The organism is Devosia sp. LjRoot3, from assembly GCF_964252865.1.
Lineage (GTDB): Bacteria > Pseudomonadota > Alphaproteobacteria > Rhizobiales > Devosiaceae > Devosia.
The window spans coordinates 334,699-448,420 of the sequence record NZ_CAXUPK020000005.1 but is presented as its reverse complement, the minus strand read 5'-3'; the positions used below and the strand labels follow the sequence as shown (position 1 = coordinate 448,420).

Below are 113,722 nucleotides of genomic sequence, written 5' to 3'. Positions count from 1 at the left end.
ACATCGCGGTTGCCAATCTCTTGGCGCGCGATCTCGCTGTGGAGCTCGAGCTTGTAGACGTGGCGTCGCAGGCTCGCATTCCGAGCCTGACAGCCGGCAATTGCGACATCCTGATCTCGTCCTTTGGCGTGACGGCCGAGCGCGCGAAGACCGTTTGGTACTCTGTGCCGATCTATGTCGACACACAGACCGTGATCGCCCCCTCGAGCACCACTTTTTCCTCCTACGAAGACCTGGTTGGGAAGAATATCGGTGTCACCCGCGGTTCCACCAACGACACGCTGCTGACCGAAAAGGCGCTGCCGGGGACCAACATCATGCGTTTCGAGGACGCTGCGACCGGCAACCAAGCCCTGTTCTCCGGCCAAGTCGATGGCATCGTCTCGGGCACCGCCGCAGCCTTCACCATCACCAAAGAAACGGACGCCTTCAAGCCGCAGTTCCCCATGCGCACCTCGCCGATGGGCGTCGGTATCCGTAAAGGCGAGAGCGACCTCCTGCAGTGGGTGAATACCGAGATTATGCTGCTGTGGAACTCGGGCGATCTGCAGGCCGCTCAGCAGGAGTGGATCGGCACGGTCAACGAGAACCTGCCCGACTACTGGTTCTAATCCTCCCAGGTGGCGGGCCTTGGTCCGCCGCCTCCCCATTTTAGCGGAGAATATCCATGGTTGCCCCGATTAGGGTCGCGACACTGGGCAACGCATTCCTCGATCGCATTCTCTATGTCGCCAACCTGCCGGTCGAACCGAGCAAGATGCGCGTAAAGGGACAGCTGGAAACCGGTGGCGGCATTGCCGCAACGGCAGCGGTAGCCTGCGCTAGGCTCGGTGCTGATACGGCTTGTTATAGCCGCGTTGGCGACGACCTGGCGGGTGAAGAAATTATCCGCCGCCTGAGTGAGGCCGGGGTTGCGACAGATCAGGTGCGCCAGTTCAAACGTGGTCGTAGCCCGCAAGGCACGATCATCGTCGAGAGCAGCGGCGAGCGCATGGGCTTTGGATTCATGGGCGAAGGTTGGTCAGATGACGCTGATTGGCTTGATTTATCCAAGCTCGACGGCGTTGACGCGGTGATGGCCGACTACAGCTGGTGGCAGGGAGCCACCGCCATTTTCAACGCGGCGCGCGACCGCGGCGCAAAATCGGTCCTGGATGCCGACATCAACGATATCGAAGCGGTGCAGCGGCTGCTGCCGATCGCCGACCATGTCGTCTTCTCGGAGCGTTGCCTGGCGCAGCTCACCGGCCATCAGGACAAGAGTCTGGGTCTCGAGGCGGCTGCACGTAAAACCAAAGGCCATGTGTCCGTGACCGCCGGCGAGGAAGGTTTCTACTGGCTCGAGCAAGGTCATACGCGGCACCTGCCGGCCTTCAAGGTCAAGGCGCTGGATACAAATGGCGCTGGCGACGTCTTTCACGGCGCCTACACGGTGGCCGTCGCCGAGGGGCGCAGCGTCGAGCAGGCCGGGCGCTTCGCAAGCGCCGCGGCTGCACTCAAATGCGCGAAAGGCAGTGGCTGGGAAAGCATTGCCAATCGCTCTGAAGTCGATCTCTTTCTGAACGGAGCATAATGATGAAGATTTCGCCCGGTAAGCTCTGGAGCTTGCGCCGCCTGTCCGACGACAGCGGTCGGTTCAAGATGTTGGCGATGGACCAGACAGGTCCTATCGTCAACCCGATCAAGCAGAAGCGCGGCGTGGATGTTGCCCCGTTCTCTGACGTTTCCGCCGTCAAGGGCATGCTGGCGGAATATCTCGCCCCGCACACCTCGGCTGTGCTCGTCGATCCACCCTTCGGCTACGCCAGTGCAGTGCACGCCATCCCGCCGCGTACTGGCCTTATCCTCGCGACCGAGTGGGCAACGTGGGTTGTCACCGAAGGCGGTCGGAAGTCGTCCAATATTCCGCAGTGGGATGCTGGCGAGATCCGAAAGATCGGTGCCGACGCCGTCAAGGTCAACCTGTGGTTCCGCTCCGACATCGATCCGGAAGTACGGGCACACCAGCTGGCCTATCTGCAGTCCGTCAAGGACGCCTGCAAGGCCAATGACATTGTCTTCCTGCTCGAATTCCTCATCTATCCCTTCCCGCAGGAAGACCCGAACTTCGTTGTACAGAACCGCACGAAGATGGTGCTGGAAGCTCTGTCCGACCCCGATGTGATGAATCCCGACGGCGTCGATGTGTACAAGCTCGAAGCTCCAATCCATGTCCACAACGTGCCGGATCCGGATGGTCCGGAAGCGGCGGCGGTCCAGAAGATTTTTGACCAAATGGCCAGCAATCTCAAACGTCCCTGGGTACTCCTGAGCGCGGGCGCGGGCCCGGAAGACTTCCTCAAGAAGCTCGTCTACGCATATCGCGCCGGGGCCAGCGGTTACCTCGCTGGACGCGCGATCTGGGCCCAAGCCTTCGATCAGTTCCCGGACATGAACGCCATGGAAGCGAAGCTCAAAAACGAGGCTGTTCCGTTCATGCAGCGTGTCAACGAGCTGACCGAGCGGATGGCTCGCCCCTGGCAGGAACACCCTTCTTGGCAGGGTGCGGTTGAAATGGATCCTGCCGGCCCCGACTTCGCAAAGCTCTACGGCAAGGCCAAGTAAGATTTGAGGCGGCTCCTTCGTGGGAGCCGCCTTGTTTACGTGCCCCAAGCGCACCCAATCACCTGAGTGACTTTGAGAGACAAAATGAGCGCATTGCACAAGAACCTGATCAACGGCGAATGGGTTGGCGCAGACGGTACCGAGAACATCAACCCGTCCAATCTCAACGAAGTGGTCGGCGTCTATGCCCGCGCCACGGTCGAAGAGACCAAGCAAGCCATTGCTGCCGCCAAGGCCGCGTTCCCGGCCTGGTCGCGCTCGGGCATCCTTGAGCGCCATGCGATCCTGCGCAAGACCGCCGACGAAATCCTCGCCCGCAAGCAGGAACTCGGCGAACTGCTGAGCCGCGAAGAAGGCAAGACCCTGCCGGAAGGCATCGGCGAAGTGACCCGTGCCGGCCAGATTTTTGATTTCTTTGCCGGTGAAGTGCTGCGTCTTTCGGGCGAAGTGCTTCCCTCGGTTCGTCCCGGCGTTGGCGTCGAAATCACCCGCGAGCCGCTGGGTGTCATCGGCATCATCACGCCGTGGAATTTCCCGATCGCCATCCCGTCGTGGAAGATTGCTCCGGCGCTGGCCTATGGCAATACCGTGGTGATCAAGCCAGCTGATCTGGTGCCGGGCTCAACTTGGGCGATCGTCGACATTCTTGTTCGTGCGGGCCTGCCGAAGGGTGTGCTGAACCTTGTCATGGGCAAAGGATCGGTCGTTGGGCAGACCATGCTCGACAGCAAGGACGTCAACGCCATCTCGTTCACCGGTTCGGTGGGTACGGGCAAGCGCGTTGCGGCCGCTTCGATCGAGCACACCCGCAAGTTCCAGCTCGAAATGGGCGGCAAGAACCCGACCATCGTGCTCGATGATGCTGATCTCAAGGTTGCCGTTGAAACCGTTGCGCAGTCGGCCTTCTTCTCGACCGGTCAGCGCTGCACCGCGGCTTCGCGCGTGATCGTCACTGCTGGTATTCACGACGCATTCGTGGAGGCTCTCGCCGAGCGTACTCGCAACCTGCGTGTTGGCGATGCCCTTGATAAGAATACGGAAATCGGCCCGGTGGTCGATCCGAGCCAGCTCAAGCAGGACACCGACTACATCGAAATCGGCAAGAGCGAAGGTGCTAAGCTCGTCGCTGGTGGAGAGCGCGTGAAGGCGTCGACGGAAGGCTACTTCCTGCAGCCGACGCTGTTCACCGAAGCGACCAATTCCATGCGTATCGCTCGCGAAGAAATATTTGGGCCGGTGGCGGCGGTGATCAAGGTGAAGGATTACGAAGAGGCGCTAGCGACGTCCAACGACACGGAATTCGGCCTGTCGGCCGGTATCGTGACGACCTCGCTGAAGTACGCGACGCACTTCAAGCGCAATTCGGAAGCCGGCATGGTGATGGTCAACGTGCCGACCGCCGGTGTCGACTTCCACGTGCCCTTTGGCGGTCGCAAGGGCTCTTCCTACGGTCCGCGCGAGCAGGGACGTTATGCGTCGGAGTTCTTTACCATCGTGAAGACGAGCTACACCGCAGCCAACTGAGCTGCCGCGGAAAATCGAGTTAGCGTGGGGCCCGCTGGGCCCTCGCTATGGTGCTAGCGAAAATTCAGTTTCTCGGCGCCGAGCTTCTCCGAGGGACAAGTCTTGGCTCTACGACGAAGTGTTGCGGCGTTGTCCGACCTTCTATCCGCTCGAACAGATAACGCGCCGCCTGCAGGCCAAGCAATTCTCCAGACTGATCGATACTCGTCAGGCTGTTCTGCGCATATTGAGCATGAGTGGTATTGTCGTATCCAACGATGGCGAGATCATTCGGGATCGACAATCCCATCTCCGTGGCGATGCTTATCACCTCGATGGCGACGAGGTCCGACCAGCAGAAAAGCGCGTCCGGTCGGTTGGGCGACCTAAGCAACCGGGCGACAGAGAGGCCAATCTCCCTCACAGTGCGGCCGGTTCGAGTTATGGAAACGTGCTGTTCCAACCCGTGCACCTGCATGGCTTGGCGGTAGCCCACCTCGCGCTCGTGGACGATGGTGGAACTGGACGAGCTAAGGCTGAGCATTCCTACGGACTGGTAGCCATTCTCCACCAAGTGCTCGACGGCTAGCATCGCGCCCAAGCGGTCATCGTTATTGACCGTATCGAAAGCAACCCTTGGTGGCGCCCGGTGCCCAATTGCTACCAGCGGAATCTCGGTGGCGATGTCGCTGAGGTGATCGATATTCTCGGTTGTACCCACCAGCACCACGCCATCCATCTGCCGATCAATCATTGAGTCGATGACGGCCCCTTCTACAGCTACGGTTGATTGGCTTACGCCAAGGAGCAGCTGGTATTGTGTCCGTTCGAATGCAGCGTTTATCCCGGTTAGAATATCAGCGAAGAAATTGTTCCTCAGGTCTGGCAGCACCACGCCGATTGTGAACGTTTGTCCCCGCATGCCGCGTGCCGAGGCCTTGGGGCGATAGCCCAGGCGGTCCATCGACGCCTGTACCTTTTCCCGCATAGCGTCACTGACGCCGTAGGCATCTCGCATCACCTTAGACACCGCGGCCACGGAGACATGGGCGTCGGCTGCCACATCCTTAATGGTGATGTTTTTCCGTCTTGCAGTGTCCGATACCATCGGAATCCCCCCCGAACGAGCAAGACTCCGATGTAAATCATTCCACATAAAAGGACCTGATCATCGCCGTCGTGTTGTGGCGCTGATGTTAGCGCAAGTGATGGACTTTGTATCGTATCGCGCAGTTTCTCGCCAAAACATTGTTGATTTTTTTGGGTCGATGGAACAGGATCACGTAGAACATTATACAAAAAGGTCTCGATTTTCACTGTTCCGGGTGCGCCCCGGTTGCCCTGAGGAGTCCGCAAGGATGGGCAGAGTGGGAGTCGTACGGGTGGCCGGCCCCTGCGACGGTCAAGTGGAGAAAATACGTCCGGGTTGTCCTGGCGATAGGGAGGAAATCGATGAATAGAAGAGTTGGCAGCCCGCAGAGGGCGCTCATGCTGGGTCTCTCGATAGCTGTGGTAATGTCTGGCACCGCGCTAGCGCAGAGTACGACATTGTCATTTCTGATCGACAATGGCTCACATACCGTCGCTACGGCCGAGGCACTCGTGGCAGCGTTTGAGTCCGCTAACCCTGACGTTAACATCGAGATTGAGACACGGCCTGGCGGCGGCGAAGGCGACAATATCATCAAGACGCGTCTCTCGACGCAGACCATGGCCGACGTATTCATCTACAATTCGGGATCGCTGTTCCAAGCGATCAATCCCCAGCAAACGCTTGTGGATTTGACTGCCGAGCCCTTCATGGCTGATGTGCTCGACAGCTTCAAACAGACGGTGACGGCTCCAGATGGGACCGTTCGGGGCGTGCCGTATGGTACAGCCATGGGCGGGGGCATCTACTACCACATCCCCACCTACAATGAGCTCGGCCTCTCGGTTCCCAAGACCTGGGACGAGTTTATGGCCAACAATGAGGCCATCAAAGCCGCCGGCAAGGTGCCGGTCATCCAGACCTATCGCGACACCTGGACAAGCCAGTTATTCGTTTTGGCCGACTTCTACAACGTCAGTGCCGCCCAGCCAGATTTCGCTGCCCAGTACACAGCCGGTCAAGCAAAGTTCGCGACAAGCAAAGCAGCGATAGCCGGGTTCGAGCGCCTCGAGGCAACGGCAAAGGCAGGCTATTTCAACGCTGACTTTGGCGCTGCGAGCTACGAGGATGGCATTCGCATGATCGCCAACGGGGAGGGTGCGCACTATCCGATGCTGACCTTCGCTATCACCGCAATCATCGACGCCTATCCGGACAAGGTGAATGACGTTGGTTTCTTTGCCCAACCGGGCCCGAATGCGGACGAAAATGGCCTGACAGTGTGGATGCCGGGCGGCATCTACATCCCACAAACGACTTCCAACTTGGACATGGCCAAGAAGTTTGTGGCCTTCGTGGCCAGCGTCGAGGGCTGTGACATCCAGACCAAAGCGGGCGGTGCCAACGGCCCCTATCTCGTAAAAGGATGCACGCTACCGGAAGATGTGGCGGTCTCGGTTTCAGACATGCTTCCCTATTTCGCCGAAGGCGGAAAGAACGGGCCTGCGCTGGAATTCCTGTCGCCGATCAAGGGGCCGGCATTGGAGCAGATAACGGTTGAGATCGGATCAGGCATCCGAACCGCCGCCGACGGCGCTGCTCTGTACGACGAGGATGTGAAAAAGCAAGCGCAGCAGTTGGGCCTGCCTGGCTGGTAACTCTCCAGCCTCTGGACCCCGGGATGCTTGAATGTCCCGGGGTTACTATTGCCTGTCGACGACGCATTCCTCTCACGGCTGAGATTTTCTCGTAGGTAGCAGGAGGCACCGTCTGTGAACGGTTTGGTCGGCTATTTACAAGAATGGTATCAGGCGTTGGGCATTCTTGCATTCGGTCGTTTTGGGGCTGCAAATTCCCCACTGGTCCGTTCTGCCAGGCGGCCAGATCCAGTCCTCTGGTGTTCCAACACGGTAGCCGTCATCTACCTCAAGAACCTCGGCCGTATGCTCAATGACAATTCCAAATGGGTCTACAAAATAGAGGAAAACATTGTCACCGGGGCCATGGCGCCCAGGTCCCCAACCGATCGGATACCCAGCGTCCCTAATCCTGCCGCCAGCCTTCATGACGCTCTCCAGATCGTCGTGAAGGAACGCCACATGATTGAGCGTATCCACGCTGTCTTCGGCTAGAACAATTGCGTGGTGGTCGGCATTGGTTCGCAAAAAGGCCATCTGCTTTGTACGATCTGTGACCTGAAATCCCATACCATCGCGCAAGAACGCGATATCTGCCTCGATCGCGGAGGTGTTGATGTTGATATGGGCCAAACGCGTCGGTGCATGCTCAAGTCCGGGGTGAGGAGGCGCCGGTTGGTCACCCTGAACCAAGGAGAAACGCCTCCCTCGAGGGTCCCGGAACGAGAAGCCATCGCCGAGGCCTGAACCCGATCCGTCGATTGGCTGAAGAGCGCTCGCGCCTGCTGCGGCGACCCGGGACCGCAACTGGTCAAGGTTTGTCATCGCGTCGATGCGAAATGTCACGCCTTCTACGGCAGGACTGTCACCTTTGCGAAGCGCCAGAAGGTAAGCGTCGTTTCCCCTGCCACGTAGAAGGACGCGGTCGCCTTCGCGATCACCGACCTCTAGGCCCCAAACATTGGTATAGAAGTCGCAGGCGCGATCTAGGTCGGGGACCTGCAGATCGACGCTCCTTAACGCCGATATCGGAAAACGGGGCGCCGCACTCATTATGCTGCGTCCTCTGAAACGACGTGGCTGTTCAGGGAGCCCACGCCCGAAATGCGCACCTCGATTTGGTCGCCCGCCTTCATCCAAACCGGTGGATTGCGTTTGGCGCCAACACCACCGGGCGTTCCGGTGGCGATGACATCACCTGGGCTCAACTGCGTGAATGCGGAAACATAAGCAATGATTGTCGCGATCGGGAACAACATATGGTCCAGGGTCGCAGACTGCATGCGAATACCGTTGAGATAGGATTCGACGCGGATCGAATCCATGTCGGTAAGCTCGTCCGGGGTGACCAACTCTGGTCCGAACACGCCAGTGCCTGGGAAATTCTTCCCGGGGATAAATTGACGAGTGTGCCACTGCCAATCGCGGAGGGACGCATCGTTGAAGCAGCTGTATCCGGCGATGTGATTGAGCGCGTCGGCTTCGGAGATGTTTCGTCCACCCTTGCCAATGACGACGGCCAGCTCAGCCTCATAGTCCAGGCTACTCGAGACAGTGGGGAGCACGATCGGGAAATCTGCGCCGACCAAGGTGTCGGCGAACCGGGTGAAGATTGACGGGTGCTCGGTTGCATCACGACCGGTCTCCACGCGGTGCTCTTCGTAATTGTGGCCGACGCAGAGAATCTTTGACGGATTGGGCACAACTGGCAGGAGCTTCACAGTGTTACGGGCCACGCGGGGGCCATCGTTCATATCTCCCAGGAGGCCGACACTGATGGCGGTCTTGAGGTCTGGGGCGAGCGCGTCGAGGTCGATGATATCCTCACCGTCAACGCGTCCCCAAGAAGTCTTGTTACCGGTCTGAAAGCTGACAAAACGCATGATTTCTCAATTCAAGTCTGGAGGAAGCACTAGGCGAAGACTGGGCTTGGCCGATTGACGAGATGGGTGCCGAAGGCCTCGATCTGCCTCGACAGATCTGCCGCCGAGTTGGCGACGATGCCGACATAGAAGTCGGGCCGGACGAGCACTGCGACCGCGTCACGCTGATCCAGCCACCCCCTGACAAAGCCGGTTGCGTCGGTCAGGTTATCCATATCGAATGTCCTGGCACCGATGGCGGTCAGAACGTCCTGTGCCACCGGCGTCAGCTCTATGAGGCCGTCAATGAGCAGGACCCAGCCGCCGCCAGTCACATCATCAAGCTTTTGCTCGGGGGCGACCTGCGGGTTGATAAAGCGCTCGCCCGGCCTATGCGGGAAGAGTGGCGAAGCAATTGGGGCGATTAGCTCAGATGCAGAACGGATGTCCTTCTGTCCGCGAATACGCAAATCTCTCTCGGCCGCTTTGCTCGCATCCAGCTCGCAGATGTAACGACCCGCATCGATAGCGGCGTGGATGACGTGGCGCACCTGAGCTTCACGCTCGATCTGGTAGGTGTCTAGAACCGCGGCACCCAATGTCCCATTGGAAACGCCAGCCAACTTCCATGCAAGGTTCGCCGCATCGCGCAGGCCATGGCACATACCCTGGCCGAAGAATGGGGGCGTTTGGTGGGCGCTATCGCCTGCTAGGAAGACGCGCCCCTTGCGCCATTGCTCGGCCACCAGGCCATGGAACCGGTAGGTCGCTGCGCGTATAATCTTGTGCGATGCGCCCGAGACCCAAGGTGCGACGAGCTCGGCGACATTGGATGGCTCGGCCATGTGCGCGTCGTCTTCACCAGGAAGAAGCATAAACTCCCAGCGACGGTGATTGCCACGGCCTGGAACGATGGTGGCGGGCCGTTGTGGGTCGCACATCATCAGCGACAGGTTTTGGAGATTTGCGCCCGCGGGGACGAGGGAGAAGTCTGGAAAGCTTATGGGTCCATCGACTTCGGCGTCGACCACCAGCCATGGTTCGTTGAAATCGAGGTCATCGAGTTTGATCGACAGAGAACGCCGAACAGTCGAGCGAGCACCATCGCAGCCAATCACCCAGCGCGATTGGACTTGTGTTCCATCGGCAAGGGACAGCGTAACGATCTCATCGTTCTGCTGCACATTCAGCACCTCGGCGCCAAGGCGGAGTTCGACGTTGTCGAAACGCTCTAGACCTTGGCGCAACACGCCTTCGAGCTCGGGCTGGTAGAAGAAGTAGTCGTTAGCGTAGCCGAATGGGCGAGGGGCGCCTGCCACGGACAGGAACCTGATCACGCCATGATCGGCCCCTATGTGGATGTGTCCATCACCAGCGCGCGCCTTCTCCAGAATTTGATCGGCCAGGCCGATGTCGCTGAACAACCGAACCATCTCATGGTCGATATGTACCGCTCGGGGCAGGGCGTAGGGCGCACTGTCGCGATCGAGAACGAGTATCCGCAGGCCTGACTTTCCCAGTGCGTTGGCCGCGAAAGCACCAATCGGCCCGCAACCTACGATCACTACGTCCCAAACCATTCAAAGTCTCCCTTGGCGCAAGGCGCAATATGCCTGTGCAAGGGGCGCACGATGCCGTGGTGCGGCCGGGCGATAAAATAATATATCTTTCGACATCCATAAGCGCAGCAAATGGAAGGTCAGCTCTGAGTGCAGCTAGGCATTCCATAAGCAGGGTTTATCGTGAACTCAGATTCGATTATTGGACGAATGGATTGGCTTTCTCCCATGTTCAACGTCCAGATGAAGTGGAGGAGGCCTTCTCCCCACTTCCATGGGAGGAACAATATGAATGTTATGCGCGTGGCCGCTCTAGGCCTGGTACTTTCCGTTTCGCAGCCGGTCCTGGCACAGGAAATCAAGGGCGAAGTCATCCACCAGTGGACGTCTGCAGCGGAGTCTGCCGGTGTGCAGGAACTCGCTCGCAAGTTCGAAGAGCTCGGCGGCACGTGGGTCGACAACGCCATCTCCGGTGGCCCCGCAGCTCGTTCGACCGCTGTGAATCGCGTTCTGGGCGGCAATCCGCCAGCCGCGATGCTGTTCAACACCGGTGCCCAGTTTATTGAACTGCAGCAGAATGGTCTGCTTCGTGACCTGAACGACATTGCCGAAGCGAACGACTGGGCAAATCTTATGCCTCGTGCACTTCTGGACGCCTCGACCGTCGATGGCCATGTGTGGGCACTGCCGATCTCCGGCAATGGTGCCAATTGGTTCTGGTTTAATAAAGCCGTGCTCGACAAGCTCGGTGCCACCGAGCCGACCAATTGGGACGAGACCTTCGCCGTTCTCGACAAGGCCAAGGAAGCGGGCATCGTTCCCTTCGCTGCGGCCGGCGAGCCGCGCTGGGAGCGGTTGCTGTACAATGCCGTTGTCCTGGGAGTGGCGGGTCGCGACGTTTATGTGGACGTCATCTACAATCAGAATGCCGATGCGGTGCGCAGCGAAGCATACCGGAAGGCGGTTGATGTCTTCTCGCGCCTTCGTGGTTATGTCGACGCTGGCAGCCCGGGCCGTTCGTGGCCGGACTCGGCCAATCTCGTGATCAGCGGCTCGGCGCTGATGACTCAGGGTGGCACCTGGCTGAACGGAGCATTCCTTTCGGCGGGTCTCGAGCCGGGTGTCGACTATGAATGCGCTATTATCGGTGCGGATCAAGGCATGGTCATTTCCGGCGACGTCTTCCTGTTCCCAAATGATGAGGGACAAAAGCCTGCGCAGGACTTGTTGATCCAGGCCTTCTCTGACCCGGCGACCCAGACAGCATTTGCCAAGGCAAACGGAACGATCCCCATTCTCAAGGGTGCCGATGCGTCGGACCTGAACTCCTGCATCGCTGAAGCGTCTGGCTACTTTGCCAATCCCGAACTGTCTGCCGGCGGCGACCAGATGATCTTCTCACCCGCTGTGGTCGGTGCGGTCGAGGATGCAATCACGCGCTTCTGGAACAATGGTGGGCTCGATGAGGACCAGTTCATCGAAGCCTATGCCAACGGTCTCGCCGCTCAATAATTAACGCATATCGAGCGGCCGGCTCTTTCTCAAGGGCCGGCCGTATTCTTTGGACTGGAGTTTGCCATGCTCGCAAGAGCGCCTTCCCGCGACAGAATAAATGCCGCCCTGACCCTGCTACCAGTGGCCATAGTGGTGCTCTCGGTCTACGTGGGCGGTACGCTCTGGGCAGCAGGTATCTCTTTCACTCGCTCATCGATGCTGCCGAACTACAACTTCGTCGGTTTCGCTCAATATGCGACCCTCTTCGCAAATGCCCGGTGGCAGGTTTCCCTGACCAATATGCTGGTGTTTGGGGCCACATTCATACCGGTAACCCTGCTTCTCGGTTACGCAATGGCCGCACTCATAAATCGCGGCATCAAGGGGGAGAACATCCTCCGGACCATCTATCTCTACCCATTCGCCATGTCGTTCATCGTTACTGGACTCGTCTGGCGCTGGATTCTCAATCCGACGTTCGGCATCCAGGATATTGCCCATCGCCTGGGCTTTACCGGGGTGACTTTCGACTGGATCGTTGACGCGCGCTTCGCACTTTTCACAATCGTCTTTGCTGCCATCTGGCACACCGCAGGACTGGTTATGGTGGTCATCCTTGCGGGACTACGCGGGGTGGATGACGATCTCTGGAAAGCCATTCGCATCGAAGGCATTCCTGCTTGGCGTGCCCACCTATTCATCATTGCGCCGACCATTTCGGCCAGCATCGCCACCGCCGTTGTTCTTATGTCGCTGGCAGTGGTGCGTCTGTTCGACATCGTCGTCGCAATGACCGGGGGCGGCCCAGGCATTGCGACCGATGTGCCGGCAAAGTTTATTCTCGACCATCTCTTCGAGCGCCAGCAGGTTGGTCTTGCATCAGCTGCCGCCACGGTTCTGCTCGTGCTGGTGCTCGCTGTCGCAATCCCGATCATCTATCTGCAAAACCGCAAGTCCCGGAGCGCCCGATGAGCCAGCTTGCCCCGACGCCTCCCCAACGGTCCGAAACGACCCGCAAGCTGCTGCGTGTACTGACCTATGTCGTTCTGATCGCCATCGCCCTCATAGCGCTCCTGCCACTGTACGTCATGATCGTGACTTCCTTCAAGTCGGTGGAGGAAATCAGGACTTCGATGATCATTGCGCTGCCTGAGGCGCTTGATTTCAGCCATTGGACAAAGGCCTGGAGTTCGGCCTGTACCGGACTGCGCTGCGAAGGACTTCAGGCTGGATTCTGGAATTCTGTCCTGATTACGATACCCAGTGTCATCCTCGCGATTTCAGCTGGCGCCATAACTGGTTATGCCCTCAGTTTCTGGCGCGTGCCTTTCGGCAACGTGCTGTTCGGTGTGCTGCTCATCGGTGGTTTCTTTCCCTACCAAGTTCTTGTCTATCCGTTGGTCCGCATTACCTCGAGCATCGGCATCTTCAACTCGCTCCCTGGCGTGATCGCTGTCCACGTCGTTTTTGCTCTGCCAGTGGTGACGCTTCTCTTCAGAAACTACTTCGCCACGATTCCGGCAGAGCTATTCAAGGCTGCGCGGGTCGATGGGGCAGGGTACTGGCGCATTTTCAGGTCCATCATCCTGCCGATGTCGGTACCCATCATCGCCGTTGCGGCCATCCTGCAAGTGACATTCATTTGGAACGACTACCTGGTGGGCCTGGTGTTCGGCGGTATCAACTATGCACCGATGACAGTGCAGCTGAACAACATCGTACACTCCGTTTATGGAGAGCGCGAATACAACGTCGAAATGGCAGCGACCTTGCTGACTTCGATTGTTCCACTTCTTGTCTATTTTACATCTGGCCGCTGGTTCGTCCGCGGTGTCGCCGCCGGCGCGGTAAAGGGTTAACTCCATGTCACAGGTACAAATTCGCGGCGTCAGCGTCCATTATGGCCAGCACGAGGTATTACAACGCCTTGATCTCGATATTGCTAAGTCCGAGTTCATCGTCCTCCTGGGGCCATCGGGTTGCGGCAAGTCGACCTTGCTCAACGCGATTGCCGGACTTCAGGAGGTCTCGTCAGGGACCATCGAAATTGGTGGTCACGATGTAACCCGCGTTGAGCCCAAAGATCGCGGCATCGCAATGGTGTTCCAGTCCTATGCGCTCTATCCGCGAATGACTGTCCGGGACAACCTGTCCTTCGGTCTCAAGGTCGCCAAGGTTGCGAAGACAGAGATTGAGAGGCGTGTGGGCGAGGTGGCTCGCATGCTGCAAATTGAAGCTCTTCTCGACCGGCGACCGGCCGAGCTTTCCGGGGGACAGCGTCAGCGAGTTGCTATCGGTCGCGCCGTTGTGCGGGAGGCGAAGGTGTTCCTGTTCGACGAGCCCTTGTCCAACCTCGACGCTCAGCTGCGCGCCGACCTCCGCGTCGAGATCAAGCGCCTGCATCAACGGCTTTCCGCGACGATGATCTATGTGACGCACGACCAGATCGAAGCCATGACCCTGGCAGACCGCATCGCGGTGATGAAGGATCGCGTGATCCAGCAACTCGGAACGCCCGACGAAATCTATCGTAAGCCGGCTAACACCTTCGTGGCCCGTTTTGTCGGTTCACCCGCCATGAACCTCATGCCAGCGATGGCACGCGCCGAAGCAGGCGGGCTGTCAGTCGAGATTGACGGTAAGTCGTTTCCAGTAGACGCAGACGCCAAAGCCACCCACGATCAGGCACTGACTGTTGGCATCAGGCCCGAGCATCTGCGCGTCGATGTCGCTGACAATGGCGGTATCAACGGCGTTATCGACGTGATCGAACCAATGGGCCCTGAGAAGCTGGTTTGGATCAAACTGGGTGATCAGGTGCTTTGTGCCAAGCTCGATGCCTCGTTTGGCCAAAAGGCTGGCGATCAGGTCTGGTTGAGCGCTCAGTCAGAGAACATTCACGTCTTCGACAAGCAGAGCGGAGTTCGACTGTGAAGGGCTCGGTGAAGCAAGACCAGCTGATCGCTGCACCGTTTAACCTCGATGTGCCGGCGCTCAATTGGGTAATGTCGACTTTTGCGTCTCTGACCACGGACCAGAAGCTCGGCCAGATCATCCTGCCGCTTTGTCGGGATCTTTCTCCTGCAGCGATCGACGCGGCCCTGGCCTATCATGTCGGTGGCATCCACCGGATGCCTGCTCGCGAAGAGCAGGATCTGCGTGTAAGCGGCGAATATGCCCAACGCAGGAGTTCGATCCCGCTGCTGATGAGCTGCGATATCGAGTTCTCGGAAAAGAGCAGCGTCAAGGCAGGTACTCCCTTTCCAAACCAGATGGCCGTCGCAGCGACCAAAGACCCAGTGGACGCTGAACGCATGGGCACCATCGCAGCTCGCGAAGGTGGTTACCTCGGGTTCAACGTCACGTGGACCCCTGTTGCCGATCTCTGTCTGAATTTCAGATCCAATGTCGTCAACACCCGGGCCTTTGGCGAAGATCCCGACATGGTGGCCGAATTGGCGCGTGCCTATCACAAGGGCGCAGGAGAAAACGGGTTTGCCCGGTCCATCAAGCACTGGCCGGGTGACGGATTGGACGACCGCGATCAGCATTTCGCCACGACCCACAATACGCTTTCGCTTGATGCGTGGCGCCAGTCTTTCGGTGCTGTATATGCCGACGCCATTGCCAATGGCGTGCAGGTGGTCATGTCCGGTCACATAACTCTGAAGGCATACGGTCAATCACTCGGGGGGAAGGCTCGCAGTCAAGTCCAGATGCCGGCGACGTTGAATGCCGACCTCAATCTTGGTTTGCTGCGGGGTGAGTATGGCTTCAATGGAGTCATTGTCTCCGACGCAACCGGTATGGTCGGTTTTGAGGCCTGTGGGCACCGTCGCGACATCGTGCCGGCGTGCATTGAGAATGGTTGCGACATTCTCTTGTTTCCAAATGATCTGGCAGAAGACTTCGGCTACCTGCGCGATGGTTTGAATGACGGTAGACTATCGGAAGGCCGGCTCGACGATGCAGTTTTGCGCATTCTGGCGCTCAAGGCATCGCTGGGACTACATCTGACGGGAGGCGCCCTGCCGGCCGAAGACCAGCGTCCTCACCTCTTGGGCAGTGCTGAGCACGCGGATTGGTCACGCGCAGTTTCTGAGCGGACGATAACCCTGGTTAAAGACACACAAAATCTCCTCCCGCTTGATCCAGCGCGTCATCGTCGTATCCTGATTGCGCAATTCGAAGAGCGCCATAGTCCCTCGGGTCCTCTGCCTCAACTGCAGGTCGGAGAGATGTTAGAGGCCGCAGGTTTCGAGGTTGCCTATCATAAGCGTGGTCAGGCCATAGATGCTTCTGCCCACGACATTGGCCTTTACCTCGTCGGTGAAGAAGGGGTCTCTGCGAAAGAGAACCTTGGGCCGCAGTGGGAACGCCTGCATGGGAACTTCCCACTGTCGATGGAGCGCTTGTGGGCCTACATGCCAACGGTCTTCGTTTCCCTGGGCACGCCATATCTCCTCTACCACATGCCCGAATGCAGAACCTTCGTGAACGCTTATGCGGCCGTTACCCCTGTGCAGCAGGCGTTGGTGAAAGCCCTGACTGGCCAAATTCCTTTCACCGGCACTAGCCCGGTTGATGTCTTCTGCGGCTTGGAAGAGGCGCGCTCCTGATGGTTAGCCGCCTTGCCAGTTCGATCACCTTGCAGCAGGCAGACACCATTGTCTCGGCGGCTCTGGCCTACGGCGAAGAAAGGGCCCTGCAGCCGCTGGCTATCTGCGTTCTTGATTCTGGCGGCCAGATTGTTGTCGCCAAAAGACAAGATGGGGCCGGATTGCTAAGGCTGGATATTGCCCTGGGTAAGGCCTGGGGCGCATTGGGAATGGGGCTGCCGTCGCGGACCATCGCTGAACGACTTGGGGGGCAACCGGCCTTCCTTTCGGCGTTGACGGTCGCGGCAGAGGGCAAGCTGGTCCCAGGTCTTGCGGGAATTCTGATCGTCGATGACGATGAAACCGTTATCGGGGCCGTTGGTGTCAGCGGCGACATTGGCGAGCGTGACGAAGAAGCGGCGATAGCCGGTCTCGCCGCAGCGGGTCTGCAATACCATGCTTGAGGGCAACGCCGCCTCGGAGGCGAAGCGCGTCCTTAGCGTAGGGATCACTTCAACAGACAGAACGCGTGCGATCATCGACGGACGCGTGACCATTCCCGGCATCGACATGAAGCTCACGATCGATGAGCCGCAAGCGCTGTTCAGGTCGGGGCAGGTTGGTCACCAACTCGATGTTGCCGAAATGTCCCTCGGAACTCATCTGCTCCAGACGGACATGGGCACCGCCGCCTATTGGGCAATACCAATCTACCTATCTCGCGCATTTAGGCACGGCAGCATCTTTGTACGCAGCGACCGTTCGATCCTGGCGCCGGCCAATCTCAATGGTCGTCGCATTGGCATCGCTGGTTTCCAACAAACGGCGACCATATGGGCCAGGGGAATTCTGGCGGAACATTACGGGCTCGATCTCGCCAGCGTCTCATGGATCGTCGGCGGCGTCGATGCGCCAGGCAATCTGGAACGTACCACGCTTCCCGCTGGCGTTCCGCGCCATCTAGAGCCGGCCGGCGACGACAAGACGCTCAACGCCATGCTGCTCGCGGGCGAGATCGACGCAATCATCTCCCCTGCGCCGCCAGTCGGTGCACGAGGAGCGGATGCGCCCATAAAATCGCTGTTCGGGAACTGCGCTGAAGAAGAGCGCCAGTACTTTGCGAAGACCGGCATATTTCCGGTGATGCATGTCTTGGGTATCAAGAAGGCACAAGCCGACGACGACATCGTTGCTGGGCTTTTTGATGCCTTTACGGCGGCAAAGAACCTGGCGCAGAGCGAGCTTCTGAAAGGCAATTACCTTCGCGTCAGCCTGCCTTGGGTAGCAGATGAAGCGCGTCGCACGATCGAAGTCATGGGCGAGAATCCATGGAGCTACGGTCTGGCTCAGAACCGGGCGGGACTAGAGGCCATGCTACGGTATGCCTGTGCCGACGGCCTTATTGGTGCTGACCGCACAGTGGAATCGCTATTTTACCCTGCCAGCCTGACCATGGCCGAGCGCTCAAACGGTTGAGCCAGACCGAATCCGGTTTCGCACGACTTCCCCCATACATAATGCTAGCTAATGGAAAAGCGTGTCGAACCCACTAGGGATAATGGATCTCAATCCACAGCAGCTGCGGTATTTGCTAGCCATCAGCCGGGCCGGTTCGTTTGTGAAAGCGGCGGAAACGCTGAACATCTCACAGCCCGCGCTATCCATTGCTATCTCACGACTAGAGGATGTGGTCAGCGCCAAGCTCTTGGAGCGTGGGCGTCATGGCGCGCAATTGACCAATGCGGGGCAGCAACTCATTCGACACGCCGAGAGCGTGGAAATGGTGCTGCAGGCAGCGCGCGACGAAATGCGGCTCTTCGATCATGGTGTCGCCGGTCCTTTCACTGTTGGGGGTACGCCTCTTGGGACTGCAAGCATCATCCCCGACGTCATCGCTCAGCTGTGCCAGGAGTTCCCGCAGGTCAACATCCGCGTCATTGAGGGGGTCGACGAGGAGCTAATCGGCCGCTTGCTGCGTCACGAATTGGACGTGGCTATCAGCAATTTGGGCCTGACCACCAATCCTTCGGAGATTGAAGGCATCCCACTTTTTAAAGCTCGAGCGGTCGCGGTTGTGCGACCAGGTCATGAATACGCTGGCCGCAAGATGCTAACGCTAGAGGATCTGGCTACCCAAGTTTGTGTTTTGCCCCCAAAGGGCGGGGCATTTCGCTTGCAGATCGAGGCACTGTTCACGACACATGGCTTACCGTTTCCAACCAATGTGATTGAAGCTGCCCCATTCGGAGTGCTCAAGGAAGTCGTTCGCCGGTCGGGTGGAGTGACAATCCTGTCCGACCAGATCGTACGCTCCGAACTCCTGAGCGGGGCGCTTATTGCGATCCCGCTCAAGGCTCAAATCGCCGAGAGGACGTTTGGGTTGCAAATCCTAAAAGGTCGCGCGCTAGGCACTTTGGCTCGACGCTTTGTTGAGATTGCAACCCAGGTCGCCCCAGACTACTCGATGACGTAACCGTCACGGCAATGCACCGTCGCAATGCTTTCGGCATTGAACCTAGCCAAGACGCCAAGATCAGGCTGATACGGCGAATGTGATCGTATGAGCGCCCGCGGGAAGCTTGGCATTCTGCGGAATGGCTTTGCCGTTTAGCAAGACGTTCTCGTAGGCGGGTGGGAGCCGAAGTGTGCCCGAAGACCCTTCAGGGACCACCACGCGGTACGTCACCCTCTCGCCTTCGAGTTCCCATGACGCAGAAATACGCCCACGAACAGAATCGTAGTGCGCCGACACCGGAGAGAGGCTGGGCACGATCGTGGGGGAGAAGACTATGTTCTCGAATCCCGGCGCCTCTGGATCGGGTCGAAAACCCCCTAGCGACTCGAAAAACCACTCACACACTGCACCGAATGCGTAGTGGTTCAGCGAGTTCATTTCAGGATCGAATGGCCGACCATCCGGCTGAATACTGTCCCACCTTTCCCAGATGGTAGTGGCTCCCATTTTGACTTGATACAGCCATCCAGGAAGTTCTTCCTGAAGGAGGAGTTGTGCCGCCAAATCACCTGCGCCCACCTTCGAAAGTGCCGGCAATAGGGCAGGGGTGCCAATGAACCCGGTGCCAAGCCTACCTCCGGTGCGTTCAACGGCATTTCGGAAGAATTTGACGGCGCCAGGTATTTTGTCGGCCGGCACGAGGTCGTGTAATAGCGCCAACGCGTAGGAAGTTTGATCGTCGTACACCAGACGTCCGGATGGTGTGACGAACTCGTTGGCGAAGGCGGCATGCACCTCTTCACGCATGTCGGCGAACCGCTTCACCTGAGCGGGGCTGCCGACCAATTTGGCGGTCTGCTCTGCGATGCTCAAGCTGATGAAAAGATAGAGCGTAGCCGCAGCGTCATCGCCGATGGTGGGCAAAGCCTTCATTCCGATTGATTTGGGCTGCAGCCAATCGCCGAGGCAATATCCCCGCGTACCGGGGATTGCCGGTGGACGCACAATTCCGTTTTTCACCAGCGACCAGACGAAGTCGATCCACCTCTCCATGGCAGGCAGCGTTTCGGCCAGAATGTCGGTGTCGCCATAGTGGAGATAGAGTCGCCATGGAATAATGGTGATCGCGTCGCCCCAACCAGTCGATCCCCGTTGCAACCTCTTGCCAGGTTTCACGCGAACGACATGAGGCGAGGTGTGAGAAATGGCACCATCGGGAGCCTGATCGACCATTAAGTCCCGGAGGAACTTGACGAGGATGTCATGGCTATCTGCGAGGTAACAGCTCGTGGCGGCGAAGACCTGCGCGTCACCGCTGTAGCCCAGCCTCTCGTCGCGCTGCGGGCAATCGATTGGAACGTCGAGAAAATTCGATCGCTGGGACCAGATGGCATTCTCGACAAGTCGATTTACGAGTGGGTTGCTACAGGAGAAAGCTGCCGTGGCAACGGGAAGCGACGAAATTGGAATTGATTCCAGACGCGTAACGGAAGCATTTCCTTTCACCGATACTCGGGCGTATCTGAAGCCCTGGAACGTGAAGCTGGGGCTGTAGTCAAGGACGCCATTGCCATCAAGATTCAGCGCTAGGATTGCTTCTGCAGTCCTATAGTTTTCATTGTAGAATTGCCCGAGCTCGTCGAGGGTTTCCGCATGCTCCACCAGGATTTCGGACGATCCTTCGGACGAGGCGGAAAGGCGAACATATCCAGCTGTATTCTGACCGAAATCGTAGATCCAGCGACCTTCATCGTCCTGCCATTTCTCTGCCACCGACAACGGCGGTAATTCCTGGACCGGAGCACACTCGTGGGGCAGGAGCAGCTGGGTATTAAAATCCAGCGCAACGACGCCGGCCGATGCTGTGCCCCGGTGCGTGGCATCATAGATTTCGCCAAAGTAGAGCTGTGATTTCCGGATCGCTGTCTCCCCGCTCGACCAGCTCTCGTCGGTCGCAAGGAGCATATCCTCGAGGTCTGCACCGCGACGGACCTCTGCGATTGCACCGATTTTTGTGCCCCAAACATTCACGCGACGTTCTTCGATCCACATCAAGGGCGCCCGGTACCAGCCGTCTGCGATCCATATCTCGAGGGTGTTCTCACCAACTTGCAGCAGTTCGGCCACTGAGTAGCTTTGGTAAGAGATGCGGGCATCGTAGGTGGTCCAACCGGGCGTCAGGACATCATGGCCTACGCGGTTTCCATTGAGAAATGCTCGGTACATCCCCAAGGCCGATACACGCAGCAGCTCTGATCCCATTATCTCGGTCACAGTAAAATTGCGAACGAGCCGATAGGCCGGGCCGCCCTCACCAGCATCGTTCTCAGGCCCAATCATTTTCGCAAGCCACATAGGCGTGGCAGCTTTCATATTAGTGGCTGGCAAAGACTTTCCCCTTCCAATAGTCAGCGTCTGACCTGCTCCAGGTGGACGCTCGAGACGGCGTTCCTCCGGCGAAGCCAGCCATTTCATTTCATGGATTGACATCACCCCTCAATTGCTGCGAGCAATACCTTATTATCACATCGCAAGAAAGATGCTGATGATCCCCTCGATCTGCTCGAACGAGCCAAGCGAGGAGGTGGCCGTTGCTTGGGAGAGCACGGACCTAGTGCAACGAGGCTCTAAGCGGAGGTCGCTCGGTCTGAGCGGGCAGTGGGGCCAGGGAGGAATGATGGATAAAAGATTGAGTGCCACCTTTGGTGGCGCGTTGTTGCTTGCCACGTCGACACTTTGTGTCATCGCGCAAGAATATCACGAAGCGCCCGCTCTGGCTGACCTTGTCGCCGCCGGTTCGCTTCCCGCATTGGAAGATCGCCTGCCCGACAATCCTGAAGTGGTTTACCCGCTGACGGAGACCGGCACTTATGGCGGTGTGCTGCGCTTCGGTCTTCGCGGCAGTTCCGACCACAATCACATTCTGCGCCTGCTTGGTGCGCAGGGCCTGGTGCGCTGGAATCCGACATTCACAGAAGTGGTTCCAAACCTCGCCGAGCGCTGGGAGATTGAGGACGAGGGTAAGGTTTTCACCTTCCATCTCCGCAAGGGTCTGAAGTGGTCGGATGGATCGCCCTTTACGGCCGATGACGTGCTGTTCAACATCAATGATCTGGTGCTCAACACCGAGTTCGCGCCGACACCGCCGCGCTACATGATTGGCGGCAAGCCGATCGCCGTCGAAAAGATCGATGATGCGACCGTGCGTTTTACCTTCACCGCCCCCTATGGCGACTTCCTCGCCGAACTAGCTACGCCGCAGGGTCAACATCCTGTAATGTATGCCAAGCACTACTGTTCGCAGTTTTTGCCAGCCTACAACGACAATGTCGCGGACCTCGTCGCTGCGAATGGCACGGGTGATTGGCAAACGTTGTTCCTACAGAAGTGCGGCGACATCGAAACTCCGGCTCGCTGGGGAAATGTCGACCGCCCAACCATGGACCCGTGGGTTGTAACCTCACCCTATACCGGTGGCGCAACCCAGGTTGTTCTCGGACGAAATCCCTATTTCTGGCAGGTCGATACCGAGGGCAATCAGCTCCCCTACCTTGATAAACTCTCTGCCGAGGTTTCTCAGGATGTAGAGAGCCTGATCCTGGCGGTCATTGGCGGCAATATCGACTTTGCTCTTCGTCACATCGACGGCCCGGCCAACCGCCCAGTGCTGTTCGAGAACCAGGAGAAGGGCGGCTATCGCATGTTTGCCGCGGACCCGGGCGGCGGCACGCAGATGGTGATCAACTTCAACCTCACGCATCCCGATCCGGAAATGCGGGAGCTGTTCAACACCAAGGATTTCCGTGTTGCGCTCTCGATCGGCATCGACCGCCAGGAGGTTTTTGACACCGCGCTCCTCGGTTTGGGAGAACCGTGGCAGATCGGCGACTTCGAAGGCTATCCCTATTATCACGAGCAGCTCTCAACCCAGTATCTGGAGTACGATCAGGATCAGGCGAATGCTCTGCTCGACGGTATCGGGCTTGAGCGCGGTGACGATGGCATCCGTCGTCTGCCTAGTGGTAAGCCAGTGAAATTCCTGATCGACGTGATCCCGACGCTCACGCCGGACCACGTGGACCAGCTCGAGATCATCACCCGTCAGTGGGATGCGCTCGGCATCGATGTCGACATCAATACGCTTGAACGCAGCTTCTTCTTCGAGCGTGCGACATACGGCAATCAGCACGATGCGGCTGTGTGGGATGCCCTAGGCGCCAAGATGATCGGCATACCGGACGTTGTCCCTGCGGGCATTGGGCCTCTGTGGGCTGTTGACTGGGCCAAATGGTACACCTCTGGCGGCAAGGAAGGCGAAGAACCGAACGAAAGTGTCGCTGAACGCCTGCGTCTCTGGGATGAGGCACGCAGCGTTGTCGACATGGACACCAAGATCGAGCTCCGGCGCCAGATCAACCAGCTAGCCGCGGACGCGTTCGAGACGATTGGTGTTGCCAAGGCGATGACTACCTACGGCATCGTCAAGAGGAACCTGGTGAACGTCCCTGAAACCATGCCGAGCAGCTTCTTCTATCCCACGCCTGGGCCGACGCTGCTGCAGACCTGGTTCTACAAGTAGCAGGAAGCCGGACAAAGAACGTCGGTCGCTCCTCCCTAGCGGCGGCCGGCAGAAGCCCGCGCAGAGCACTTGTCCTCCCGCCCTGCGCGGGCATCCCAAGCCAACCCGGTGAGTCATGCTTCTCAACTACATTTTCCGCCGCATCATATGGTCGATACCATTCATGTTTGCAGCCTCTCTGGTTGCCTTCGCGCTCATAACGCTGCCGCCTGGCGACTATGCGACGACCTATGCGCAGTCTCTGGCACAGTCGGGTGATATCGTTGATACCGCCAGATTGAACGCGCTGCGTGAGCGCTTTGGCCTCGATCAGCCGTTCTTCGTCCAATACTTCAAGTGGATCGGCGGTGTGCTGCAGGGAGACTTCGGTGTCTCATTTGAGTGGCAACAGCCTGTGGCCACCCTGATCTGGGAGCGGCTTGGCCTATCGTTCTTCCTTGAGATTTCGACCCTGGTTTTTGCCTGGAGCGTCGCTCTGCCGCTCGGCATTTACTCGGCGGTCCGTAAGTACTCTGTGGGCGACTACCTCGCTTCCATCATCGGTTTTATTGGCCTTGCGGTGCCAAATTTCCTCATCGCGCTCGTCCTGATGTACGTCGCTGTCGTGCATTTCGGATCCGATGTCTCTGGCCTCTTCTCGCCGGAATACCGGGATGCGCCATGGTCCTGGGCAAAGTTCGTCAATCTCCTCGGTCACATGTGGATACCGATTGTGATCCTGGGCACCAGCACCGTCGCTGGGCTGACCCGCATCATGCGCGCCAATCTGCTCGACGAACTACACAAACCCTATGTGGCAACGGCTCGTGCCAAGGGGCTGTCCGAGTTTCAGCTCATCCTCAAATACCCTGTGCGGCTCGCCCTGAATCCCTTTGTTTCAACTATCGGCTGGGCATTTCCGCAGCTGATCTCGGGCGCCGTCATCACGTCCTTCGTTCTGGGATTGCCGACCTCCGGACCATTGCTGTTGCAGGCTTTGCTGGCTCAAGACATGTACCTCGCAGGAGCATTCATCCTGCTGCTGAGCTGCTTCGCAATCATTGGGATGCTGGTTTCTGACATCCTCCTTGCCCTCGTCGACCCCCGCATCCGGTACAGGTGATTTCATGACGACCACTGCAGATCCACGTGCTGTTGGCATGACACAGGACGCTCAGGCGTCACAGTTCTCGCTGACCTGGCGGGCCTTCCGCCGGCACAAGCTCGCCCTCGTTAGCGTATTTATCGTATTGGCATTTTATCTGATCGGGGCTTTCGCTGAATTTCTTGCACCGTTTGATCCGAACAGCACCTCGTCGCGTGACGTCTACCATCCGCCGCAGGCCATCCATCTCATCGACTGGGATGCCGACGGAAATTGGGCAATCCGACCGCACGTAGAGGCACTGAAACTGCAGCGCGATCCGCTCAGCCTCAAAAGCACCTACGCCCCTGATCCCGATGGTCGAAAAATCTACCTGTCGTTCCTCGGGCAGGGCGCCAGCTATAAAATGTGGGGTCTCGTCTCCTCGGACCGCCACCTTCTGACAACGGCCGATCCTTCGGACAGGTTCTACCTGTTCGGGTCGGATCGGCTTGGCCGAGATGTTCTGAGCCGAACGATCGAAGGAACACGTATTTCGATGTCGATCGGCTTGGTGGGTGTCACCATGAGCCTTGTCATCGGCCTTATCCTCGGTGGTCTTTCGGGCTACTACGGCGGCACCGTCGATATGATCGTTCAACGCCTGGTCGAGTTGATCTTGTCCTTGCCGACTATTCCGATCTGGCTCGGCATGAGCGCGGCGCTACCTCAGGACTGGCCACCCATGGCGCGATATTTCGCCATAACCGTCATCCTGTCCCTTATCGGCTGGACTGAATTGGCGCGCGTTGTCCGCGGACGTTTTCTGGCTCTACGAACGGAAGATTTTGTTGTGGCCGCAAGGCTCGATGGCGGAAGCCAAGGGCGAGTGATCTTCAGGCACATGATGCCAAGCATGGTGAGCCACGTCATTGCATCCGTGACCCTGGCGATCCCAGCGATGATCATCGCTGAGACGGCTCTCAGCTTCCTCGGGCTTGGCCTCATGCCGCCGACAATCTCGTGGGGTGTGCTGCTCAAGGAAGCGCAGAATATCCGCTCGATTGCTCAGGCGCCTTGGCTATTCATTCCCGGTGGCGCCGTCTGCGTTGCTGTTCTTGCCCTTAATTTCCTGGGTGACGGCTTGCGCGACGCCGCCGACCCCTACGCCAATGACGGACGCTAAAATGGCCCCACATACTTCAAATCCGTCGGACCTAGTGATGGAGATCAAGAATCTCCGGACAGTGTTTGAGACATCCAAAGGGCCATTCAATGCGGTCGACGATGTCACCCTTGAACTGCATCGTGGAAAGACGCTTTGCGTTGTCGGCGAGAGCGGTTCAGGCAAAAGCGTAATGGCGCGGTCTATCCTGCAGATCGTAGATCGACCCGGTCGCATTGCTGGCGGTCAGATAATTCTGCACCGGCACCGGGACTCCGATGGGCGGATGGTAGAGGGTGCAATCGATCTCACTCGCCTCAATCCAACGGCGAAGGCCTTGCGCACTATTCGTGGACGCGACATTGCAATGATCTTTCAGGAGCCGATGAGCTCCCTGTCGCCGGTGCACAAAATTGGTGACCAGATTGGCGAGACGATCAGGGTCCACGAGCAGGTCTCTAAGAAGGAGGCCAGGGAGCGAACCGTCGAGCTTCTGCGCAAGGTGGAGATCCCCAAACCAGAAATCGCTATCGACCGCTACCCGTTTGAATTTTCAGGTGGCATGCGCCAGCGATCGATGATCGCAATGGCTCTCGCCTGCGATCCCACGGTTCTCATCTGCGACGAGCCAACGACGGCGCTTGATGTGACGATCCAGGCGGAAATTTTGGCGCTGATCAGGAAACTTCAGGCGGAGAATGATACAGCGGTGCTTTTTATCACTCACGACATGGGTGTTGTGAGCGAGATCGCCGACGAAATCGCAGTGATGCGGTTTGGCAAGGTGGTGGAACGCGGTGACGTCTTCGACATCTTCGACAGGCCGCAGCACGAATACACGCAACGCCTGTTGGCAGCGGTCAAGGAGCTCGACAAGCCTTCAGAGCGCCGCCTGCAGATGCGCTCGAAGACGCAGATCGGGGCACCGATCCTGGTCTCACAGAAGGTTCGCAAGGAGTTTCCGCTCGTCAGCGGTTTCCTGGGCAGGAACAAGGAAACCCTGGTAGCCGTAAACGACGTCGATCTGACGCTTCACTCCGGCGAAAACCTGGGTATCGTCGGCGAAAGCGGATCTGGAAAGACGACCCTGGGCCGCTGCCTGCAGCGCGTGCACTCCATTTCCGCTGGGCAGATTCTATACACCGACCGCCATGGAAGTGTCGCCGATCTGGCGCCCATGAATGATGGTGCGTTGAAGCAGCCATGGCGTGACATCCGGACCGTGTTCCAGGACCCATTCGCGTCACTCAATCCACGTATGACGGTGGGCCAGATCATAGCTGAGCCGCTCGTGACCAGTGGCGCACTCTCGGGCAAGGCGTTGTCCGACCGGGTCAGCGAACTGCTCGACCTGGTTGGTCTGCCGGCCTATGCGGCAACGCGCTATCCGCATGCTTTCTCTGGCGGCCAACGTCAGCGAATATCAATCGCGCGCGCTATCGCGCCAAATCCCCGAGTGATCATTGCTGATGAGGCGACGAGTGCACTCGATGTGAGCCTACGAACACAGATACTCGATCTGCTGCTCGATCTTCAGGAAAAGCTTGATCTTAGCTTCATCCTCATCAGTCATGACATTGCCGTCATTCGCTATTTCTGCGACCGCATCGCTGTCATGTACCGCGGCCAAGTGGTCGAGTCCGGCGACACCGAGGAGGTTTGCACTTCACCGCAGCACGACTACACCCGGGCCTTGCTCTCGGCAGTTCCTGTTGCCGACCCGCACCGTCGCGGCTCAACTGTGCGCATCCGCTATAAGGGGCAATGACAGATGCGGACCGACACATGCGCTTGCGTTATGACAGTGTTTGCCACACAGCTTGGAGACGGAGGCAGCGCTGCATCGCCCAAGCAGTGCGATCTTTCTGTTGAGTTGGCGGCCGGCAAATGAACAAAGCCCTACGCCTTGGGGGGACCAGGATGGACAACAAGAAATTATCGCGGGTGCGAAACCGCTACATCATCCTAGAATATCTCCGTCGTACCGAGAGTTCGTCTCCCTCCCAAATTGCTACGGCCACAGGCATCTCATTGCCCACCGTGACGAGAATTTTGTCCAGTCTTGTTGAGGAGCGGCTGGTACAATACGCCGGCCACGAAGCTTCTACGGGCGGGCGCCCCGCTACCGTCGTGCGGTTCATCGGCGATCGTCAGGGCCTGGTCAGCATATATGCTCACACCACCGGCATTTTCGGGGCGGTCTCCGATCTTTCTGGCAACATCGTCCATGAAGTTTCCGCCGCTCCCCTGAGCAACGGCGAAGCCAATATGAACCTCGTACTGCAGATGGCGCGCCAGCTATGCACGACCGGGCAGGGGCATTTCGAACGCATACGAGGGGTTGGTGTTGCGGTTCAGGCGATGGTCAAGCAACCATCCGGGGAAGTCGTTTTGACCAGCTCGGCGCTCGACTGGCGTTCTGCGCCCTTGGGTGCCTTTCTGACAAAGAATCTCGGGTTGCCGGTCCTTGTCGATAGCGACCACATTTATGGCGCTGTCGGCGAATGGAATTATGGCGCAGCGCGCCACGTTGACATTCTGGTCCGTCTGTCAGTCGGCCCTGGCGCCAGTACAGGCCTGGTTATGAACGGGGAGGTTTTCCGCGGATCATCAGACGCGGCTGGCGAACTCAAGTGGTTCTTGGACGACCCCCGCTTAGGCGGCCACCGGTTCCCCCTCTTGGGAGATAAGACCGAACTCAGGTATGGCTTCGGTCTGCCAAAAGAGGCCTTTGACAGGCTGGAGGAACTCGCGGTCTCATACGAGGCTGGCGACTTTGATCCTGCGCTGCTCCTGGAGGGTAACCCGGATCCTAGCCTCGATCAGATTCGTCAACTCATGGTCTACACGACCTTGGCAATGTCTTCCGCCGCGGCGATCCTTAATCCCACGGTGGTGGTAATGACGGGTCAGATTTCCCGTGGAGGTCGTTTGGTCATTGATCAGCTGCGGTCGATCATGGGTGGCGATGTTTTCCAAGTCCCGAGAATTGTTCATAGCGATCTCGGGTTTAGAGCCGTGATGCTTGGAGCTGCCAAGGCAGTCATGGACCTGACCACTCTCCAGCCCGACACAACCATCGAAACAGCCCACGACGTTTTGGCCGCGGCTTCGCACTGATTTTCCAAGGTGCGACGGGCCCACGCCTCGTCGTGACCTATAAGTTTCATATTGAAAATAACATTCACGTCCACGTTCGCTGAATAGAGCGGGTCGGAGGACAAGAGCCGACGACCGTCGGTCACACTGTTAGGAACTCATCTATGTCCCCATTCCAAGCCAAGCCGGCCTCCGCCTGGCGTCCAACCTCCCTCGCAGGTTTCCTATTGGGTTCGGCCCACTATCCAGAGCATGTCGATTCCACTTTTTGGGAACGTGATGCCCAGAGAATGGCCGCGGCTGGATTTAAAGTGGCGCGTCTAGGAGAATTTGCCTGGCACATTTTCGAGCCTTCTGAGGGGCAGTTTGACTTCGATTTGTTCGATCACGCGATCGAAGTTTTGTCGGCGTCGGGGGTGCAGACGATCATGTGCACGCCGACTGCAACACCGCCACGTTGGCTGACAAAAAAACATCCGGAAATCCTGCGGGTCGATGCGCGTGGGAGGCAGATGTCTCACGGCAACCGTCAGCATGCGGACACCGCCAGCCCGATCTTCAGGCAGTACAGCAGAGCGATCACAAGCGCTCTCGTTTCGCACTACAAAGACAATCCGAACGTGATTGGCTGGCAAACGGACAATGAGCTGAACACCTCGATGTCGGTCTCGTTCTCAGAGGCGACGCTGAGCGAGTTTCAGCAATTCCTGAAGTCAAAATATGGTTCAATCCAGACCCTCAATCACGCTTGGGGAGGTGACTTCTGGGCGACCGCATATGATGATTTCGACGACGTTGTTCTGCCAGTGCCGAGCGCTCCGGTGCAGCCGGGACCGGCACACTACCAAGACTACCACCGCTTTCTTGCCTATAGCACAGCTCGCTTCCAGGCCGACCAGGTCAACATCATTCGTGCTGCTAAATCCGACTGGTTCGTCTTCCACAACCTAGGCCGCATTGAGGATGTGGACTTGAGGGGGGACTTTTCCGACCAGATCGATTTCCTCGGCTACGACATGTACCCGTTCCTCCATGACGAGGGACAGCGCCTAGGCAGCGTGGCGCTGAACCAAGCCGTCTCACTGGCTTATTTCCGAGGGTTTGCGGGCAACTTCATCATTCCCGAGCATCAGATCGGTTTCGGAGCTCAGACAACCCTGTCGACCGTTGGACCTGATCCTGGTGAGCTGCGGCGCATCAGCATGAGCTCGGTCGCCCATGGCGCTGACGGCATCCTCTATTTTCGCTGGCGTCCTGCCCACTTTGGCGCCGAAATCTATTGGAGTGGCCTGATCGGCCATGACGACGTGCCCACCCGCCACTTGGGCGAGGTTGCGAGCTTTGTCGATGACCTCAAGATCATCGAACCGAAGCTGATGGGGACGCATGTTCATATGGATATCGCGATCGCCAGTGCTGATTTCGAGAACCAGACGGCGTATCGGGGATACCCGATGGGGTTGCCAAATCCACAGGACGAAGCCAACGAAGTCTTCACGCACTGCTATCGCCGTGGATTTGCCAGCGGGTTCATTCACCCCGCAGATGACTTGTCACGCCTAAAGGTCCTTTTCGTCCCGCATTTCGTCATGTGGCGGAAGGAGTGGACCTCAAAGATCTCCGACTTCGTCGAAAACGGCGGAACCGTCGTTTTCACCGCCATGACTGCGACCAGAGACCTCAATTCTCACGTTTTGCATGAGACACCTCCGGGACTGGGACTAAAGGAGCTCACGGGTATCAAGATCGCGGAGCTAGGCCGAGCAGTCGGGCCTGGGGCCAAGGGACTTGCGGGCTATGACAGCCGGCACGCTTCTCTTTATCACCGACCCAAACCGAATGCGGACTCGGCGGCGAGGGGAGTATCTGTTGAATTCGGCGGCGAGGAAATCGATGTCGGCCATATCTTCGAGCGCCTCAGTCTCCAGAACGACGATGTCGAAGTGCTGGCTCGTTGGGCCTCCAGGTACTTTAAAGGAGAGCCCGCTATTACACGGCTGAAGCAGGGTAGGGGCAGCGTCTATTATGTTGGCACCTACCTCTCCGAGGGGCTTGTGCCGAAGCTGGTCGACCACATTGCCAATGACGTTTCAATCAAGCCGCTCGTCGATCAGAAGCCGGAAAAGTTGGAGGTCACGCTAAGGCGGAGCGAGGATGCCGAGCTTGCCTTCCTCATCAATACGTCGGCCGAGGAGATCGTGGTATCCTCGGCTCCAGAGGGGCGCTGTCTCGCACTTGTCGGTACTATAAATGGCCGCACGCTCAGTTTAGCGCCCCATGGCTACGCGGTCATTGATCTTGCGGAGCATCTTACTGGAGGAGGCAGGCCGATGACCGCGACATAACGTGGATGCATGCCGGCCTGCGCGCTCTGGCGAGCCGTAAGCGAGTTTCATGTTCCTGAAGTCAAAGCTGTCCTTCGGCTAGGTATGAGGTCGGCGATACGCTAACCGACTACGTCACTGTGCTTTAGGCCCAAATGCCTGCAGAGGCACGATCTTGAAATCGAAAGGTCCAACAATGTCTTTGAACGTTCTCTTTGTCGGCGGTACGGGCCAGATTTCTTATTCATGCGTGCAAAGGGCAGTCGCCGACGGGCATAGGGTGAGCGTTTTCAATCGGGGGCAGAGACAGGACGAGCTACCGCCAGGTGTGACATCCATAGTCGGCGAACTGGGTGGGTCGGAATATGCAGCCCTCGCCGATCGCGGCTTCGATGTGGTTTGTCAGTTCATCGTGTTCAAGCGTGAGCAGATGGCCAAGGACATTGAGGTCTTTGCTGGTCACTGCGGGCAATACATTTTCATTTCGTCTGCATCTGTCTATGAAAAGCCCGCCTCCCACTATGTGATCACCGAAAATACGCCGGCAGTGAATCCATATTGGACCTATAGCCAGGCGAAAATAGCGTGCGAGGAACTTCTGAAATCCTCGTCCAACCTCCCGTGGACTATCGTTCGCCCCAGCCATACCGTCAGAACAGGGTTGCCGGTCATGATCGGCGATAGCGACATCATGGCCAGGCGCATGCTCGAGGGGGATCCGACAATCGTTGCTGGAGATGGCCATACGCTATGGACGCTGACGCGCTCCGCTGACTTCGCGGTTCCATTTGTGCGCCTATTCGGAAAATCTGCTGCCATGAACGACGTTTTCCATATCACCAACGACAAGGCGCACACTTGGGACCAGATTCAGATGGCAATCGGAAGATTGCTCGGTGTCCAAGCTAAAATTGTTCACGTCCCTACGGACACTTTGGTCAAATACATCCCGGACTGGGTGGGGCCGTTGACCGGGGACAAAGCTTGGAGTGCAATCTTCGACAATTCCAAGATCAAAGGAGTGGTCGGCGATTTCGAGTGTGCAGAAAGCCTTGAGGAAATCCTGGAGGAGCCGATTCTCCACCTGCACCGCCGGCTGGCGAATGGCAGGCCGCCGCGAGGGGATTTCGACGCGCTGGTAACTCGCATCTGTAAGGAGCAGGGCGCATTGGGTGAGGCGTAAGCTATCTATTGCGACACGCTCTTCGTAAAGCCGAAAATCCTCCAGACTGGAATATCTTTGGTGCTGGTCGGACGCGCTTAGCGTAGGCGGCTGCCGACCCCATTGCGGACTTCAAAGCGAGTTCTGGCCGGAGCCCAAAGCGGTCATCGCGAACCAGCACTTTGTATTGTGTGACGCACCCTTTGTTGAGGGAGCCGGTTCTCGCATCAATATGGCTCGATGCGAGCGACACAACCGTGGGCCATTCATCAAGGTCGAGAATAGTCAGGTACTCAATACCTCTCGTGGTTTACAGCTGCAGCGAGGTTGTCCAGCTCGGCGGCCATGGAACGAGCTCGGCTCAGCCGGATCATGATCTCGCTGATGTCTCCAATCGGTACCGATGTCTGTGCCGCGGTCCATACGAAATGAATGACGTGCAGCACGTAGCCGAAGGCCTCCTCGAGCATCGCCAATGTATGGGGCGACGCATGGAAGTCGGTGGGGTCCTTCTTCCGCTTAACTCCACCGGTCGGAGAATTGCGACCAAAGATAGTCCACTCGCTGTCCATATACGCGGTGGTGCCGTGCATGATGCTGTTGCGGCAACTGAAACAAAGCTCAGCGGCATCGCACCATCTCTCGACGATGGGCGCCAGACCCGGCTTTCTCACAGTCGGGACGTGTTCTCGAAGCATCTTGATTAGTTCGCTGATAGGTCGAGCGTCAGTCCTCGGCCTGACGCCTTTGACGTCGACGTCATCGAGGGCCCAAATCGCACGCTCCGCGAAGTGCTCAGCATGAGACGCAAGAACGGCTATGGCACCGATCGACGCTAGCTTCTGTTCCGAAAGCCCGGCCGTCTCGACAAGCCGATGGCGTATGGCCGGCACCGACGAGCCTGCCTGATGAACCGGCCGACGCGCTCGTGGCTTCGATACCTCGTCCATCAATGACCCCCGAACGCCAACACCAGCACGATGACGACGAGCAGTCCGATGATCCAGCGTGCCGAGGCCTGCAGGGTCTTGAGCGCGAGGGCGAGCTGCGGATCTGGCAATGCGTAGCGGCTCTCGACATCTGGTCGGATCAACGGCGCTGTCTCGTCCTCGTCGACGACGTCATCGGCGCCGGGCAGTGTCTTGGACTGCAATCGCTTTGCGTTGATGTAGATTTCGCCCTCGCGGATGTCGCCGAGGCGCGGCACGTCGTAGGTCTTGCCGTCAGGCGCAACGACTGCGTGTTCCGTTCCCGGCGTCAGGACCTTGACCTCCCGCGTGAAGATGGATGGCGACCACTCCGAGTAGAAGCCACGGACGCCTTGCACGCGAAGCACCAGCTCATCGGCGGTGCCGTCGGCAATCCTGCGAGCGTAACGGTCGAACTTGTCCGGATTGACCTGCATGTAGAAGCAGACAATGTCCGGCTCGGCCCGCTTGTAGAAGTCAATTTCGGCTTCATACTCAGGGCTGCCCCATGCCCAGCAACGCTCCGGCTCACCGGGGGCGACGGGCGTGATATCAAGCGTGAACTGCTCGATGACGCGGTTGGTGCCGAACATGCGGAACTTCGTCTGACGATGGAATTCGTGGTCGCGGTATGGATCCCCGGGCCTGAGTTTAGCGCGGATCACGTGACGCTCTCCGACCTCGAGCTCCGCGGGCACGTCCTCGCCCTTGAAATTCCGCTTGATGCTAACGCTGTCTGCCAGCACCATTTCCGTGGCCGCAAAGCTCAAGCTCCACACCCACGGGATCTGGTCGATGCCGAGCTGCTTGCCGGCCTCATCGAATTCGCCGATCGACCAAGTATAGAGGGTCTTGCCCTCAGACGACGCGCTGAAGCGCAGACTGCGATCGAGATTGTAGTCCATTGCCCCACCCGCAGCCTATTCTTGCTGTTCCCGCTTCCTAGCCTCCACGGCCCCCACCACTTCATAGAACAGATGCATCTTCACCTGATAGAACTCATCGAAAAGACGCTCTGCTTCCTTTGTCAGGGGAGCTATGGCGTCGGGTGACCATTCATAACGCTCGCCTTTCCCGACAATCTTGTACTCACCGGTGAACGGGTTGGGCTCGAAATGCCCATGCGCGAGGCTGGCTCGTTGGTCGGACAGTTCTTTCATCTGCTTCATGGGCATTGGTGGAACGTCGGGTCGGTGCAGGAGCAGCCAATCGAGAACTTCGAGCCGCTGACCTAGCTGCTTCTTGATGGCATCTTTGATGCGGTCCTCGCGGTCCAACCCAGTCAGGACGAGCACGATCAGATCCGAGACGATGTTCTCAATCTTGTTGAACGTGACGAGGAACTGTCCCAAGGCAAGCAGATAGTCAGGCTTCGGACTTCCAGTCCACGGCAGCCACTCTGTGCCCCTGAACTCGAAATCCATGTCGCCGTCGTCACCGTCGACGTTGTCACCCATTGAGTCGCCCCTATAACTTGCTCGAGGCAATCTGCATATGCCCTGACCTGCGAGCAACATTCGGTATGACCTCCGTCTACGAACAAATGATCAATCCGCAAGACATCGCGCTCCCGCACGCTTGATAGCTTCGCGTCAGCGAGTGCCGCACCTACACCGTTGGGGATCTGGTCTTGCCGAAGCTGACAGCGCTGAGCGACCGTCAGGCGAAATATCGGCCTGGGCGACTGGTGGCGAAGCGAGTCACGAGTTGATGCTGTGGCCCTAATGGGCAGGGGAACGAGGCGCAAGCGCGTTCCGGTTCCTGCAGCACCGGTCATACGATTAGCCGAAATCAGATTTCCAGCGGCGCAAGCCGCCCGCAGCCGGACTTCGTGCATTCCCAGAACTCGCCTTTGATCGGCTGGCCGACCTCAAATTTTCGAGGCCGCATAGCGCCTTCACAATGCCCGCAATAGCGGACGCCGCTCTTTGACGAATGCGCTGTCGTCGCCCGGTTTTCCGGAATTGGGTCGCTACCGCTTGGGCTTAGCGAAACCTTTTTTCCGCCCTGCACAGCGGCTGTAAGTATCCCCATGCCGATGCCGGAACCAATCCCAACTACGAGGGCATAACTGCCGGCGACGCCGCCATGGCTCGAACATGCACCTTGCCGGCCAATCGACGGGCTTTGCCAGCCACTGTTACAGCGGGCCGGCCCTTCGACTGCAGCGACGGCAATGCCGCAAATGATGGAGGTCGCAAACCCAACAATCCAAGGCAGGCCCGAAGCCATGTTGTCCCCCGACAGAAAATTCGCCTGAGGTCTACACTGGCGGAACATCAGGCTCAACCAGCGGTAATGCGAGGTGAGGGAAACTCGATGTCTCACCCTTCAAGGAGTAGTTGTGTGACCTCGACGCCACGTTTTTGAAGACTGGGGCATGGAATTGGCAGAGCTCCTTCAGGACCTCAGGGGAGGCGGGAATCTTCGATACATTCACTGACTTCGGCGACCCAAAGGTTACTTGACTCAACTTGGGGGGCGTTGAACTCTTTGATGGTCGGGACCTGAAGGGCTCTCGGGCTTTTTCTTGCTCGTCGATCAGGAGTTGGCCATGAATCTTAATTGGATAAGCCTCACCGAAGCCCAGCAAGCTGCGATCTCGCTGCTCAACCAGCGAGGACCGTGCGTGCTTCCGAAAGTGCTTGGCGACCAGTTGCTGAACCTCGGGCTCGCCGAGCAACCGGTCAACGGCGTTTACTGCATCAGCGCACTGGGCTCCACGGTCGTGCCGGAAACTCTGCATTAGCCGCCATGCCCGCGACGCGCTTAAGCGGTTAGGGCAGGGCGTTGCCTGCTGGCCATTGTTCACGACCAGGGTTTTCCGCACGCGACAGTTCATTCAGGAGCTTATGCATAGCGCGCTCTCGAAGCATACTGTGAGAATGCCAAGTCTCGTTGATCCAGTTCTGCAAGGGGTGCTTCCCTTCGCCATGGTCGACTTCGCGTTGGGTCCTCGCTTCTTCTGCCACCTCCAGCTGATGGGCGACCACCATCCGGATATCGGCCGGCGACAGTAATGAGAAGAACCGGATCAGGATTGGAATGGCGGCGGCGTCATCGCGGCTAATTGAATCTACCGAGACCAGCGCAGAACCGGACGCTGTGATCTCGAACTCGATGCGGTCAGGACGCCCCGATGTGGTCCGCCTCGTGTGTATCGCATGACCGTTCCGCTCGAGGTCGCGAAGGTTGGCGTAGACGGTCGCCTGACCCGAACTAACATATCGCCGAAGCTCAGTGCGCCGGATAGCGCGACAAATATCGTACCCAGTGCTCAGCCCTTCTGTCATCAGGGCTAGGCAGACAAACTTTATATTCCCTATGCCGGCCATTCGGTGCCCTATTTCTTCCGGACGTGAACCGTCAGCGCCTTTGTTCGGAGGACATTGTCACCAACACATTGCCTCAGCATTGTTGCTCGTCCGCTCAGACAATTTGTGAAGTTATAACATTGATTTCAAAGGGGTTTGCTCCATATCTGGGGTATAAGGCGGATCGCAAAGACATTCCCTGATCCGCTCAAACCGAGATGTTGAGGCGCAATCTTATGCAGGCGATTTCACCGAGAATTCTGGATAACGTCACCACTGTCGCGACGCTCCTAGGCATTATCCTGGCGTTTGACGCCATAGCTCAGGCCTATCGCAACAACGAGCCCACCGCTTGGGGCGTCTTCGGCTTCGTGGTCGCGACTGTCAGCGCGATTAGTCTTTTTGACCGTGTGCTGAATGTCTTCGGGAGATCAGAAGTGCCGGCTAGTCGTATGCCTCGTCTGGTCGGTGGTGGCATGAGCTTGCTGCTGTTTTTGATGTTCGCAGCAAGCGTGGGCCTGTTTCGCTTCGCCAACTGAGGGTGGCGAGGGACATGCCGACCTCGGCAAATCTAGAGATAGATCGAGCTTCGGCAGGTGAGGCATCAAGGGCCATACAGCATGTTGGGCTCCTTGATGCTCTCATTGCTCGTTAAGGTGCGTTACCTCCCAGTGGATATCGACGGGAACAAAAAAGTAGTCCCGGTAGGTCATGCATTTGTCGCGCAGACCTGCCTCCTGCAGTGCGCTAATGTAAGCCGGAATGGGCATCCGGCCCGCAGCTGCGCACCACTCGATCGATACGAAGTCTGAGACCCACAGATCATGCACTGGATAGCCAAGCCCGTGCGCTAGCTTTTCGAGGAGGAGGCCCACCAAGAGCTCGTTGCCGCGATCGTACAGGGGCTTTGCATCCGAGAAGAAACCCAGAATATCCGCCGGTCGCTTAGGACAGACAGTTCCGGTCTTCAGCCGGTATTCTTCCGCCAGATTAACGAGGTCAAAGGTTTCTGGTTCGGCAAGAGCCAGATAACCCGCGTCTCGCCAACACGCGCGTTGCTCATGGCTTGCGTTTCCGGGAACTTTGTTCGCGAACCCAATGTCTAGCAACGCCCCAAGCGCCTCGGCTAAGTCAACAACGGACGCGAGTTCAAGCGCATCCAATAATGGCACCTCGACGCGTGCGCCACGCCCCAGACGGCCCAAGCAGTACCCTTGAAACGCTGAGGCGTTCATCGTCCCGGCAGGTGGCAATTCCGACTTGGCGAGTGGGGCGGCGCAGGAGTTGCAGACAAGCAGGTGTCGGTCGCCCCAAGTGAGTGGCTTACCGCATGTGCACTTGCTGACCAGCGGGCCGTGACGACCGCACGTCGTTATGAACTTAAGCTCCCACTCCAATGGCGACCAACCGTGCTCCTGCACGCAATGATGACAAACTCGCCGTTGTTCGAGATCGATGAAGCGTCGGCCAAACCGTTCGCTCACAAGGACAACGGTGGATTTATCCCAGACATCCGGGAACCGATCGAACTCCTTGGCGGGAATTCCAAAAGCTTCAGACATGCGCTCGCTGTCGCGCGTGTCTCTAAGCATCCTGCCGTTGAGACCGATGCGGGTGTAGAAACCTAAAAACGTTGGCCACCCATTTATGGCTACAGCCCGTATTGCGAAAGCGCGACTCGTTTCATCCGGCTTCGGTATCGCGACAATGCTCGGCACCCACCGTTTGACCACCAGAGCTAGAAGTCCCATTTGTCACCCTTCACGTAGAAGGGATTGTTCTCGCCATAGACGCTTTGGTCCTCGTACAAAGCTAGGCGCATCACATCCCGATCTACGCAGGGGCGGTCGTTCTGGATCGCGAAATCCGTGGCGCTTTGGAGCAGCGCCTTCACCGTGCCAATTACGCCTTGCGAATACTCCCACAATGGCTGGGCAATTGGCTGTTCATCGATGGGGCTTTGCTCGTGGAAGGGCAGTACCTTCCTGAGGTTTGTAAGGAACGTTACGAACTCGCCCTTGTCGTCGGCCTCCCAATTGGGCTCTGGCAAAGGGCGGATAATGACCCGCTTACATACCAGCTCGGAAATTTCTTTACCGCTGGTAAGTACTTCCAGCGTGCCTTCGATACCGATGGCTGCGACTTCTACCTTTGCGACCTTGCAGAGTGCCTTCAGCATTGTCACAGCAGCATTCTTGTTGCCGCCGCGAATTTTACCTATCTCCTGAACATCGTCGTAGATGACTAGGCGTGTTTTTCGGCCTGTTAGCTGCTCTTGAAGAAGGCTGGCCAGATCACCGCCGTTGTCCCAGTTGGGAGGCTTCCCTCGGAGAAGGGCACGTAGCGTGTTGTCAGCCAGAGCGTTGAAGGTGGGATTATCAAGGATTTGGATGCATATGACCGGATGCGTGATTTGGTAGCCTTCGACCACCGTTACAAATGAGATGTTTGCGACTTCGCTGATAATCTCTTTGTCGCGATCGATGTTTTCGACATAGCCGCCGAGCTGTTTCGCCTTCTGCTTCATAAAGGTTTCGCGGGCGATGCTTTTACCCGTGTGCGTGGGCCCCACAATGGCGCAGATCTGTCCTTGGTGTCGCGTCCCATAGAGGCGGTACATGTCATCTAGCGCATTGATGATGCGTTTCATCGACCTCATGGGAACGACGGCCCGGCCGATCTTGCTGTTCCGTTCGGAGTCCGGGGCAGGCAGATCGAATTCAACTTCACTCATATCTCAAAAGGCCCTTCCGGGAGTTCGAGCAGGTTTCTACGACCTGGAGAGGGTGTGGGTGGCGCCTTCGCAGCGATTGTCGCTGAGGCCGGCAAGTCTGTATTGTGAGAGGCGAGTGATGCCTGTCGGGGCAGGGGCTTGAGGGGCTGGGGACCGTCTGCTTTGAACTGAGGCCCTTGTTCGGGAAGTGCCACGTGTCCCGTGGCAGCAGCATTCGCTGTCCGGACTTCTTCCACAGCGCGCACCGCCGGCGGTGTCGTGGCATATGGCCCTCTGAACCCGAATGTTTTGTACTCTGCGCCCTCGTGGATGTTCTGCGGCTCGAATTCCTCCGCTGCGCTGATCCCTGCGTCCACGGGTGGCACTGCGATGTCGTGACCGGGCTTTTTGGGGGGCGACGTAATATCTCGTCTGGTTCGGCGAGGTTCGCCCGAACGCTCCTTATCTGCCGCCCATTGTGCAAGACGACCATCTCGAGCATTCTTTTTCTGTCCTGGCGTTGCCTTGGATTCCTTGGCTTTCTTCGCAGCCAGGGCAGCCTCCTCGTGGGTCAGACCCAAGCCCGAGAATGCGCCGTCGAGATAGGCATCGATCCGCCCGACCCCGGTGAGGCTGAGAACCCGAATGACGTCATGCTCATACTTCGGAATCGTCGCGACCACCTTCACATTGCCGCCGGCCTCGAACCACATGTCGTGAAGATCCTGCGAGCGGTAACGCAAACCGGCGATCGCAATACCCTTTTGAGTGAGATCCACAGAAACGGCCCTGCCGCCAAAGACTTCAGGATCGGGCGCGTTTTTCCAGTTCAACATATTCAGCATTCCTCGGGTGTACCGATGGATGCGGATCTCCCCGGTGCCCGGCTCAATCGCTTGGTTGTAGTCATCAACCAGGTACGCGACGATGCCTTCCATGGCCTGCTCGATCGTCATCGTCGCAACAGCGCGGTCGGGGTCGCGCTTGTTTAATGTCGGGGCGGTGTATCCGGGCTTTTTCTTGACATGCGAATGCATGAAATCCCCCAGGGCTTTCTCGATAGCGCCCTTCAAGAAGCCGGAAGCCTTTGGGAGATCGTGGAGGTCGAAATGAAGGTTTTTGGCAAGACCGGCGAGTGCGGCTCCGCGGTGCGTGCTTTCGCGATCCACCCAAATCTCCATGGGCACGCCAAAAACTGGCCAATCGTTGACGAACTCGTAGGAGAACGAAGCAAGGAGCTCATTTTTGTGCATGACACCCATACGAATGGCCTCGTGGAGGGTGAACCAGCTCGGGTTTTCAAACGAAAGGTGAAATCCGACCGCAGCACCCGACCATTTGTCCTTCAGCAGGGTGAACCAGGGCCGCTTGTCTTCTCCCTCGTGGCGGATCAAGAGTTGATCCATGGGAGTGTGGTCGGCTTCCACTCGGTCCAGAGGTCCCTCAACGACCGGCCCCGGACCAATACCCTTCGATATGCGATAAGCCTCTTTGCGGCCTTGCTCATAAGCAAGCTGCTGATAAGCGTTACGCATTCTAAATCGGCGACGTACAAGGTGCGCGCCGATATGCCTGTCGCGGCCCAAGCGTGGATGCAGCTTGATGAGGCCGGCTTCGTGCTTTGCTGAAATCACGTCATCCGCGTGCCTCTGCAGTGCACCCAGAGGGGTGATCTGGTCGATGCGGCTCGTAATTTCTTCCGTAATTAGGTCCTCAATCTCCGCGATAATTTCTTCGTATCCCTCTGGGATGCCTCGCCGGCCCTTCCGGTGATCCTGATCGATCAGTGCCTTCTCGAGCTTTCCAGAAGTGATATAAATTGGGTCCCACAATCTCCTGACTGTCTGCACCGACGGCTTCTTTTGCCCCGTCGTGTCCTGAGCCATCGCATCGGCGATGGCAGCCTCGATATTTTTCGCTTTACGCCGTGCTATGGGACTATGCGCATCCAGGTTTTGGCAGACCGCAAACTTGAAGCTCGCCCGGTCACGCGCCTCCTGCGAAAAGAGATTCCAGTCTGCTTCCAGCAGCTCTCTGACTGCCGGTTGTAAGGATTGCCATTGATGATCTGAGACGATTTCAGCGCGACGCTGCAGCTCGAAAACCTGGTAACGCGTCATCGGGAAAGTGGCCTTACTGGCCATTTCCTGAACCACGAACTCCATCTTGATGGGGTCCGCTTCTATGATCTCACAAACTCGCCCCTTGATCCGAACGATTTTGCCGAGTTCCAGATCATGTCTTGAAATCTGATAGTTCATGACAGCGCACCCGCCATCAGGTTGTGGAAGTACGAGTCGGTGAGGAAATAGTTTTTGCGATCCAACCGAATTTTACCTCGCCGGTCCAACTGACAGGCAATATGCATTGCCCCGCCGCCGAGTGGACCGAGATGATGGGAAAACTCCATGACAGTTAGGATTTGGGGCAGGGAAGGTAGCTGCGCCTCGATCTCGGCAAACTGTTGTTGGCTGATGTGGGCCGTAAATGACCGCTTCATCGCCATGGCATTGTGAAATCTGGGTTCAACGCGTATCTGGATTTCGGTGTAGAGACGGAAGTCCATTCCTTCGCGAATGGAAGCGGCCTCCATAGCGGCCAAGCGCGCGTTCATAACGGCCGCCTCGTCGGGGTATTTCTCCGGATCAGGCTTCGCCTCTGCTATCGGCTTGCATTCGACAAGCAGGTCGCGTCGACCACGCCGTCTAATCCAGGCGTCGGGGTACCAGTCTGAGTGTCCACCAGCGACATCCAGTTGCAGCAAACCGGGTTGCGCCTTGCCGGCAATCATGTCGGTGAACAGGAAGTCAGCAACGACCCAAAAATCGCCCTCGATCGAAGACTCAAATGCTTTAGTTGCAAAGCCAAGGCGAGGAACTGATTTGATCCCGGTGTACTGCGAAGATCCAGCGTGCCGCAGGAAACGAGATTCCGAGCCACGCAGCTCCTCATGCTTACGTTTCTGTCTGTCCAGAATCTGATGTGCAAATGGATATGTTCCACCCTCCATCTGTCTTGGAGGGGCAAATCTTGAACGCGATCGAGATTGGGCCTTTTCCTCGAATTCTCGAGCCTTGCGGTACAGGTTGCGCCCCTGATGCTCCTCAGCCAGACTTTCCATTTCCGCACCAAATCTTCACTCAAATACACGCGCTGCTGCGATGGCCCGAGAAATTAAACGCAAGCGAGTTCTCGCAGTCGGAGCGACAGCTCCTGACCTAACGTGTTCGCGTTTCGGCATTCTTTGGCCCGCGACGACAATTGAAAAGTCCGCGTTTACCCCTTGGGAACGGATGTATCCGCGGACGATCTCGCGGCCGGTGATTTAAGAGCTTGAGAGCACACGCCTTAGGCGCTCCCACGGTCTGACATTTCTAATTTCCCGGTAATCGTCGCCCGCTCTAATCCTTGTTGTGCTAATCAGCCCACGAGAGACGTCCGCCACAAGTATCCCCTGTGCCAACATTGCCAATACCGCCTCGAGCGACTGGGGGAGGGGGAATTGCAAAGCCTGCAGCAAGGTGGACAACGTCGAGCCTTCTGCCGACTTCTGCACTGCTTCCAGGGCCACGTACCGGGTCATTGGGTCGACCACCAAACGCTTCTTCGACCAGATCATGTTGGCGGTCGAATACGCGGGTTCCTTGAGGATGGAACTCCGGCAGATAGTCAATCCTGGCAGTTCCAGGCCAGCAATATCTGGCACCAGGCGCGTCTCCGTCACCAACAGCGCAAAATCTGTTTGAGAGATGGTCACCACGAAGCCGAAATCCACTGAGTAGGCGTGTAGCTCGTCGATCGCCACTGGAAGGGGGGCGATCGCAGTAATCGTGGGGTCGAGAGCAGCCTGAACCAGAACAGCGCGCTGCCATCGACGCGGATAGTGCACGGGGGAGACGCTTTTCCAAGAATGAAACCCTGGATAGCGCTGGACAAGGTTGGAGTCAGTCTGAGCAGCACGCATTTAAGCCACGTGAACGTATGCCTCGGGAGTAACCAGAGGCCGTCTGCATCAGCCTGCACACATTAAGCGTACAGACTTCGAGGCTTGTCAACAGATAGCTAGATAGCTAGATATCTAGATAGCCGAGATGTCTGAAATGCGATTGTTGGGCTGCCTTGCCTTGGGCGGATTTGCTGGGGTTCGGCTGCAATGATGGGTAGAGTGTGATGTCGACTGATAATCCTGAGAAACGACCGCCGCGGAAAGACGGCCGCAAGGCGCTGCTCTCCTATTTGAGCGCCGAGGCGATCGAGCGGCTCAAGATCGAGGCGCTACGCAAAAACACGCCAGCGTACTTGATCCTCGAAAAGCTCATCCTGAACAATCTATAGGCCTGAACGCGCTGTGGTGGAGTCAGAGCAAACGGCAGGGTAGGGCGCCCTAACCGACGAAGCTGCAGCAAGCAGCCGTCTAGTTCCAAGCTGGCGAGATTGAACGCCGCAGCAGCTCCGCGATGTCATGCCGGATCACAGACTTTCGATCCTCGATGGTTTTGCAGGACAACGCCGACAATCGCCGTTGGCGCCGCCTAGTGCTTGGCTGCCGAACAGCACGAGCCTTATGGGCGTGTCCCTCATTTCGGCGGTCTCCAAGGTCAAAGTCGTCACCAGGCAGCCGCGATGGCCAGAGTTGACCTGAAAACCGTCGTGAAGGTCCGTCTACATGATACCCGCCCACAATTTCTCGGGTCGTCACGACGGCGCTGTGCCACGCCGGCAACTGATGCTTCCAGCGCGTCCAAACCCAATTCTTGCGGAGACTGAGCGCTGAGCGCGCTGCGGCGCAAGTGGCCTTCGGCCAAGCGTTTGCAACATGGCACAAGGGCTAGCGCTATGGTCATTCGACTGGACCGAGGGCGATACACCTAAACCTGTCCATCTGCGCCGTTGTAGGCTTTTGGGGTGCGCTGACCCGTTGGTTGTAGGCTTTAGGGGTGAAGGGGCTGCGTTTGGATGTAATCTTTTGGGATAGGTTGTAACCTTATGAGGTCGGGAACATCGGGCGAGGTGCAGGGAGGCAGAAAGCTGCACAAACGTAATTCGCATAATATACATTATGGAACTTTTGTGTGTGAGAAAGCGCGCCAAACCGGGCTTTGAGCCGCAACAATACCAGCTGCCAAAGCACCGTGGATAAGTTTGTGCGCACATCCGAGGTCATCCTCACGATTTTTCCTTGCGCGTGTTGAAATCCGGGCGTCTCGTTCGTCGCGAAGGCATATTCCCTGAGGAGGACCTTCGAATGGAACGGCACTATGGTTGGGTCATTGTCGCAGCCGGCGCAGTGATCACTTGTTTGGCGATGGGCGCGATGTTCGCCCTGCCTGTCTACCTTCAGCCCATCGCGGAAGAAACCGGCTGGACCCGCGCCGGCATTTCCGGCGCCATGACGGTGGGTTTCATCGTCATGGGTATTGCCGGTTTTCTTTGGGGCACGCTGACCGACCGCATCGGCGCGCGGCCGGTGGTTCTGGTCGCGGCCGTCCTGCTTGGGCTTGGTCTCTTTATTGCCAGCCGCGCCAATGATCTTCTGGTGTTCCAGTTTGCCTATGGCGGGCTAGTTGGCGCCTCTGGTGGCGCTTTCTTCGCCCCCTTGATCGCAACCACGCTTGGCTGGTTCGACAAGCATCGGAGCCTGGCGGTCTCGCTCGTCTCGCTCGGCGGCGGTATCGCCCCGATGACGATCACGCCGCTGGCGACAGTATTGATCGCCAACTATGGCTGGCGCAATGCCATGATGATGACGGCTATCGCTGCTGCAGCGCTCATCATTCCGGCGGCTTTCCTGATCCGCCGTGCACCCGCCGTCATGGCAGAAGCACCGTCACCGGGCAGCGATATTGCACCGGCCGAGCCTCAGCCGACCAATATGGGCGCGATCTTCCGCACGCCTCAGTTCTTCATCCTGGCTGGCGTCTTTTTTCTCTGCTGCGCCGCGCATTCAGGTCCGATCTTTCATACGGTCAGCTATGCCATGCTCTGCGGCGCCTCGGCGTTGGCAGCGGCCAGTATCTATAGCGTCGAAGGCTTTGCCGGGCTTTTCGGCCGCGTCATCTTCGGCGTCCTGGCCGACAGGATCGGTGTCAAACGCGTCATCGTCATTGGTCTCGCGATGCAAGCCATTGGAATCTATAGCTATATCTATGTCAGCGAGCTGCCGCACTTCTACATGCTGGCCGTGGTGCTGGGCCTCGTCTATGGCGGTGTGATGCCGCTCTATTCGGTGCTGGCGCGCGATTATTTCGGGCCCAATGTCATGGGCACCGTGCTCGGCGGTATCACGATGACTTCGTCCATCGGCATGGCTTTTGGGCCGGTTGGCGGCGGTTGGCTGTTCGATACTTTCGGTGACTACCACTGGCTCTACGTGGCTTCGGCGGCCGTCGGTCTCGCCGCTGCGGCGCTTGCCCTGGCTTTCCCGCCCAAGACCACAAAGGAAACGCCGGCAGAAGCACTGCCGGCGTAACTGAGGCGATCAGGCGGGGCTGGCGACTGCCGCTCCGCCATCTTCATCATCATCCTTGTTGGCGGCATAGGCCGCAGACAATTCCCGATAGTAGCGGGAATTGAACGCCAGGATGGTGACGAACAGGCCCAAAAACCCGGCCACGGTGAAGACCAGGGCAATCCCGCGCGCCGGGCCGGTACCGAACCAGGAGCCGATAGACTGGGCCCCTGCCCCATCCGTCATGAACGGAATCACCACGAACTGCGTCAGTGGTCCGATCAGGAATGCCGTCAGTGGTGACGCAGCCTGTTCGACCGATTGCGCAAAGCCGAAAACGCGGCCCTGGCGCTCGAGCGGCACCACCTTTTGCAGCGTCGTGTGCTCGGCGGCTTCGGCATAGGGGCCAAGGAGCATCCAGACGAAACACCCGGCCGCCAGCAGCCAGAAGGACGATTGCACGGTGAAGACGCAGCAGACGGCCCAGGTGATGACATTGACCATCATCAGCGTGCGAAGCGGGTTCTTGCCCAGACCCAGCTTCGAAATGACGATGCCACTGAAAATGAACGCCGTCGACAACACGCCGAAGGTCAGGCCCCAGACCTCCACCGACACCAGCGACAGGCCATAGGCATCGAGCAGCGCCATGAAGACGCCGCCGAGGAAATTGTTGAAGGTGGCGAAGAAGATAAGGGCGAAAAGTCCGGGAACGGCGGCAATGACCCGAATGGTTCCGGCCACATCGACGCGTTTTGGCTCGGACGGTACCTCGGGATCATGGGGCGCCCTGCCCTCATCGAGCGGGACGATACTGAGGTGAATGAAAACCAGCACCGTCGCGACGAGCGACATCAGCATCACACCCAGCATGCCAGTATAGGCAACGAGAAAGCCCGAAATCACCGAGGTCGTCAGGAAGCCGATGCCCGAAACCATGCCGACGAGACCATTGGCCTTGTCGCGGTCGTTCTCGGGGATGAGGATGGTCACAAGCGTCGGCAGCGCGATCGAGCGGATATTGCCGGCGATGACGCCCAGCATCACCGTGACGATGAAGAGCCAGAGATATGGGCCGTAGGGGTTCGTGAAGGCGCCCTCGGGCTCGAACAGCACCATTGCGAGGCCGGCCATATAGCACAGCCCGGAAACGACGCTCGACCCAAGCATGGCGAGCTTTTTGGAGTTGTGGTCGACGATCGAGCCGAACCAGATGCCGAAGGCAGCAGTGAAGACAAGAAAGATGCCGGCGATCATGCCGGTGGCGAAAACGGACTGGGTTTCGATGAAAACCCAAAAGGTTACGGCGAACCAGACGGTGAAATTCGTGACATTGGCCACGAGATTGTTCGCCAGAATTTGGTGAAAGGGACGCATTGCTTAGTCCTCTTGGAGATCAGGTCCTTCTGCCGGTTGGGCACTCTCCTCCCTCCCGGCCATGGCGGCAAGTCGAAACGGGCTTAGCGCGCACCTGTGACAGGTTCTGTCAGCGAAGCGCGTGACACGACGAATGGTTCACCGGGATTTCGACACGCCAAAGAAAAAGGGCCCCGGCAATGCCGGAGCCCAGTCGGGAGGAAACTCTTTTGCGTCTTAGCTGAGCGGCGCAAGCAGCGACTTGCCGTCCTTGTCGAAGAGAATGGCCTTGGCCGGTTCGGCCGCAAGCGCCAGGCTTTCGCCAACGCGCAGCGGCTGGTCGCCTTCGAGCACGGCAAGCCAGGCTGCGCCGGACGACAGCTCAAGGTTGACGATGGTCTCGTTCCCCAGCCGTTCGACAAGGCTCACGCGGCCCACAATGGCGCCATTGCTGGCCGGAACGAGGTCATGGGGACGAATGCCGAGTGTCAGTTTGTCGCCGACCTTGACGCCAGCAGGCGTTGCCGGGACACGCAGGCTCGCGACGTCCTTGCTGGAGACGGTGATCGAGTCGCCATCGACGACTTCGACGGTGACCTCGACAAAGTTCATCTTCGGCGAGCCGATGAAGCCGGCGACGAAGAGATTGGTCGGGCGCTGATAGAGCTCGATCGGGCTGCCGACCTGCTGCACGACACCGGCGTCCAGAACCACGATCTTGTCGGCCAGGGTCATGGCTTCGACCTGGTCATGGGTCACGTAGATCATGGTCGCGCCGAGATCGGCATGGAGCTTGGCGATCTCCATGCGCGTATCGACACGGAGGGCCGCGTCGAGGTTCGACAGCGGCTCGTCGAAGAGGAAGACTTCGGGCTTGCGCACGATGGCGCGGCCGATGGCGACGCGCTGGCGTTGTCCGCCCGAGAGCTGGCCCGGCTTGCGATCGAGCAGGTGTTCCATCTTGAGGATGCGCGCAGCTTCGCGGATCTTCTGGTCGCGGACATCCTTAGGCGTTTTGGCGAGCTTCAGGCCAAAGCCGACATTGTCGTAGACCGTCATATGCGGATAGAGCGCATAGGACTGGAACACCATCGCGATGGAGCGATCACGCGGCTCGACGGCGTTGCAGAGCTTGTCGCCGATATAGAGTTCGCCGCCGGTGATGTCTTCCAGACCCGCGATCATGCGCAGCAGGGTCGACTTGCCGCAGCCCGAGGGGCCGACGAAAACGACGAACTCGCCGTCTTCGACGGTCAGGTCCACGCCCTTGATGACCTCGACCTTGCCATAGGTCTTCTGGATATTCTTGAGTTCCAAGCCAGCCATGGGTCAGATCTCCTCGCTGAGAATTTTGGTTGCCATCGCCCTACCCCTTGACCGCGCCGGCCGTCATGCCGGCCACGATCTGCCGGTTGAAGAACATGAAGACGATGAGCGGCGGGATGGTGATGAGCAGGATATTGGTGAAGAGCAGGTTGTAGGCCGTGCTGAACTGGCTCTGGAAATTGTAGAGCGTCAGCTGCACGGTCGCGTTCTGATTGCCCGGCAGGTAGTAGAGCGGGTTGGTGAAGTCGTTGAAGATGCCGACCGACTGCACCACGATATTGGTCACCGTCACCGGCCAGAGCAGCGGCAGGATGATGCGGAAGAACACGTCGAGCGGGCGAGCCCCATCGATCACCGCGGCCTCGTCGAGCTCACGCGGAATGGTGGCGATGAAGGCGCGATAGAGGATGATCGAGAATGGCAGGTTGTAGGCCACCTGGATCAGGATCATGCCGTGCAGCGTGCCGAACAGTTTTAGCCCTTGCAGCAGCCAGATGGTCGGCACCACAGCGGGCGGGATCATCAGGCCGGCGAGGATCAGGAACTCGATCGTACCGTTCCACTTAGTCTTGCGGCGGGCCAGCACGAAGCCAACCATGGCGGCGAGGACGATCAGCAGCGTGACACTGACCACCGTGATCAGCGAGGAGTTGATAAACGCCGTGATCATCATCCAGTTGCGGGTCTTGATCACCTCGTAGAGGTTTTCAAAGAGGTGGAAGCCGTTCGGCCAGGAGAAGTCGCGCAGAGCCGACTGCTGCTTGTCCTTGAAAGCCATCAGGATGATGAACAAGAACGGGATAACAAAGACCACGAAGGTGGCCGCGATGGCGGCAATACCGCCAATGATGGAGGCGCGCGACTTCTTCATTCGTGGCCCTGCTTGCGATTGAGGAACATGGTCAGCGGCACGACGAGCACGGCAATGAGGATAAACAGCACCACGTTGCCTGCGGTCGAGAGGCCATAGAAACCGGCCTGGTACTGCTTGTAGATGACTGAAGCGACGGTATCGGAAGCAAAGCCCGGACCGCCCTTGGTCATCGCCCAGATGAGGTCGAAGGTGCGAAGGCCGCCGATGAAGGACAGCGTGATGACGGTTGCGGTTGCCGGTCGGCTGAGCGGCAGCGTCACATAGAAGAAGTTCTGCAGCTTGGTCGCGCCATCGATGCGGGCGGCTTCGTAATAGTCCTTGGGGATGGCGACGAGACCGGCAATGTAGATGACGGTGGCAAGCCCCACGCCCTTCCAGACGTCGACAAGGGCAACCGAGAACAGCGCCAGCTTGGGATCGACGAGCCAGCCCGGCCCCTGAATACCGATCATCGCCAGGGTCTGGTTGATCATGCCTAGGGTCGGATGCATCAGGACCGTAAAGGTCATGCCGACGCCGATTGTGGACACCAGCACCGGGAAGAAGATCACCGAACGCAGATAGCCGCGTGCCATGATCTGGCTCGTCAGCATCACGGCTAGCATCATCCCGATGACGACCTTCAGGCCCGAGGTGATCACGGCATAGATGACCGTGTTTACGAGGCCCTGGATAAGGAACGGTTCGCGGAAAAACTGCGCGAAATTGTCGAGGCCGATGAACGTGGCATCGAACAGCGTCCAGCGCGTCAGGCTGAAATAGAGCGACGCAAAGGTCGGCGCCAGGAACAGCACGGAATAGACTACCGCAGCCGGCGCATAGAACCAGCCAGGGTAAAGGGACCTACGCTGCATTTTCAGCGCAGGAACAGCTGATGCTGTCATGGGGAACCTCGCAATGCATTGCGGCTCCGGAGGGTTGGGCCCTCCGGAGCCTAAGCAGGGTCAGAGACGATTACCAGCCGGCAAGGCCGAGCTGCTGTGCCTGCTTGCGCACGTCTTCGTCGTAGAGAGCGGCGCCGTCAGCGGCCTGGCGGATGCCCGAACCGACTTCAACGGTGATCTGCTCCAGAGCCGGGCCCTTGATCGGCGACAGGAACTCGAGAGCCGGGCCGTTATGGCCGCCTTCCTGGAAGTAGGGCAGCATGTCGGCCACGGCCGGCGGCACGTCGGCAGGCAGTTCGCAACCGGCGATCATGTAGGGACCGGTGGCGCCCACGGCTTCGTTGCGGATGTCGCAGCCTTCCGGCGAACCGATGAAGCCGACGAAGTCCTTGGCCAGATCCGGAGCAGCCGTGGTCTTGGCGATGTAGATCGAGTCCGGCATCCAGGTGGTCAGGCCGTTGGTTTCGGCATTGTCACCCGGCTGGGCGAAGAAGCCGACGTCCTGCAGATGGTCCGGCACGGTTTCAGCGATAGCGCCGATGCCGAAGGTCAGCATTGGGTAGTGAGCGCCTTCGCCGGTCGCAACCATGCGGATACCATCGGGATAGGTCGCAGCGCCGAAGTCGGCATTGAGGAAGCCAGCTTCATAGACTTCCTGCAGCTTTTCAAAGCCACGGACAGCGGCCGGGGTGGTAGCGAACTTGGCTTCACCGGCAGTGAACTTCTCGGCAAAGTCCGGCACTTCCGTGAGGACGTTGTAGAAGTCGGCCAGGACGAACAGCTGGGAAGTCCAGGTTTCGCCATAGGTCTGGATCACGGCAGTCTTGCCGGCGGCCTTGATCTTTTCGTTGTTGGCCATGAACTCGTCCCAGGTCTTGGGAACTTCGAGGCCAAGCTCTTCATAGATTGGCTTGTTGTAGAAGATGCCGCCGCCCATGGCCGGAGCGAAGGGTGTGCCATAGACTTCGCCACCAGCCGAAACGACCGACTTGAAGCTGTCCTGGATGCCAGCCTGCCACGGTTCATTGGTAACCGGCAGCAGGTTCTGGACCGGGTTGATCGCCTGGAAGAGCGAGCCCGAATTGTAGAAGAACACGTCGGCCATGGCGCCCGTCGCCAGACGGGTCTTGACGATGTTGTCGCCTTCGCCGCCACCGGGGCGCACTTCGATGTCGATGGTGACATCGGGGTTCTTCGCGGTGTAGGCGGCCACCCATGCTTCAGCGACGGCGACCGACTGCGGGCCGTTGTCGATGAGGAATGACAGGTAGCCCGACTGCTGGGCGTTGACGGCATTGGCCGTCATCATCAGGCCGAGCAGGCTGGCGCCGGTCAGGGCGAAAAGTTTGGTCTTGGTCATAGTCTACCTCCCTGGGAGGCCCGCATTTTGCGGGCCCTGGTTAAGTCGAGATACGCGCCTTACGGCGTGTTGGCGTTCACCAGCGACTTCTGGCGCTCCTCGCGCTTCGGTGCTGTGTAGTTGAAGGTCACGACGTGCTTGCCGGCAGAGAGGGCTGTGTCCTGGCCCGCCGTGATGGGCTGGCCATCGAGCTTGGCGTCGCGATAGGTGGAAGCGAGGCGCAGAACGCCTCGGCTTGCCGCCGGCACTTCGATCTCGTAGCGCACGGCTTCACCGGTGATGGTCCACTCCGCGCGGATCTTGCCCGCCGGGCTGTCGTGATCGGCCTTGACCGGGGACAGTTCGGGCAGGATCAGCGGTTCAAAGACCACGGTCTTGAACGCGGGGTCCTTCTCGTCGGGACGGAAGCCGGCAACCCCTTCCAAGAGCCACTGGCAAACAGCGCCATAGGCATAGTGGTTGTAGGAGTTCATCTGCGGGTTGTAGATCGAGCCATCGGCCTGGATCGCATCCCAGCGTTCCCAGATCGTCGTCGCGCCCATCTTCACCTGATAGAGCCAGCCCGGGACTTCTTCCTGCAGGAAGACTGCGCTGGCGAGGCCCCATTCGCCGATCTTGATCAGCGCGGGCAACAGTGCCGGAGTGCCGATGAAGCCGGTGCCGATACGGCCCTCGGCACGAGCGATGGTGTTCTTGAAGTAGCCCTTGGCTGCTTCGTACTTGTCGGCCGGGATCAGGTCGTGAACGATGGCCAGCGCATAGGACGTCTGGTCGTCATAGGCCAGACGGCCGGAGACGGTGATGAACTCGCTCTGGAAGGCGGTCTTCACGTCGGCCGCCATCTTGCCAAGGCGCTGGGCTGTCGCGGCGTCGCCGACGATACCGGCAATGTCGGCAACCTGCTTGGCGGCGATATAGAGGTAGATCGTCGCGGCAGCATCGTCGCCAATAGTCGGCAGCGGCTTGGCGCTCGGGCCCTTGGGCTGCAGCCAGTCGCCGAACGAGAAGCCACGGGCACCCCATTCGCGCGGCGGCGAAACGATAGGGCCGTCGCTGATCGACCAGACGAAGTCGACCCACTTGACCATGTTGGGCAGCACTTCCTTTAGGAAGTCCTTGTCGCCGTAATGGAGATAAACCTGCCACGGCACCTGGTAGATGGCATCGCCCCAGCCGGTCGAGCCGTAAAAGCCCGGATAGTGTTCCGGCTGCATGCGGGTCGGATCGGGGCAAACGTGCGGGACAGCGCCGTCTTCGCGCTGATCGACCATCAGGTCGCGCACCCACTTGTGGAAGAAGCCCTGCACTTCGCCGAGATAGGCGGCGGTGCCGGCAAAAACCTGCGCGTCGCCGGTCCAGCCCAGACGCTCGTCGCGCTGCGGGCAGTCGGTCGGCACTTCGATGAAGTTGCCGCGCTGGCTCCAGAGCGTGTTGAGGAAGAGGCGGTTCACCAGCTGGTTGCCCGAGGTGAAGGTTGCCTTCTGCTCGGTCACCGAACTGATCGGGATCGACTTGATGTCGACGAGCTTGGCGTCGCCTTCAATGGCAACGCGTGCATAGCGGAAGCCCTGGAAGGTGAAGTGCGGACGGTAAGTCTCGGTCCCCTGCCCGTTCAGGACATAGGTGATCGTCGCTTCGGCCGTGCGGTAATTGACGTTGTAGAAATTGCCGTCCTTGTCGAGGACTTCGGCGTGCTCGACGGTCACCTTGGCGCCGGCGGAACCGGAAACCGAGATGGCGACATAGCCACCAACGTTCTGGGCGAAATCGAAAACCGTACGGCCTTCGGCGTCGGTCCAGGTCTTGACCGCGGTCAGCGCGTCAAGCTCACGCACCGGCGTCGTTTCGTGGGCGACGAGGCGGGCGTGGTCGAATTCAATCGCGGCAGTCGCGCCCGAAACGGTCGGTGCGATGCGAGCGTCAAAAGTTTCGCCGAAATAGATGCCCGACTTGCGGATCGGCAGTTCGCCGCTTTCCCAAGAAGCATCGGTCACTAGGATCGGATCAGCGTCCCCTGCCCGACCGCGCAGTTCCACCAGCGCGGCAATCTCGCTGCCCCAGGTGTTGTAGATCGGGAATTTGCCCCACATCAGCTGCGAGCGCAGCCAGCCGTCGCCCAGCCAGATTTCGATGCGGTTCTCACCGGCAACGAGCAGCGAGCCCACGTCATAGGTCTGGTAGCTCAGGCGCGCATCATAGGCCGTCCAGCCCGGCGTCAGCACATCGTTGCCGACGCGCTTGCCATTGATGAAGGCGACGTAGAGGCCGAGGGCCGTGATGTCGAGAATTTCGGCGCCGGAAACGCTGTCGAGATTGAAGGTCTTCGCAACGAAGGTTGCCGGAGTGCCGACACCCTTGTCAGCGAGCGGACGAACCATCTTGGCAGTCCAAGCGCGTGTGGAAGCTCGTGAGCTGGAAGCCAGCTCTGCCGCGGTTTCATTCAGCACGTGGTAGTCTCCTCAGGCCGCTTGGTGCGGCTGTAAACTGTTCTACGTGTAGCGTTCTACATTTTTGCGATCTTCGCAATAGGCTTTTTTTAGAATAGGTGCGAAGACTGAGGCGGAGGACGTGATGACCAAGAAAGCCCCGGCGAGAACGCCGCGCATTACAATCCGGGAAGTTGCGAGCGATGCCGGGGTGTCGGTAGCGGCCGTTTCCAAAGTGCTGCGAGACGCTTACGGCGTCAGCGATGCCCTGCGCGCCAAGGTCCAGGCGTCGATGGACAAGCTCAATTATCGCCCCCTGGCGTCGGCCCGAGGTCTTCGTGGTCGCACCTATACGCTCGGGCTCGTTTTCCCCGACCTGCGCAACCCATTCTTCGCCGACATCTTTGCTGGCGTGAACTCGGCTCTGGAGCGTACCCGATACCAGGCCATGCAAGGGGTTAGCGTCTCGGCCTCATCGCTCGTCGAGGCCATGATCGACCGTCAGATGGATGGCCTCGTCCTCATCGGACCCAACGAGACCAATGAGCGACTGAACGATATCGCCGACCGTGTCCCGCTTGTGGCGATCGGCCACCACGACCTCACCGACGCGCGCTTCGACACGGTCAACAACGACGATCAGCTGGGTGGCCGCCTCGCCGTCCGCCATCTCTGCCAGAATGGCCACAAGAAGATCGCCATGCTCAGCCTCGCGGCGCCGGTTTCGACGGTGATCAATCAGCGCGAGCTCGGGTATCGACTGGAGATGACCGAGCAAGGCCTCGGCGGCTCGATCAACATTGTTCGCGCGCCCCAGGTGCTTCGCGAAGTCCAACTGATCCTCCGCCGCCTTCTCGAAGGCAAGGATCGGCCGGACGCCATTTTCTGCTGGACCGACCTCATGGCCTTCGAAGCCATCAGCGTTGCGGTCGAACTAGGCCTCTCAATCCCCGAAGATGTTGCCATTGTCGGCTACGACAACACCGTCTTTTGCGAATTCTCGCAAAACCGTCTCACCAGCATCGACCAGTCCGGCGAAGTGCTAGGTTTACAAGCAACTCGCCTGCTCATCGAGCGCATTGATGGCCGTTCTCACTCCGAACACTTCGTGGTTACCCCGCGTGTCGTAGCGCGGGCCAGCTCCGCAAAGTCGGGCTAAGGCGCTGCATCCAGCCGAAAACGGGCAAGACCGTTGACACGCAAGGGCTTTGCGCTATGGTCCGCGCCGCAAGGTTTGCCGGATTGCCTGTTTTTTCTCTTGCGTTTTCTCTGCCCGGCGACGGGCCCGCGCAGAAAAACAAGTACCCGACGCTCCATTCGACATTGGGTCTAGGGCCACAGCCCCAAAGCACGGGCCTTGCACATGATTTCCGCGGTGCGCCGTACCGAACATTTCGGTTCGCTCAGCCACCCGGACGACCCACGAGTGGAATCTCTGACGTTGACCGACGATTTTTCTGGCCTTGGCCTTTCGAGCAAAGTTACCGACGCTGTTGCAGCGGCCGGCTACACGCGACCCACTGAAATCCAGTCGCAAGCCATTCCGCACCTTCTGCAGAAGAAGGACCTGATCGGCATCGCTCAGACCGGCACCGGCAAGACTGCATCCTTCGTGCTGCCCATGCTCACCCTGCTTGAGGCCGGCCGCGCCCGTGCCCGCATGCCGCGCACACTCATTCTCGAACCGACGCGCGAACTCGCTGCCCAGGTTTCCGAGAACTTTGAAAAATACGGCAAGAACCATCGTCTCTCGATGGCGCTGATCATCGGCGGCGTGTCCTTCGAGGACCAGAACAAGAAGCTCGATCGCGGCGTTGACGTGCTGATCGCCACGCCTGGCCGTCTCCTTGACCAGTTCGATCGCGGCAAGATCCTGCTCACCGGCGTTGAAATTCTCGTCATCGACGAAGCCGACCGCATGCTCGACATGGGTTTTATCGACGACATCGAAAAAATCTGCTCGCGCCTGCCGCCGCGCCGCCAGACCATGCTGTTCTCGGCAACCATGGATCCGCAGATCGAGCGCCTGACCAAGCGTTTCCTCAAGGATCCTGTACATGTGCAGGTCTCCCGCACGGCGTCCACGGCTGATACGATCGACCAGAAACTGGTGAAAGTTTCGTCGCGACCGGACCAGAAGCGCGCCATGCTGCGCGCCCGCGTCGATGCCGCCGAAGGTCTGACCAACGCGATCATCTTCTGCAACCGCAAGCGCGACGTGGCGACCCTCGCCCGCTCGCTGGAGCGCCACGGCTATAGCGCCGGCGCGCTCCATGGCGACATGGACCAGAAGAGCCGCATGGAAACGCTGGATGCATTCAAGTCCGGCAATCTCACCCTGCTCGTCGCCAGCGACGTCGCTGCCCGCGGCCTCGATATTCCGGCCGTGAGCCATGTGTTCAATTTTGACGTGCCCGTTCACGCCGAAGACTACGTGCACCGCATTGGCCGCACCGGCCGCGCCGGACGTTCGGGCACTGCCTATACTTTCGTTGGCCCGGGCGACGAGAAGCATCTCGATGCCATTCTCAAGTTGATCCAGAAGCCGATCGACTGGCTCGACGTGGCGCCTGTTGCCTCAAGCCAGAATGAAGACGAGGAAGCGCCGGCACGGCCCTCCCGTACCTCTTCGCGGCGGAAGGCCTCGACACGCCCGAGCGAGCCGCAAACTGTTGAGGCTGCCCCACAAAAGGCTCCGGCTCGCAACTCCAGGCGCAAGGCCAAGGACACCCCGGCGCCGGTTTCGGATATCGTGCCTGATTCGCCATTTGGCGACGCTGGACCTATTCCGGCCTTCTTGCTTCGGCCGACACGTACTGCCGAACAGGAATCTGAGTAAAATACTGCCAGTTTATGAAAAATTGTCGGTCGACACAGAGTGTTGCCTGCCGTTATGACTTGTAAATGACTTCAAAGTAAAACTGCATTTGCCGGTGGTCGGCGCAACGGGTCGCGGGGAAGGCTGTGTCGGATCACGAGTTCAAGCGAGCGCTCGGCTATGCCAATTCGGCGCTCGACCTCCTCAAGAAAAGCAGCATCCCGCCCTACCCGCAGTTCTATGAGCTGCTGTACACCTATGCGACTGGCGTCAATCCGACCCTGAACCATCGGATCAACGCCATTTTCGCGTCGGGCGAGTCGCCCTCGGCGAGCCTAGCCGAAACGCTCTACAACGAATTCCTGAAATCCGACGTCAACGACCGTATGTCGACTGTCTCCGAGCGCATGCAGGCGCGCATCGAGGCGGTGCATTCGGCCATCGACCACGCCATGACGACGGCCAATGCCTATTCCGGTTCGCTGCAATCGGCACAAGGCGATCTCGAACGTGAAATCGGACCGGAAGCGTTGAGCGTCCTGGCCGCACGCCTGCTGGCCGAAACGCGCCGCATGCAGGACACCAACCGCATGCTCGAGCAGAAGCTCGAGGCCTCGCGCGATGACATTGCCGCGCTGCAGCGTGACCTCGATGACGTCCGCCGCGAGTCGCTGCTCGATCCGCTGACCAAGATTGCCAACCGCAAGAGCTTTGATGAGGGGCTCCGTTCGGCCATTGCCGAGGCGCGCCAGACAGGCAATCCGCTTTGCCTCATCTTGATGGATATCGACCACTTCAAGAGCTTTAACGACACCTATGGCCACCAGACCGGCGACCAGGTGCTGCGGCTCGTGGCCATGACCATCAAGTCCAATATCAAGGGGCGCGATCTGGCAGCCCGCTATGGCGGCGAAGAGTTTGTCGCCATCCTGCCCAATACCGATCTCAAGGGCGCGACCATCGTCGCCGAGAACGTGCGCCAAGCCATCCATGGCAAGGAATTGCTGAAGCGTTCCACCAATGAGAAGCTCGGCCGCATCACGGCTTCCTTCGGCATCGCGGCTTTCCACCCGGCCGACACGGCCGGCTCGCTCATCGAGCGCGCAGACCGCTGCCTCTATGCGGCAAAGCACGCCGGCCGCAATCGCGTCCTGACCGAAGAAAGCCTCGCCGAAATCAGCGAGACCCGCGGCGGCGTCACCGCCGCCTGATCCGACCGCTCAGGCGGTCGGAACCAGCTCGACGCCAAGCGAAGCCAGCATCTCCCAATAGTCCGGATAGGTCTTGCCGGTGCAGGCCGGATCAAGAATCGTCACGCCGCCAACGCGCAGCGCCGCCAGTGCAAAGCTCATGGCAATGCGGTGATCGTGATAGGTCTCGATGCGCGAGGTGACATTGCGCTGCGATGCTTCGAGCAAAGCCGGATCGGACGCGACCAGGAGATCGTCGCCCTCTTCCTTCGCAAGACCCGGCCGGATGCGGTTCAGTTCATTGGCGACAGCACGAATACGGTCGGTTTCCTTGACGCGCAGATTGGCGATCCCGACGAAGCGCACCGGCTGATTGTTGAATGCCGCGACCACGGCCATGGTCGGCACTGCGTCCTGCATCTGCGAACCGTCGATAACGGCAGGCATATTGGGGAACTGCGCGATAACCGCCTGCGCGGAGGCGTCAGGCTGGGTGAAAGCATCGGCCGCCACCCCAAGGTCGATCTTGCCGCCAGTCAGCGCCTCGATGCCCCAGAGATAGGTTGCTGCGGAAGCGTCAGGCTCGACATGGAAATCTGTCGCGGTATAGCCGGTCGGCTCGACCAGCCAGGTCCCCGGCGAAGTCTCTTCGACCTTAGCACCGAACGCGCGCATGGCGGCCAGAGTCAGGTCGACATAGCCGCGGGCACCAATGTCCTTGCCTGCCAGCGCGACCTCGATCGGCCCATCGCCAAACGGTGCAGCCATCAGGAGCGCTGAAACATACTGGCTGGAGAGCGAAGCATCGATCTCCACCCTGCCCTTCCCGAAGCGGCCGGTGCCGCGAATGGTCACGGGCGGGCAACCCGTCGGTGCTTCCGCATCGATGCCGAGCGAGCGCAGTGCATCCACCAGCGGCTTGATCGGGCGAAGGCGCATATCCTCGTCACCATCGACCACCACAATGCCGTCAATGGTCGCTACCGCGGCTGTAAGGAAGCGCGTTGCCGTTCCTGCATTGCCTAGAAAGAGCGGCGCGTCTGGAGCCGTCAGCTTGCCGCTGCTTGTCACCAAAAAGCTCGTCGCATCAGGTTCTTCGACCGTGACGCCCATCTGGCGCAAGGCCTGCGCCATCAGCACAGTGTCCTTGCTCTTGAGCGCACCCGTAAGCCAGCTGGTACCCTTGGCCAGAGCCGCAAGTAGCAGAGCGCGATTGGTGATGGACTTGCTGCCGGGGGGCGAAACGCGACCCGAAAGCGGACGACCAGGAGGGATGATGGTGTAGGCAGGCGGGAGCGTTTTCGGCATGATGCCGTGGTGTTAGGACAAAGCGTTCCCTGACGCAATCACTGACATAAGGTCAGGCGGTAGCGCGCGCCTCGGCAATTGCTTTCAGGTCCGCAGCCTTGAGCGTAACGCTCTCGCCGCAGCCGCAAGCGCCGGTCTGGTTCGGGTTCTTGAAGGTGAAGCCCGAGCTCATCTTGCTCTGTTCAAAATCCATGACAGTGCCGAGCAGGTACATGGTCGCCTTGGGATCGACCCATACATCGACGCCACGATCAGTGACGTGGTCGTCGCCCTTCAGCGGTTCGCTGACATAGTCCATCGTATAGGCGACACCGGCACAGCCGGCATTCTTGATGCCGACGCGCAGGCCGATGACCGGCTTGTCGGAATCTTCCATGATTTCCTTGATGCGTTCGGCTGCCGCATCGGACAGCGACATGATCTTGAAGGCCATGGGTTGTTCCTAAAAGTTCTTCCAGACGCCGCGGGTCACAAGTTCGACCACAAGACGATCCGGATCTCGGAAATAGAGGCTGCGGCCGCCACTCGGCCAAACAACCTCGCTCTCTAACTCTATATGTAAGCCCTGAAGGAAGGTTTTCCAATCTTCATAGGCTTCCAACTCAATGCCGAAGGCGAAATGCTGTTCCCCGCCACCGTCATGGGGCGGAATGAAACCGCCGCCGAGCGGAATCGGCTTCAGCGTCGCGCCCTGCTTGAAGAGGAGCAGAACCTGCCCTTCCTTCACAACCAGAGGCTGAATGCGCTCGTCGCCGCCCATGGGTTCGAAACCGAAAATCCGGACGTAGAAGTCGCGGCTCCGCTTTACGTCCGTGACGTAGAGCGCGGTTTCGACCAGCCCCTCGAGCGGCGGCCGGTTCATCTCACCACCAGTTGAGCGCAACCTGGGCTTCTTCGCTCATGCGCGAGGCATCCCAGGGCGGATCAAAGACCATGTTGACCTTGACGTCCTGGATGCCTTCGACGCCGCGGGCGGCGTTTTCAACCCAGGCCGGCATTTCGCCGGCAACGGGGCAACCCGGTGCGGTCAGCGTCATGTCGATGGTCAGGTTGCGGTCGTCGTCGAGGTCGACCTTGTAGATCAGTCCAAGCTCATAGATGTCGACGGGGATTTCCGGATCATAGACGGTCTTTAGCGCGCCAATCAGGTCGGAGGTGATGCGCTCCACTTCGCCATCACCCAGGCTCTCGGGCATGGTCGGCTGGATGCGCACATCGATCTGTTCGTCAGCTGCTGGTGTCGTGTCTTCGCTCATCATCTGTCTCTCAGGCGAAAAATTTACGGGCGCGCTCAATGCCGTCCACGAGCGCGTCAACATCGTCCTTGCCGTTATATAGGGCGAGGGATGCCCGGCAGGTAGAGGTGACGCCAAATCGCTTCAGCAGCGGCTGCGCGCAATGGGTGCCGGCACGGACTGCAATGCCGTAGCGGTCGAGAATGGTGGCGACATCGTGGGCATGGGCGCCCGCGATCTCGAAGGAGAAAATGCCGCCCTTGCCCGGCGCCGTGCCGATCAGGCGCAAGGAATTGATACGGCTGAGTTTTTCATGGGCATAGGCAGCTACATCATGCTCGTGCGCAGCGATCTCGTCGCGGCCGAGCGTTTCCATGTAGGTCAGCGCCGCACCAAGCCCGATGGCCTGGACGATCGGCGGGGTGCCGGCCTCAAAGCGATGCGGCGGCTCGTTGTAAGTGACATTGTCGAGGGTGACCGTGTCGATCATTTCGCCGCCGCCCTGATAGGGCTGCATTTCGGCGAGGAGATCATACTTGCCGTAGAGCACGCCAATGCCGGTCGGGCCATACAGCTTGTGGCCGGTCATGATGTAGAAATCAGCGTCGAGATCCCGCACATCGACCTTGGTGTGGACCGCGCCCTGCGAGCCGTCCACCAGCACCGGAATGCCGCGAGCGTGAGCGATTTCAACGATTTGCTTGATCGGCGTGACCGTGCCGAGCACGTTCGACATATGAGTAACGGCAACGATACGTGTCTTGTCCGTCAGCGCCGCCTCGAGGGCGTCGATGTCGAAGCTGCCGTCGTCGCGAACGTCGACCCACTTGATGACGGCGCCCTTGCGCTCGCGATGGAAATGCCACGGCACGATATTGGAGTGGTGCTCCATGATCGTGGTGACGATCTCGTCCCCTGCCCCGATGCGCGGCCCGGCGAAGGACTGCGCGACGAGGTTGATTGCCTCGGTGGCTGAACGGGTGAAGATGATTTCTTCGATCCGGCCAGCGTTGAGGAAGCGCCGCACGCTTTCGCGGCCAGTCTCATAGGCGTCGGTGGCGCGATTGGCGAGCGTGTGCAAGCCACGGTGAACATTGGCATATTCGTGCCGGAAGGCATAATCCATCCGCTCGAGCACCTGCACCGGCTTCTGGGCCGAGGCGCCGCTATCGAGATAGACCAGGCGATGGCCGTGGATCACTTCCGACAGGATCGGAAAGTCGGCACGCACTTTTTCGAGGTCGAGGGTCATTTCCATTTCCAGCAAAGGCAAGGAAATGGTGCGGCACAGAGCGCGTCGCACCCACTATTTTTTTCGTCGGCAAGGCCGGGGATTACTTCCCCAGCAGCCAGCCGTCGACGATGCCCTGCAGGGCTTCGTTCAGCGCTTCATCTTCAATCGGATCAATGAGTTCGGCGATGAAACCGCGCACCAGCATGGTCTCCGCCTCGGCCTTGGGAATACCGCGGCTGAGGAGATAGAATAGGCTGTCCTCGTCGAGCTTGCCGCAGGTCGAGCCATGGCCGCAGACGACGTCGTCGGCATAGATTTCGAGTTCGGGCTTCGAGAGGATTTCAGCATCGTCCGAGAGCATCAGGCCCTGATGCATGAACTTTGCGTCGGTCTTCTGCGCGTCGCGGGCGACGATCAGCTTGCCCTGCACCACGGCCTTCGAGCGGCCGCGGGTGATGGACTTGAACAGCGGCTGCGAGGAAGTGTGCGGCACAGCGTGCAGCGTTTCCATCGTGATATCAGAGTGTTGGCCTTCTGACACCAGGTTGAGGCCCGTCACGTCCGCATGCGCGCCCTCGCCCGCCATGCGGGGGAAGAGGTGGGTGCGCGACAGACCTGCGCCGGCATGGATGACCAGCGTACGGAGCTGTGCGCCGTCGTTGAGGTGATACTCGTTGGTCGCGAAATGCGAGGTGGCGCGGCCACTTAGGTCGATGGTGACGTGGGTCACGACGGCATTCTTGCCCAGCGCGAGGTAGGTCGCGTGGTTGCCGACGTGGGCGGCGTCGGAGCCCGAGAAGGTTTCGAGGATGACGACGGAAGAGTCGTCAGCGACGAAAATCTTGGTCGCGTCGGCCACATGGCCGGCTTCGCCCTCGATGCGATGGTCGATCTGGACGACCTGCTCGATGGCGCCCTTCAGGTCGAGACTAAGCGTCTCTTTTGCTAGCGCATTGCTAACACTGACAATGACGTCATCGCGGTTCGTGAGAACGCCACCGTGGGTCTTGCCCACCTTGATGCCTTCCGGTGCCGTAGCAGCGCCGAGGACGGCGCCATTGACGATCGACAGGGCATAGGCGCCCGGAACGCGCAGAGCGGTCCCAGTGGCCTCATTGGCCGCTTGTGCCAGCGGCGGGATGGCCCGCAGCAGCGTCTTGAGGTCGGTATAGTGATAGGCCTCGACGCGACGGGTCGGAAGACCCGCCACAGTGACGCGTTCGGCGGCCTGATCGGCGCCGGCAGCCTTGAGCTGGGCGATCAGGGATTCCTCGGCGGCGCCGAGGCGGACAGGAAAGGTCTGACGCATGGTTGGTTACGCCGCCTGACCGTCATAGTCGGCATAGCCCTTGGCTTCGAGCTGAAGCGCCAGGTCCTTGTCGCCGCTTTCGACGATCTTGCCATCCGAGAACACGTGCACGACGTCCGGCACGATGTGGTTGAGGAGGCGCTGGTAGTGGGTGATGACCAGCATGGAGCGCTTGCCGTCACGGAGCGCGTTGACGCCCTTGGAAACAACCTGCAGCGCGTCGATGTCGAGACCGGAATCGGTTTCGTCGAGCACAGCCAGCGAGGGCTTGAGGAGCGCCATCTGCATGATCTCGGCGCGCTTCTTTTCGCCGCCGGAGAAACCGACATTGAGAGGACGCTTGAGCATGTCGCTGTCGACGTTGAGCTGGGCGCCGGCTTCCTTGACGGCGCGCATGAATTCCGGCGTCGTTAGTTCGCCTTCGCCGCGAGCCTTGCGCTGGGCGTTGATGGCGGCCTTGAGGAAGGTCATGGTCGCAACGCCCGGGATTTCGATCGGGTACTGGAAGGCGAGGAAGAGGCCCGCTGCGGCGCGTTCGTGCGGTTCCATCTCGAGGATGTTCTCGCCGTTGAGCAGGATTTCGCCCTCGGTAACCTCATAGTCTTCCTTGCCGGCGAGCACATAGCTCAGCGTCGACTTGCCCGAACCATTGCGGCCCATGATGGCATGGACTTCGCCCTGCGGGATGACGAGGTTCACACCCTTGAGGATTTCGCGTTCCTCGATACGGGCGTGCAGGTTGCGGATTTCAAGAACGGGAGTGGTCATTTTCTTCTCTCCAATTGCGGAAGGGATAGCTGGCAGCGCCTCAGGCGCCCGGCTCGCCATCCCAATAATCAAGGTTGTTCTGGCCTTCGCGGCCACAGTGGCGGAGGCGACGATCGGCCGAAGAGCGGCTCGTCACCTGGAATTTGCCCGAGTCAGGGTACTCGCAGACTTCGGTATCGGCATTGTTGGCGATGCCCAGATATTTCAGCGTCACCGATCCGGTATTGAGGATCTGGTGAGCCGTGTCCGGGCCGCCGGTCGGCGCGCCAAGCACGTCGCCAGCCTTGAACGAATAGCGCTCGGTGCCGAAGCGATAGGTCCCCTCGCCTTCCAGCACGATGAAAAGTTCTTCTTCGACGTGATGGTTGTGGAAGGGGCAGCTCGACTTGCCGGGCGGCACTTCGTTGTAGCTGATGCCGAGAGCGCGCAGGCCCAGGAGCTTGCCGAACGAAGTGTCGGCAGACTTGTAAAGCGTGCCCTGCTCCCAGGCGTCGAGCGCCAGGGAGGCAAGAGTAACAACCGGTTTGCGCGTTTCCGTCGTCATCTTAGCCGACTGAGCCTTCGAGGCTGATCGAGATCAGCTTCTGCGTTTCGACCATGAATTCCATCGGCAAGTGCTGGAGCACGTCGCGGACGAAACCATTGACGATCAGCGCCACAGCTTCTTCCTCGTTGAGGCCGCGCTGGAGGCAATAGAACATCTGGTCGTCGGAGATCTTCGAAGTGGTCGCTTCGTGCTCGAAGACGGCGGTGCCGTTGCGGCTCTCGATATAGGGAACCGTGTGGGCGCCGCACTTGTCGCCGATGAGCAGCGAGTCGCACTGGGTGAAGTTGCGGGCGTTCTTGGCCTTGGCATGCGCCGAGACCTGGCCACGATAGGTATTGTCCGAGAAGCCGGCAGCGATACCCTTGGAGATGATGCGGCTGGACGTGTTCTTGCCCAGGTGGATCATCTTGGTGCCGCTATCGACCTGCTGGTAGCCGTTCGAGATGGCGATCGAGTAGAACTCGCCACGCGAACCGTCGCCGCGCAGGATGCAGCTCGGATACTTCCAGGTGATGGCCGAACCGGTTTCGACCTGCGTCCAGGAAATGTGCGAATTGACGCCGCGGCAATCGCCACGCTTGGTGACGAAATTGTAGATGCCGCCCTTGCCGTCCTTGTCGCCCGGATACCAGTTCTGGACGGTGGAGTACTTGATTTCGGCATTGTCGAGGGCGACCAGCTCGACGACGGCAGCGTGAAGCTGGTTTTCGTCGCGCGAGGGTGCGGTGCAGCCTTCGAGGTAGGAGACGTAGCTGTCGTTGTCGGCGATGATCAGCGTGCGCTCGAACTGGCCGGTCTTCTTCTCGTTGATGCGGAAATAGGTCGACAGCTCCATCGGGCAGCGGACGCCCTTGGGGATGTAGACAAAGGACCCATCGGTGAACACGGCCGAATTCAGCGTCGCATAGTAGTTGTCCGAAACCGGAACCACGGTGCCGAGATACTGCTTCACGAGCTCGGGATATTCGCGAACCGCTTCCGAGATCGAGCAGAAGATGATGCCGACCTTGGCCAGCTCTTCGCGGAAGGTGGTGACGACGGAAACCGAGTCGAACACGGCGTCGACGGCCACATTGGCACCAAAGGGCGTGCCGGTCGATTCGCCCGCGCCTTCGACGCCGGCGAGGATCGCCTGTTCCTTCAGCGGAATGCCGAGCTTGGCATAGGTCTTCAGCAGTTCCGGATCGACTTCATCAAGGCTCTTGGGGCCCTTGAAGTTCTTCGGCGCGGAATAGTAGCTGATCGCCTGGAAGTCGATCTTGGGATAGTGCACCTTGGCCCAGTTCGGCTCTTCGAGCGTCTGCCAGCGGCGGAACGCGTCAAGACGCCATTCCAGCATCCACTCCGGCTCATCCTTCTTGGCAGAGATGAAGCGGACGGTGTCCTCGGTGAGGCCAACCGGAGCAACATCGGACTCGATATCGGTCTCGAAGCCGTATTTGTATTTGTCGACGTCGAGCGCCAAAACCTGTTCGACCGTTTCCCGGTCGATTTCTTCCTTTAGCGTCGGAATATCGTAGTCCGCCATCAGGCTCTCCTTTTCGTCCCTCGGCGGTTCAAGGCCGCCGCGAACACTACTTATCTCTGCGGCTAAGCCGCTTTCCCGGTCCGCTTGTGGCGGGCAAGGATCGTTTCAAAACCGGCCAGGAACGCCTCGGCATCTTCTGCCTTGGAATTCCAGCCGAAACTCACGCGCAGCGCGCAATCGGCAAGGTCGCGCTCGACACCCATGGCGAGCAGCACATGGCTGGCGCCAACCTTGCCCGAAGAACAGGCCGAGCCGGCCGAAACCGACAGCCCAGCCAGATCGAGCGCCATCATCGCCGTGGCATTCCGGATGCCCGGTACGGCGAAATTGACCACATTGCCGACGCGCTCGGCACTTTCGCCGAAAATCACGACATCTGGGGCCATGGCCCGAAGCCCGTCTTCCACGCGCTTGGTCAGCGCAGCGGCGGCTTCCATATTCATACGCTCGGCTGCAGCCGCAGCGCCGAAGGCACTGATCAGCGCTGCCGATTCCGTACCGCCACGACGCCCCTGCTCCTGACCGCCGCCGGGAATGAGCCGCACCGTATCGGCATGGCCCTTAACCAGCAGCGCGCCGATACCGGCCGGCGCACCGATCTTGTGGCCGCTGATAGCCACCATATCGGCAGCCGAAGCGGCAAAATCCAGATCGAGCTTGCCCAGAGCCTGCACTGCATCAATGACCAGGGTATGGCGCGTTGGGCCGACGAGAACGGAAATCGGCCCAATGGGCTGGACGACGCCGGTCTCGTTGTTCACCCAATGAACGGCGACGAGCAGCGTGATGTTCTCTTCATCCGCGCGCAGCAAAGCAGCGCGAAGTTGATCCAGATCAACACGGCCATCGGCAGAAACAGGGATTGTCCACACAGGCAGGCCCGTGGCGTCGGCCGCCTTGGCGACCGCAGCATGCTCCCCCGCACTGATCGCCACGGCGCCTGCTGCAAAAGTGCGTGCACCGCCAACGATAGCCTGGGTCAGGGCTTCAGTCGCCGAACCGGTAAAGACGACCTGCCGTGTCTCTGCGCCGGCAAGGCGCGCGACTTGGCTGCGGCCTGTCTCGATAAGATCGCGCAGCTTGCGGCCATGGGTGTGAACAGAGGACGGATTGCCCGTCAAATCGAGCGCAGCATAGAGCGCCGCGCGCGCTTCTGGACGAAGCGGCGCGGTGGCATTGTGATCGAGATAGGTGCTCTCTTTCGCCATCTGCCTTCTTTGGGGCTGCGTGCCCGACATACCTTCCATGCTGGGATCGGGACGCCTGAGCATCCCGCAAACCAAACACTTCTTGAAATTTGCCGCCCAACTTCATTACAAGGGGCGCTCAACAAGGCCGCTTGCGGCCTAAAACCGAATTTCGAACCATTCTAAACTGGTTTTTTCGACCCATGTTTTAGGGAGGCTCCCGCGCTTAGTCAAGCCGCGCGGAGAGCAATCCTGAATAGTCGGATCAACTTAGTGACAGAGCCGAAAAAGGCCGGAAAAGACACCATGCCTGAAGTTATCTTCAATGGCCCCGAGGGCCGCCTCGAAGGCCGTTACCAGCCGGGCAAGGAACCGAACGCGCCGATCGCCATCGTGCTGCATCCGCACCCGCAGTTCGGCGGGACGATGAACAATCAGATCGTCTACAACCTCTTCTATATGTTCGCCGAGCGCGGCTTCTCCGTGCTGCGCTTTAATTCGCGCGGCGTGGGCCGCTCGCAGGGCGTGTTCGACCACGGCATCGGCGAGCTCTCGGACGCCGCCGCGGCGCTCGACTGGCTGCAGATCATCAACCGCGAATCCCGCGGCTGCTGGATTGCCGGCTTCTCGTTCGGCGCCTGGATCGGCATGCAGTTGCTCATGCGCCGTCCGGAAGTCGAAGGTTTTATCTCGGTGTCGCCACCGGAAAACCTCTATGACTTTTCGTTCCTGGCCCCCTGCCCGTCTTCGGGCCTGATCATCCATGGCGACAAGGACCGCGTGGCGCCGCCCACGTCCGTCCAGAAGCTGGTGGACAAGCTCAAGACCCAGAAGGGCATCACCATCGATCAGCAGATCGTCGAGGGTGCCAACCACTTCTATGAAGGCAAGATCGACGAACTGACGACCCGGTGTGCCGAATATCTCGACCGTCGCCGTCAGGAGATCGCGGACGGCGGCGGGCGCTAATTCGAGCGCACATTTGAGGCGATCGTCCTCACCCACGGAGTTGCTTCTTTCACCACGTCATTCCCGCGAAAGCGGGAATCTCGATCACCTAGACGGAGATCCCCGCTTTCGCGGGGATGACGCGGTGGATGGAAGTTGGGCTCCGGCTTAATTCCAGATGCAGATCGCACCAAAATGACCAAGTACAAATCCGACTTCCTGCGCGTCCTCGATGAGCGCGGCTTCATCCACCAGATTTCCGATCCCGAGGGCCTCGATACGCTCGCGGCGACCTCCAAGATCACCGGCTATGTCGGCTATGACGCGACGGCGACGTCGATCCATATCGGCAATCTGATCACCGTCACCATGCTCTACTGGTTGCAGGAAACCGGGCACCAGGCGATCAGCCTGATGGGCGGCGGCACTTCCATGGTCGGCGACCCCTCGTTCCGCGACGACCAGCGCAAGCTGCTCACGGTCGAGCAGATCGAAACCAATATCGCGAGCATCAAGCGCGTCTACGGCAATATCCTCAACTATGAAGGCTCCAACCCGGCCATCATGGTGAACAATGCCGACTGGCTGCTGAAGCTGAACTACATCGAATTCCTGCGTGATGTCGGCCGCCATTTCTCGGTCAACCGCATGCTGAGCTTCGATTCGGTAAAGCTGCGCCTCGATCGCGAGCAATCGCTGAGCTTCCTCGAATTCAACTACATGATCATGCAGGGCTACGACTTCACCGAGCTGAACCGGCGCTATGGCACCGTGTTGCAGATGGGTGGTTCGGACCAGTGGGGCAACATCATCAATGGTGTCGACCTCTCCCATCGCATGGGCGGGCCGCAGCTTTATGCGCTGACGACCCCACTGCTGACCAAGTCGTCGGGCGAAAAGATGGGCAAGTCGGCCTCCGGGGCTGTCTGGCTCAATGGCGATCTCTTCTCGCCCTATGATTTCTGGCAGTACTTTAGGAACACCGAAGACGCCGACGTGGTGAAATTCCTCAAGATTTTCACCCGCCTACCGATTTCGGAGATCGAACGCATCGGTGTGCTCGGCGGCAATGAGATCAATGAAGCCAAGAAGATTCTCGCCACCGAAGTGACCGCCATTGTGCACGGCCGCGATGCTGCCATTCAGTCGGCAGCGACGGCTTTGGCGACGTTCGAATCCGGCGCCATCGACCTGTCGCTGCCGACGGCAGAAGTGACGCATGCCGAACTCAACTCCGGCATCGGCATTCTCAACGCGTTGGTGACGGCTGGTCTTGCCGCCTCCAACGGCGAAGCCCGCCGCCACATCGCCTCGGGCGCCGTGAAGGTCAACGATGCTTCAGTTGATGACGACAAGCTGAGCCTTGGCGAAAACGCACTGTTGCCTGAAGGGGTCATCAAGCTTTCCGTCGGCAAGAAACGTCACGCGCTGATTAAGCCGATCTAAGCTCACCAAGATCGAGAAGAACGAAAGGCGTCGCACTCCGGTGCGGCGCCTTTTTCATTCCGGCGGTAATTCCCGTGCGCGGAACTCGAACAGTTCGCGGAATGCACCAGGCACAAGCAGCGACAGCGGGTTGATCTGGAACTGCGGATTATCCAGCGGCCCACGCACCGCAAAGGTGACCCCGACCAGCCCCTCGCCATCGCGACCGCCGAGCAGTGGCCCGAGCAGCGGGATTTGCTGGAAGGCGTTGTTGAGGCCAAAGAGCGGCACATAGGTGCCGGTCAGGTCATAGGTGCGGTTGTTGGTATAGATGTACCCGCGCATGGTGCCGCCCACCGTATCGCCGGAGAGAACGCCGCGGGTCACCTCCACGCGATCGCTGCGGCGGATGAAGTCGGCCTCGGCAGCATCGAAATCGAGCCGGTTGCTGCGAGCGATGGCGGCGCGGGAATCCGAGTGATTGCCGAGAATCTGCGCGACATTGGCTTCATCGACGATGGCAAAATTGCGCATCAGCAATCGCCCGCCCTCGGCATCGGCATTGCGATCGGTGGTCAGCACCAGGCTGCCGCTGCCACCGGCAAGCTGGGAATAGACACCGACGAAACGGAGCAGCGTTCCGGCATCGTTGAACGCGACCGAGAGCGTGCGACCGTTGGGTGCCGGATTGGTCGTGACGGACAGGCCATTGCCCTCGCCAAATTGCGCCGAGACCGTCGCGCTTCTGAGGTCGGACCCGCGTAGGGCGAGGTTCAGATCGACGTTGAATGCCGTGGTTGCATAAAAGCCGATGGCGCGATCGAGTTGCACGTCGAGATTGATCGCCTGGTTGATCTGCGTGGTCTGCACCCCGCCGCTGCCTTCACCCAGACTGAAGAAGCGGCTGAGCAAGGGTTTCAGATCAAGCTGCGCCCCGCGGATTTGCACGTCAAAGCCGTTGCCATTGGGTTTGAGGCTCAGTTGCGCGCTGTCGCCGGAACTGAGGGCGACCTTGTCGAACTCGGCCAGCACGAGGCCGTCGGTCGCGTGATAGTCTATCTTGCCTGAGAGTTGCACCGCGCCGAAGCCGAGGCTGATATCGGTGAGATGCGTCACCTCGCCGTCCATTTTCACGGTGGCGGTCAGACTGCCCGGCGAGCCCGCCGCTTTGCTGATGCCCAGATCCTTGATCGTGAGCCCCGCATCGAGGAGGTCGACGGACATCTTCATCGTCCCGTCCGCGGCCGGCTCGGCCACAAAACGCACCTTGCCCGACAGGAACTGCGAGGCATCGAAGCCGAGCTTGGCGAGATCGGCTACCGCAACGGTTGAGCCGAGCTGGAAAACCGGCGCGGTCGTCGGCGTGCCTGTGACCGCGAGGTCTGCCGCCATGCCGTCGATTTCGGCAGTGCCGCCGAGCTGGTAGCTGTCCTGCGTTGCCGAAAAGGTCAGCTGGCCGTTGCCGATCGTGCGGTCCTGGATTGGCGCGCTGCTGGCGAAATCGGTGACGGTGCCGTTCGCCGCGTAGTCGATATCCATCTCCTTGCCCGTCTCCTCCGCGGGCAGGCCGATGGTGGCGACGAGGCCAAGGTCGATATTGCCGGTGATGGCGGTCAGGTCGACGGGCAGCTCGATCTGGTCCAGCGCTTCGGGTTGAAGTTGCTCGGCCAGCGACAGCAAGGCCGGGATCGGCGCGCCAAGGCTGCCCGAGACTTCGAAAATGCTCTCTTCGGGGTTGGAGGTTTCGAAGATCATGGCCGGACGCCGGACGGCGATAGTGCCTTCGTCGGTGTCGATATTGCCGCCATCGGCAGAGATCGTCGTCTTGGTGCCGGTGACCTGCAAGCGCGTCAAGCCATCGAGAGCAATCGGGTCCATCGCCTCGGTCGCGCGGATAACGACATCGTCGCCGACGATGTTGATGTCCATGGCGTCCTTCGGCATGGCCTTGGCGGTGCCGTCGATCGACAGCGTGCCGACGGGAAAATCGAACTCCAGCCGCCCTTCGACCACGTGGCCGCCGGTCACATTGGCTACAAACCAGTCGCGGCTGTCCCCGCCCATGAAATAGGGCCATATGCGCTTCACGTCGTCGGCCGTAACACCTTTGCCGGCCACGGTCATGTCGACGCCAAAGCCGGTCTGCAGCATATCCATGCGCCCGGTCGTCTCGATGACGGCGTCGCCCTTCTTGGCGACGAACCGGTCGATGCCGACCGCCCCATAGAGCGGCGCGGACCAGCCGGAAAAATCCATCGTGTCGAACGGCTGCTCAGGCGCGGCCATGTCATTGGGGTGCAGCGCCACATCGGTGGCGCGGATCGAAATGCCGATGGTCGGGCCATAGGTCTCGTCGAGGCCCATGGCGAAAATGCCGGAAAGACGCGCTTTGCTCTGGCCGATCTGGATGGCGGAATCGGCAAGCCGGAATTGCCCGAGCTCAGGTTTCCAGGCGATCTCCATGATCGAACTGGCGACCGGGAAATAATCCTTGCCGATGCGCAGGTCGATACCGGTCAGGTCGATACGGAATATGCCATCGACCAGCTTACCCCCGGCCGGCTCAAAACCGATGTCGATAGAGAGTGCGCCCGTGCCGCGCATCGCGGCCATGCTGGTCGCATCGTCGATGAAAGGCAGCATGGCGGCAAAGTCGATATTGATGGCATCGACCTTGAGCCGCGAGGTGCCGTCTTCCTCGACCACGCGGTCGATGGTGCCGGTTACCGTGCGTCCGCCGATCCTCGCCGAGAATTCACCCGTCGTTTGCCGCCCATCGGCCGAGGGGCCAACTTCAAGCTCGACATCATCAAACCTTCGATAAAGGCCGTAGACGGAATCGGTCATGTCTATGGTGGCATCGCGGACGACGAGCTTGGAAAAGCGCCCCTGCTCCGTCATTTCGACGAAATCGTCGATCGCCACTTCCATGGCTTCGAGATTGTAGACCAGCCAGTCATTGTCCGAGCGCAGCTTGGTGCCGTCGGTACCCAGGTTCAGCCCCTCGGCGCCGATACCGACCGGCGAATAGGCCTGTTCACCCTCCAGCACGCGCAGCGTCGGCACGCCGCCTTCGGGGTCTTCGACAATTTCCATGCGCGCCAGGCGCGGGCCATGCAGATCCTGAACGAGCTGCAGGTGCGGTCCCACCACGGTGATCGAGGCGCCAGGCTGGCCCATCAGCGCCCGCAGCGGTGAAAAGCCGACCTCCAGCGCCTCCATGGCAATCCGCGAACCGGAAAGCGTGTCGGTTAGCACAACAGGCGAAAACTGTACGACCGGCCAGAAGCCATTCTCTACGGCAATGGCCAGATCGCCCATTTCGAGTTTCGATGTGGGCGGCAGCATGGATTGCACGAAGCCGCGCGTCGCATCGCCTGAAAACGGCAGGCGGATCGGGGTGATGAGGAGAACGAGATAGAGAACCAGCAGAATGGCTGCCGGAACGCCAAACACCCAGCCGAGAATTCGCCGTTTCCGGCGTCGTGGCGCAACAGGCGGCGGTGATGGCGCGGGCTGATCTGCCGAAATTGTCACTCGCTCACGTCTATCCAGATCAAGGTCACCCGAAGGTGTATTGAGATTCAAATGACGACGGCCAGCAATCGCAGTTAATTGGCTCGCCCCGAAATGTACCTCAACACATCTTAAGCAGTGCTAATTCGTCACAGAATCATTCGCCCGCGTGGCTGCAATGCCCAATGATACCGGCTGGATTGTGGCGCTGACACCCTCTAATGCTTTGCTTCCAAAGGCGAGTCGATCATGACGCATTTGAAACCGGGCGACCCTGCCCCAGACTTCACCCTGCCCCGTGACGACGGCAGCAGCTTCACCCTATCCGCCCAGCGCGGCAAGCGGGTGGTGATCTACTTCTATCCGGAAGACGATTCCGGTGGCTGCACCGACGAAAACATCGAGTTTTCGGACCTTTCGCCTGAATTTGCCGCGCATGGCGCCGTGCTGGTCGGCATTTCGCCCGACGAGATACCGAGCCATCAGAAATTCCGCGCCAAATATGGGCTAAAGGTCCCGCTGGCCGCCGACCCCGACCATCTCGCCATCGAGGGCTTTGGGCTCTGGCAGCTCAAGAAGCTCTATGGCCGCGAATTCATGGGGCTGATCCGCACCAGCTTTATCATCGGCGTCGATGGCAAGGTTGAGCGCGTCATCAGGGCCACACGCATCAAGGGCCACGCTGCCAAGATGCTTGCCGCACTTGAGGAACTCGACCCGGCTAAGTGAAGCCACTGACGACTTTCGGATTTTCTTAACCACGCTCGCTCATAGTCTGCTTACCATAAGTGTTCGCAGCGTGAGGAAAGCAAGGTGGTCACCAAGGCCGGGTTCGCAGACCGCAAGCGCCAGGGCAAGCCGCCGATGCGGGGTATTCATCCCGGCATTTTCTACGGCATGTTCGCCCTGCTCTTTGCCGGCAATGTCTTTGCAGGCACCGCCCTCTACCTCTCACCCGATATTGCCCGCCTTCTCAATGGCCGCACCGAAGAAGTGATCGGCGCCTATGAGGACCGGATCGCGCAGATGCGCGTCGAGATCGACCGCCTGCACTCGCGCAGTTTTGCCCAGACCGGCGACATCAACCTGCAATTGCAGGAACTGTCCCAGCAGCAGGAAATGCTGCTTGAGCAGCATCAGCTCGTAAAGGTCCTGGTCGAAAAGGCTGATTCTCTTGGCATTGCCGCCGCCGACCTGCCTCTAGGTGATGTCACCAGCACTGCGTCCCTGGCCAGCATGACAAGCAATCCCGATGTCGACGCCACGGCCATCAGCCTTGAGCGCATGATGGGTGAAACGCAAATGGCGATGCACGGTATCGCCGCCGTCGCCTCCACGCGCGCCGACGAAATCGCAACGGAAATGCGCCAGCTGGGCATTCCCTTCGCCCTGCCCGAGACAGACGCCAACGCCGTGGGTGGCCCCTTGCTGCCGGCGACGGATGAACTCAACGGCACGCCCATGCTCGACGACGCCAATGCTGTCATGTCGGCCCTGCTGCGCTACAAGGCGGCGCGCGAAAGCCTCGACACTGCGCCGGTTCACATGCCGATCACAGGCAATTTCCGGCAGAGCTCCAATTTCGGCAATCGCAAGGACCCGTTCACGGGGTCTCGTGCCTTCCACTCAGGCATGGATTTTGCTGCGCCGAGCGGCACGACGGTGATGAGCGCTGCGGCCGGCGTCGTGACCTATGTGGGCACAAAGTCGGGCTATGGCATGGTGGTGGAAGTGACGCACGACAATGGTCTCGTCACCCGCTACGCGCATTTGAGCGGCTATCTGGCCCGCGAAGGTCAGGCGGTGAACACAGGCACGCCGATCGCCAAGGTGGGGTCAACCGGCCGCTCGACTGGGCCGCATCTGCACTTTGAAATCCGCAAGTCAGACGAGGCGATCAATCCCAAGGCGTTTTTGGACGCGGGGAAGCGGCTGGGTGCGGTGATCAGGTAACTTCGCCGTTCGAGTTTGCCGCTCCACCCCCACCCTGCCTCCCCCATCAAGGGGGAGGTGAAGGGATTGAGTGTCTGGCAAGATAGTGCCCCAAACTCGATATGACACCTCCCCCTTGATGGGGGAGGCCGGGAGGGGGTGTTGGCGAGCGCCGTGCTGGCTTAGTCTGCCGCGACGTCCGTAGCCACGCCGACGCGCTGGGCCAATGCGGCTTCCATGAACTCGTCGAGATCGCCATCGAGCACGACAGAAGGCTGGCCGCTTTCGACGCCGGTCCGCAGATCCTTCACCATCTGATATGGCTGCAGGACATAGGAACGGATCTGGTGGCCCCAGCCGATATCGGTCTTGTTGGCCGCCTGGGCGTTCGCCGCTTCTTCGCGCTTCTGCAATTCCATCTCGTAGAGGCGGGATTTCAGCATGGCCATGGCCGTCGCGCGGTTCTTGTGCTGGCTGCGTTCCTGTTGGCACGCCACGATGATGCCCGAGGGCACGTGGGTGATGCGGATGGCCGAGTCCGTGGTGTTCACGTGCTGGCCGCCAGCGCCCGAGGCGCGATAGGTATCGACCTTGAGGTCGGCTTCGCGGATTTCGATCTCGATGGAATCATCGACCACCGGATAGACCCAGCAGCTCGAAAAGCTGGTGTGGCGACGCGCGGCCGAGTCATAGGGGCTGATGCGGACGAGGCGATGCACGCCGCTTTCGGTCTTGAGCCAGCCATAGGCATTGTGGCCCTTGATCTGGATGGTCGCGGACTTGATGCCGGCTTCTTCGCCGTCGTGCATTTCCAGCACGTCGACCTTGAACTTACGACGCTCGGCCCAGCGGGTGTACATGCGCAAAAGCATGTTGGCCCAATCCTGGCTCTCGGTGCCACCGGCGCCGGAATGGATTTCGACATAGCAGTCGTTGGAATCGACTTCGCCGGAGAGCAGCGTTTCGATCTGCTGGCGGCGGGCAGCCTGCTTGAGTTCAAGCAGTGCGTTTTCCGCATCGCGCACGATATCGGCATCGCCCTCGGCTTCGCCAAGTTCGATCAGTTCGATATTGTCGGAAATGCCGGATTCAAACTCGCGCACGGCTTTGACCGCAACGTCGAGTTCGTCGCGCTCGCGCATGGTGACGCGGGCCTTTTCCGGATCGTTCCAGAATTCGGGAGATTCAGTTTGCGCCGTTAGCGCATCGAGACGGAGTTGTGCAGTATCCCAGTCAAAGATGCCTCCTCAGCAGGGTCAAAACCTGCTCGATTTCGGCAACGGCCTTTTCAATTTCCGCGCGCATTAAAGTTCCTTTCGAAAGTGCGCCCCGTTTAGCGGAGCGACGCCCGGGGATCAACCTTTGCGTCAGCGGCGGCCGAGCTTGGCGAAACGCCGAATGGCTGCCTCACGCTTCAGCCGCGAGATTTTCGTGAGAAAGAACACGCCATTGACCTGGTCGATCTCGTGCTGGGCGACACGTGCCGGAAAGCCCGAAAGGGCGAGTTCCTGCCCCTGCCCCGCCGCATCGTCGAAGGCGATCACTGCTGAGTGGGCGCGCAGCACATCGACCTCGATGCCTGGCATGGAGACGGAGCCTTCCGGGCCAGTTTCCTGCGGTCCGTCGGTGGAAACCACGCGCGGATTGTAGAGCAGCCGGTAGTCGCGCGTTGAGGGATCGCCAAGGCTCACCACAGCGACCGGCGCTACGACGCCGATGTGAACGGCGGCAAGGCCATAGGCCCTCGCCTCCTCCGCCGCAGCCAATAGGCGTCGGCCGATATCGAGCAGACCGGCGTCCACATGCCGGGCGGAAGCCGTCTCGTTGAGCCTGGTATCAGGATAGAAAATGAAGGGGTTTGTCTCAGTCAAATCAGCATCCTCGGGGCGGCCATCTTGCATGTTATGGCCTTGGCTGGTAGGTCCAATTCCGGCTGGTCTCGTAGCTCAGCAGGATAGAGCACCGGATTCCTAATCCGGGGGTCATGGGTTCGAATCCCGTCGAGATCACCAGTTCTGCCGGCCCCTATTGGGCCCGCGATTCTCCCGCGCACTGCCAGTTTTACAGCGATCTCAAGCGCTTGCGCATGCGTAACAGGGCATTAACCAAAACCCATCACGCTCGCTTCTGGTTACGCTTGAAGTGGAGAGCACCATGCAGGACGAAATCCAGCGCCGCGCCTATCATCTCTGGGAGGCCGATGGTTGTCCCGAAGGCCAGGACCAGAACTACTGGTTCAAGGCCGTGGCGGAAATTGCCGCCGACGCAGCCAAGACCATCAAGCCGGCGCGCAAACGCGCAGCACCGCGCGCCAAGAAGATCGCAGCTTGAACGCCGTCAGGTTGTCCGGACGGAAATAGCCGCAGGAGTGGTCAACCGCCGCTCCTGCATTGCCTGGCTACCAGATACGTGGCCAGTAGACGTCATCGGCATAGTCGGCGGGGATCGGCGAAAGCCGGCCAATCGCCTGGGCGGCATACTCGATCTGCATGGCAAGGTGGCGAATATTGTCGGGCACCGGTGTTCCGGTGACGAATTCGCGAACACGCCATTCCTCGATCTTGAGCGACTTGAGACGGCGGCGAGCTTCCCGCTGCACATCTTCGATGTCCGCGGAAGGCCGCGACATGACCCTTTCGGGCACCGCTTCCGTCCACTCCCGTGACCCATTGATGACTGCGAACCGCACGATACGCCTGCCTTCCCGCTCCCCAAACGCCGGGAGCATGGTTCAATATGTCATCATTCCGTTACATAAGCGGTAACGACCAGTACTTGAGCGGTATGGCTGCCATGCTAGTTTGAAGCATGACCATTCTGTACCTCATGGCTGCAAAAGCCGAATTCGGCCCTCATCTGGCCGCCCGTATCCAACCCGTCATGATCGGCATCGGCCCGGTCGAGGCTGCGATTTCAACTACCAGAGCGCTCATGGAACGGCGCGACAGCCTGCCAAAGCTAGTCGTCTGCCTCGGCTCAGGCGGATCCAACCGGCTGGAACAACTTGGGGTCTATCAGGCCATCTCCGTGTCCTATCGCGACATGGATGCCTCGGCCCTGGGTTTTCCGCGTGGCGTGACGCCCCTCACGGACTTGCCGCCGACCCTTGATCTGGTGCCAGCAATCGCCGGCCTCGTGCCCGCCACGCTTTCGACAGGCGGCAATGTGGTGACGGGCGCGGCCTATGACGCCGTGGCGGAAGACATGGTCGATATGGAGACGTTTGCCGTCAAGCGCGCCTGCCAGGCTTTTGGCGTGCCGTTGCTTGGCCTGCGCGGCATTTCCGACGGCGCGGAAACGGTCAGCCGCATCGAGGACTGGACGCAATATCTGCACATCGTCGACGAGCGGCTTGCCGAGGCCGTCGACCTCGTCGAATCCGCCTATACCGCGGGAGAAATCGACCTCAGGCCTTAGGCGTATTCTTGCGGTCCCTGCGCTTGCGCTGCCAGGTGGTCCAGTAGCGGCTGCCGCGCAGGATCGCCAGGTTCACCGGGCTCTGCAGGAAAATCAGGTCAACCGCCAGCAGCAGCAGGCCGAGCGGCAACATCCAGATGCCCAGGACCGGCAAAAAGCTGAAAATGCCGCCGAGCACCAGCAGGATGCCCAGCGGAATGCGCACCCAGCGGGCTTCCGGGCGGCGTAGGCGCGCCAGCCAATTGCCCGCCATGCTTGGAATCTTGCGCTCGAGCTTGTCGAACAGTCGATTGAGGCGTTGTGCGTGCTTGCTCATGTCGAAACCATCCGGCTCCCTAGCGTTCGGCCCGTTGTCGCGGGGTCGAAGTCATTGATTGTGTACGGAACTTGTGTCCGGCGAATGGCGTTGCGCCCGTAACCAGGGAGTAAACCATGCATCTTGAAGATTTGTTCACGACCCGCCGCCGCCGTCACGATCCGCTCGACGTCCTCGCCGACCAGATCAACGAACTGCGCCGCCAGACGAGACATATCAGCCGCACCCTGTCGCACAATGCCGGCGATGTCGCAGGCGATCTCGGTGACACGCTCTCGGGCTGGAGCCACGACGCGGCCCGTCAGGGCGCCTGGCTTGCGGGCGTTGCCAGCCGCAAGGCGGTTCAGGGCGCCCGCGCCGTTCAGCGCGATCCCGTGCCCATCATCGCGGTGCTCGGAACGGCTGTTTTGCTGGCCAGTCTCATCGCTCGTAGGCGCTAGCAATCTCTTAACCTTCCTTCTGAGGTTTTCTTTAAGGCTGTCGGCGCATTTTCGGACCAAGCCGCAACTCGGCAACACTCCGGAGATGCACCGTGGCTCAACTTGCCCGCCTCGCCCTCAAAATCTCGGCTCTCGCCGTTGTCGCCACCAGCCTTGCCGGCTGCAGTTTCCTTGGCATCAATTTCGGCATGGCGCAGCTGAGCGACAAGGAATGCCTGATGCGGGCCATGTATTTCGAATCCAACCGCTCCAGCTCCGATGGCATGCTCGCCGTTGGCACTGTGGTGATGAACCGCCTTTCCGACTCCCGCTATCCCAAGTCTGTCTGCGGCGTCGTCGGCCAGAAAAACCAGTTCGCTCAGGGCGTACTCACCAAGCCGATGACCGATAGCGGTGCCGTCCTGGCTTCGCAGGTGGCCGATCAGGTCCTGCGCGGCGCCCGCCATCCGGGTGTCCAGAATGCCCAGCATTTCCATACGGCAGGCCTGCGCTTCCCCTACGACAACATGTTCTATGTGCTCGAAGCCGGCGGCAACGAATTTTACGAGAAGCGAACCCGCTAGAAGTCACCGCCAATATCGAAGTCGCTACCACCCCAGTCACCGCCACCATCGTCGAGGCCGGGATCTTCTGGTGCCGGCTCGGGCGGTACTTCGGGCTCGGCTGCATTGGCGTCGCCCGTGAACAGGCCCGCAAGAACGCTGCCGAGCAGTAGCCCGCCGGTTACCCCAAGCGCCGTCTGCGCGGCTCCGGCAAGGAAGCCACCGCCACCGGTCGACCGGCGCCGGTCGTACTGCTCTCCGTCTTCAGCACTCTGGCCCCACGGACCGCGCTGGGCTGCGCGCGTAGGCGCCGGGCGGTCATTGCCAAAGATGCCGCCCAGAAATCCGCCCTGGTTCTGTCGCGCTTCTGCAGCCTCGATGCGCTGCTGTGCTTCGCGCAAAGCCGCTTCCTGCACGATAACGGTCTGAGCCATGTAGTAGGCCGCAGCCGGGTTTTCGGAGAGACGCTGGCGAATGAGGCGTTCAGCGTCCGCGTCGCGCGGAGCGCTGTTGCGCTCGACATTGTGCAGCCGCTCGAACAGATCATCGATGGCGCGTTCGTCTTCGGGTCTGATCATGATGGTCTCCCTCGTCTGCGATTGGACATGGGAAGACTTTCGCCGCGATGCAATGGCGCAAGGCCATGGTCACACGGATTTCACTGCGGCTCGGGTTCGTCCGGCTTCCAGCCGCTGGCCTGGCTTTGCCGCAGCACAAAGCCGATCACGGCAGCTACCGCCTCGTAAAGCTCCACTGGAATGCTGTCGTCCACTTCGACATGGCTCAGCGCCTCCGCCAATACGGGATTGGCCTCGATGACAATGTCGTTTTCGCTCGCTATGGCCAGAATCTGCTCGGCAATCATTCCCCTGCCCTTGGCGACGATGCGGGGTGCCTGATCGGTCGCCTTGTCATATTGCAGCGCCACGGCCAGCGGCGTCACCTTCGGCTCGTCCGTCATCGCGTCGCATCCACGAAGTGGCCGGACGCTGCCGGGGCATGCACCTCGCCGGGCGCCCCGTGGCGAACGACGAGCGCACCGGGCCTGAGGCCGACGGATTCAAGGCTCGCGCGCAATTCCTCGATATTCTCCGAAAAGGCCTTGGCCGTTTCGTCCCGATCGGCCCAGAGCATGATCCCGGTCGTCTGTCCGCGCAGCGAGACCTGCGCGCCGACTTCTCCCAGGTCGGGAAGATTGACCGCGAAGCGGACCTGCCAACCTCGATCCTCGGGGCGATTGGCATCGCCCCCGCCATCGTGGTGGATTTGCAGCTGCAGCACGGCCTGATGCTGGCCGACCGCAATGGGCAGGTCCATGTTCCATTGGCTTTCGCTGCCCCGCTGCGCCTCGGGCAATGACGCGTGCTGGTGCAGGCGCAGACGCGACAGGGCGCCTTCGGTGCGCTCGAGCAGCAATCGCCCGAGATCTTCCGCGTCATCTGGCAAGTCCATCTGTGGCACTTCGGGCAGCTTCGCCCGCGGCAACACATGCCGCAGAGGCGGCGGTATCTGCGAAATCTGTGAGATCTGTGGCTGGCTGCCGAGCCACTGGGCGAGCCCCTGCCGCATGGCCAGCAGCCCCGACTTGGTATCGGCACCGGCGGCTGCCGGAGAGCCCTGTGCCAGCATGGCCTCTTGGAAAATGCCGGAACTGCGCAGGGCCGACTTCAGCGCGCCGGCATCGATCTTGCCATCTCGCGCCGTCAACTGGTTGCCGAGAATTTGCCGCGCCGCCTTCAGCACCGGTTCGGGCAAGCCGGACCGGCCAATGGAAGCCGCAAGCAGGCCGGTGAGGGCGCCAATGCTGCCCTGGCCTGGCAAAGCCTGTTGCACCATCTGTGCCAAGGCTGCGGCCTGAGGCCCCGGCAGTGAGCCTTGCACAGGGGCCGTGGTCGGCGACGAGCCGGTCGGATTGGAGCCAAGCCCGGCCATGCCATAGGGTGTCGCACCCTGGCGCTGGAGTGCGGGGCCCGACGGCGGCACCGTTGCAGCAGGCGGAGCGATGATCGGACCGCCGGCCTGCGTCGATGGCGCGGGCGCAGCGCTTGACGCAGCTACTGGCGCGGCGATGCCTGCGGCCAGCCCTGTGGCCCCCACCAGTGGTGCAGCACCTGCGGCAGCCCCAGCCACTCCCGCGGGCGGCCCGTAAGTGAGCGGGCCTTGCGGGATTGCTGGGCGTTGCGAAATCTCGACGCTGGTCGCAGGAGATTGCTGCGGCACGACGGAGGACGGTGGCCGACTGTCGATCAGCGCCAGTCGCAAATGCCCTTCGCCCTGCTGCACGCCCAGCGTCAGCAAGGAACCGACCGGCAAAGTGCTGGGCAAAGTGAGCGACATCGCCTGCCGGCCAACCTGGACCAGGGTTGCTCCACCCTGTCCCGGGCCAAGCACCCGTCCTTCGACCGTTTGCCCCGGCGCCAATGCAAGCGCCCGCAGCATCGAACGGGCCTCAGCCTGCGATACAACGGGAAAATGCGAGACAATCGTCATGCACAGAGCGTCCCGGCCGCGTCATGCGGCCAGAATCGATCCTATGGGTGATTCCTGAAAATGTGGAGAGCTACCGAAAAACCGGCGATCAATCCTTGCGAACGTCTTTGTATTCCATCGTCGCCGGCTTGCCGCGGAAGGTGACCCAGAAGAAATTCAGCGTATAGGTCCCCGCGGTCCGGAACACGCCTTCCTTTTCGAGGCGACGGCCCGAAGTCTTCATCTTGAGCGCATAGGTCCACTTGACCCCGCCGAGGCGCGACAGGCGCACGGCCACGTCGGTATCTTCGCCGAAGAATTCGATAGAACGATCATAGCCGCCCACGTCTACCCAAGCCTGGCGCTTGAAGACGAAATTGCCGCCCTGCACAACCGAGCCGACGCGCAGAACGAAGCGGTTGAGCAGGTAAATGAGATAGGTCAGGCCATAAAAGGCCGAGATCAGCGCCCGATTATGCGGCGCCATGTCGTAATAGATATAGGGGCCACTGAGGCAGACGAGCTTGGAATCCTTGGAGAATTCCTGCATCACCGTCGTCAGCCAGCCTTCCGGCACAATGGTATCGCTATCGATATTGGCGATCAGGTCATAGCCTTCGCTGGCGGCAAAGCCGGCATCGCGGGCGTTGACCAGGCCCTTCTTGGGCTCATCCACCACGCGCACGCCGGCAAAGCTGCGGGCAATCTCCCCAGTGCGATCGGTGGAAGCGTTGTTGACCACGATCACCTCGGCCGGCACGCCGGAGCGCTTGATTTCGGCCAGCACCGATTCAATGCACTTTCCGACCAGCGCCTCTTCGTTATAGGCGGGGATGACGAATGCCAGCTTCATTGGTTTCCTTCTGCCGGGTCGGCCGACGCTTGGGTGGCGCTGCTCATAGCGCGACATGCACGCGCGAGCAACCTTCAGCCCCCGTTCAGGCTGGATGGCTAAGTTTCCAACAGGTTCGCCGATTGCTATAGTGAGCTATAGCGGGAAGTCCCGGCGTGTTTGAAAGTTGTTCCGGCGTGGAGAACGTCATGCGTCGACTTGTCTTGAATGCAGCCGTTCTCTTTTGCAGCGGCCTCATGTTTGCCAGTGCTGCTCATTCGGCGGAAGGTCGCGCTGTCGGCGTTGATCCAGATGCCGTTGCGCGCTTCTCCGGAACCGACCGGATACTTGCCGTTGGAGCCGATATTTCGCTGGGCGAACAGGTGGTTACCGGTCCTTCGGGACAGGTCCAGATCGTCTTTTCCGACCAGACGCGGCTCGTGGTTGGCCCCGGTAGTGCCCTCACGATCGAGTCCTACCTCTTCAACGGCAATACTGCCGACAAATTCGCCATCAATGCGCTGGCCGGCAGTTTTCGGTTCATTTCAGGCCACAGCCCGAAATCGGCCTATTCGATCAATACGCCAACGGCCTCCATTGCCGTGCGCGGCACCAAATTCGATTTCAATGTGAGCCGCCGCCGCACCGATCTGATGCTCTACGAAGGCGCGGTGCTGCTCTGCTCGGTCTCCGGCCAATGCCAGGAACTGATCGCCCGCTGCGATCTCGGCACCGTCGATGCCAGCGTGGCCGCCTTGATCAGGCATCCCGATCCCACCCACCCGCAAATGAGCGCAGCTTTCCGCTACGCCCGCTTCCAGACCCCGCTCCTGAGCGCATTCCGCGTCAGCGGTGCCGGCAAATGCGCGGAACCGCCAGCGGCAGAAGGCGTGCCCGGCTCGCTCTCGCCCTCGAACGGCGGATCAAATGTTTCGCGCACCCCTCCCACGCGCTTCCAGAACTAGGCGTCGCATTGCAAGGTAACAGGCTCTGAGCGCACCCAAACCGGAAACGACCGATCCATCGGCCCAGCCACGCTGGCTGGCGCGGCTGCGCAGGCGGCTGCGCCTGCTCTATCATTCCCAGGCGCCATTCGCCCTGCGCTTCCAGGCGGCGGTGCTGATCGTTGACCTGGCGATCATCGCCTTTTTCATCGCCAGCCCGCTGCTGAAGGGGCGCGATTACTTCCTCTGGATCGACTATTCGATCGCAGCCATCGTGTTCATCGAACTCGTCGCCCGCGCACTCGCCTCGACCAATATCCTGCGCTGGCTGCGCCAACTGCCTGTCATCATCGACATCTTCATCCTGATCACGCTCCTGGCGCCGACCTGGCTGTTCAACCTTGGCTTCCTGCGCATCCTGCGCCTCTGGACGATGAGCAAATCCACCATCATCTGGCGGCCACTCCACAAGCACAGGCTCGGCGCTTACAAGGAGACCATCCAGGCCGTTCTCAACCTCCTGGTTTTCGTCTTCGTGGTGACGGGCTTCGTCTATACCGCCTTCGTCAGCGAGGAATCCGGCATCGCGGGCTATGTCGACGCGCTCTATTTCACCGTCACCACCATGACCACGACCGGCTTCGGCGACATCACCCTGCCGGGCACCTTCGGCAAGCTCGTCTCCATCGCGGTCATGCTGATGGGCATCTCGCTCTTCGTGCGCCTCGCCCAGCTGATCTTCCGGCCGGCCAAGGTGCATTTCCCCTGCCCCCAATGCGGCCTCGCCAAGCATGAGCCCGACGCGGTGCACTGCAAGGCCTGCGGGCATATCCTGAACATTCCGGACGAAGGCAGTATCTAGCCTATCCCCGGATCACCGGCAGGCGCAGCCTGAAGCAGGCGCCGGGCAAGGGACTTGGCGCGAGGTCCAGGGTACCCTTCATGCGCTTGACGATCTGGCGGCTGATGGCCAGCCCGAGCCCGGCGCCAGTCTGGTCGATCGCCCCTCTTTGTCCCCGCGAGAATTTTTCGAAAATCAGCTTCCGCTCGCCCTTGCCGATGCCGGGGCCATTGTCGGCCACTTCCACGATGAAATTGCCGGACCTGAGTGCCGAACTGATCCGCACGACGGGCTCTGCCGCATCGTTATATTTCACGGCATTGGAGATGAGATTGATGAACACCTGGCAGAGGCGATCCGGGTCGCCCTCGACCATGGTGCGCCCCGCGCGGTCGCCATGATCCACCCGCATCCCCTTCTGTCGCAACAGTGCGTCGCAAACCGCAAGCGCGCGATCGAGGGCCGCATCGGCATCGACAGGCCCGCTTTGCCAGTTGCGCTCCCCGCGTTCCAGTGCCGAGAGATCGAGGATTTCATCGAGCAGTTTCGTCAGCCGCAGACTTTCCTGATGAATGGTCGAAACAAAGCGCTGGCGCTGCTTGTCGTCTAGCGCGTGACCATCGAGCAGGATTTCCGAAAAGGAGCGAATGGAGGTCATCGGCGTTCGGACTTCGTGGCTCACCTGGCTCAAAAACTCGTCCTTCTGGCTGTCGAGCTCGCGCAGTTGGGTATTCGCATCTTCGAGTTTTTGCGCCGTGAGCCGCAGCTCGGCCGAGGTCTTTTCGAGCTCCTGCGAATAGACGATGACCTGCTGCGTCTCGTCGGCCATCTGCATCATCTCTTCGAGCGAAACGTCGCTGCCGGCGACGACTTTCGAGAGCATGACATGGGCCGAGGCCGCCCCGATGGAGCCGGCCAGCTCGCGCTCCAGCCGCCCCACGAATTCCGGCGTGGGCTCGAAACCGATTGGATCGACCCCGCTATCGCGCGCAGCGGATTCGAACAGGGCGGCCGCCCGCTGCTCGCCCAGCACGCGCTCGGCGACAAAGTAGAGATCGTTCGCGGTCGCCGAACCCGGCAGGAAATTGCGCTGCGGCAGGTTGGGGCGACGGAACACATCGACAAAGGCCGTGGCTTGAATCCGCTCCAGCGCCGATGGCGAGGTGACCAGCGAGCCAAGGGTGAGCGTCAGGATATTGACCGAAAGGCTCCAGAACGCCGCATGGGCCAGCGGATCCCAGCCTTCGAGCCCGAACATGGCTTCCGGCCGCAACCAGGAAATGCCCCATGGCCCTTCCTGCAGCAGCAGCGAAACGGCAGGCGAGACGGAATCGAACGAGGGCAGGAAGCAGCACCAGGCCCAGATGACGAAGCCGAGGAAGATCGCCATCGAGACCGCCTTCAGCGAGGCGTCCTTCCAGAAAATGGCGGCCAGTAGAGCTGGGAAGAATTGCGCAATGGCGGTGAAGGAAATCAGGCCGATCGGCGCCAGCGCGTCGGAATCGCGGGTGAAGAAGAAATAGAAAAATCCCAGCGACAGGATCAGCATGATGGAGAAGCGCCGCGCCACCAGCAGCACGCGGCTCACCCCCTGCCCGTCGCCATATTGCGGGGGGCTGAAGCGCAGCACCAGCGGCATGATGATGTGGTTCGACACCATGATCGAAAGCGCGATCGACTCGAGAATGATCATCGACGTCGCCGACGAAAACCCGCCGATAAAGGCAAACAGCGCCAATCCGTTCTGCCCCGCCGCCAGCGGCAGGGTCAGCGCGAACATGTCGGGATTGGAGCCCTCTGGCATTACCGTCAGCCCATAGATGGCGATGGGCAGGATGAAGATGCTCATCAGCAGCATGTAGGCCGGAAAGGCCCAGCCGGCGATGCGCAGATGGTTCTCGTCCGAGTTCTCGACCACTGTCACCTGAAACTGGCGCGGCAGACAGACGATGGCGGCAATGGACAGCGCCAGGGTTGTCAGCCAGCGGCTGTCGAAACTGGTTGAAGTGTCCATGACGATACCCTTGGCCGCCGCCTGGCTGAAAATCCCCTCAAACCCGCCGCCGATGAAGACAACGAAGACACCCACCGCCACCAGCGCCGTCAGTTTTACGACTGCTTCGAACGCGATGGCAGCGACAACGCCATGATGCTGTTCCTTGGCGTCGACATGCCGCGTACCGAACAGGATCGTGAACAGCGCCATGCCCGCAGCTACGCCCAGCGCCAGACCAACGTCGTCGATGCCCTTCAGGCTGCCTTGCCCGAATTCGGACGAGCCAGCCACGGCCTGGATGGACGAGGTGACGGCCTTCAGCTGCAGCGCGATATAGGGCGCGATGCCGATCACGGCGATGCAGGTGACCAGCACACCCAGCCGGCTCGACTTGCCGAAGCGCGACGACAACAGGTCGGCTACCGACGTGATGCGATAGAGATGGCTGATGCGCACAAGGCGCCGAAGCAGGAAATACCAGCCGACGAAAACGATCGTCGGGCCAAGGTAAATCGTTAGGAATTCCAAGCCACTACGGGCAGCATTTCCCACGGCACCGTAAAAGGTCCAGCTGGTGCAATAGACCGATATGGATAGAGTATAGACCGCAGGAGAATTGAGCCAGGATTTCGGTTTCGCTCGCGCCCGCCGGTCGCCAAAATAGGCCAGCACGAAGAGCAGGCCGACATAGGCCACGGCGGTCGCAATGACGAAGTCGGCCGACAGCATCTAGCCTTCGCCCTCCTCGCCATTGGTCGGCCGCTCCCGCGGCACCCAACTTGTCAGCGCACCGGTCGCGACAATCAGCGCCAGCCAGACCCCGAACAGATAGAAAACGATCTGCGGCACGCCGAAGACTGTGAAATCGTGATTGAACAGGTGCACCAGCGGCGGCACGAGCAGCAGCAAGCCTGCCACCGTCAGCAGGAACATGCCGCCGACAATTTTACGCCGGTCCGGCGGCATCTTCACCCAGAAGGCTGCGCACCGCGCCCACCACCTCGGCATTCGAATAGGGTTTCGTCACAAACCCATTGGCACCCAACTCTTCGGCAATACGCCGATCCTGTTGCTGACCCTTGGCCGTCAGGATCAGCACCGGTAGATTTTCCGTGTCCGCATCGGCCCGCAGTTGTTTCAGGATGTCAAAACCACTGCGCTTGGGCAGCATGACATCGAGCACCAGCATGCGCGGCTTGAGCCGTCGCACACCTTCGAGCACCGCGTCGCCATCGGTCACCGAGCTAATACTCCATCCGGCACGCCGAAGGATGAAATCCAGCGATTCCAGAATAGACGGCTCGTCCTCGGCAATCAGGATATCAATAGCCAAATCTCCCCCCAGTGCCCGCGGTCTCCCCTCCGCAGACGCGCACACTAAAACCCAATCAGCCGGAATCGCCAAGGCCGAATTCTTGCGGGATCAGCGGTAGGCGCGTCACCGAGCGCGGCCCATCGGGCGTCAGCATCTCTTCTTGCCGCGCCGGACAGTCTCGCCGCGTGCAGAGCCGACAGGTCGGACCGACCGGCACATCGGCCTCGTGATCGTCGAGATCGAGCCCCGAGGCATAGACCGTCCGATCAGCATGCAGCACGTCGCAGGCCAGCATGATGGAAATATGCGTCGACGGTTCGCGATAGGAGCCCGGCCGCCTTTGCAGCGATCGCGCAAGGAACAGGTAGCGCGATCCATCCGAAAACCGCACCACCTGTCGCAACAGCGTTTCCGGCTGCCTGAAAGCCCCGTAGATGGACCAAAGCGGACAGGCGTGCCCCGAATTGGGCAGGAGCAGGCCTGGCAGCGGAAAATGCTTGGTCAGGCGCCCCGCCGGGTCGGAGCGCAGGAACCCAAACGGTATCCCTTCCTCGCCCGGCCGGCGCAGGGACACGAGCCGATGTGCAACCTGCTCGAAGCTGCCATTGAAGATTTGCCGCAATTGATCGATGTCATAGGCCAGTCCCTCGGCCTCACCGAGAAACCGCGAATAGGGAAAGACGATGGCCCCCGCCAGGTAAGACCCCATGGCCCGCGCCGCCAGCCGCCGCGTCGTCGGGCTGGTCAACGTCGCCGCATCGAGCGTTTCGCGCATCACATCGGCGGCCGTCAGCTCGCCCAGCAATCGCGCCAGCTGAAACTGCCGCGTGGCGAGGGTTGTCGATCCCTGCAGCCACATCACGCGCTCGTCGGCGGCAAACCGATACTGCCCCGGGAAATCCTCTACGCCCGACGAACCGCCGACCTGCGTCCGCACCCCAAAGCGCCGCTCCAGTTCTTCGGCCAGCAGTGCCGGCCCGAAGCTACCTTTTGCATCGAGTTCGCTCCGCAAATCCTCCGCCACTCGCTCAAACTGCGGGAAATAGTTCTGCTGCTCGATGATGAGATCGTCGATCTCGCGCATGGCCGACACATTGCCCGCCACCCGGCTGCTGCTGTCGAACTGGCCGATCAGACTGCGCGCCACATCGCTCAGCGCCCGCGCCTCGCGCCCAATGGCGCCGAGAAACTGCTTCCGTTCGGCCTCGTCGAGATCAGGCACATCTTCTAGAATTTCGGCGCTGGAGCGCACGGCCGTGATCCCCGAAAGGATCTGGTGCAGCAACTGGCTCAGCAGCGGATCAGAGCGCAGCCGGTCGGCATAATTGTCGGCGCTCGCCACGGCATTGGCATAGGCCCGGTGCAGCCGGGCAATCGCCCCGGCACTCGCCGGATACTGCGCCACCAATTGACGCCTCTCGTCGGGCTGAAAATCCAACGACTCGACCACCGGATCGGCATAGGCCTCTTCGAGGTCCTGCAGCAGCTTCTGCTCGTCGTCGCCGGTCAGGTCGGCGGTCTCGATCTGCAAATGATGGGCCACGCGCTGCAGCAGCGCCCCGCCGATGTCGCGCTTGTTGTTCTCGATCAGGTTCAGATAGCTCGGTGAAATGCCGACCAGACGCGCCAGCGCGGCCTGGGAAATCTTCAGCGATTTCCTGCGGTTGGAGATGCGAAACCCGATGGGCGCCCGCATTGCCGTTCCCTCCCCGAAACTGCACTTGCAAACGAATTTACTAGATCGCCTCCGATCTAGAACAACAATTTACAGAATTATCGTTGAATTACAATGGGATATTGCCGTCGTTTTCAAATCCGGCAAATATTGGGCAGCGCTGAGGCTCCGGCAATGTACCGGCTGCCCACGCATAGGAGGAGATCAATGACTATTTTGAAGCGTGGCTTGTCGCGCCGCCGTGTCCTGCAGACCGGCATGGCCGGCATCATCGGTTCGGGCGTCGCCCCTCTCGTTTTCACCAAGGGCGCCTGGGCCCAGGAGTTCTGCAACAATCCCACCGGCGACACTGTCGTCTTCGGCCTCAACCTGCCTCTTACAGGCACCTATGCCGAAGAAGGCGCGGACGAACAGAAGGCCTATGAACTGGCCATCGCCCACCTCAATGGTGAGGGCGACGGTGGGCTGCTGAACGTGCTCCAGCCTTCCGCCCTCAAGGGCAATGGCATCCTGGGCAAGAAGGTCACCTATGTGTCCTCCGACAGCCAGACCAAGTCCGACGTGGCACGCGCCGGCGCCACCCGCATGATCGAGCGCGATGGCGCCATCATGATCACCGGCGGTTCGTCCTCGGGCGAAGCCATCGCCGTGCAGGGCCTCTGCCAGGAAATGGGCGTCATCTTCATGGCGGGCCTCACCCATTCCAACGACACCACCGGCAAGGACAAGCGCCGCTACGGCTTCCGCCACTTCTTCAACGCCTACCAGTCCGGCATCGGTCTCGCTCCGGTTCTGGGCCAGTCCTATGGCAATGATCGCCAGGCCTATCACCTGACCGCCGACTACACCTGGGGCTGGACCCAGGAAGAGTCGATCAAGAACGCCACCGAAGCCCTCGGCTGGAAGACCACCGCGGCCGTCAAGACGCCGCTCGGCACCACCGACTATTCGCAGTATCTCACGCCGATCCTAAATTCCGGCGCCGACGTGCTGATCCTCAACCACTACGGCCTCGACATGGTGAACTCGCTCACCCAGGCCGTGCAGTTCGGCATGCGCGACCGCCAGGCCAACGGCAAGGACTTCCAGATCGTCACCCCGCTCATCTCCGAGCTGATGGCCAAGGGTGCCGGCGAAAGCGTCAAGGGCATCTTTGGTACGTCCAACTGGCACTGGAACCTGCAGGACCCCGGCTCCATCGCCTTCACCAAGTCCTTCGGCGCCGCCTATGGCTCCCCGCCGTCCCAGGCTGCCCACACAGCCTATGTCCAGGCACTGCTCTATGCAGACGCCGTGGAGCGCGCCGGCACCTTCTATCCGCCCGAAGTCATCAAGGCGCTGGAAGGCCACGAATTCGACGGCATGGGCAATGGCAAGACGCTGTATCGCGCCGAAGACCACCAGTGCATCAAGTCGGTTCTCGTGGTGCAGGGCAATGAAAGCCCGACCAGCGAATTCGACGTGCTGAACGTGGTTCAGGAAATCGATCGCGATACCGTGGCCTACGATCCCGCCATCTTCGGCGGCGATCTCGGCCCGGCCGAACCGGTTCCGATGTGCGCGTAGGAGTATAGTCGACGCTCCCAAGCATCGTCATTGCCCGGTCTCCTCGGACTTGATCCGCTGACCGGGCAATCCATGGGATGCCGCCGCGCCCATGGACCGCCGGATAATCCCGGCGGTGACGCTCCTGGGAGACCTCGTGCCTTTCGGCGACGCTGGAGCATCCGATGTTCGAAATCATCTTTCTGCAATTTCTCAATGGGCTCGACAAAGGCGCCGCCTATGCGCTGATCGCCCTCGGCCTCACCCTGGTGTTCGGCACACTGGGCGTCGTCAATTTCGCCCATGGCGCCCTGTTCATGCTCGGCGCCTTCTGCGCCGTCACTGTGCGCATGTTCCTCACCATGGAAACGGTCACCATCGACCCCGAAAAGCTCTCGCCCTGGGGCGCGCCGCTGGAAGTGCGCGAACCGCTGGTTCAGGCCTGGCTTGGTGATTTCGGCGCAGTGCTGGTCAATTACTCCGTGCCACTATCGATCCTCATCACCATCCCGATCATGCTCCTGGTCGGCATCGGGCTCGAACGCGGCATCATCAAGCACTTTTACAAGCGCACCCACGCCGAACAGATCCTCGTCACCTTCGGCCTCGCTATCGTCGCCCAGGAAGTCATCAAGTCCGTCTTCGGCCCCAATCCCATTCCCCAGCCCATGCCCACGGACCTCCGCGGCGCTGCCGATATCGGCGCGTGGCTCGGCATGCAGGCCAACGTCATCACCTACCCGGTCTGGCGCCTGATCTATTTCGTCTTCGCCGGCGTCGTCATCGGTGGCGTCTTCGCCTTCCTGCAATTCACCACCTTTGGCATGGTCGTCCGCGCCGGCATGGCCGATCGTGAAACCGTCGGGCTCCTCGGCATCAATATCGATCGCCGCTTCACCATCATGTTTGGCCTTGCCGCCGTCGTGGCCGGCATGGCGGGCGTGATGTACACGCCCCTGCTCCCACCCAACTACCACCTCGGCATGGACTTCCTGGTCCTCTCCTTCGTGGTTGTGGTTGTCGGCGGCATGGGCTCCCTGCCCGGCGCCGTGGCGGCCGGCTTCCTGCTCGGTATTTTGCAGTCCTTCGCCTCGATGAACCAGGTGAAGGCGATCTTCCCCGGCATCGACCAGATCATCATCTATCTCGTCGCCGTCATCATTCTTCTGGTTCGTCCCCGTGGCCTCATGGGCCGGCGCGGCGTGATGGAGGCCTGACATGACCACTTTCATGTCCCGCAACGATCTCTTCCTGTTTCTGGGCTTCACCGTGGTGGTGCTCGCCATGCCGATTTGGCTGGCGCCCTTCGGCGCGGGCTACCCGGACCTGCTGCAGCGCTTCATGATCTTCGGCATCTTCGCCGTTGGCTTCAACATCCTCTTCGGCCTCACTGGCTATCTCAGCTTCGGCCACGCCGCCTTCTTCGGCGTCGGCTCCTATGCCGCCGTCTGGTCGTTCAAGCTGCTTACGCTCGATGCCATCCCGGCGATGATCTTTGCCGTGGTGATCTCGGGCCTCTTCGCCCTGATCATCGGCTTCCTCTGCCTCCGCCGCTCGGGCATTTACTTCTCGATCCTCACGCTGGCCTTTGCCCAGATGAGCTACAACCTCGCCTACTCGGTGCTGACGCCCATCACCAATGGCGAAACCGGGCTGCAACTGACCCTCGCCGATCCGCGCGTGCTCGATGCCGCCATTGGCCAGACCTTTTCGGGTCAGCCCGTTCCTACTCTTCTCGGTCAACAGCTCGGCGGCTATGCCGGCTTCTATTTCTGCGCTGGCTTCCTGATCCTGAGCTTCTTCATCGCCCAGCGCATTGCCGGCTCGCCCTTCGGCATGATGCTGAAAGCCATCAAATCTAACCAGACGCGTATGCAGTTCACCGGCTTCAATACCCGTCCCTATGCGCTTTCGGCTTTCGTCATCTCGGGCATGTATGCTGGCCTCGCCGGTGCCCTCCTCGCCGTCACCGACCCGCTGGCCGGCGCGGAACGCATGCAGTGGACCGCCTCCGGCGAAGTGGTGCTCATGACCATTCTGGGTGGCGTCGGCACGCTAGTCGGCCCGGTCATCGGCGCCTGGATCATCAAATACTTCGAAAACATCCTCTCCGCGCTCAACGACAACATCCTCGCCCGCTTCTGGAGTTTTCTCCCGGAGGGCGTGGCCGATGTCGTGGTCAAGATCACCAGCAAGTTCGTGGGCGATGGCTGGCACCTCACCCTCGGCCTCGCCTTCGTCATCGTGGTGATCTTCCTGCCCGGCGGCATCATGGAGGGTGTCCGGCGCATCGCCGCGGCCTTCCGTCGCTCCGGCTCATCGAACGCCAAACCCAGCGCCCGCACCCAACCCGCAGAGTAGGACGAAAGTAAAATGGAAAGATCCAACGTCGTCCTGCACGTCGCAGACGTCCACAAGCGCTTCGGTGGCCTGCACGCCCTCGCCGACATCGACCTGCAAGTCGAAGAGGGCAAGACCCACGCCATCATCGGGCCCAACGGGGCAGGCAAGTCGACCCTGCTCAACGTCATCATCGGCAAGCTGGCGCCGACGAGCGGCCAGGTCGTCTTCGACGGCACGGTTCTCACCGGCCGAAAGCCCTACCAGATCAACCAGCTCGGCATTGCCCGCGTCTTCCAGACGCCGGAAATTTTTGCGGACCTCTCGGTGCTGCATAATGTCATGATCCCGGCTCTCGCCAAGCGCGACGGCATGTTCAAGCTCAACATGCTGCGCTCGCTCGACAGCGAAACCGGCATCCGCGCCGAGGCCGAGCACATGCTTGAAGACGTGGGCATGATCACGCGCCGCGAAATGCTGGCCGGCAGCCTCAGCCGCGGCGACAAGCGGCGCATGGAACTGGCCATGTGCCTCATCCAGCATCCGCGCCTGCTGCTGCTCGACGAGCCCACAGCCGGTATGAGCCGCCACGATACCAACACGACCATTGAGCTCCTGAAGAAGATCAAGAGCCGCGGCATGACCAAGGTGATCATCGAGCACGACATGCACGTCGTCTTCTCCCTGGCGGACAAGATTTCCGTGCTCGCCCAGGGCCGCATCATCGCCGATGGCTCGCCCGACGAGGTGCGCGGCAATCCAAAAGTGCAGGAAGCCTATCTCGGAGGAGCCCATTGATGAGTTCCATCGCCATGACAACCGAAACCACCGTCAGTCACGCCGCAGAGATCGAAACCACCCGCCCATTCTTTTCGGTGCGCGATATGCACGCCTATTACGGCGAGAGCTACATCGTGCAGGGCGTCTCGCTCGATGTGCGCAAGGGCGAAATCCTGGCCCTCCTCGGCCGCAACGGCGCGGGCAAAACGTCCACCCTGCGCACCATCGCCCGCACCGACAATCCGCAGATGCGGCAGGGCGAGATCTGGCTCGATGGAATGCCCATCCACCAGATGAAGAGTTTTGAGGCTGCTCGCTCAGGTATCCAGCTCGTGCCTGAAGATCGCCGCATCATCCAGGGCCTGACCGTCGAGGAAAACATCACCCTCGCCAAAGTGGCCCCCGGCAATGGCTGGAGCCTCGAGCAGATCTACGAAAGCTTTCCGCGCCTTGCCGAGCGCCGCACCCAGGAAGGTGTCACCCTGTCCGGCGGCGAACAGCAGATGCTGGCCATCGCCCGCGCCCTGGCCCGCGACCTGAAACTGCTGCTTCTCGACGAACCCTATGAAGGCCTCGCGCCCGTCATCGTGCACGAAATCGAACGCATCCTGCATTCGATCAAGCCCTTGGGGATCACCACCATCATCGTCGAGCAAAACGCCGTCGCCGCGCTGAAACTGGCCGATCGCGCCGTCATCCTCGACACCGGCGAAGTCGTCTTCGCCGGCACCGCCAAGGAGGTGCTCGATAACACGGAGCTGAGGCACGAGTACTTGGCGATTTAGGAAGAAGAGTGCCGCCCCCTAACCCCGTCGTCATTGCCGCGCCTGTCCCGGCAATCCATCTCGCCATAGGCATGGACCACCGGGACGAGCCCGGTGGTGACGATAGCGGGAAGAATCGAACAATGGCCGCATCGGCCCCCAAGCTACCCTGGGTCTTTCAAACCCAAAGGCATTTCGCCGATTTCACCCTCTCCCCCCTTGAGAGGCCCAGGGTAAATCCTCTTCCGGCGGCTCCGCCGCAATGGCGATCCCCTCGCCCTCCAGCGCATCGCGCACTTCACGCGCCAGATCGACCGCGCCCGGCGTATCGCCATGGAGGCAGATGGACCGTGCGCCCGATTTTAGCACCGTCCCGTCGATCGCCACGATCTCGCCTTTCTGCGCCAACCGCAGGCATCGCTCGATCACCGCATCCGCATCATGAATGACCGCGCCCTCCTGCGCCCGCGGCACCAGCGGCCCCTCGGCCGTATAGGCACGGTCTGCATAGGCTTCCCGGATCAGCGGCACGCCGACCGCCTTGGCCGCCCGCACCTGCTCGCTATTGTCCAGCGCCAGCACCGCCATTTTCTCGTCCATCGCCTGCACGGCGGCAAAGACGGCAACCGCTAGGGCCAGCTCTTCCGCCGTCTGGTTGGCCAAAGCCCCGTGCAATTTCACATAGGAAAGCGGTACATCCACTTCGCTGGCGATATGGCGGATAAGAAACATCTGGTTGCGCACCTGCCCGATAAGCTGGTCCAGCGGCATCACCAGGCGAAACCGGCCAAACCGCGGCTTGTCGGCATAGCCCGGATGCGCGCCGGCCCGAATCCCTCGCGCCTTGCACAGCTTCAGGATATGCCGGATCGTCTGCGCATCGCCCGCGTGACCACCGCAAGCGATCGAGGCACTCGACACAATTCCCAGCAGATCATCATCCGTGCCCATGCCTTCGCCGAGATCGGCGTTGAGATCTATGCTGGTCATGCAATTCCGCTCCGCAACAAAGCCTGGGCATGATCTGTTCCCACCGGCGCGAACACAAGCTCTGCGTTGGGACGAAGCTGGAAAAACCGGTCGAGGTCGGCCGAAATGATCGTCCCGATCCGCGGATAGCCGCCCGTCGGCTGATGGTCTCGCCCCAGCACGATCGGCGTTCCATCGCCAAGAATCTGGATGTCGCCCACCACCACCGGGTCCGACACCAGCGACAATATCCGCGCCTCGATAAAGACTGCCTTCTCATCGCGCAGCCGCACGCCCATACGATCCATCATCGAAGAAATGCGAAACGCGCTGGTTACGAATTTCTCTCGCAATTCCGCGCTGAAGACCTCGGCATGCAGGCCCCAGACGAAGCGGATCGGCCCCTCCACCCTCGGGCGCGCTGCGACCGGCCCCGATGCCTCTCCATCCCCGATGACCGCCAACCTGTCGCCCGCCCTGAGCGCTCGCCCTTCCAGCCCGCCGATCCGCGCTCGCATGCTGGTCGCTCGGCTGCCCATCACCACGGGCACATCAATCTCGCCGCCAAAGCGCAGATAGCCATAATTGCCCCCCGTGCCCGCCGAAATGCTCAGCCGGTCACCCGCTGCCAAAAGCGCTGAGCCTGGCCAGCTCTGCGTCCGACCATTGATCGAAACCTCGAAGGTTCCGCCGTCCCAGCCCATCACGGCTTCGCCTTCGGCAACGGTCAGGTCGAGCCCCAGCATCGAAAACTCGATGCCTGCTGTCTCGCCGCTTCCCGCCAGCAATCCTGCCCGCTTGAAAGCACCGGCATCCATCGGCCCCGACGCGCTGATGCCATGAGCGAGATAGCCGAACCGCCCTGCATCCTGAATGGTGACGAGTGGCCCCGCCCGATGGATGACCAGAGTTGCTGTCACTCAGGCCACCTCAAAGCGGACGCTATCGCCCGCCCGCAGCTTTGTCGGCGGCTCGGCGGTGGGATCGAAATTGGAAAAATAGGTGTGCCCGATCACGTGCCAACCTGTGGGAATATCAGTAGCGGCAATCGCCGTCTGCCCAGCGGCAAAGAGCACGCTGCCCGCCGGCACCAGAGCTCGAACCTTGTCCCGCCGCGGCAGGACCAGCCCCTCGGGATGAAATCCGCAATAGACAAAACCCGGCGCAAAGCCGGTCGCCAAAACGCGCAGCGGCACTGCATTGTGCCGCGCTATGAATTCTTCTGCGGAAACCTTCAGCAAGCCAGCGACCTCCTCAAGGTCCGGCCCCGCATCGCCGCCAAAACGCACGCCAATCCGATGCGCGGCCCCGGCCCGATCCTCCTGCGCCCCATGTAGCCGCAGCCGGATTTCGCCTTCGATATCCTGATGTCGTGAAATCAGCGGGTCATACCGCAAGAGCACCGAAACCAGGCTCGGCACGATCTCGACTATTCCTGCGACTGGTTCGCTCTCAAGCGCGGCCGCAAAGCCGATGGCCCGACGATTGGCATTTTCGTCGAGACGACTGCCGAAACGCACGATAATGGTGCTGTCGCCCAGCGTCTGCACCATGGGCCGTTCCGGCAGGATTTGCATTTGCCCCACTATCTGCGTCCCCCGCGGAAATTGCCCCGGCGAGGCCAGGTCCTTGCGGATCCAGGATGCCTCGCCAAGGCAGAAAGCAGGTTCGGCACTGGGCCGATGGCGGACGTCGCTTCATTGGCGCCCGCAGAGGAATTGAAAAGAAGCGCTAATTGGGATCACGACCCTCCTGTTCAACCACCGCATCGAACAGTTCGCGCACATTGGCTGCGCCAATGGTTTCGATTGCCACGGCCGCTATAGCCGCAAACAATTCCGCGATTTCCTGGGGATCGGTGATTTCGGCGTCGTCTTCGTCGGCGTCTGCGTTGATCAAGGTAAACACTGTGCGCGCCTCCAATAGAGCGTTTCGAGGAAAAGCGGCGAGCCACTTCTTTCGAAAACGCGATCCAAGTACCTAGAGACCGTTCAGCGCTTCAGAGACACGATGAACTTCTCTAGTGAGCTTACGAGGCCAGTGTGAGCCGATTCCTATTACGGAATAAATAACGGAATGTACCAGCCCGGGGCATTCGCTCAGTTGCCCCAAAGGTCAGCCTCGCTTACTCTTCCCCCGCCTCAAGCTTGTCGAGATAGGCCTCGATATCGTCCAGCGACGCAGAAAATGGTTTGGGCACATCACCATAGACAATTTTGAAGGTCTTATCGTGCCGCAGGGCATGCCCGCCCGGCTGGCCCAAAACCTTCAGTTTTTCTGCGGTCAGAATGGTCAGGTCATAACGCGCTGCAATGCGCTTCATGCGCCGCATGCGCGACGCGTCAAATTCCTTGCGGCTCATTTCGTCGTTCCTGACTGTCACGAAGCGGGATCATCCGCCTCTTAGCCCGATCGCGCCCAGCCGCTCAAGCGCGTTTTCGCGCGCATCTGGAGGCCAGCGATGCGAGAATAGGAAATGCCCCACGACTAGTCCGTTCGCTTGTCTCTCCGAACGAGCCTTTTTAGAGCAATGGCCTTGCCCGAGCCGGATTTGAAATAACTCTCAAGCTCCCGCGCGTGCTCCTCGGTCTCAACGGCAACATACGATTTCAGTACGGCAGGCAAGTGCGCTTTGGTCGACGGCACCTGTCCAGTCTGATGCGAGGTGAAGCGTCGTTTCAGATCGTTGGTTGAGCCGACATAGACGTCGTCATTCCCCAAATGCAGGAAATAAACGTACCACATGAACGCGCAGTCTCCCTACGCTGCAACGCAGCTCCGGGAGATCACCCTGCGCAGGTGGCCTGCCACCCGAAGCCCAGGGGGCGCAGGGTGGCGGGTAGGGAGGGATTCGAACCCCCGGAAGGCTTTCACCTTCGCCGGTTTTCAAGACCGGAGCAATCAACCGCTCTGCCACCTACCCGTGGCCTGCCGTTTAGCCGTGCCGCGCCGCCCTGTCCAGAGGGCGCAGCACGACTTCCTTGGATCAGGGAAGAAGGACCACCGACCCGGTCGTCTCGCGACCTTCCAGCGCCCGATGCGCCTTCTCTGCCTCTTCGAGCTTGAAGCGCCCGCCGATCTCTACCTTGATCGCACCGGAACGGATGGCGCCGAACAGTGCTTCGGCGCCCTCGAGCAGGTCTTCGCGCTTGGTAAAATAATGCGCCCCGGTCGGCCGCGTCACATAGAGCGAGCCTTTTCGCGACAGCACGGTAATATCGGGAATCGAAACGACGCCCGAGGCATTGCCGAAGCTGGCGAGCAGCCCTCGCGGCCTCAGGCAATCGAGCGAGCCTTCAAACGTCTGCTTGCCCACGCCGTCATAAACGACATCGACACCCCTGCCCTCGGTGATCTCGCGCACCCGGGCCGGAAAATCCTCGGCCCGGTAGTCGATCACATGATCGCAGCCATGCGCCTTGGCGAGCGCAACCTTCTCCGGCCCGCCGGCCGTACCGATCACCGTGGCGCCCAGCGCCTTGGCCCATTGCGTCGCAATGAGCCCGGTGCCGCCCGCCGCTGCATGCCAGAGAATGGTCTGCCCGGCCTCGACCGTCCACGTCTCGAACAGCAGGTAATAAGCCGTCAGTCCCTTGAGCACGACGGCGGCCGCCGTTTCGTCATCGACCCCATCCGGAATCGGAATGAGCTTTTCAACGGCAGCGAGCCGTTCGGCCGCATACGCGCCAACCTGGCCCTGATAACAGACGCGATCGCCGACCTTCACCGCCGTCACGTCCGGGCCCACCGCCTTGACGACACCAGCCCCCTCATTGCCGCCCACAAACGGCAACGGCTGCGGATAGAGCCCCGAGCGCTGATAGGTGTCGATGAAATTGAGCCCGATGGCCTTTTGCTCAATAAGAACCTGCCCCGGACCGGGCGCTGCGACCGGCCAGTCCTCGACGGACAGCACCTCCGGTCCGCCGGTCTGGTTGACCGCGACGACCCGGGTCACTTCGGCGTCCTCGGTTTGCGCGGCGCCGATTTCGGCCGGGCCTGTGCCTGTCGTGTCGGCGAGCTCTTGGGGCGAGGCTTGGCACCGCCCACAGCGGCAACACCGGCTTCGGCGGACACCGACCCGGTGTCGCCGGTGAACGGCGTCACCTGATGCTTGGTCGGCGCTCCGCCAGCCGCACGCAGTTTACGGTTCTTGGCGAAAATATTGACCGCCTCCACCAGCACCGAGAAAGCCATGGCCGAGTAGATGTAGCCCTTGGGAATATGGAACCCGAGCCCATCGGCAACCAGCGTCACACCGATCAGCAGCAGGAAGGCCAGCGCCAGCATTTTTGTCGTCGGATGATCGGCGACAAAGCGGGCAATCGGGCCCGAAGCAAAGAACATCACGGCCACGGCAACCAGCACCGCCGCGATCATCACGGCGACCTGATCCGCCGGCACCATGCCCACGGCGGTAATGATCGAGTCGATCGAAAACACCATGTCGATGACGACGATCTGCACCAGAATGGCCTGCAAGCTGGCCTTTGCCGCTTCCTTGAGGCCCACCTCGTGCGGCTCTTCGATCGCCGCATGCATTTCGTGCGTCGCCTTGTAGATCAGGAAGGCGCCGCCGGCGATCAGGATGATGTCCTTCCAGGAGAAGGCATGATCGAAGGCGGTAAACACCGGCTCCTTGAGCTGCACGATCACGCTGATCAGCAAGAGCAGGACGATACGGAACACCAGCGCCAGGCCGATACCGAGCTTTCTGGCAAATTCGGCCTGTTCGCGCGGCAGGCGCGACACCAGCACCGAAATGAACACGATATTGTCGATGCCCAGCACGATCTCCATGACCGTCAGGGTGAGGAACGCGACCCAGACATTGGGGTCGTAGAGAAGCTCAAGCATGGTGGGCTCCGTAAAAGGGATTCTCGGTTGCGCGCGAGTCTATTGGCTTTTGTGTGATTGTGGAGGCCTTCCGGCCGCAAAGACAAGGGCCCCACGCTCTTCCATTTCGGCTTTCTCGTTCCTATGGCAGCTTTTTCTTTCCCTGCGGCAAGGCGTGAAATGGTTCTGCCGGCCGGAGACTGGTATGGCGTGAATGGCCAGTGCTAGGCTCTGGTTCCGTTTTCCTGCCGGAGTTCCTTGATGGAATCCTTTACGCCCCTCACCGCCGCGCTCGGCGGCGCCTTGATCGGCCTTGCGGCCGCCGTGCTTTGGCTCGGCAATGGCCGCATCGCCGGCATCTCCGGCATTTTTGGCCAGCTGCTGCCGCCGGCACAGACTGTTGTCTGGCGCCTGGTCTTCCTCGTTGCGCTCGTGGCCGGCGCCTGGGCTACCGCCTGGCTCTTCCCGGCGCTGGGTGTCGGCGGCGTCGAACCGGCCGCACTCGTGTCTCCGCCCGCCACCTGGGGCGTACCGCCGCCGGTCTGGGTGATCATTGCCGGGCTGCTCATCGGCTTTGGCACCAAGATCGGCAATGGCTGCACTTCGGGGCATGGTGTCTGCGGCCTCGCGCGCCTTTCGCTGCGTTCGCTCGTTGCCGTTATTGTCTTCTTTGGCGTCGCCATCATCACAGTAGCCGTGACGGGGATCGTCTGATGGCCAATCTCCGCCTGCCCTACCTCGCGACAGCTGCCCTCAGCGGCCTGCTCTTCGGCGCCGGCCTCTATGTCTCGCAGATGGTCGATCCCCTGAAAGTCCTGCGCTTCCTCGATTTCACCGCCATTCCCTCCGGCGGCTGGGATCCGAGCCTGGCCTTCGTCATCGTTCCGGCCATTCTCGTCATGTTCGTCGCCGTGCGCATCGGCCGCGGCCGCCCGGCGCCGTTGTTCGATCGAGAGTTCCACGAGCCCGAATACAAGCGCATCGATGCGCGCCTCGTCGGCGGCGCAGCACTCTTTGGCGTCGGCTGGGGCATGTCCGGCATTTGCCCGGGCCCAGCCATCGCGTTGATCGCCTTTCCTCCCGATGGCCTGTGGATTTTTCTCCTCGCCCTGATCGCCGGCTCCTATGCCGGTAGCCTCATCGTGCCCAGCGGCCATTCCAAACGCCTTGCGGATGCCAAATGACTGAGAACACCGACATCATCGTGGTGGGTGGAGGTCTCGCTGGCCTCGCCGCCGCCGTAAGCCTTGCCCGCGCCGGCTACGAGACCCTCCATCTCGCGCCCACCGCCCCGCCCGACCGCCGCACCTCGGCCCTGATGATGCCCAGCGTCGCGTTTTTGCTCTCCTCCGGCCTCATCGACAGCCCGGAAAGCACCGGCCATCCGCTGACCGCCATCCGCATCATCGATGCCACACCCCGCCTCATTCGCGCGCCCGAAACTCTTTTCGACGCCAAGGAAGCTGGCCTCGACGCCTTCGGCTGGAATTTTGCCAATGCCACGCTCCTCGAGCGCTTCCAGGCCGCCGCCCCAGCGAAAGGCCTCTCCACCCGCAACGCCGCTGTTACTGCATATCGCCGTGAGAACGGCCTTGGCGTGCTCACTCTGACCGACGGCACTACGGTTTCGGCCCCCCTCATCGTGGGCGCCGACGGCAAAAAGTCGCTGATCCGCACCGAAGCCGGTCTTCCCGCCCGCGAGCACAAGTTCGACGAAGCAGCTCTCGTCTGTGATCTCGAATTGGGCCGCTCCATCGGCGGCACCTCCATCGAGTTCCACTATCCGCACGGCCCCTTCACCCTCGTGCCAGCCGGAGGCACCAAGGCCAACCTCGTCTGGATCGACGAGGAGTCAGTGCTCCGCCAAACCCAGGCTGGCGGCCCCGAAGCCCTGCTCGCCGCCTTTCGCTCCCGCTCGCAAAACCTCTTCGGCAGCATAAAACTGGTTTCGCCCAGCTTCATCTTCCCGTTGAGCGTTCTCAGCGTGCCCGAAGCAGGCCGCGACGGCACCGTGCTCGTCGGCGAATCCGCGCACGCCTTCCCGCCCATTGGCGCCCAGGGCCTCAATCTCGGCCTGCGGGACGTGGCCGACCTCGTCGCCGTTCTCGCCGAAACTGACCGCACCACCCCCGATTGGGCCACTGGCGCCAGCAAGGCCTATGCCGAGCGCCGCGCCGGCGACCTCGCGCGCACCGGTACCATGGTCGACACGCTCTTCCGCTCGCTCCTCGGCGAAATGCTCCCGAGCCAGGCCCTTCGCGCCGGCGGCCTCTGGGCGCTAAAGCTGATGCCATCACTGCGCCGCCAGGCCTTTTCCATCGGTATGGGGCAGAGATCGGCTTGAGGCCTGCAGTTCCGACTGCGTCATTCTCCGACGTCATTCCCGCGAAAGCGGGAATCCATCTTGGGCCGCATGAAACAGAGATTCCCGCTTTCGCGGGAATGACACCGTGGAAAGAAGGGGCTGACCAGAAAACAAAAAAGGGCGCGGCCTTGGCCGCGCCCTTCTCATTTCATCTTAGCGAAACGCTTACTGTGCGGCCGGAGCCGGAGCGTCAGCTGCCGGAGCATCGGCCGCCGGGGCGCCGGTCTGCTCGGTCAGTTCCTTGCGGAGCTGTTCGGCGCGGTCCTGCAGAACCTGCTCGAGAGCGTTTTCGCCCGAGGTTTCCTGCTGGAACTGCTCGAAAGTCATTGCCGTGTCGCTGTCATAGGCCGCGGTGAAGCCGGACAGGTTGATCTCGATGGTGAGATCCTGGTTCTGGCGGTTCTTGGCGGTCAGGGTCAGCTTGTTGCCGCCCTTGAGCGAGTTCACATACTGCTCGTTGATCACGAGCTGCGTGGCGCACGAGGTCGGGTCACAGATCATGTAGGGCACGCGAACCGGCTTGGCGCCGTCGATCTGCCAGGTCAGGCCGAAGGGCAGCAGAACCCCAAGCGGCACCGCAGCAACGGCGAGCAGGCGCGATTCCTGGCCCGGATCGTCACGCAGCAGGAACGAACCGAGGAACTGGCCATTGGCCAGAACCACCTGACGCATGATGCACGCCTTCTGCCCATCGGGCAGCGGATCGCAAACCTTCAGCCAGTTCTGTGCGGGATTGTTGGCGGCCGGCGCGGCAGCGGCGTCGGCAGCGGGCGCTTCAGCGGCGGGGGCCTCAGGGGCGGGCGCAGCGGCATCTTGAGCGAAAGCCGAGAGCGGCGACAGCAGCAGGGCAGCCGCAGTCAAACCAGCAACGAGGGGTTTCCTGAATTTCATAGAGTGTCCTTGCCTTCCTTGGCGGTCTCGGCGGCACTCCGCCACCTAGAAACTTACCTGCCCTTCAAGGGCGCAATTCGGGCAATAACATGACCGGACGCCCTTGCCAAAATATTATGAGGCCCCCGCGCAACATAGAGTCGCTCAGGCAGCATTTTCTGCAAGTTTTGCCAGTTTTGCGAGGATTGCAGCCGTACCCTTGAGCCTTGTTTCCGGGGTTGGCCAGTTGCGCGCGAACACGAGTTTCTGATCAGGCTTGATGCGAACCTGGTTGGCTGGGTCGCTCACGAGCTTCACCAGACCCACCGGATTGGGGAATTCGCTATTGCGCAAAGTCAACACCGCACCCTTCGGCCCGGCATCGACTTTCTCGACATTGGCCTGACGGCACAAGGACTTGACGAGGATTACCTTGAGCAAAGCCTCGACTTCCTCGGGCAAAGGCCCGAATCGGTCGATCAATTCCGCGCCCGCCGCGTCGATGTCCCTGATATCGGTCAGGTCGCCGAGCTTGCGGTAAAGCTGCATGCGCAGCGTCAGGTCGGGCACATAGTGCTCGGGGATCATCACCGGCATGCCCAGCGAAATCGAAGGGCTCCACTCGTTGCGATCCTCGTATTCTTCCTCGCCGCTCCGAAGCGCCGCCACGGCTTCTTCGAGCATGGCCTGATAGAGTTCGTAGCCCACCTCGCGGATATGGCCCGATTGCTCGTCGCCAAGCAGGTTCCCCGCGCCGCGAATGTCGAGGTCGTGGCTCGCAAGCTGGAAACCGGCGCCCAGACTTTCAAGCGATTGCAGCACACCCAGCCGCCGCTCGGCCGTGTCGGTCAATTTTTTGTCAGCCGGCACGGTGAACAGCGCATAGGCGCGTTGCTTGGCCCGGCCGATACGCCCACGGATCTGATAAAGCTGCGCCAGGCCGAAATTGTCGGCGCGATGCACGATCAGCGTATTGGCATTGGGAATATCGAGCCCGGACTCGACGATCGTCGTCGCCAGCAGCACGTCGAATTTGCCATCGTAGAAGGCGTTCATGATGTCGTCGAGTTCGCCCGGCGGCATCTGCCCATTGGCCACGACATAGGAAACTTCCGGCACCTGCTGGCGCAGGAATTCTGCGATATCCGGCTGGTCCTTGATCTTCGGCACCACATAAAAGCTCTGCCCGCCGCGATACTTTTCGCGCAGGAGTGCCTCGCGGATCGAGAGCGGATCGAAGGGCGAGATGAATGTACGGATCGCCAGACGATCGACCGGCGGCGTCGCCAGCAGAGAAAGGTCGCGCACCCCGGTCAGCGCCAGTTGCAGCGTGCGCGGAATCGGCGTCGCCGTCAGCGTCAACACGTGCACATTGGCCTTGAGCTCCTTGAGCCGCTCCTTGTGGCCCACGCCAAAGTGCTGCTCTTCGTCGATGATGAGAAGGCCTAGGTCATGGAACTTGATAGTCTTGGAGAGCAGAGCATGCGTGCCCACCACGATATCGACCTGCCCATCGGCCAGTCCATCCTTGGTCGCCTTCAATTCAGCGGCGCTGACCATGCGCGAGGCATGGCGCACCCGCACGGGCAGCCCCTTGAAGCGCTCTGAGAAGGTCTTGAAATGCTGCCGCGCTAGGAGCGTCGTCGGCACCACCACGGCAACCTGCTTGCCACTCAGCGCCACGCCAAAGGCCGCGCGCAAGGCCACTTCGGTCTTGCCGAAGCCAACGTCGCCGCAAACCAACCGGTCCATGACCTTGCCCGAGGTGATATCGTCAAACACCGCCTCGATGGCCGTGAGCTGGTCCTCGGTTTCCTCATAGGGGAAGCGCGCCGCGAATTCGTCATAGGCGCCGGCATTGATGTCGATGACATCGGCTTTGACCAGCAAGCGCTGCGCAGCGAGCTTGATAAGCTGCTCCGCCATTTCGCGGATGCGCTTCTTGAGTTTTCCTTTTTTCGCCTGCCAGGCAACGCCGCCGAGCTTGTCGAGCGCCACGGACGAGTCATCCGACCCGTAGCGCGTAAGAAGCTCGATATTTTCGACCGGCAGATAGAGTTTTGTGTCGCCGGCATATTGCAGCTCGACGCATTCATGCGGAGCACCACCGGCTTCGATTACTTTCAGGCCCACAAACCGGCCGATACCATGATCGACGTGAACCACGAGATCGCCGGCCGAGAGCGAAGCCGCTTCAGTCAGCGCATCCGAAGCCTTCTTCTTGCGCTGCGGCCGCAGGATGCGCTCGCCCAAAATATCCTGCTCGGAAAGAACCAGCAGGTCTTTGGTTTCAAAGCCGGTTTCGAGCGGCAGCACCACCAGCGAGGTCGTCGCCGCGCTGGTCGTTTCCGCATCGCGCCAGTTTTCCGCCATGCGCGGATTGGTCAGTCCATGGTCCTTCAAAACCTGAACCATGCGGTCGCGCGTACCCGCGCTCCAGCAAGCGACGATCACCCGCCGTCCTTCGCGCCGCTCCGCCAGGAGCCGGTCCACGACCGCCTGGAACAGATTGACGTCAGACGCCAGCCGCTCCGCCGCAAAACTCGGCGCAATATGCCCGCCCCAATCATCGCCCTTCTTGGCACTGGGCGAGAGGAACTGCGAAAGCTGGATCACCGAAGCGCCGGCAAGCGTCTGCGGCTGCACATCGAGATCGTAGAGCAGGTCCGGCTGGATCGGCTTATAGGGCGCCCCTGCCCCGGCTACGGGTTTTGCCTGCCGCGCCGTCTCGCGCGCTTCATAATAGTCGGCGATCTGTTCGGCGCGCTCGGCAAAAGCCTCCGCCGCCTGATCGTCGAACACGAAGGGCGCATCGCCGACATAGTCGGCCAACCGGTCCATATGGTCGTAGAAAAACGGCAGCCAATGCTCCGTGCCCGAATAGCGCGAACCGCCGCTCACCGAGGCATAAAGCGTGTCGTCGACCGTATTACCACCAAAGGCGGCGGTATATTTCTGCCGGAAGCGGCGAATGGTCTCTTCGTTGAGAATGACCTCGCTCATCGGCGTCAGGTCAACGCGCTTCAGCGTGCCCGTGGTGCGCTGGCTGTCCGGATCAAAGGTACGGATCGATTCAAGCTGGCTACCGAAAAAGTCGAAGCGCAACGGTGCGTCCGCGCTCGCTGGGAACAAGTCCACGAGCCCGCCACGCACCGCATATTCGCCGCTTTCGCGCACCGTCGGCACGCGCAGATAGCCATTGTTCGACGCCCAGGCGATCAGCTTCTCGCTATCGACCACCCGCCCGATAGCCGCCGAAAACGACATGGTTTCAACCACATCGCGCGGCGGCAATTTCTGGATCAGCGCATTGACCGCGGTCAGCACGATCGCGCCCTTGGCCCCGCTCGTCAGCGCCGCCAGCGTGTTCATGCGTGCCGCAATGGTTACGTTATTGGGCGAAACGCGATCATAGGGCAGACAGTCCCAGGCCGGCAGCGTCAGGATCGTGTGGCCCGGCAGCATCGCGCCCAGCACTTCAGCCATTCGCTGCATCCGCCGCCCATCGCGCGCGACGAAAACCAGGCTCGCCGCATCATCCGGCGCATCCTTCAGACGCTGCTCGATCAGCCGCGCCAGCGCCATTGGCTGCATACCATCGGGCACATTGGAAATCGTCCGGATGGCCGGCAGCCCAGTCATTTCATTCATTTTTCGATCCGAGCCTGGTGGTCGGCCACGACCAGATCAAGAAAGGCCCGGTCGACATGCGCCGGCGGCTCTTCCTGCCGCATCACCCATTTGAGCAGCGGCGGATCTTCCTCGTTCATCAGCGCTTCCAGCCGGTCGAGTTCGGCCGTGCCATACCCATCGATATTGGCATCGCAGAATGGCCCGAGCACCAGGTCCATTTCCTTGGTCCCCCGATGCCAGGCGCGATAGCGCAACCGCTTGCGGCGAATAGCAATGTCCTCACCGGCCGTCATTTCGACATCCATGATTCAGTAGTTTGTTCTCGATTTGGACACTCTCTTACGCGTCTTGAAAGGGATTGTCAGCCCTTTGCGCGCAATGGCGAAGCAACTTGATCTCGATCATGCAGCAGTCACGAATTCTGCCCTAGAAGGACTAAAGAGCAAGGAGCAAACCATGGCCGTTCCGCAAAACAAGACCGAGCTTCTGGCCGCCATCGACAAGACCTACGGCAAGCTGGCCGCTGACTTCGCCGCGATTCCCGTCGAACGAACCGCCGAAAAGACGCTCGAAGGCCACGCCAAGGGCATCATGATGAGCGTGCACGACCTTGCGGCCTATCTCCTCGGCTGGAACCTGCTTGTCATCAAATGGTATCGCGGGCGCAAGGCTGGCCAGGAGGTCGACTTTCCTGAAACCGGCTACAAGTGGAACGAACTCGGCCGCCTCGCGCAGAAATTCTACGCTGATCACGCCGCCCTTCCCTTTCCCGATCTGCTCGCCGAACTAGACCGCGCCAAATCCGACATCGTCGCGATCATCGAGGCGGAAGACGACACCAGCCTCTACGGCCGCCCATGGTACGAAAAATGGACCCTAGGGCGCATGATCCAGTTCAATACTTCATCGCCCTACGCCAATGCGCATACACGTCTTGTGAAATGGCGCAAGGCGCAGGCGTTGAGCTAGGGTTCCGCCCTGTTCCTGTCCTGTTCTTTTGTGCCACTCTCGCGCGCAGGAGAATCAGTCAGTGTCGCGTCCCGAAACCCTCCAGCCCCTGTTCCGCTCGCTCCACGCAATCAAAGGCGTGGGTGACAAGCTCGCGGCCCTGCTCACGCGCTTTTTCGGTGCGCCCGAGGGGCAGGAAGCCATCGTCCTCGACATTCTGATGCACATGCCATCGGGCACGGTCGATCGTCGTCGCCAGGTTGGCATTGCCGAGGCCTATCTCAACCAGATCGTCACGCTGAAACTGCATGTCGACCGCCACCAGCCTCCCCCGCGTGGTCGCGAGCACATTCCCCATCGCGTTTACACACACGATGAATCTGGAGACATGCAGCTTGTCTTTTTCCGCGCCCAAGGCGGCTGGGTCGAAAAGGCGCTGCCGGTCGGCGAAGAGCGCTACGTCTCGGGCCAGGTCGGTTTCTTCAACGGCGAGAAGCAGATCACCCACCCCGACTACATCGTCGAGCCGGATAAGTTCGCCACACTGCCCCTCGTCGAACCCGTCTATCCGCTGACCAACGGCCTGAGCTCCAAGGCATTGGCAAAGCTCGTGCGCCAGGCTGTCGATTCCATCCCCGTTCTCCCCGAATGGATCGACCCGGCCACGATGAATCAGCGCAAGTGGCCGACCTTTACCGAGGCCATGCACAGCGTGCACCTGCCCGAAAATCCGGGCGAAGCCGAACTCTGGGGCCCCTCCCGCCAGCGCCTCGCTTATGACGAATATCTTGCCGGCCAGATCACCCTGCAACTGCTGCGCTCGTCGATGATTTCCGAGCGCGGCATAGCGCGCACATTCAATGGCAGCGTGACGTCCAAGGTCGCGAGTGTGCTTCCGTTCAAGCTCACCGACGGACAAAATCAGGCGCTTGAGGAAATCCGTGCAGACCTCGCAGCGCCCGAGCGCATGTCCCGTCTTTTGCAGGGCGACGTGGGCTCCGGCAAAACCGTCGTCGCCTTGATGGCTATGGCCGCCATGGCCGAGTCTGGCGCTCAATCCGCCCTCATGGCGCCGACAGAACTCTTGGCTTCCCAGCACTACAAAACCATCAAGCCCATCTGCGACGCTGCCGGCCTCGGTTGCGCCCTGCTCACCGGCAAAATGCCCGCCGCCGAACGCCGCGCCATCCTCGCCGGCCTCACCGATGGCACCACCACCATCGCCGTGGGCACCCACGCGCTTTTCCAATCCGGCATCGAATTCAACAACTTGGGTCTGACGGTTGTCGACGAGCAACACCGCTTCGGTGTCCACCAGCGCCTGGCCCTCTCCGAAAAGGGCCGCCACACCGACCTCCTCGTCATGACCGCCACGCCGATCCCGCGCACGCTGGTGCTCACCCACTTCGGCGACATGGCCGTCAGCGTCCTCAAGGAAAAGCCCCGCGGCCGCCAACCCATCGATACGGCGGTTCTTTCGATCAACGATTACGACCGCGTCATCGCCCGCCTGCAGGCAAAACTGCACGAAGGCGCCCAGGCCTATTGGGTCTGCCCGCTAGTGGAAGAAAGCGAAACGCTGGAGGTCGTCTCAGCCGAAGACCGTTTCGCCGAACTGCAAAAAATCTTCGGCCTCGAAGTTGCCCTCGTCCACGGACGCATGTCTGCCGCCGCCAAGCAGGACGTCATGGCGCGCTTCAAGGCCAATGAAATCAAGCTTCTGGTGGCCACCACCGTCATCGAAGTCGGCGTCGACGTCCCCAACGCCACCATCATGATCATCGAGCACGCCGAACGCTTCGGCCTCGCCCAGCTCCACCAGCTGCGTGGCCGCGTCGGTCGCGGCTCCCAGCGCTCCGCCTGCCTGCTGCTCTACAAGGACCCACTCAGCGAAACCGCAAGGGCTCGCCTCGACACGATAAAATCCACCGAAGACGGCTTTGAGATCGCCGAACGCGACCTCGAACTCCGCGGTCAAGGCGACATTCTGGGCACGCGCCAATCCGGCATGCCCGGCTACCGCCTCGCCGTCCCCGACGTGCACCGGCACCTCCTGGAATTCGCCCACGACGACGCCAAGGCGCTGATGCAGCGTAACCCAGCCCTTACCGGTGATGACGGCGAAGCGGCCCGTACGCTGTTGTATTTGTTCAGGAAAGACCTGGCGATACCTCTGATCCGGGCGGGGTAAACTGCCTTCCCCACCTCCACGGCGTCATTCCCGCGAAAGCGGGAATCTCTGTTTGTAGCGAGAATGGATTCCCGCTTTCGCGGGAATGACACCGGGGTGGAGTGAAGCGAAGAGCCTTATCCCAGTCCTGGGATTCGCCTATTCCACCGTCACCGACTTCGCCAAATTCCTCGGCTGGTCCACGTCCGTGCCCATAAACACAGCCGTATGATAGGCCAGCAACTGCACCGGAATCGTCGCCAGGATCGGCGCAACGAACGGATGCACATGCGGGATCTCGATGATGTCGGCCACGCCGTGACCGACCGTCTTCGCGCCCTCGGGATCGGTGATGAGAATGATCTTCCCGCCTCGCGCCGCGACTTCCTGCATGTTGCTGAGCGTCTTGTCGACCAGCTCATCCGAAGGCGCCACGACGATCACCGGCATGGCTTCATCGACCAGCGCAATCGGCCCATGCTTCAGCTCGCCGGCGGCATAGCCTTCGGCATGGATATAGCTGATTTCCTTGAGCTTTAGCGCGCCTTCCATGGCGATCGGGAACATCGGCCCGCGCCCGAGATAGAGCACATCCTTGGCCTTCGACAGGCGCTTGGAAATGTCGACGATCTGGCCTTCCGCCCCCAGCGCCTCGGACACGGCCGATGGCAGCGCCACCAGCGCCCGCACCAGTTCCGCTTCCTGCTCGGCGCTCACCACGCCGCGCGCCCGGCCCGCCGCCAGCGACAGACTCGCGAGCGCCGTCAACTGCGCCGTCAGCGCCTTGGTCGAGGCAACACCGATTTCCGGCCCACAAAGGATTGGAAACACCACGCCGGATTCACGCGCAATGGTCGATTCCACCGTGTTCACAAGGCTTGCCACATGCTGCCCCTGCCCGGCGCAATAGCGCAGAGCCGCCAGCGTATCGGCCGTTTCACCCGATTGCGAAATGAACAGCGACAGCCCGTTCTTGTCGAGCGGCGGTTCGCGATAGCGGAATTCACTCGCCACATCGATGTCCACGGGGAGCCGCGCATAGCGCTCGAACCAGTATTTTGCCACTGCACCAGCATAATAGGCCGTGCCGCAAGCGCTCATGGTCAGTCGCGAAAGATCAGCGAAATCAAAGGGTAGGCTTTCCCGGATCGCCACCTTTTCCGCGCCCATGTCCACATAGTGGCTCAGCGTGTGCGAAATGGTTTCGGGCTGCTCGTAGATTTCCTTGGCCATGAAATGGCGATGGTTGCCCTTGTCCACCAGCAGCGCCGAAGCCTGCGACAGCAATTGCTCACGCTGCACGATGGCGTCCTTGCCATCGCGAATGGTCACGCCGGCCGGCGTGATGACGGCCCAATCGCCATCCTCAAGATAGGTCAGCCGCGAGGTGAACGGCGCCAGCGCCATTGCGTCCGAGCCAAGATACATTTCCGTCGCGCCATAGCCCACGGCCAGCGGCGCCCCATGACGCGCGGCGATCAGCAGATTACCCTCGCCCTTGAACAAAAAGGCCAGCGCAAAGGCGCCTTTCAGCTTCTTCAGCGTCCGCGCCACGGCCAGTTCCGGGTCGGCGCCATTGGCCAGTTCCCGGCTCACCCACAGCGCCACGGATTCGGTATCCGTCTGCGTCTGCGGCAGATATCCGTCCTGCGCAAGATCGGCGAGAAGCTCGCGAAAATTCTCGATAATGCCGTTATGGACCACGGCGACACGCTCGGTCGCATGCGGATGGGCATTCTGCTCGGTCGGCGCGCCATGCGTCGCCCAGCGGGTGTGCCCAATGCCGATATGTCCGTCGAGCGGCTCCATGCCGAGCTTGGTGGCAAGATTGCCCAGCTTCCCCTCGGCTCGCCTGCGCGATATCGCGCCGCCTTCCAGCGTTGCGACACCGGCGCTGTCATAGCCGCGATATTCCAGGCGCTTCAGCGCATCGACCAGACGACCGGCAACTGGTTCGTTACCGACAATGCCAACAATGCCGCACATCTTATTTCCCCTTGGCCGCCAGTTTGGCGGCCTTTTTCGCGAGCGCCAGTTCCCGCAATTTTGGCGCATAGCCCGGCTTGGTTTCCTGTCGCGCCCGGCCAAAAGCCAGGGCATCGTCCGGCACGTCCTGCGTAATCACACTGCCCGAAGCGGTGTAGGCGCCATTGCCAATCGTCACCGGCGCCACGAGCGAGGCATTGGACCCGATAAAGGCATTGTCGCCGATAATCGTCTTGTCCTTGTTAACGCCGTCATAGTTGCAGGTGATGGTACCCGCACCGATATTGGTCTTTGATCCAATTTCGGCATCACCAAGATAGCTCAGGTGCCCCGCCTTGGTTCCGGCCCCGATCTTGGACTTCTTCACCTCGACAAAATTGCCGAGGTGCACATCCGGCCCCAGCTCGGCCCCGCCGCGAATACGGGCAAACGGCCCGATGCTCGCGCCCTCGCCAATGATGGCGTCTTCAATGTCACAGAAGGCCCGGATCTCGACATTGTCGGCGATCTTCACGCCCGGGCCGAACACGACATTGGGAAAAATCGTCACGTCCCGGCCGATTTCCGTATCCCACGAAAACCAGGTGCTATTGGGATCGCGCAGGGTGACGCCATTTTCCATGGCCTCAATCCGCTTGAATTCCTGGAACGTCGCCTCGGCTTCGGCCAGCTTTATGCGGTTGTCGACGCCAACCAGCTCATTCGCATCCGCCTCGATGAAATCGACGCGCTTCTTGTCTCCGGCTGCCAGTTCGATGGCATCGGTCAGATAATACTCGCCCTTGGCATTCTTGTTATCGATCCGGTCGATCACCGATCGCAGCGTGTCCCCGCGAAAACCCATGATGCCGGAATTGCAGAGGCCGATCTTGCGTTCTTCTTCTGTCGCGTCCTTATGCTCGCGGATGGCCAGCACACGGC

General features: G+C 60.3%; 104 protein-coding genes and 2 tRNA genes (2 of these 106 running past the window's edge). 48 read left to right on the top strand and 58 right to left on the bottom strand.

Translation table 11 applies throughout. The annotated features are described in order from the left end of the window. The 4 genes from ACSQ2A_RS19530 to ACSQ2A_RS19515 all read left to right on the top strand — a co-directional run. On the top strand, positions 1-611 hold the 3' portion of the coding sequence (locus ACSQ2A_RS19530) for a transporter substrate-binding domain-containing protein (protein WP_436073563.1). Its footprint begins 193 nt before the window's first position; the window shows 611 of its 804 coding nt (coding positions 194-804); the start codon falls outside the window, past its left edge; its stop codon occupies positions 609-611. A 56-nt stretch (positions 612-667) separates the two neighbouring features. Continuing rightward, complete coding sequence (locus tag ACSQ2A_RS19525) at positions 668-1,573, top strand: PfkB family carbohydrate kinase (RefSeq protein ID WP_436073562.1); 906 nt, start codon at positions 668-670, stop codon at positions 1,571-1,573. A gap of 2 nt (positions 1,574-1,575) precedes the next feature. Further along, entirely contained in the window at positions 1,576-2,604 is a 1,029-nt protein-coding gene (locus tag ACSQ2A_RS19520) for a tagatose 1,6-diphosphate aldolase (RefSeq protein ID WP_436073561.1), read from the top strand. Between the two features lie 84 nt (positions 2,605-2,688). Beyond that, on the top strand, positions 2,689-4,128 hold the full coding sequence (locus tag ACSQ2A_RS19515) for an aldehyde dehydrogenase family protein (protein ID WP_436073560.1): 1,440 nt from the start codon (positions 2,689-2,691) through the stop codon (positions 4,126-4,128). A 64-nt stretch (positions 4,129-4,192) separates the two neighbouring features. Here ACSQ2A_RS19515 and ACSQ2A_RS19510 read toward each other — a convergent pair whose 3' ends face one another. Continuing rightward, complete coding sequence (locus tag ACSQ2A_RS19510) at positions 4,193-5,215, bottom strand: LacI family DNA-binding transcriptional regulator (protein ID WP_436073559.1); 1,023 nt, start codon at positions 5,213-5,215, stop codon at positions 4,193-4,195. A gap of 344 nt (positions 5,216-5,559) precedes the next feature. On the opposite strand from ACSQ2A_RS19510, the gene ACSQ2A_RS19505 reads away from it, so the two are divergent. Next, positions 5,560-6,855: an ABC transporter substrate-binding protein gene (locus ACSQ2A_RS19505; protein WP_436073558.1), complete on the top strand. Its 1,296-nt coding sequence runs from the start codon at positions 5,560-5,562 to the stop codon at positions 6,853-6,855. 135 nt (positions 6,856-6,990) lie between these two features. Here the strand turns inward: ACSQ2A_RS19505 and ACSQ2A_RS19500 are convergent, their stop codons facing one another. From ACSQ2A_RS19500 to mhpA, 3 genes are read right to left on the bottom strand one after another with little or no spacing between them, the layout of a single operon-like run. Beyond that, entirely contained in the window at positions 6,991-7,887 is an 897-nt protein-coding gene (locus ACSQ2A_RS19500) for a VOC family protein (RefSeq protein ID WP_436073557.1), read from the bottom strand. Further along, a complete protein-coding gene (locus tag ACSQ2A_RS19495; RefSeq protein WP_436073556.1) occupies positions 7,887-8,717 on the bottom strand; it encodes a fumarylacetoacetate hydrolase family protein in 831 nt (276 codons plus the stop codon). The genes ACSQ2A_RS19500 and ACSQ2A_RS19495 overlap by 1 nt, the downstream gene beginning before the upstream one ends. Positions 8,718-8,746: 29 nt before the next feature. After that, positions 8,747-10,276: a bifunctional 3-(3-hydroxy-phenyl)propionate/3-hydroxycinnamic acid hydroxylase gene (gene mhpA / locus ACSQ2A_RS19490; protein ID WP_436073555.1), complete on the bottom strand. Its 1,530-nt coding sequence runs from the start codon at positions 10,274-10,276 to the stop codon at positions 8,747-8,749. A 267-nt stretch (positions 10,277-10,543) separates the two neighbouring features. On the opposite strand from mhpA, the gene ACSQ2A_RS19485 reads away from it, so the two are divergent. The 8 genes from ACSQ2A_RS19485 (at position 10,544) to ACSQ2A_RS19450 (ending at position 18,820) form a co-directional block, all read left to right on the top strand. Further along, entirely contained in the window at positions 10,544-11,767 is a 1,224-nt protein-coding gene (locus tag ACSQ2A_RS19485) for an ABC transporter substrate-binding protein (RefSeq protein ID WP_436073554.1), read from the top strand. Positions 11,768-11,833: 66 nt separating this feature from the next. After that, positions 11,834-12,721, top strand: a complete 888-nt coding sequence (locus ACSQ2A_RS19480) for a carbohydrate ABC transporter permease (RefSeq protein WP_436073553.1) — start codon at positions 11,834-11,836, stop codon at positions 12,719-12,721. After that, on the top strand, positions 12,718-13,608 hold the full coding sequence (locus ACSQ2A_RS19475; RefSeq protein WP_436073552.1) for a carbohydrate ABC transporter permease: 891 nt from the start codon (positions 12,718-12,720) through the stop codon (positions 13,606-13,608). Before ACSQ2A_RS19480 ends, ACSQ2A_RS19475 begins: the two co-directional genes overlap by 4 nt. Positions 13,609-13,612: 4 nt before the next feature. Beyond that, positions 13,613-14,683, top strand: a complete 1,071-nt coding sequence (locus tag ACSQ2A_RS19470) for an ABC transporter ATP-binding protein (protein WP_436073551.1) — start codon at positions 13,613-13,615, stop codon at positions 14,681-14,683. Then, entirely contained in the window at positions 14,680-16,368 is a 1,689-nt protein-coding gene (locus tag ACSQ2A_RS19465; protein ID WP_436073550.1) for a glycoside hydrolase family 3 protein, read from the top strand. The genes ACSQ2A_RS19470 and ACSQ2A_RS19465 overlap by 4 nt, the downstream gene beginning before the upstream one ends. Continuing rightward, the gene (locus ACSQ2A_RS19460; RefSeq protein ID WP_436073549.1) at positions 16,368-16,811 is read left to right on the top strand and encodes a GlcG/HbpS family heme-binding protein; all 444 of its coding nucleotides are present in this window, start codon (positions 16,368-16,370) and stop codon (positions 16,809-16,811) included. Before ACSQ2A_RS19465 ends, ACSQ2A_RS19460 begins: the two co-directional genes overlap by 1 nt. Next, entirely contained in the window at positions 16,804-17,823 is a 1,020-nt protein-coding gene (locus tag ACSQ2A_RS19455; RefSeq protein ID WP_436073548.1) for a hypothetical protein, read from the top strand. The genes ACSQ2A_RS19460 and ACSQ2A_RS19455 overlap by 8 nt, the downstream gene beginning before the upstream one ends. Positions 17,824-17,905: 82 nt before the next feature. Beyond that, positions 17,906-18,820 (top strand): LysR family transcriptional regulator, encoded by a 915-nt coding sequence (locus ACSQ2A_RS19450; RefSeq protein ID WP_436073547.1) that lies wholly within the window; start codon positions 17,906-17,908, stop codon positions 18,818-18,820. A 60-nt stretch (positions 18,821-18,880) separates the two neighbouring features. Here the strand turns inward: ACSQ2A_RS19450 and ACSQ2A_RS19445 are convergent, their stop codons facing one another. Next, positions 18,881-21,292, bottom strand: a complete 2,412-nt coding sequence (locus tag ACSQ2A_RS19445; RefSeq protein WP_436073546.1) for a family 78 glycoside hydrolase catalytic domain — start codon at positions 21,290-21,292, stop codon at positions 18,881-18,883. A 184-nt stretch (positions 21,293-21,476) separates the two neighbouring features. Between ACSQ2A_RS19445 and ACSQ2A_RS19440 the strand changes: the two genes are divergently transcribed. The 7 genes from ACSQ2A_RS19440 (at position 21,477) to ACSQ2A_RS19410 (ending at position 32,215) form a co-directional block, all read left to right on the top strand. After that, positions 21,477-23,381 (top strand): ABC transporter substrate-binding protein, encoded by a 1,905-nt coding sequence (locus ACSQ2A_RS19440; RefSeq protein ID WP_436073600.1) that lies wholly within the window; start codon positions 21,477-21,479, stop codon positions 23,379-23,381. Between the two features lie 115 nt (positions 23,382-23,496). Next, positions 23,497-24,483: an ABC transporter permease gene (locus ACSQ2A_RS19435; RefSeq protein ID WP_436073545.1), complete on the top strand. Its 987-nt coding sequence runs from the start codon at positions 23,497-23,499 to the stop codon at positions 24,481-24,483. Positions 24,484-24,487: 4 nt separating this feature from the next. Then, on the top strand, positions 24,488-25,630 hold the full coding sequence (locus tag ACSQ2A_RS19430) for an ABC transporter permease (protein WP_436073599.1): 1,143 nt from the start codon (positions 24,488-24,490) through the stop codon (positions 25,628-25,630). Next, positions 25,617-27,377 (top strand): dipeptide ABC transporter ATP-binding protein, encoded by a 1,761-nt coding sequence (locus ACSQ2A_RS19425; RefSeq protein WP_436073544.1) that lies wholly within the window; start codon positions 25,617-25,619, stop codon positions 27,375-27,377. The genes ACSQ2A_RS19430 and ACSQ2A_RS19425 overlap by 14 nt, the downstream gene beginning before the upstream one ends. Before the next feature lie 152 nt (positions 27,378-27,529). Beyond that, on the top strand, positions 27,530-28,729 hold the full coding sequence (locus ACSQ2A_RS19420; RefSeq protein ID WP_436073543.1) for an ROK family protein: 1,200 nt from the start codon (positions 27,530-27,532) through the stop codon (positions 28,727-28,729). 143 nt (positions 28,730-28,872) lie between these two features. Continuing rightward, a complete protein-coding gene (locus ACSQ2A_RS19415; RefSeq protein ID WP_436073542.1) occupies positions 28,873-31,053 on the top strand; it encodes a beta-galactosidase in 2,181 nt (726 codons plus the stop codon). Between the two features lie 175 nt (positions 31,054-31,228). Continuing rightward, the gene (locus ACSQ2A_RS19410) at positions 31,229-32,215 is read left to right on the top strand and encodes an SDR family oxidoreductase (protein WP_436073541.1); all 987 of its coding nucleotides are present in this window, start codon (positions 31,229-31,231) and stop codon (positions 32,213-32,215) included. 272 nt (positions 32,216-32,487) lie between these two features. Here ACSQ2A_RS19410 and ACSQ2A_RS19405 read toward each other — a convergent pair whose 3' ends face one another. The 4 genes from ACSQ2A_RS19405 to ACSQ2A_RS19390 form a co-directional block, all read right to left on the bottom strand. Beyond that, positions 32,488-33,144 (bottom strand): hypothetical protein, encoded by a 657-nt coding sequence (locus ACSQ2A_RS19405; RefSeq protein WP_436073540.1) that lies wholly within the window; start codon positions 33,142-33,144, stop codon positions 32,488-32,490. After that, complete coding sequence (locus ACSQ2A_RS19400; RefSeq protein ID WP_436073539.1) at positions 33,144-34,067, bottom strand: hypothetical protein; 924 nt, start codon at positions 34,065-34,067, stop codon at positions 33,144-33,146. The genes ACSQ2A_RS19405 and ACSQ2A_RS19400 overlap by 1 nt, the downstream gene beginning before the upstream one ends. A 15-nt stretch (positions 34,068-34,082) precedes the next feature. After that, positions 34,083-34,619: a hypothetical protein gene (locus tag ACSQ2A_RS19395; RefSeq protein WP_436073538.1), complete on the bottom strand. Its 537-nt coding sequence runs from the start codon at positions 34,617-34,619 to the stop codon at positions 34,083-34,085. A gap of 334 nt (positions 34,620-34,953) precedes the next feature. Beyond that, positions 34,954-35,394, bottom strand: coding sequence for a hypothetical protein (locus ACSQ2A_RS19390; RefSeq protein WP_436073537.1), 441 nt, complete (start codon positions 35,392-35,394; stop codon positions 34,954-34,956). Positions 35,395-35,692: 298 nt separating this feature from the next. Here ACSQ2A_RS19390 and ACSQ2A_RS19385 point away from each other — a divergent pair, with 298 nt between their 5' ends. Further along, positions 35,693-35,911: a hypothetical protein gene (locus ACSQ2A_RS19385; RefSeq protein ID WP_436073536.1), complete on the top strand. Its 219-nt coding sequence runs from the start codon at positions 35,693-35,695 to the stop codon at positions 35,909-35,911. Positions 35,912-35,939: 28 nt separating this feature from the next. On the opposite strand, the gene ACSQ2A_RS19380 is transcribed toward ACSQ2A_RS19385, so the two are convergent. Continuing rightward, positions 35,940-36,497: a PadR family transcriptional regulator gene (locus ACSQ2A_RS19380; RefSeq protein WP_436073535.1), complete on the bottom strand. Its 558-nt coding sequence runs from the start codon at positions 36,495-36,497 to the stop codon at positions 35,940-35,942. Between the two features lie 215 nt (positions 36,498-36,712). Here ACSQ2A_RS19380 and ACSQ2A_RS19375 point away from each other — a divergent pair, with 215 nt between their 5' ends. Continuing rightward, positions 36,713-37,015 carry a hypothetical protein gene (locus ACSQ2A_RS19375; protein ID WP_436073534.1) on the top strand — a complete coding sequence of 101 codons (303 nt, stop codon included), beginning with the start codon at positions 36,713-36,715 and terminating at the stop codon, positions 37,013-37,015. Between the two features lie 102 nt (positions 37,016-37,117). Here ACSQ2A_RS19375 and ACSQ2A_RS19370 read toward each other — a convergent pair whose 3' ends face one another. The 5 genes from ACSQ2A_RS19370 to ACSQ2A_RS19350 all read right to left on the bottom strand — a co-directional run bounded on the left by ACSQ2A_RS19370 (position 37,118) and on the right by ACSQ2A_RS19350 (position 43,153). Next, complete coding sequence (locus ACSQ2A_RS19370; protein ID WP_436073533.1) at positions 37,118-38,227, bottom strand: TniQ family protein; 1,110 nt, start codon at positions 38,225-38,227, stop codon at positions 37,118-37,120. Continuing rightward, positions 38,215-39,210: a TniB family NTP-binding protein gene (locus ACSQ2A_RS19365; protein WP_436073532.1), complete on the bottom strand. Its 996-nt coding sequence runs from the start codon at positions 39,208-39,210 to the stop codon at positions 38,215-38,217. Before ACSQ2A_RS19365 ends, ACSQ2A_RS19370 begins: the two co-directional genes overlap by 13 nt. Beyond that, positions 39,207-41,450, bottom strand: a complete 2,244-nt coding sequence (locus ACSQ2A_RS19360; RefSeq protein ID WP_436073531.1) for a hypothetical protein — start codon at positions 41,448-41,450, stop codon at positions 39,207-39,209. The genes ACSQ2A_RS19365 and ACSQ2A_RS19360 overlap by 4 nt, the downstream gene beginning before the upstream one ends. Next, positions 41,447-42,310: a hypothetical protein gene (locus ACSQ2A_RS19355; protein WP_436073530.1), complete on the bottom strand. Its 864-nt coding sequence runs from the start codon at positions 42,308-42,310 to the stop codon at positions 41,447-41,449. The genes ACSQ2A_RS19360 and ACSQ2A_RS19355 overlap by 4 nt, the downstream gene beginning before the upstream one ends. Positions 42,311-42,514: 204 nt before the next feature. Next, positions 42,515-43,153 carry a hypothetical protein gene (locus ACSQ2A_RS19350; protein WP_436073529.1) on the bottom strand — a complete coding sequence of 213 codons (639 nt, stop codon included), beginning with the start codon at positions 43,151-43,153 and terminating at the stop codon, positions 42,515-42,517. A 206-nt stretch (positions 43,154-43,359) separates the two neighbouring features. Between ACSQ2A_RS19350 and ACSQ2A_RS19345 the strand changes: the two genes are divergently transcribed. After that, positions 43,360-43,524, top strand: coding sequence for a hypothetical protein (locus ACSQ2A_RS19345; RefSeq protein ID WP_436073528.1), 165 nt, complete (start codon positions 43,360-43,362; stop codon positions 43,522-43,524). Between the two features lie 910 nt (positions 43,525-44,434). Beyond that, positions 44,435-45,658: an MFS transporter gene (locus ACSQ2A_RS19340; RefSeq protein ID WP_436073527.1), complete on the top strand. Its 1,224-nt coding sequence runs from the start codon at positions 44,435-44,437 to the stop codon at positions 45,656-45,658. 9 nt (positions 45,659-45,667) lie between these two features. On the opposite strand, the gene ACSQ2A_RS19335 is transcribed toward ACSQ2A_RS19340, so the two are convergent. The 6 genes from ACSQ2A_RS19335 to ACSQ2A_RS19310 form a co-directional block, all read right to left on the bottom strand. Next, positions 45,668-47,014: an MFS transporter gene (locus ACSQ2A_RS19335; protein WP_295411863.1), complete on the bottom strand. Its 1,347-nt coding sequence runs from the start codon at positions 47,012-47,014 to the stop codon at positions 45,668-45,670. 216 nt (positions 47,015-47,230) lie between these two features. Continuing rightward, complete coding sequence (locus ACSQ2A_RS19330) at positions 47,231-48,319, bottom strand: ABC transporter ATP-binding protein (protein WP_436073526.1); 1,089 nt, start codon at positions 48,317-48,319, stop codon at positions 47,231-47,233. Between the two features lie 40 nt (positions 48,320-48,359). Next, a complete protein-coding gene (locus ACSQ2A_RS19325; protein ID WP_295411861.1) occupies positions 48,360-49,190 on the bottom strand; it encodes a carbohydrate ABC transporter permease in 831 nt (276 codons plus the stop codon). After that, positions 49,187-50,077 carry a carbohydrate ABC transporter permease gene (locus ACSQ2A_RS19320; RefSeq protein ID WP_295411860.1) on the bottom strand — a complete coding sequence of 297 codons (891 nt, stop codon included), beginning with the start codon at positions 50,075-50,077 and terminating at the stop codon, positions 49,187-49,189. The genes ACSQ2A_RS19325 and ACSQ2A_RS19320 overlap by 4 nt, the downstream gene beginning before the upstream one ends. Positions 50,078-50,147: 70 nt before the next feature. Then, a complete protein-coding gene (locus ACSQ2A_RS19315; protein WP_436073525.1) occupies positions 50,148-51,437 on the bottom strand; it encodes an ABC transporter substrate-binding protein in 1,290 nt (429 codons plus the stop codon). Positions 51,438-51,496: 59 nt separating this feature from the next. Next, the gene (locus ACSQ2A_RS19310) at positions 51,497-53,815 is read right to left on the bottom strand and encodes a family 78 glycoside hydrolase catalytic domain (protein ID WP_436073524.1); all 2,319 of its coding nucleotides are present in this window, start codon (positions 53,813-53,815) and stop codon (positions 51,497-51,499) included. Between the two features lie 193 nt (positions 53,816-54,008). Here ACSQ2A_RS19310 and ACSQ2A_RS19305 point away from each other — a divergent pair, with 193 nt between their 5' ends. From ACSQ2A_RS19305 to ACSQ2A_RS19295, 3 genes are all read left to right on the top strand, one after another. Further along, a complete protein-coding gene (locus ACSQ2A_RS19305) occupies positions 54,009-55,022 on the top strand; it encodes a LacI family DNA-binding transcriptional regulator (RefSeq protein ID WP_436073523.1) in 1,014 nt (337 codons plus the stop codon). A 282-nt stretch (positions 55,023-55,304) separates the two neighbouring features. Next, positions 55,305-56,702, top strand: a complete 1,398-nt coding sequence (locus ACSQ2A_RS19300; protein WP_436073522.1) for a DEAD/DEAH box helicase — start codon at positions 55,305-55,307, stop codon at positions 56,700-56,702. Between the two features lie 125 nt (positions 56,703-56,827). After that, entirely contained in the window at positions 56,828-57,892 is a 1,065-nt protein-coding gene (locus ACSQ2A_RS19295; RefSeq protein WP_295411855.1) for a GGDEF domain-containing protein, read from the top strand. 9 nt (positions 57,893-57,901) lie between these two features. Here ACSQ2A_RS19295 and aroA read toward each other — a convergent pair whose 3' ends face one another. The 10 genes from aroA to ACSQ2A_RS19245 all read right to left on the bottom strand — a co-directional run bounded on the left by aroA (position 57,902) and on the right by ACSQ2A_RS19245 (position 67,008). Beyond that, positions 57,902-59,179, bottom strand: coding sequence for a 3-phosphoshikimate 1-carboxyvinyltransferase (gene aroA, locus ACSQ2A_RS19290; RefSeq protein ID WP_436073521.1), 1,278 nt, complete (start codon positions 59,177-59,179; stop codon positions 57,902-57,904). 52 nt (positions 59,180-59,231) lie between these two features. Beyond that, a complete protein-coding gene (locus ACSQ2A_RS19285) occupies positions 59,232-59,612 on the bottom strand; it encodes a HesB/IscA family protein (RefSeq protein WP_291417662.1) in 381 nt (126 codons plus the stop codon). A 9-nt stretch (positions 59,613-59,621) separates the two neighbouring features. After that, entirely contained in the window at positions 59,622-60,041 is a 420-nt protein-coding gene (locus ACSQ2A_RS19280; RefSeq protein ID WP_436073520.1) for a VOC family protein, read from the bottom strand. A gap of 1 nt (position 60,042) precedes the next feature. Beyond that, positions 60,043-60,438: an SUF system Fe-S cluster assembly protein gene (locus tag ACSQ2A_RS19275; protein WP_436073519.1), complete on the bottom strand. Its 396-nt coding sequence runs from the start codon at positions 60,436-60,438 to the stop codon at positions 60,043-60,045. Positions 60,439-60,445: 7 nt separating this feature from the next. Then, positions 60,446-61,666, bottom strand: coding sequence for a cysteine desulfurase (locus ACSQ2A_RS19270; protein ID WP_436073518.1), 1,221 nt, complete (start codon positions 61,664-61,666; stop codon positions 60,446-60,448). A gap of 82 nt (positions 61,667-61,748) precedes the next feature. Further along, complete coding sequence (sufD, locus tag ACSQ2A_RS19265) at positions 61,749-62,957, bottom strand: Fe-S cluster assembly protein SufD (RefSeq protein ID WP_436073517.1); 1,209 nt, start codon at positions 62,955-62,957, stop codon at positions 61,749-61,751. A gap of 6 nt (positions 62,958-62,963) precedes the next feature. After that, the gene (sufC, locus tag ACSQ2A_RS19260) at positions 62,964-63,725 is read right to left on the bottom strand and encodes a Fe-S cluster assembly ATPase SufC (RefSeq protein ID WP_291411723.1); all 762 of its coding nucleotides are present in this window, start codon (positions 63,723-63,725) and stop codon (positions 62,964-62,966) included. 40 nt (positions 63,726-63,765) lie between these two features. Further along, positions 63,766-64,269, bottom strand: a complete 504-nt coding sequence (locus tag ACSQ2A_RS19255) for a cupin domain-containing protein (protein WP_436073516.1) — start codon at positions 64,267-64,269, stop codon at positions 63,766-63,768. 1 nt (position 64,270) lies between these two features. Continuing rightward, complete coding sequence (gene sufB, locus ACSQ2A_RS19250) at positions 64,271-65,800, bottom strand: Fe-S cluster assembly protein SufB (RefSeq protein WP_436073515.1); 1,530 nt, start codon at positions 65,798-65,800, stop codon at positions 64,271-64,273. 62 nt (positions 65,801-65,862) lie between these two features. Beyond that, positions 65,863-67,008 carry a cysteine desulfurase family protein gene (locus tag ACSQ2A_RS19245; protein WP_436073514.1) on the bottom strand — a complete coding sequence of 382 codons (1,146 nt, stop codon included), beginning with the start codon at positions 67,006-67,008 and terminating at the stop codon, positions 65,863-65,865. A gap of 285 nt (positions 67,009-67,293) precedes the next feature. Here ACSQ2A_RS19245 and ACSQ2A_RS19240 point away from each other — a divergent pair, with 285 nt between their 5' ends. Both ACSQ2A_RS19240 and tyrS read left to right on the top strand, forming a co-directional pair. Further along, positions 67,294-67,956, top strand: coding sequence for an alpha/beta hydrolase (locus ACSQ2A_RS19240; protein ID WP_035078631.1), 663 nt, complete (start codon positions 67,294-67,296; stop codon positions 67,954-67,956). A gap of 174 nt (positions 67,957-68,130) precedes the next feature. Next, a complete protein-coding gene (gene tyrS, locus ACSQ2A_RS19235; protein WP_436073513.1) occupies positions 68,131-69,381 on the top strand; it encodes a tyrosine--tRNA ligase in 1,251 nt (416 codons plus the stop codon). Between the two features lie 54 nt (positions 69,382-69,435). Here the strand turns inward: tyrS and ACSQ2A_RS19230 are convergent, their stop codons facing one another. After that, on the bottom strand, positions 69,436-72,816 hold the full coding sequence (locus tag ACSQ2A_RS19230; RefSeq protein ID WP_436073512.1) for a hypothetical protein: 3,381 nt from the start codon (positions 72,814-72,816) through the stop codon (positions 69,436-69,438). Positions 72,817-73,125: 309 nt separating this feature from the next. Between ACSQ2A_RS19230 and ACSQ2A_RS19225 the strand changes: the two genes are divergently transcribed. Next, entirely contained in the window at positions 73,126-73,605 is a 480-nt protein-coding gene (locus ACSQ2A_RS19225; protein WP_436073511.1) for a peroxiredoxin, read from the top strand. 84 nt (positions 73,606-73,689) lie between these two features. Then, positions 73,690-74,829 carry a M23 family metallopeptidase gene (locus tag ACSQ2A_RS19220; RefSeq protein ID WP_436073510.1) on the top strand — a complete coding sequence of 380 codons (1,140 nt, stop codon included), beginning with the start codon at positions 73,690-73,692 and terminating at the stop codon, positions 74,827-74,829. A 161-nt stretch (positions 74,830-74,990) separates the two neighbouring features. Here ACSQ2A_RS19220 and prfB read toward each other — a convergent pair. Together prfB and ACSQ2A_RS19210 are read right to left on the bottom strand one after the other, a co-directional pair. Further along, positions 74,991-76,113 (bottom strand): peptide chain release factor 2 gene (prfB, locus tag ACSQ2A_RS19215; protein WP_295411843.1). Its coding sequence is split into 2 segments (ribosomal slippage): positions 74,991-76,043 and positions 76,045-76,113, totalling 1,122 coding nucleotides; the frame shifts between segments, so codons are not numbered across the junction. A 62-nt stretch (positions 76,114-76,175) separates the two neighbouring features. Further along, entirely contained in the window at positions 76,176-76,679 is a 504-nt protein-coding gene (locus ACSQ2A_RS19210; RefSeq protein WP_436073509.1) for a peptide deformylase, read from the bottom strand. Between the two features lie 64 nt (positions 76,680-76,743). On the opposite strand from ACSQ2A_RS19210, the gene ACSQ2A_RS19205 reads away from it, so the two are divergent. Next, positions 76,744-76,820 (top strand) — tRNA-Arg (locus tag ACSQ2A_RS19205). Between the two features lie 142 nt (positions 76,821-76,962). Further along, entirely contained in the window at positions 76,963-77,139 is a 177-nt protein-coding gene (locus ACSQ2A_RS19200) for a DUF2934 domain-containing protein (RefSeq protein WP_436073508.1), read from the top strand. 67 nt (positions 77,140-77,206) lie between these two features. On the opposite strand, the gene ACSQ2A_RS19195 is transcribed toward ACSQ2A_RS19200, so the two are convergent. After that, positions 77,207-77,437: a hypothetical protein gene (locus tag ACSQ2A_RS19195; RefSeq protein ID WP_436073507.1), complete on the bottom strand. Its 231-nt coding sequence runs from the start codon at positions 77,435-77,437 to the stop codon at positions 77,207-77,209. Positions 77,438-77,616: 179 nt separating this feature from the next. On the opposite strand from ACSQ2A_RS19195, the gene ACSQ2A_RS19190 reads away from it, so the two are divergent. After that, the gene (locus ACSQ2A_RS19190) at positions 77,617-78,225 is read left to right on the top strand and encodes a 5'-methylthioadenosine/S-adenosylhomocysteine nucleosidase (RefSeq protein ID WP_436073506.1); all 609 of its coding nucleotides are present in this window, start codon (positions 77,617-77,619) and stop codon (positions 78,223-78,225) included. On the opposite strand, the gene ACSQ2A_RS19185 is transcribed toward ACSQ2A_RS19190, so the two are convergent. Next, the gene (locus ACSQ2A_RS19185; protein ID WP_295411838.1) at positions 78,215-78,541 is read right to left on the bottom strand and encodes a hypothetical protein; all 327 of its coding nucleotides are present in this window, start codon (positions 78,539-78,541) and stop codon (positions 78,215-78,217) included. The genes ACSQ2A_RS19190 and ACSQ2A_RS19185 overlap by 11 nt on opposite strands. A 116-nt stretch (positions 78,542-78,657) precedes the next feature. On the opposite strand from ACSQ2A_RS19185, the gene ACSQ2A_RS19180 reads away from it, so the two are divergent. Together ACSQ2A_RS19180 and ACSQ2A_RS19175 are read left to right on the top strand one after the other, a co-directional pair. Continuing rightward, positions 78,658-78,981, top strand: coding sequence for a hypothetical protein (locus tag ACSQ2A_RS19180; RefSeq protein ID WP_436073505.1), 324 nt, complete (start codon positions 78,658-78,660; stop codon positions 78,979-78,981). A gap of 92 nt (positions 78,982-79,073) precedes the next feature. Beyond that, complete coding sequence (locus tag ACSQ2A_RS19175) at positions 79,074-79,544, top strand: cell wall hydrolase (RefSeq protein WP_295411836.1); 471 nt, start codon at positions 79,074-79,076, stop codon at positions 79,542-79,544. On the opposite strand, the gene ACSQ2A_RS19170 is transcribed toward ACSQ2A_RS19175, so the two are convergent. The 4 genes from ACSQ2A_RS19170 to ACSQ2A_RS19155 form a co-directional block, all read right to left on the bottom strand. Further along, on the bottom strand, positions 79,541-80,101 hold the full coding sequence (locus tag ACSQ2A_RS19170) for a DUF2076 domain-containing protein (RefSeq protein ID WP_436073504.1): 561 nt from the start codon (positions 80,099-80,101) through the stop codon (positions 79,541-79,543). The two genes, ACSQ2A_RS19175 and ACSQ2A_RS19170, sit on opposite strands and share 4 nt — an antisense overlap. A gap of 80 nt (positions 80,102-80,181) precedes the next feature. Continuing rightward, complete coding sequence (locus ACSQ2A_RS19165) at positions 80,182-80,484, bottom strand: EscU/YscU/HrcU family type III secretion system export apparatus switch protein (RefSeq protein WP_436073503.1); 303 nt, start codon at positions 80,482-80,484, stop codon at positions 80,182-80,184. Then, entirely contained in the window at positions 80,481-82,013 is a 1,533-nt protein-coding gene (gene fliK, locus ACSQ2A_RS19160) for a flagellar hook-length control protein FliK (protein ID WP_436073502.1), read from the bottom strand. The genes ACSQ2A_RS19165 and fliK overlap by 4 nt, the downstream gene beginning before the upstream one ends. 88 nt (positions 82,014-82,101) lie before the next feature. After that, positions 82,102-82,845 (bottom strand): glycosyltransferase family 2 protein, encoded by a 744-nt coding sequence (locus tag ACSQ2A_RS19155; protein ID WP_436073501.1) that lies wholly within the window; start codon positions 82,843-82,845, stop codon positions 82,102-82,104. A gap of 188 nt (positions 82,846-83,033) precedes the next feature. Between ACSQ2A_RS19155 and ACSQ2A_RS19150 the strand changes: the two genes are divergently transcribed. Then, entirely contained in the window at positions 83,034-83,789 is a 756-nt protein-coding gene (locus ACSQ2A_RS19150) for a FecR family protein (RefSeq protein WP_436073500.1), read from the top strand. 25 nt (positions 83,790-83,814) lie between these two features. After that, positions 83,815-84,630: an ion channel gene (locus tag ACSQ2A_RS19145; RefSeq protein WP_436073598.1), complete on the top strand. Its 816-nt coding sequence runs from the start codon at positions 83,815-83,817 to the stop codon at positions 84,628-84,630. Between the two features lies 1 nt (position 84,631). Here ACSQ2A_RS19145 and ACSQ2A_RS19140 read toward each other — a convergent pair whose 3' ends face one another. Genes ACSQ2A_RS19140 through ACSQ2A_RS19125 form a run of 4 tightly spaced genes read right to left on the bottom strand, consistent with a single transcriptional unit; the run spans position 84,632 to position 89,616 of the window. Then, complete coding sequence (locus ACSQ2A_RS19140) at positions 84,632-87,334, bottom strand: sensor histidine kinase (protein WP_295411830.1); 2,703 nt, start codon at positions 87,332-87,334, stop codon at positions 84,632-84,634. After that, positions 87,335-87,577, bottom strand: a complete 243-nt coding sequence (locus tag ACSQ2A_RS19135) for a hypothetical protein (RefSeq protein WP_295411829.1) — start codon at positions 87,575-87,577, stop codon at positions 87,335-87,337. It abuts the gene before it with no gap. Further along, positions 87,552-87,938, bottom strand: coding sequence for a response regulator transcription factor (locus ACSQ2A_RS19130; RefSeq protein ID WP_436073499.1), 387 nt, complete (start codon positions 87,936-87,938; stop codon positions 87,552-87,554). Before ACSQ2A_RS19130 ends, ACSQ2A_RS19135 begins: the two co-directional genes overlap by 26 nt. A 55-nt stretch (positions 87,939-87,993) precedes the next feature. Then, on the bottom strand, positions 87,994-89,616 hold the full coding sequence (locus ACSQ2A_RS19125) for a helix-turn-helix domain-containing protein (protein ID WP_436073498.1): 1,623 nt from the start codon (positions 89,614-89,616) through the stop codon (positions 87,994-87,996). Between the two features lie 186 nt (positions 89,617-89,802). On the opposite strand from ACSQ2A_RS19125, the gene ACSQ2A_RS19120 reads away from it, so the two are divergent. From ACSQ2A_RS19120 to ACSQ2A_RS19100, 5 genes are all read left to right on the top strand, one after another. Continuing rightward, complete coding sequence (locus ACSQ2A_RS19120) at positions 89,803-91,161, top strand: substrate-binding protein (RefSeq protein ID WP_295411826.1); 1,359 nt, start codon at positions 89,803-89,805, stop codon at positions 91,159-91,161. Positions 91,162-91,325: 164 nt separating this feature from the next. Further along, positions 91,326-92,357, top strand: a complete 1,032-nt coding sequence (locus ACSQ2A_RS19115; protein WP_295411825.1) for a branched-chain amino acid ABC transporter permease — start codon at positions 91,326-91,328, stop codon at positions 92,355-92,357. Between the two features lies 1 nt (position 92,358). Beyond that, positions 92,359-93,501: a branched-chain amino acid ABC transporter permease gene (locus tag ACSQ2A_RS19110; protein WP_436073497.1), complete on the top strand. Its 1,143-nt coding sequence runs from the start codon at positions 92,359-92,361 to the stop codon at positions 93,499-93,501. Between the two features lie 12 nt (positions 93,502-93,513). Then, the gene (locus ACSQ2A_RS19105) at positions 93,514-94,278 is read left to right on the top strand and encodes an ABC transporter ATP-binding protein (protein WP_436073496.1); all 765 of its coding nucleotides are present in this window, start codon (positions 93,514-93,516) and stop codon (positions 94,276-94,278) included. 14 nt (positions 94,279-94,292) lie between these two features. Further along, complete coding sequence (locus tag ACSQ2A_RS19100) at positions 94,293-95,045, top strand: ABC transporter ATP-binding protein (protein WP_295412273.1); 753 nt, start codon at positions 94,293-94,295, stop codon at positions 95,043-95,045. A gap of 183 nt (positions 95,046-95,228) precedes the next feature. Here the strand turns inward: ACSQ2A_RS19100 and ACSQ2A_RS19095 are convergent, their stop codons facing one another. The 9 genes from ACSQ2A_RS19095 to ACSQ2A_RS19055 form a co-directional block, all read right to left on the bottom strand. Then, positions 95,229-96,014 (bottom strand): LamB/YcsF family protein, encoded by a 786-nt coding sequence (locus ACSQ2A_RS19095; RefSeq protein ID WP_436073495.1) that lies wholly within the window; start codon positions 96,012-96,014, stop codon positions 95,229-95,231. Then, a complete protein-coding gene (locus ACSQ2A_RS19090) occupies positions 96,011-96,913 on the bottom strand; it encodes a biotin-dependent carboxyltransferase family protein (RefSeq protein WP_436073494.1) in 903 nt (300 codons plus the stop codon). The genes ACSQ2A_RS19095 and ACSQ2A_RS19090 overlap by 4 nt, the downstream gene beginning before the upstream one ends. Next, positions 96,914-97,570, bottom strand: coding sequence for a 5-oxoprolinase subunit B family protein (locus tag ACSQ2A_RS19085; RefSeq protein ID WP_436073493.1), 657 nt, complete (start codon positions 97,568-97,570; stop codon positions 96,914-96,916). 154 nt (positions 97,571-97,724) lie between these two features. After that, entirely contained in the window at positions 97,725-97,901 is a 177-nt protein-coding gene (locus ACSQ2A_RS19080; protein WP_156385712.1) for a hypothetical protein, read from the bottom strand. 217 nt (positions 97,902-98,118) lie between these two features. After that, the gene (locus ACSQ2A_RS19075) at positions 98,119-98,355 is read right to left on the bottom strand and encodes a hypothetical protein (protein WP_295411821.1); all 237 of its coding nucleotides are present in this window, start codon (positions 98,353-98,355) and stop codon (positions 98,119-98,121) included. A gap of 125 nt (positions 98,356-98,480) precedes the next feature. After that, positions 98,481-98,738 (bottom strand): GIY-YIG nuclease family protein, encoded by a 258-nt coding sequence (locus ACSQ2A_RS19070; RefSeq protein ID WP_436073492.1) that lies wholly within the window; start codon positions 98,736-98,738, stop codon positions 98,481-98,483. 88 nt (positions 98,739-98,826) lie between these two features. Further along, positions 98,827-98,916, bottom strand: a tRNA-Ser gene (locus tag ACSQ2A_RS19065). A 63-nt stretch (positions 98,917-98,979) separates the two neighbouring features. Then, entirely contained in the window at positions 98,980-99,951 is a 972-nt protein-coding gene (locus tag ACSQ2A_RS19060) for a quinone oxidoreductase family protein (RefSeq protein ID WP_436073491.1), read from the bottom strand. Further along, positions 99,948-100,850 (bottom strand): TerC family protein, encoded by a 903-nt coding sequence (locus ACSQ2A_RS19055; RefSeq protein ID WP_367178600.1) that lies wholly within the window; start codon positions 100,848-100,850, stop codon positions 99,948-99,950. Before ACSQ2A_RS19055 ends, ACSQ2A_RS19060 begins: the two co-directional genes overlap by 4 nt. A 240-nt stretch (positions 100,851-101,090) precedes the next feature. On the opposite strand from ACSQ2A_RS19055, the gene ACSQ2A_RS19050 reads away from it, so the two are divergent. Genes ACSQ2A_RS19050 through ACSQ2A_RS19040 form a run of 3 tightly spaced genes read left to right on the top strand, consistent with a single transcriptional unit; the run spans position 101,091 to position 103,173 of the window. Continuing rightward, the gene (locus tag ACSQ2A_RS19050; RefSeq protein ID WP_295411818.1) at positions 101,091-101,543 is read left to right on the top strand and encodes a YeeE/YedE family protein; all 453 of its coding nucleotides are present in this window, start codon (positions 101,091-101,093) and stop codon (positions 101,541-101,543) included. Beyond that, positions 101,543-102,013, top strand: a complete 471-nt coding sequence (locus ACSQ2A_RS19045) for a DUF6691 family protein (protein WP_436073490.1) — start codon at positions 101,543-101,545, stop codon at positions 102,011-102,013. The genes ACSQ2A_RS19050 and ACSQ2A_RS19045 overlap by 1 nt, the downstream gene beginning before the upstream one ends. Next, positions 102,010-103,173 (top strand): FAD-dependent monooxygenase, encoded by a 1,164-nt coding sequence (locus ACSQ2A_RS19040; protein WP_436073489.1) that lies wholly within the window; start codon positions 102,010-102,012, stop codon positions 103,171-103,173. Before ACSQ2A_RS19045 ends, ACSQ2A_RS19040 begins: the two co-directional genes overlap by 4 nt. Positions 103,174-103,359: 186 nt before the next feature. Here the strand turns inward: ACSQ2A_RS19040 and ACSQ2A_RS19035 are convergent, their stop codons facing one another. The 3 genes from ACSQ2A_RS19035 to ACSQ2A_RS19025 all read right to left on the bottom strand — a co-directional run bounded on the left by ACSQ2A_RS19035 (position 103,360) and on the right by ACSQ2A_RS19025 (position 107,990). After that, positions 103,360-104,085, bottom strand: a complete 726-nt coding sequence (locus tag ACSQ2A_RS19035; RefSeq protein ID WP_436073488.1) for an invasion associated locus B family protein — start codon at positions 104,083-104,085, stop codon at positions 103,360-103,362. Positions 104,086-104,229: 144 nt separating this feature from the next. Beyond that, a complete protein-coding gene (mfd, locus tag ACSQ2A_RS19030) occupies positions 104,230-107,715 on the bottom strand; it encodes a transcription-repair coupling factor (RefSeq protein ID WP_436073487.1) in 3,486 nt (1,161 codons plus the stop codon). Beyond that, positions 107,712-107,990 (bottom strand): succinate dehydrogenase assembly factor 2, encoded by a 279-nt coding sequence (locus tag ACSQ2A_RS19025; RefSeq protein ID WP_295411813.1) that lies wholly within the window; start codon positions 107,988-107,990, stop codon positions 107,712-107,714. Before ACSQ2A_RS19025 ends, mfd begins: the two co-directional genes overlap by 4 nt. A gap of 163 nt (positions 107,991-108,153) precedes the next feature. On the opposite strand from ACSQ2A_RS19025, the gene ACSQ2A_RS19020 reads away from it, so the two are divergent. Further along, the gene (locus tag ACSQ2A_RS19020) at positions 108,154-108,666 is read left to right on the top strand and encodes a ClbS/DfsB family four-helix bundle protein (RefSeq protein ID WP_436073486.1); all 513 of its coding nucleotides are present in this window, start codon (positions 108,154-108,156) and stop codon (positions 108,664-108,666) included. A 61-nt stretch (positions 108,667-108,727) separates the two neighbouring features. Further along, a complete protein-coding gene (recG, locus tag ACSQ2A_RS19015; RefSeq protein WP_436073485.1) occupies positions 108,728-110,836 on the top strand; it encodes an ATP-dependent DNA helicase RecG in 2,109 nt (702 codons plus the stop codon). A gap of 138 nt (positions 110,837-110,974) precedes the next feature. Here the strand turns inward: recG and glmS are convergent, their stop codons facing one another. Next, a complete protein-coding gene (glmS, locus tag ACSQ2A_RS19010; protein WP_436073484.1) occupies positions 110,975-112,801 on the bottom strand; it encodes a glutamine--fructose-6-phosphate transaminase (isomerizing) in 1,827 nt (608 codons plus the stop codon). A gap of 1 nt (position 112,802) precedes the next feature. Then, positions 112,803-113,722, bottom strand: partial view of a bifunctional UDP-N-acetylglucosamine diphosphorylase/glucosamine-1-phosphate N-acetyltransferase GlmU gene (gene glmU / locus ACSQ2A_RS19005; RefSeq protein ID WP_436073483.1) — the 3' portion only. Its footprint extends 442 nt past the window's final position; the window shows 920 of its 1,362 coding nt (coding positions 443-1,362); the start codon falls outside the window, past its right edge; its stop codon occupies positions 112,803-112,805.

What these genes read in the sequence shown, in the direction of transcription:
- ACSQ2A_RS19525 (WP_436073562.1), top strand. Translation starts at nt 668, where the DNA reads ATGGTTGCCCCGATTAGGGTCGCGACACTGGGCAACGCATTCCTCGAT.
- ACSQ2A_RS19520 (WP_436073561.1), top strand. Translation starts at nt 1,576, where the DNA reads ATGAAGATTTCGCCCGGTAAGCTCTGGAGCTTGCGCCGCCTGTCCGAC.
- ACSQ2A_RS19515 (WP_436073560.1), top strand. Translation starts at nt 2,689, where the DNA reads ATGAGCGCATTGCACAAGAACCTGATCAACGGCGAATGGGTTGGCGCA.
- ACSQ2A_RS19510 (WP_436073559.1), bottom strand. Translation starts at nt 5,215, where the DNA reads ATGGTATCGGACACTGCAAGACGGAAAAACATCACCATTAAGGATGTG.
- ACSQ2A_RS19505 (WP_436073558.1), top strand. Translation starts at nt 5,560, where the DNA reads ATGAATAGAAGAGTTGGCAGCCCGCAGAGGGCGCTCATGCTGGGTCTC.
- ACSQ2A_RS19500 (WP_436073557.1), bottom strand. Translation starts at nt 7,887, where the DNA reads ATGAGTGCGGCGCCCCGTTTTCCGATATCGGCGTTAAGGAGCGTCGAT.
- ACSQ2A_RS19495 (WP_436073556.1), bottom strand. Translation starts at nt 8,717, where the DNA reads ATGCGTTTTGTCAGCTTTCAGACCGGTAACAAGACTTCTTGGGGACGC.
- mhpA (WP_436073555.1), bottom strand. Translation starts at nt 10,276, where the DNA reads ATGGTTTGGGACGTAGTGATCGTAGGTTGCGGGCCGATTGGTGCTTTC.
- ACSQ2A_RS19485 (WP_436073554.1), top strand. Translation starts at nt 10,544, where the DNA reads ATGAATGTTATGCGCGTGGCCGCTCTAGGCCTGGTACTTTCCGTTTCG.
- ACSQ2A_RS19480 (WP_436073553.1), top strand. Translation starts at nt 11,834, where the DNA reads ATGCTCGCAAGAGCGCCTTCCCGCGACAGAATAAATGCCGCCCTGACC.
- ACSQ2A_RS19475 (WP_436073552.1), top strand. Translation starts at nt 12,718, where the DNA reads ATGAGCCAGCTTGCCCCGACGCCTCCCCAACGGTCCGAAACGACCCGC.
- ACSQ2A_RS19470 (WP_436073551.1), top strand. Translation starts at nt 13,613, where the DNA reads ATGTCACAGGTACAAATTCGCGGCGTCAGCGTCCATTATGGCCAGCAC.
- ACSQ2A_RS19460 (WP_436073549.1), top strand. Translation starts at nt 16,368, where the DNA reads ATGGTTAGCCGCCTTGCCAGTTCGATCACCTTGCAGCAGGCAGACACC.
- ACSQ2A_RS19455 (WP_436073548.1), top strand. Translation starts at nt 16,804, where the DNA reads ATGCTTGAGGGCAACGCCGCCTCGGAGGCGAAGCGCGTCCTTAGCGTA.
- ACSQ2A_RS19450 (WP_436073547.1), top strand. Translation starts at nt 17,906, where the DNA reads ATGGATCTCAATCCACAGCAGCTGCGGTATTTGCTAGCCATCAGCCGG.
- ACSQ2A_RS19445 (WP_436073546.1), bottom strand. Translation starts at nt 21,292, where the DNA reads ATGTCAATCCATGAAATGAAATGGCTGGCTTCGCCGGAGGAACGCCGT.
- ACSQ2A_RS19440 (WP_436073600.1), top strand. Translation starts at nt 21,477, where the DNA reads ATGATGGATAAAAGATTGAGTGCCACCTTTGGTGGCGCGTTGTTGCTT.
- ACSQ2A_RS19435 (WP_436073545.1), top strand. Translation starts at nt 23,497, where the DNA reads ATGCTTCTCAACTACATTTTCCGCCGCATCATATGGTCGATACCATTC.
- ACSQ2A_RS19430 (WP_436073599.1), top strand. Translation starts at nt 24,488, where the DNA reads ATGACGACCACTGCAGATCCACGTGCTGTTGGCATGACACAGGACGCT.
- ACSQ2A_RS19425 (WP_436073544.1), top strand. Translation starts at nt 25,617, where the DNA reads ATGACGGACGCTAAAATGGCCCCACATACTTCAAATCCGTCGGACCTA.
- ACSQ2A_RS19420 (WP_436073543.1), top strand. Translation starts at nt 27,530, where the DNA reads ATGGACAACAAGAAATTATCGCGGGTGCGAAACCGCTACATCATCCTA.
- ACSQ2A_RS19415 (WP_436073542.1), top strand. Translation starts at nt 28,873, where the DNA reads ATGTCCCCATTCCAAGCCAAGCCGGCCTCCGCCTGGCGTCCAACCTCC.
- ACSQ2A_RS19410 (WP_436073541.1), top strand. Translation starts at nt 31,229, where the DNA reads ATGTCTTTGAACGTTCTCTTTGTCGGCGGTACGGGCCAGATTTCTTAT.
- ACSQ2A_RS19405 (WP_436073540.1), bottom strand. Translation starts at nt 33,144, where the DNA reads ATGGACGAGGTATCGAAGCCACGAGCGCGTCGGCCGGTTCATCAGGCA.
- ACSQ2A_RS19400 (WP_436073539.1), bottom strand. Translation starts at nt 34,067, where the DNA reads ATGGACTACAATCTCGATCGCAGTCTGCGCTTCAGCGCGTCGTCTGAG.
- ACSQ2A_RS19395 (WP_436073538.1), bottom strand. Translation starts at nt 34,619, where the DNA reads ATGGGTGACAACGTCGACGGTGACGACGGCGACATGGATTTCGAGTTC.
- ACSQ2A_RS19390 (WP_436073537.1), bottom strand. Translation starts at nt 35,394, where the DNA reads ATGGCTTCGGGCCTGCCTTGGATTGTTGGGTTTGCGACCTCCATCATT.
- ACSQ2A_RS19380 (WP_436073535.1), bottom strand. Translation starts at nt 36,497, where the DNA reads ATGGCCGGCATAGGGAATATAAAGTTTGTCTGCCTAGCCCTGATGACA.
- ACSQ2A_RS19375 (WP_436073534.1), top strand. Translation starts at nt 36,713, where the DNA reads ATGCAGGCGATTTCACCGAGAATTCTGGATAACGTCACCACTGTCGCG.
- ACSQ2A_RS19370 (WP_436073533.1), bottom strand. Translation starts at nt 38,227, where the DNA reads ATGGGACTTCTAGCTCTGGTGGTCAAACGGTGGGTGCCGAGCATTGTC.
- ACSQ2A_RS19365 (WP_436073532.1), bottom strand. Translation starts at nt 39,210, where the DNA reads ATGAGTGAAGTTGAATTCGATCTGCCTGCCCCGGACTCCGAACGGAAC.
- ACSQ2A_RS19360 (WP_436073531.1), bottom strand. Translation starts at nt 41,450, where the DNA reads ATGAACTATCAGATTTCAAGACATGATCTGGAACTCGGCAAAATCGTT.
- ACSQ2A_RS19355 (WP_436073530.1), bottom strand. Translation starts at nt 42,310, where the DNA reads ATGGAAAGTCTGGCTGAGGAGCATCAGGGGCGCAACCTGTACCGCAAG.
- ACSQ2A_RS19350 (WP_436073529.1), bottom strand. Translation starts at nt 43,153, where the DNA reads ATGCGTGCTGCTCAGACTGACTCCAACCTTGTCCAGCGCTATCCAGGG.
- ACSQ2A_RS19345 (WP_436073528.1), top strand. Translation starts at nt 43,360, where the DNA reads ATGTCGACTGATAATCCTGAGAAACGACCGCCGCGGAAAGACGGCCGC.
- ACSQ2A_RS19340 (WP_436073527.1), top strand. Translation starts at nt 44,435, where the DNA reads ATGGAACGGCACTATGGTTGGGTCATTGTCGCAGCCGGCGCAGTGATC.
- ACSQ2A_RS19335 (WP_295411863.1), bottom strand. Translation starts at nt 47,014, where the DNA reads ATGCGTCCCTTTCACCAAATTCTGGCGAACAATCTCGTGGCCAATGTC.
- ACSQ2A_RS19330 (WP_436073526.1), bottom strand. Translation starts at nt 48,319, where the DNA reads ATGGCTGGCTTGGAACTCAAGAATATCCAGAAGACCTATGGCAAGGTC.
- ACSQ2A_RS19325 (WP_295411861.1), bottom strand. Translation starts at nt 49,190, where the DNA reads ATGAAGAAGTCGCGCGCCTCCATCATTGGCGGTATTGCCGCCATCGCG.
- ACSQ2A_RS19320 (WP_295411860.1), bottom strand. Translation starts at nt 50,077, where the DNA reads ATGACAGCATCAGCTGTTCCTGCGCTGAAAATGCAGCGTAGGTCCCTT.
- ACSQ2A_RS19315 (WP_436073525.1), bottom strand. Translation starts at nt 51,437, where the DNA reads ATGACCAAGACCAAACTTTTCGCCCTGACCGGCGCCAGCCTGCTCGGC.
- ACSQ2A_RS19310 (WP_436073524.1), bottom strand. Translation starts at nt 53,815, where the DNA reads ATGGTTCGTCCGCTCGCTGACAAGGGTGTCGGCACTCCGGCAACCTTC.
- ACSQ2A_RS19305 (WP_436073523.1), top strand. Translation starts at nt 54,009, where the DNA reads ATGACCAAGAAAGCCCCGGCGAGAACGCCGCGCATTACAATCCGGGAA.
- aroA (WP_436073521.1), bottom strand. Translation starts at nt 59,179, where the DNA reads ATGCCGAAAACGCTCCCGCCTGCCTACACCATCATCCCTCCTGGTCGT.
- ACSQ2A_RS19285 (WP_291417662.1), bottom strand. Translation starts at nt 59,612, where the DNA reads ATGGCCTTCAAGATCATGTCGCTGTCCGATGCGGCAGCCGAACGCATC.
- ACSQ2A_RS19280 (WP_436073520.1), bottom strand. Translation starts at nt 60,041, where the DNA reads ATGAACCGGCCGCCGCTCGAGGGGCTGGTCGAAACCGCGCTCTACGTC.
- ACSQ2A_RS19275 (WP_436073519.1), bottom strand. Translation starts at nt 60,438, where the DNA reads ATGATGAGCGAAGACACGACACCAGCAGCTGACGAACAGATCGATGTG.
- ACSQ2A_RS19270 (WP_436073518.1), bottom strand. Translation starts at nt 61,666, where the DNA reads ATGACCCTCGACCTCGAAAAAGTGCGTGCCGACTTTCCGATCCTGTCG.
- sufD (WP_436073517.1), bottom strand. Translation starts at nt 62,957, where the DNA reads ATGCGTCAGACCTTTCCTGTCCGCCTCGGCGCCGCCGAGGAATCCCTG.
- sufC (WP_291411723.1), bottom strand. Translation starts at nt 63,725, where the DNA reads ATGACCACTCCCGTTCTTGAAATCCGCAACCTGCACGCCCGTATCGAG.
- ACSQ2A_RS19255 (WP_436073516.1), bottom strand. Translation starts at nt 64,269, where the DNA reads ATGACGACGGAAACGCGCAAACCGGTTGTTACTCTTGCCTCCCTGGCG.
- sufB (WP_436073515.1), bottom strand. Translation starts at nt 65,800, where the DNA reads ATGGCGGACTACGATATTCCGACGCTAAAGGAAGAAATCGACCGGGAA.
- ACSQ2A_RS19245 (WP_436073514.1), bottom strand. Translation starts at nt 67,008, where the DNA reads ATGGCGAAAGAGAGCACCTATCTCGATCACAATGCCACCGCGCCGCTT.
- ACSQ2A_RS19240 (WP_035078631.1), top strand. Translation starts at nt 67,294, where the DNA reads ATGCCTGAAGTTATCTTCAATGGCCCCGAGGGCCGCCTCGAAGGCCGT.
- tyrS (WP_436073513.1), top strand. Translation starts at nt 68,131, where the DNA reads ATGACCAAGTACAAATCCGACTTCCTGCGCGTCCTCGATGAGCGCGGC.
- ACSQ2A_RS19225 (WP_436073511.1), top strand. Translation starts at nt 73,126, where the DNA reads ATGACGCATTTGAAACCGGGCGACCCTGCCCCAGACTTCACCCTGCCC.
- ACSQ2A_RS19200 (WP_436073508.1), top strand. Translation starts at nt 76,963, where the DNA reads ATGCAGGACGAAATCCAGCGCCGCGCCTATCATCTCTGGGAGGCCGAT.
- ACSQ2A_RS19195 (WP_436073507.1), bottom strand. Translation starts at nt 77,437, where the DNA reads ATGTCGCGGCCTTCCGCGGACATCGAAGATGTGCAGCGGGAAGCTCGC.
- ACSQ2A_RS19190 (WP_436073506.1), top strand. Translation starts at nt 77,617, where the DNA reads ATGACCATTCTGTACCTCATGGCTGCAAAAGCCGAATTCGGCCCTCAT.
- ACSQ2A_RS19185 (WP_295411838.1), bottom strand. Translation starts at nt 78,541, where the DNA reads ATGAGCAAGCACGCACAACGCCTCAATCGACTGTTCGACAAGCTCGAG.
- ACSQ2A_RS19180 (WP_436073505.1), top strand. Translation starts at nt 78,658, where the DNA reads ATGCATCTTGAAGATTTGTTCACGACCCGCCGCCGCCGTCACGATCCG.
- ACSQ2A_RS19170 (WP_436073504.1), bottom strand. Translation starts at nt 80,101, where the DNA reads ATGATCAGACCCGAAGACGAACGCGCCATCGATGATCTGTTCGAGCGG.
- ACSQ2A_RS19165 (WP_436073503.1), bottom strand. Translation starts at nt 80,484, where the DNA reads ATGACGGACGAGCCGAAGGTGACGCCGCTGGCCGTGGCGCTGCAATAT.
- fliK (WP_436073502.1), bottom strand. Translation starts at nt 82,013, where the DNA reads ATGACGATTGTCTCGCATTTTCCCGTTGTATCGCAGGCTGAGGCCCGT.
- ACSQ2A_RS19155 (WP_436073501.1), bottom strand. Translation starts at nt 82,845, where the DNA reads ATGAAGCTGGCATTCGTCATCCCCGCCTATAACGAAGAGGCGCTGGTC.
- ACSQ2A_RS19150 (WP_436073500.1), top strand. Translation starts at nt 83,034, where the DNA reads ATGCGTCGACTTGTCTTGAATGCAGCCGTTCTCTTTTGCAGCGGCCTC.
- ACSQ2A_RS19140 (WP_295411830.1), bottom strand. Translation starts at nt 87,334, where the DNA reads ATGCTGTCGGCCGACTTCGTCATTGCGACCGCCGTGGCCTATGTCGGC.
- ACSQ2A_RS19125 (WP_436073498.1), bottom strand. Translation starts at nt 89,616, where the DNA reads ATGCGGGCGCCCATCGGGTTTCGCATCTCCAACCGCAGGAAATCGCTG.
- ACSQ2A_RS19120 (WP_295411826.1), top strand. Translation starts at nt 89,803, where the DNA reads ATGACTATTTTGAAGCGTGGCTTGTCGCGCCGCCGTGTCCTGCAGACC.
- ACSQ2A_RS19115 (WP_295411825.1), top strand. Translation starts at nt 91,326, where the DNA reads ATGTTCGAAATCATCTTTCTGCAATTTCTCAATGGGCTCGACAAAGGC.
- ACSQ2A_RS19110 (WP_436073497.1), top strand. Translation starts at nt 92,359, where the DNA reads ATGACCACTTTCATGTCCCGCAACGATCTCTTCCTGTTTCTGGGCTTC.
- ACSQ2A_RS19105 (WP_436073496.1), top strand. Translation starts at nt 93,514, where the DNA reads ATGGAAAGATCCAACGTCGTCCTGCACGTCGCAGACGTCCACAAGCGC.
- ACSQ2A_RS19100 (WP_295412273.1), top strand. Translation starts at nt 94,293, where the DNA reads ATGACAACCGAAACCACCGTCAGTCACGCCGCAGAGATCGAAACCACC.
- ACSQ2A_RS19095 (WP_436073495.1), bottom strand. Translation starts at nt 96,014, where the DNA reads ATGACCAGCATAGATCTCAACGCCGATCTCGGCGAAGGCATGGGCACG.
- ACSQ2A_RS19085 (WP_436073493.1), bottom strand. Translation starts at nt 97,570, where the DNA reads ATGCAAATCCTGCCGGAACGGCCCATGGTGCAGACGCTGGGCGACAGC.
- ACSQ2A_RS19075 (WP_295411821.1), bottom strand. Translation starts at nt 98,355, where the DNA reads ATGAGCCGCAAGGAATTTGACGCGTCGCGCATGCGGCGCATGAAGCGC.
- ACSQ2A_RS19070 (WP_436073492.1), bottom strand. Translation starts at nt 98,738, where the DNA reads ATGTGGTACGTTTATTTCCTGCATTTGGGGAATGACGACGTCTATGTC.
- ACSQ2A_RS19055 (WP_367178600.1), bottom strand. Translation starts at nt 100,850, where the DNA reads ATGCTTGAGCTTCTCTACGACCCCAATGTCTGGGTCGCGTTCCTCACC.
- ACSQ2A_RS19050 (WP_295411818.1), top strand. Translation starts at nt 101,091, where the DNA reads ATGGAATCCTTTACGCCCCTCACCGCCGCGCTCGGCGGCGCCTTGATC.
- ACSQ2A_RS19045 (WP_436073490.1), top strand. Translation starts at nt 101,543, where the DNA reads ATGGCCAATCTCCGCCTGCCCTACCTCGCGACAGCTGCCCTCAGCGGC.
- ACSQ2A_RS19040 (WP_436073489.1), top strand. Translation starts at nt 102,010, where the DNA reads ATGACTGAGAACACCGACATCATCGTGGTGGGTGGAGGTCTCGCTGGC.
- ACSQ2A_RS19035 (WP_436073488.1), bottom strand. Translation starts at nt 104,085, where the DNA reads ATGAAATTCAGGAAACCCCTCGTTGCTGGTTTGACTGCGGCTGCCCTG.
- mfd (WP_436073487.1), bottom strand. Translation starts at nt 107,715, where the DNA reads ATGAATGAAATGACTGGGCTGCCGGCCATCCGGACGATTTCCAATGTG.
- ACSQ2A_RS19025 (WP_295411813.1), bottom strand. Translation starts at nt 107,990, where the DNA reads ATGACGGCCGGTGAGGACATTGCTATTCGCCGCAAGCGGTTGCGCTAT.
- ACSQ2A_RS19020 (WP_436073486.1), top strand. Translation starts at nt 108,154, where the DNA reads ATGGCCGTTCCGCAAAACAAGACCGAGCTTCTGGCCGCCATCGACAAG.
- glmS (WP_436073484.1), bottom strand. Translation starts at nt 112,801, where the DNA reads ATGTGCGGCATTGTTGGCATTGTCGGTAACGAACCAGTTGCCGGTCGT.